Source organism: Nocardia sp. CA-135398 (assembly GCF_050955845.1).
Lineage (GTDB): Bacteria > Actinomycetota > Actinomycetes > Mycobacteriales > Mycobacteriaceae > Nocardia.
Genome location: NZ_CP192084.1, coordinates 2,010,419 through 2,125,761, shown reverse-complemented (window position 1 = coordinate 2,125,761; position 115,343 = coordinate 2,010,419). Strand labels below are relative to the sequence as shown.

Annotated in this window: 99 protein-coding genes and 1 tRNA gene (1 of these 100 cut by a window edge); 38 read left to right on the top strand and 62 right to left on the bottom strand. The window is 64.4% G+C overall.

What is annotated here, in order from left to right; translation table 11 throughout:
- The 8 genes from ACQP1T_RS09530 to ACQP1T_RS09495 form a co-directional block, all read right to left on the bottom strand.
- On the bottom strand, window positions 1-307 hold the 5' portion of the coding sequence (locus ACQP1T_RS09530) for a VWA domain-containing protein (protein ID WP_433759582.1). 1,394 nt of this gene lie to the left of the window's left edge; only the first 307 of its 1,701 coding nucleotides appear in the window; its start codon is at window positions 305-307; its stop codon lies beyond the left edge, outside the window.
- Window positions 308-351: 44 nt separating this feature from the next.
- Complete coding sequence (locus ACQP1T_RS09525; RefSeq protein ID WP_433759581.1) at window positions 352-1,497, bottom strand: AAA family ATPase; 1,146 nt, start codon at window positions 1,495-1,497, stop codon at window positions 352-354.
- 805 nt (window positions 1,498-2,302) lie between these two features.
- A complete protein-coding gene (locus ACQP1T_RS09520; RefSeq protein ID WP_433759580.1) occupies window positions 2,303-4,180 on the bottom strand; it encodes a BTAD domain-containing putative transcriptional regulator in 1,878 nt (625 codons plus the stop codon).
- Window positions 4,181-4,259: 79 nt separating this feature from the next.
- Window positions 4,260-5,033, bottom strand: coding sequence for a hypothetical protein (locus ACQP1T_RS09515; protein ID WP_433759579.1), 774 nt, complete (start codon window positions 5,031-5,033; stop codon window positions 4,260-4,262).
- A gap of 108 nt (window positions 5,034-5,141) precedes the next feature.
- Entirely contained in the window at window positions 5,142-6,266 is a 1,125-nt protein-coding gene (locus tag ACQP1T_RS09510) for a lipase family protein (RefSeq protein WP_433759578.1), read from the bottom strand.
- Window positions 6,263-7,519 carry a cutinase family protein gene (locus tag ACQP1T_RS09505; protein ID WP_433759577.1) on the bottom strand — a complete coding sequence of 419 codons (1,257 nt, stop codon included), beginning with the start codon at window positions 7,517-7,519 and terminating at the stop codon, window positions 6,263-6,265. The genes ACQP1T_RS09510 and ACQP1T_RS09505 overlap by 4 nt, the downstream gene beginning before the upstream one ends.
- Entirely contained in the window at window positions 7,516-8,277 is a 762-nt protein-coding gene (locus ACQP1T_RS09500; RefSeq protein WP_433759576.1) for a hypothetical protein, read from the bottom strand. The genes ACQP1T_RS09505 and ACQP1T_RS09500 overlap by 4 nt, the downstream gene beginning before the upstream one ends.
- A gap of 253 nt (window positions 8,278-8,530) precedes the next feature.
- On the bottom strand, window positions 8,531-8,761 hold the full coding sequence (locus tag ACQP1T_RS09495; RefSeq protein WP_433759575.1) for a hypothetical protein: 231 nt from the start codon (window positions 8,759-8,761) through the stop codon (window positions 8,531-8,533).
- Between the two features lie 859 nt (window positions 8,762-9,620).
- On the opposite strand from ACQP1T_RS09495, the gene ACQP1T_RS09490 reads away from it, so the two are divergent.
- Window positions 9,621-10,385 (top strand): hypothetical protein, encoded by a 765-nt coding sequence (locus tag ACQP1T_RS09490; RefSeq protein ID WP_433759574.1) that lies wholly within the window; start codon window positions 9,621-9,623, stop codon window positions 10,383-10,385.
- Between the two features lie 598 nt (window positions 10,386-10,983).
- Here ACQP1T_RS09490 and ACQP1T_RS09485 read toward each other — a convergent pair.
- The 7 genes from ACQP1T_RS09485 to ACQP1T_RS09455 form a co-directional block, all read right to left on the bottom strand.
- Entirely contained in the window at window positions 10,984-11,487 is a 504-nt protein-coding gene (locus ACQP1T_RS09485; RefSeq protein ID WP_433759573.1) for a hypothetical protein, read from the bottom strand.
- A 29-nt stretch (window positions 11,488-11,516) separates the two neighbouring features.
- On the bottom strand, window positions 11,517-11,996 hold the full coding sequence (locus ACQP1T_RS09480) for a hypothetical protein (RefSeq protein ID WP_433759572.1): 480 nt from the start codon (window positions 11,994-11,996) through the stop codon (window positions 11,517-11,519).
- On the bottom strand, window positions 11,993-12,490 hold the full coding sequence (locus ACQP1T_RS09475) for a hypothetical protein (RefSeq protein WP_433759571.1): 498 nt from the start codon (window positions 12,488-12,490) through the stop codon (window positions 11,993-11,995). Before ACQP1T_RS09475 ends, ACQP1T_RS09480 begins: the two co-directional genes overlap by 4 nt.
- A 110-nt stretch (window positions 12,491-12,600) precedes the next feature.
- On the bottom strand, window positions 12,601-12,798 hold the full coding sequence (locus ACQP1T_RS09470) for a hypothetical protein (protein ID WP_433759570.1): 198 nt from the start codon (window positions 12,796-12,798) through the stop codon (window positions 12,601-12,603).
- A 29-nt stretch (window positions 12,799-12,827) separates the two neighbouring features.
- Window positions 12,828-13,805, bottom strand: coding sequence for a hypothetical protein (locus ACQP1T_RS09465; RefSeq protein WP_433759569.1), 978 nt, complete (start codon window positions 13,803-13,805; stop codon window positions 12,828-12,830).
- Window positions 13,802-14,143, bottom strand: coding sequence for a hypothetical protein (locus ACQP1T_RS09460; RefSeq protein ID WP_433759568.1), 342 nt, complete (start codon window positions 14,141-14,143; stop codon window positions 13,802-13,804). The genes ACQP1T_RS09465 and ACQP1T_RS09460 overlap by 4 nt, the downstream gene beginning before the upstream one ends.
- A gap of 233 nt (window positions 14,144-14,376) precedes the next feature.
- Complete coding sequence (locus tag ACQP1T_RS09455) at window positions 14,377-14,823, bottom strand: hypothetical protein (protein ID WP_433759567.1); 447 nt, start codon at window positions 14,821-14,823, stop codon at window positions 14,377-14,379.
- Between the two features lie 285 nt (window positions 14,824-15,108).
- Between ACQP1T_RS09455 and ACQP1T_RS09450 the strand changes: the two genes are divergently transcribed.
- A complete protein-coding gene (locus ACQP1T_RS09450) occupies window positions 15,109-15,972 on the top strand; it encodes a helix-turn-helix domain-containing protein (protein WP_433759566.1) in 864 nt (287 codons plus the stop codon).
- 5 nt (window positions 15,973-15,977) lie between these two features.
- The gene (locus ACQP1T_RS09445; protein ID WP_433759565.1) at window positions 15,978-16,358 is read left to right on the top strand and encodes a DUF397 domain-containing protein; all 381 of its coding nucleotides are present in this window, start codon (window positions 15,978-15,980) and stop codon (window positions 16,356-16,358) included.
- A gap of 541 nt (window positions 16,359-16,899) precedes the next feature.
- Here the strand turns inward: ACQP1T_RS09445 and ACQP1T_RS09440 are convergent.
- Together ACQP1T_RS09440 and ACQP1T_RS09435 are read right to left on the bottom strand one after the other, a co-directional pair.
- Window positions 16,900-17,730, bottom strand: coding sequence for a class I SAM-dependent methyltransferase (locus tag ACQP1T_RS09440; protein WP_433759564.1), 831 nt, complete (start codon window positions 17,728-17,730; stop codon window positions 16,900-16,902).
- A gap of 3 nt (window positions 17,731-17,733) precedes the next feature.
- A complete protein-coding gene (locus ACQP1T_RS09435) occupies window positions 17,734-19,050 on the bottom strand; it encodes a cytochrome P450 (RefSeq protein WP_433759563.1) in 1,317 nt (438 codons plus the stop codon).
- Window positions 19,051-19,575: 525 nt separating this feature from the next.
- Here ACQP1T_RS09435 and ACQP1T_RS09430 point away from each other — a divergent pair.
- From ACQP1T_RS09430 to ACQP1T_RS09410, 5 genes are all read left to right on the top strand, one after another.
- Window positions 19,576-22,098, top strand: a complete 2,523-nt coding sequence (locus tag ACQP1T_RS09430; RefSeq protein ID WP_433759562.1) for an NB-ARC domain-containing protein — start codon at window positions 19,576-19,578, stop codon at window positions 22,096-22,098.
- A 759-nt stretch (window positions 22,099-22,857) separates the two neighbouring features.
- Window positions 22,858-24,447, top strand: a complete 1,590-nt coding sequence (locus ACQP1T_RS09425) for an FAD-dependent monooxygenase (RefSeq protein WP_433759561.1) — start codon at window positions 22,858-22,860, stop codon at window positions 24,445-24,447.
- A 240-nt stretch (window positions 24,448-24,687) separates the two neighbouring features.
- Entirely contained in the window at window positions 24,688-24,876 is a 189-nt protein-coding gene (locus ACQP1T_RS09420) for a hypothetical protein (protein ID WP_433759560.1), read from the top strand.
- A 426-nt stretch (window positions 24,877-25,302) separates the two neighbouring features.
- Window positions 25,303-25,590: a hypothetical protein gene (locus ACQP1T_RS09415; RefSeq protein ID WP_433759559.1), complete on the top strand. Its 288-nt coding sequence runs from the start codon at window positions 25,303-25,305 to the stop codon at window positions 25,588-25,590.
- 372 nt (window positions 25,591-25,962) lie between these two features.
- Window positions 25,963-26,739 carry a hypothetical protein gene (locus ACQP1T_RS09410; RefSeq protein ID WP_433759558.1) on the top strand — a complete coding sequence of 259 codons (777 nt, stop codon included), beginning with the start codon at window positions 25,963-25,965 and terminating at the stop codon, window positions 26,737-26,739.
- A gap of 302 nt (window positions 26,740-27,041) precedes the next feature.
- Here ACQP1T_RS09410 and ACQP1T_RS09405 read toward each other — a convergent pair whose 3' ends face one another.
- The 12 genes from ACQP1T_RS09405 to ACQP1T_RS09350 all read right to left on the bottom strand — a co-directional run bounded on the left by ACQP1T_RS09405 (window position 27,042) and on the right by ACQP1T_RS09350 (window position 37,325).
- The gene (locus ACQP1T_RS09405; RefSeq protein WP_433759557.1) at window positions 27,042-27,359 is read right to left on the bottom strand and encodes a hypothetical protein; all 318 of its coding nucleotides are present in this window, start codon (window positions 27,357-27,359) and stop codon (window positions 27,042-27,044) included.
- A gap of 16 nt (window positions 27,360-27,375) precedes the next feature.
- On the bottom strand, window positions 27,376-27,801 hold the full coding sequence (locus ACQP1T_RS09400; RefSeq protein WP_433759556.1) for a hypothetical protein: 426 nt from the start codon (window positions 27,799-27,801) through the stop codon (window positions 27,376-27,378).
- 734 nt (window positions 27,802-28,535) lie between these two features.
- The gene (locus ACQP1T_RS09395) at window positions 28,536-29,177 is read right to left on the bottom strand and encodes an NUDIX hydrolase N-terminal domain-containing protein (RefSeq protein WP_433759555.1); all 642 of its coding nucleotides are present in this window, start codon (window positions 29,175-29,177) and stop codon (window positions 28,536-28,538) included.
- A 102-nt stretch (window positions 29,178-29,279) separates the two neighbouring features.
- Window positions 29,280-29,735, bottom strand: coding sequence for a GNAT family N-acetyltransferase (locus tag ACQP1T_RS09390; protein ID WP_433759554.1), 456 nt, complete (start codon window positions 29,733-29,735; stop codon window positions 29,280-29,282).
- A gap of 273 nt (window positions 29,736-30,008) precedes the next feature.
- Window positions 30,009-30,692 carry a ribulose-phosphate 3-epimerase gene (locus tag ACQP1T_RS09385; RefSeq protein WP_433759553.1) on the bottom strand — a complete coding sequence of 228 codons (684 nt, stop codon included), beginning with the start codon at window positions 30,690-30,692 and terminating at the stop codon, window positions 30,009-30,011.
- Window positions 30,689-31,804: a DegT/DnrJ/EryC1/StrS family aminotransferase gene (locus ACQP1T_RS09380; RefSeq protein ID WP_433759552.1), complete on the bottom strand. Its 1,116-nt coding sequence runs from the start codon at window positions 31,802-31,804 to the stop codon at window positions 30,689-30,691. Before ACQP1T_RS09380 ends, ACQP1T_RS09385 begins: the two co-directional genes overlap by 4 nt.
- Window positions 31,801-32,883: a hypothetical protein gene (locus ACQP1T_RS09375; protein WP_433759551.1), complete on the bottom strand. Its 1,083-nt coding sequence runs from the start codon at window positions 32,881-32,883 to the stop codon at window positions 31,801-31,803. Before ACQP1T_RS09375 ends, ACQP1T_RS09380 begins: the two co-directional genes overlap by 4 nt.
- Window positions 32,880-33,992 (bottom strand): hypothetical protein, encoded by a 1,113-nt coding sequence (locus tag ACQP1T_RS09370; RefSeq protein WP_433759550.1) that lies wholly within the window; start codon window positions 33,990-33,992, stop codon window positions 32,880-32,882. Before ACQP1T_RS09370 ends, ACQP1T_RS09375 begins: the two co-directional genes overlap by 4 nt.
- Window positions 33,989-35,125, bottom strand: a complete 1,137-nt coding sequence (locus tag ACQP1T_RS09365) for a sedoheptulose 7-phosphate cyclase (RefSeq protein WP_433759549.1) — start codon at window positions 35,123-35,125, stop codon at window positions 33,989-33,991. Before ACQP1T_RS09365 ends, ACQP1T_RS09370 begins: the two co-directional genes overlap by 4 nt.
- A gap of 1 nt (window position 35,126) precedes the next feature.
- Window positions 35,127-36,239 (bottom strand): ROK family protein, encoded by a 1,113-nt coding sequence (locus tag ACQP1T_RS09360; protein ID WP_433759548.1) that lies wholly within the window; start codon window positions 36,237-36,239, stop codon window positions 35,127-35,129.
- Complete coding sequence (locus ACQP1T_RS09355) at window positions 36,199-36,891, bottom strand: 6-phosphogluconolactonase (protein WP_433759547.1); 693 nt, start codon at window positions 36,889-36,891, stop codon at window positions 36,199-36,201. The genes ACQP1T_RS09360 and ACQP1T_RS09355 overlap by 41 nt, the downstream gene beginning before the upstream one ends.
- A gap of 131 nt (window positions 36,892-37,022) precedes the next feature.
- Window positions 37,023-37,325 (bottom strand): hypothetical protein, encoded by a 303-nt coding sequence (locus ACQP1T_RS09350; protein WP_433759546.1) that lies wholly within the window; start codon window positions 37,323-37,325, stop codon window positions 37,023-37,025.
- Between the two features lie 231 nt (window positions 37,326-37,556).
- Here ACQP1T_RS09350 and ACQP1T_RS09345 point away from each other — a divergent pair, with 231 nt between their 5' ends.
- Window positions 37,557-38,753, top strand: coding sequence for a helix-turn-helix domain-containing protein (locus ACQP1T_RS09345; protein ID WP_433759545.1), 1,197 nt, complete (start codon window positions 37,557-37,559; stop codon window positions 38,751-38,753).
- An 82-nt stretch (window positions 38,754-38,835) separates the two neighbouring features.
- Window positions 38,836-39,708 (top strand): inositol monophosphatase family protein, encoded by an 873-nt coding sequence (locus ACQP1T_RS09340; RefSeq protein ID WP_433759544.1) that lies wholly within the window; start codon window positions 38,836-38,838, stop codon window positions 39,706-39,708.
- A gap of 678 nt (window positions 39,709-40,386) precedes the next feature.
- Here the strand turns inward: ACQP1T_RS09340 and ACQP1T_RS09335 are convergent.
- Complete coding sequence (locus ACQP1T_RS09335; RefSeq protein WP_433759543.1) at window positions 40,387-41,187, bottom strand: alpha/beta fold hydrolase; 801 nt, start codon at window positions 41,185-41,187, stop codon at window positions 40,387-40,389.
- 212 nt (window positions 41,188-41,399) lie between these two features.
- Between ACQP1T_RS09335 and ACQP1T_RS09330 the strand changes: the two genes are divergently transcribed.
- Window positions 41,400-41,570, top strand: coding sequence for a hypothetical protein (locus ACQP1T_RS09330; RefSeq protein ID WP_433759542.1), 171 nt, complete (start codon window positions 41,400-41,402; stop codon window positions 41,568-41,570).
- Between the two features lie 21 nt (window positions 41,571-41,591).
- Window positions 41,592-41,759, top strand: coding sequence for a hypothetical protein (locus ACQP1T_RS09325; protein WP_433759541.1), 168 nt, complete (start codon window positions 41,592-41,594; stop codon window positions 41,757-41,759).
- Window positions 41,760-42,186: 427 nt separating this feature from the next.
- Here ACQP1T_RS09325 and ACQP1T_RS09320 read toward each other — a convergent pair whose 3' ends face one another.
- The 3 genes from ACQP1T_RS09320 to ACQP1T_RS09310 all read right to left on the bottom strand — a co-directional run bounded on the left by ACQP1T_RS09320 (window position 42,187) and on the right by ACQP1T_RS09310 (window position 46,249).
- The gene (locus ACQP1T_RS09320; protein WP_433759540.1) at window positions 42,187-42,366 is read right to left on the bottom strand and encodes a hypothetical protein; all 180 of its coding nucleotides are present in this window, start codon (window positions 42,364-42,366) and stop codon (window positions 42,187-42,189) included.
- Window positions 42,367-42,838: 472 nt separating this feature from the next.
- The gene (locus ACQP1T_RS09315) at window positions 42,839-43,831 is read right to left on the bottom strand and encodes an NADP-dependent oxidoreductase (RefSeq protein ID WP_433759539.1); all 993 of its coding nucleotides are present in this window, start codon (window positions 43,829-43,831) and stop codon (window positions 42,839-42,841) included.
- A 477-nt stretch (window positions 43,832-44,308) separates the two neighbouring features.
- On the bottom strand, window positions 44,309-46,249 hold the full coding sequence (locus ACQP1T_RS09310; RefSeq protein WP_433762111.1) for a potassium transporter Kup: 1,941 nt from the start codon (window positions 46,247-46,249) through the stop codon (window positions 44,309-44,311).
- Between the two features lie 313 nt (window positions 46,250-46,562).
- On the opposite strand from ACQP1T_RS09310, the gene ACQP1T_RS09305 reads away from it, so the two are divergent.
- Window positions 46,563-47,114 (top strand): hypothetical protein, encoded by a 552-nt coding sequence (locus ACQP1T_RS09305; protein ID WP_433759538.1) that lies wholly within the window; start codon window positions 46,563-46,565, stop codon window positions 47,112-47,114.
- On the opposite strand, the gene ACQP1T_RS09300 is transcribed toward ACQP1T_RS09305, so the two are convergent.
- The 3 genes from ACQP1T_RS09300 to ACQP1T_RS09290 form a co-directional block, all read right to left on the bottom strand.
- Window positions 47,104-47,769, bottom strand: coding sequence for a TetR/AcrR family transcriptional regulator (locus ACQP1T_RS09300; protein ID WP_433759537.1), 666 nt, complete (start codon window positions 47,767-47,769; stop codon window positions 47,104-47,106). The genes ACQP1T_RS09305 and ACQP1T_RS09300 overlap by 11 nt on opposite strands.
- Before the next feature lie 78 nt (window positions 47,770-47,847).
- Window positions 47,848-48,207, bottom strand: a complete 360-nt coding sequence (locus tag ACQP1T_RS09295; protein WP_433759536.1) for a hypothetical protein — start codon at window positions 48,205-48,207, stop codon at window positions 47,848-47,850.
- A gap of 82 nt (window positions 48,208-48,289) precedes the next feature.
- On the bottom strand, window positions 48,290-48,625 hold the full coding sequence (locus ACQP1T_RS09290; protein WP_433759535.1) for a winged helix-turn-helix transcriptional regulator: 336 nt from the start codon (window positions 48,623-48,625) through the stop codon (window positions 48,290-48,292).
- Between the two features lie 171 nt (window positions 48,626-48,796).
- Between ACQP1T_RS09290 and ACQP1T_RS09285 the strand changes: the two genes are divergently transcribed.
- On the top strand, window positions 48,797-50,794 hold the full coding sequence (locus tag ACQP1T_RS09285) for an APC family permease (RefSeq protein WP_433759534.1): 1,998 nt from the start codon (window positions 48,797-48,799) through the stop codon (window positions 50,792-50,794).
- Window positions 50,795-50,969: 175 nt separating this feature from the next.
- On the opposite strand, the gene ACQP1T_RS09280 is transcribed toward ACQP1T_RS09285, so the two are convergent.
- The 3 genes from ACQP1T_RS09280 to ACQP1T_RS09270 form a co-directional block, all read right to left on the bottom strand.
- Window positions 50,970-51,377, bottom strand: coding sequence for a hypothetical protein (locus tag ACQP1T_RS09280; protein WP_433759533.1), 408 nt, complete (start codon window positions 51,375-51,377; stop codon window positions 50,970-50,972).
- A 167-nt stretch (window positions 51,378-51,544) separates the two neighbouring features.
- Complete coding sequence (locus ACQP1T_RS09275; protein ID WP_433759532.1) at window positions 51,545-52,354, bottom strand: alpha/beta fold hydrolase; 810 nt, start codon at window positions 52,352-52,354, stop codon at window positions 51,545-51,547.
- 696 nt (window positions 52,355-53,050) lie between these two features.
- Window positions 53,051-53,791, bottom strand: coding sequence for a helix-turn-helix domain-containing protein (locus ACQP1T_RS09270; RefSeq protein WP_433759531.1), 741 nt, complete (start codon window positions 53,789-53,791; stop codon window positions 53,051-53,053).
- A gap of 302 nt (window positions 53,792-54,093) precedes the next feature.
- Here ACQP1T_RS09270 and ACQP1T_RS09265 point away from each other — a divergent pair, with 302 nt between their 5' ends.
- Both ACQP1T_RS09265 and ACQP1T_RS09260 read left to right on the top strand, forming a co-directional pair.
- On the top strand, window positions 54,094-54,867 hold the full coding sequence (locus tag ACQP1T_RS09265) for an alpha/beta fold hydrolase (protein WP_433759530.1): 774 nt from the start codon (window positions 54,094-54,096) through the stop codon (window positions 54,865-54,867).
- A gap of 199 nt (window positions 54,868-55,066) precedes the next feature.
- Window positions 55,067-55,195, top strand: coding sequence for a hypothetical protein (locus tag ACQP1T_RS09260; protein ID WP_433759529.1), 129 nt, complete (start codon window positions 55,067-55,069; stop codon window positions 55,193-55,195).
- Between the two features lie 65 nt (window positions 55,196-55,260).
- Here the strand turns inward: ACQP1T_RS09260 and ACQP1T_RS09255 are convergent, their stop codons facing one another.
- On the bottom strand, window positions 55,261-56,133 hold the full coding sequence (locus tag ACQP1T_RS09255; RefSeq protein ID WP_433759528.1) for an alpha/beta fold hydrolase: 873 nt from the start codon (window positions 56,131-56,133) through the stop codon (window positions 55,261-55,263).
- Window positions 56,134-56,411: 278 nt separating this feature from the next.
- On the opposite strand from ACQP1T_RS09255, the gene istA (ACQP1T_RS09250) reads away from it, so the two are divergent.
- The 3 genes from istA (ACQP1T_RS09250) (at window position 56,412) to ACQP1T_RS09240 (ending at window position 60,226) form a co-directional block, all read left to right on the top strand.
- The gene (istA, locus tag ACQP1T_RS09250; protein WP_433759527.1) at window positions 56,412-57,653 is read left to right on the top strand and encodes an IS21 family transposase; all 1,242 of its coding nucleotides are present in this window, start codon (window positions 56,412-56,414) and stop codon (window positions 57,651-57,653) included.
- Window positions 57,653-58,465: an IS21-like element helper ATPase IstB gene (gene istB, locus ACQP1T_RS09245; protein ID WP_433759526.1), complete on the top strand. Its 813-nt coding sequence runs from the start codon at window positions 57,653-57,655 to the stop codon at window positions 58,463-58,465. The genes istA (ACQP1T_RS09250) and istB (ACQP1T_RS09245) overlap by 1 nt, the downstream gene beginning before the upstream one ends.
- Window positions 58,466-58,876: 411 nt before the next feature.
- Window positions 58,877-60,226 carry an amino acid permease gene (locus ACQP1T_RS09240; protein WP_433759525.1) on the top strand — a complete coding sequence of 450 codons (1,350 nt, stop codon included), beginning with the start codon at window positions 58,877-58,879 and terminating at the stop codon, window positions 60,224-60,226.
- Between the two features lie 1,479 nt (window positions 60,227-61,705).
- Here the strand turns inward: ACQP1T_RS09240 and ACQP1T_RS09235 are convergent.
- Both ACQP1T_RS09235 and ACQP1T_RS09230 read right to left on the bottom strand, forming a co-directional pair.
- On the bottom strand, window positions 61,706-62,017 hold the full coding sequence (locus ACQP1T_RS09235; RefSeq protein ID WP_433759524.1) for a hypothetical protein: 312 nt from the start codon (window positions 62,015-62,017) through the stop codon (window positions 61,706-61,708).
- Window positions 62,018-62,447: 430 nt separating this feature from the next.
- On the bottom strand, window positions 62,448-63,182 hold the full coding sequence (locus ACQP1T_RS09230; protein ID WP_433759523.1) for a lytic transglycosylase domain-containing protein: 735 nt from the start codon (window positions 63,180-63,182) through the stop codon (window positions 62,448-62,450).
- A 153-nt stretch (window positions 63,183-63,335) separates the two neighbouring features.
- On the opposite strand from ACQP1T_RS09230, the gene ACQP1T_RS09225 reads away from it, so the two are divergent.
- Window positions 63,336-63,908: a hypothetical protein gene (locus ACQP1T_RS09225; protein WP_433759522.1), complete on the top strand. Its 573-nt coding sequence runs from the start codon at window positions 63,336-63,338 to the stop codon at window positions 63,906-63,908.
- A gap of 1,161 nt (window positions 63,909-65,069) precedes the next feature.
- Here ACQP1T_RS09225 and ACQP1T_RS09220 read toward each other — a convergent pair.
- Both ACQP1T_RS09220 and ACQP1T_RS09215 read right to left on the bottom strand, forming a co-directional pair.
- The gene (locus tag ACQP1T_RS09220; RefSeq protein WP_433759521.1) at window positions 65,070-65,321 is read right to left on the bottom strand and encodes a hypothetical protein; all 252 of its coding nucleotides are present in this window, start codon (window positions 65,319-65,321) and stop codon (window positions 65,070-65,072) included.
- A 4-nt stretch (window positions 65,322-65,325) separates the two neighbouring features.
- Window positions 65,326-71,817, bottom strand: coding sequence for a PA14 domain-containing protein (locus tag ACQP1T_RS09215; RefSeq protein WP_433759520.1), 6,492 nt, complete (start codon window positions 71,815-71,817; stop codon window positions 65,326-65,328).
- A gap of 1,574 nt (window positions 71,818-73,391) precedes the next feature.
- On the opposite strand from ACQP1T_RS09215, the gene ACQP1T_RS09210 reads away from it, so the two are divergent.
- Window positions 73,392-73,682, top strand: coding sequence for a hypothetical protein (locus ACQP1T_RS09210; protein WP_433759519.1), 291 nt, complete (start codon window positions 73,392-73,394; stop codon window positions 73,680-73,682).
- Between the two features lie 38 nt (window positions 73,683-73,720).
- Here the strand turns inward: ACQP1T_RS09210 and ACQP1T_RS09205 are convergent, their stop codons facing one another.
- From ACQP1T_RS09205 to ACQP1T_RS09175, 7 genes are all read right to left on the bottom strand, one after another.
- Window positions 73,721-74,590, bottom strand: a complete 870-nt coding sequence (locus tag ACQP1T_RS09205; RefSeq protein WP_433759518.1) for a hypothetical protein — start codon at window positions 74,588-74,590, stop codon at window positions 73,721-73,723.
- Between the two features lie 309 nt (window positions 74,591-74,899).
- Window positions 74,900-75,316, bottom strand: coding sequence for a hypothetical protein (locus ACQP1T_RS09200; RefSeq protein WP_433759517.1), 417 nt, complete (start codon window positions 75,314-75,316; stop codon window positions 74,900-74,902).
- Between the two features lie 841 nt (window positions 75,317-76,157).
- Window positions 76,158-76,454 carry a hypothetical protein gene (locus ACQP1T_RS09195; RefSeq protein ID WP_433759516.1) on the bottom strand — a complete coding sequence of 99 codons (297 nt, stop codon included), beginning with the start codon at window positions 76,452-76,454 and terminating at the stop codon, window positions 76,158-76,160.
- A gap of 87 nt (window positions 76,455-76,541) precedes the next feature.
- On the bottom strand, window positions 76,542-77,252 hold the full coding sequence (locus tag ACQP1T_RS09190; protein ID WP_433759515.1) for a hypothetical protein: 711 nt from the start codon (window positions 77,250-77,252) through the stop codon (window positions 76,542-76,544).
- A gap of 975 nt (window positions 77,253-78,227) precedes the next feature.
- Entirely contained in the window at window positions 78,228-78,977 is a 750-nt protein-coding gene (istB, locus tag ACQP1T_RS09185; RefSeq protein ID WP_433762109.1) for an IS21-like element helper ATPase IstB, read from the bottom strand.
- A gap of 46 nt (window positions 78,978-79,023) precedes the next feature.
- Window positions 79,024-80,265: an IS21 family transposase gene (istA, locus tag ACQP1T_RS09180; protein WP_433759514.1), complete on the bottom strand. Its 1,242-nt coding sequence runs from the start codon at window positions 80,263-80,265 to the stop codon at window positions 79,024-79,026.
- A 949-nt stretch (window positions 80,266-81,214) separates the two neighbouring features.
- The gene (locus tag ACQP1T_RS09175) at window positions 81,215-81,718 is read right to left on the bottom strand and encodes a nucleotidyltransferase domain-containing protein (RefSeq protein WP_433759513.1); all 504 of its coding nucleotides are present in this window, start codon (window positions 81,716-81,718) and stop codon (window positions 81,215-81,217) included.
- Window positions 81,719-81,904: 186 nt separating this feature from the next.
- On the opposite strand from ACQP1T_RS09175, the gene ACQP1T_RS09170 reads away from it, so the two are divergent.
- Window positions 81,905-82,144, top strand: a complete 240-nt coding sequence (locus tag ACQP1T_RS09170) for a transposase (protein ID WP_433759512.1) — start codon at window positions 81,905-81,907, stop codon at window positions 82,142-82,144.
- On the top strand, window positions 82,135-82,776 hold the full coding sequence (locus tag ACQP1T_RS09165; RefSeq protein WP_433759511.1) for an IS5 family transposase: 642 nt from the start codon (window positions 82,135-82,137) through the stop codon (window positions 82,774-82,776). Before ACQP1T_RS09170 ends, ACQP1T_RS09165 begins: the two co-directional genes overlap by 10 nt.
- Window positions 82,777-82,986: 210 nt before the next feature.
- Here the strand turns inward: ACQP1T_RS09165 and ACQP1T_RS09160 are convergent, their stop codons facing one another.
- From ACQP1T_RS09160 to ACQP1T_RS09150, 3 genes are all read right to left on the bottom strand, one after another.
- Entirely contained in the window at window positions 82,987-83,151 is a 165-nt protein-coding gene (locus tag ACQP1T_RS09160; protein ID WP_433759510.1) for a hypothetical protein, read from the bottom strand.
- Window positions 83,152-83,249: 98 nt separating this feature from the next.
- Window positions 83,250-84,938, bottom strand: a complete 1,689-nt coding sequence (locus ACQP1T_RS09155; RefSeq protein ID WP_433759509.1) for a tetratricopeptide repeat protein — start codon at window positions 84,936-84,938, stop codon at window positions 83,250-83,252.
- A gap of 137 nt (window positions 84,939-85,075) precedes the next feature.
- Entirely contained in the window at window positions 85,076-85,306 is a 231-nt protein-coding gene (locus tag ACQP1T_RS09150) for a hypothetical protein (RefSeq protein WP_433759508.1), read from the bottom strand.
- A 197-nt stretch (window positions 85,307-85,503) separates the two neighbouring features.
- Here ACQP1T_RS09150 and ACQP1T_RS09145 point away from each other — a divergent pair, with 197 nt between their 5' ends.
- Window positions 85,504-85,776, top strand: a complete 273-nt coding sequence (locus ACQP1T_RS09145) for a hypothetical protein (protein WP_433759507.1) — start codon at window positions 85,504-85,506, stop codon at window positions 85,774-85,776.
- A gap of 501 nt (window positions 85,777-86,277) precedes the next feature.
- Window positions 86,278-86,529 carry a hypothetical protein gene (locus ACQP1T_RS09140; protein ID WP_433759506.1) on the top strand — a complete coding sequence of 84 codons (252 nt, stop codon included), beginning with the start codon at window positions 86,278-86,280 and terminating at the stop codon, window positions 86,527-86,529.
- A 154-nt stretch (window positions 86,530-86,683) separates the two neighbouring features.
- On the opposite strand, the gene ACQP1T_RS09135 is transcribed toward ACQP1T_RS09140, so the two are convergent.
- From ACQP1T_RS09135 to ACQP1T_RS09125, 3 genes are all read right to left on the bottom strand, one after another.
- Window positions 86,684-88,315 (bottom strand): class I adenylate-forming enzyme family protein, encoded by a 1,632-nt coding sequence (locus ACQP1T_RS09135; RefSeq protein WP_433759505.1) that lies wholly within the window; start codon window positions 88,313-88,315, stop codon window positions 86,684-86,686.
- 70 nt (window positions 88,316-88,385) lie between these two features.
- Window positions 88,386-89,990: an MFS transporter gene (locus ACQP1T_RS09130; RefSeq protein ID WP_433759504.1), complete on the bottom strand. Its 1,605-nt coding sequence runs from the start codon at window positions 89,988-89,990 to the stop codon at window positions 88,386-88,388.
- A gap of 255 nt (window positions 89,991-90,245) precedes the next feature.
- Complete coding sequence (locus ACQP1T_RS09125; RefSeq protein ID WP_433759503.1) at window positions 90,246-91,067, bottom strand: SDR family NAD(P)-dependent oxidoreductase; 822 nt, start codon at window positions 91,065-91,067, stop codon at window positions 90,246-90,248.
- Window positions 91,068-91,295: 228 nt separating this feature from the next.
- On the opposite strand from ACQP1T_RS09125, the gene ACQP1T_RS09120 reads away from it, so the two are divergent.
- On the top strand, window positions 91,296-91,907 hold the full coding sequence (locus ACQP1T_RS09120; protein ID WP_433759502.1) for a TetR family transcriptional regulator: 612 nt from the start codon (window positions 91,296-91,298) through the stop codon (window positions 91,905-91,907).
- Window positions 91,908-92,465: 558 nt separating this feature from the next.
- Here ACQP1T_RS09120 and ACQP1T_RS09115 read toward each other — a convergent pair.
- The gene (locus ACQP1T_RS09115) at window positions 92,466-93,479 is read right to left on the bottom strand and encodes an Lrp/AsnC family transcriptional regulator (protein WP_433759501.1); all 1,014 of its coding nucleotides are present in this window, start codon (window positions 93,477-93,479) and stop codon (window positions 92,466-92,468) included.
- 123 nt (window positions 93,480-93,602) lie between these two features.
- Here ACQP1T_RS09115 and ACQP1T_RS09110 point away from each other — a divergent pair, with 123 nt between their 5' ends.
- From ACQP1T_RS09110 to ACQP1T_RS09100, 3 genes are read left to right on the top strand one after another with little or no spacing between them, the layout of a single operon-like run.
- Window positions 93,603-94,979: an MFS transporter gene (locus ACQP1T_RS09110; RefSeq protein WP_433759500.1), complete on the top strand. Its 1,377-nt coding sequence runs from the start codon at window positions 93,603-93,605 to the stop codon at window positions 94,977-94,979.
- Window positions 94,979-96,502, top strand: a complete 1,524-nt coding sequence (locus ACQP1T_RS09105) for an N-acyl-D-amino-acid deacylase family protein (RefSeq protein ID WP_433759499.1) — start codon at window positions 94,979-94,981, stop codon at window positions 96,500-96,502. Before ACQP1T_RS09110 ends, ACQP1T_RS09105 begins: the two co-directional genes overlap by 1 nt.
- Window positions 96,499-97,875 carry an FAD-binding oxidoreductase gene (locus ACQP1T_RS09100; protein WP_433759498.1) on the top strand — a complete coding sequence of 459 codons (1,377 nt, stop codon included), beginning with the start codon at window positions 96,499-96,501 and terminating at the stop codon, window positions 97,873-97,875. Before ACQP1T_RS09105 ends, ACQP1T_RS09100 begins: the two co-directional genes overlap by 4 nt.
- A 1,048-nt stretch (window positions 97,876-98,923) precedes the next feature.
- Here the strand turns inward: ACQP1T_RS09100 and ACQP1T_RS09095 are convergent.
- The gene (locus ACQP1T_RS09095) at window positions 98,924-99,988 is read right to left on the bottom strand and encodes an Lrp/AsnC family transcriptional regulator (RefSeq protein ID WP_433759497.1); all 1,065 of its coding nucleotides are present in this window, start codon (window positions 99,986-99,988) and stop codon (window positions 98,924-98,926) included.
- An 80-nt stretch (window positions 99,989-100,068) separates the two neighbouring features.
- Between ACQP1T_RS09095 and ACQP1T_RS09090 the strand changes: the two genes are divergently transcribed.
- A complete protein-coding gene (locus ACQP1T_RS09090) occupies window positions 100,069-101,331 on the top strand; it encodes an amidohydrolase (protein ID WP_433759496.1) in 1,263 nt (420 codons plus the stop codon).
- 65 nt (window positions 101,332-101,396) lie between these two features.
- On the opposite strand, the gene ACQP1T_RS09085 is transcribed toward ACQP1T_RS09090, so the two are convergent.
- Window positions 101,397-102,092: a hypothetical protein gene (locus ACQP1T_RS09085; protein WP_433759495.1), complete on the bottom strand. Its 696-nt coding sequence runs from the start codon at window positions 102,090-102,092 to the stop codon at window positions 101,397-101,399.
- A 104-nt stretch (window positions 102,093-102,196) separates the two neighbouring features.
- Here ACQP1T_RS09085 and ACQP1T_RS09080 point away from each other — a divergent pair, with 104 nt between their 5' ends.
- The 6 genes from ACQP1T_RS09080 (at window position 102,197) to ACQP1T_RS09055 (ending at window position 109,244) form a co-directional block, all read left to right on the top strand.
- Entirely contained in the window at window positions 102,197-103,384 is a 1,188-nt protein-coding gene (locus ACQP1T_RS09080; RefSeq protein WP_433759494.1) for an Lrp/AsnC family transcriptional regulator, read from the top strand.
- Window positions 103,385-103,437: 53 nt separating this feature from the next.
- A complete protein-coding gene (locus ACQP1T_RS09075) occupies window positions 103,438-104,973 on the top strand; it encodes an ABC transporter substrate-binding protein (RefSeq protein ID WP_433759493.1) in 1,536 nt (511 codons plus the stop codon).
- Window positions 104,970-105,962 (top strand): ABC transporter permease, encoded by a 993-nt coding sequence (locus tag ACQP1T_RS09070; protein WP_433759492.1) that lies wholly within the window; start codon window positions 104,970-104,972, stop codon window positions 105,960-105,962. The genes ACQP1T_RS09075 and ACQP1T_RS09070 overlap by 4 nt, the downstream gene beginning before the upstream one ends.
- Window positions 105,963-105,982: 20 nt before the next feature.
- Window positions 105,983-107,824, top strand: coding sequence for a dipeptide/oligopeptide/nickel ABC transporter permease/ATP-binding protein (locus ACQP1T_RS09065; protein WP_433759491.1), 1,842 nt, complete (start codon window positions 105,983-105,985; stop codon window positions 107,822-107,824).
- A 35-nt stretch (window positions 107,825-107,859) separates the two neighbouring features.
- Window positions 107,860-108,651 carry an ATP-binding cassette domain-containing protein gene (locus ACQP1T_RS09060; protein ID WP_433759490.1) on the top strand — a complete coding sequence of 264 codons (792 nt, stop codon included), beginning with the start codon at window positions 107,860-107,862 and terminating at the stop codon, window positions 108,649-108,651.
- 134 nt (window positions 108,652-108,785) lie between these two features.
- Window positions 108,786-109,244, top strand: a complete 459-nt coding sequence (locus tag ACQP1T_RS09055) for a hypothetical protein (protein ID WP_433759489.1) — start codon at window positions 108,786-108,788, stop codon at window positions 109,242-109,244.
- Between the two features lie 476 nt (window positions 109,245-109,720).
- On the opposite strand, the gene ACQP1T_RS09050 is transcribed toward ACQP1T_RS09055, so the two are convergent.
- The gene (locus ACQP1T_RS09050; protein ID WP_433759488.1) at window positions 109,721-110,269 is read right to left on the bottom strand and encodes a tetratricopeptide repeat protein; all 549 of its coding nucleotides are present in this window, start codon (window positions 110,267-110,269) and stop codon (window positions 109,721-109,723) included.
- Window positions 110,270-111,804: 1,535 nt separating this feature from the next.
- Window positions 111,805-111,877: transfer RNA gene (locus tag ACQP1T_RS09045), tRNA-Ala, on the bottom strand.
- A 122-nt stretch (window positions 111,878-111,999) separates the two neighbouring features.
- Here ACQP1T_RS09045 and ACQP1T_RS09040 point away from each other — a divergent pair.
- Both ACQP1T_RS09040 and ACQP1T_RS09035 read left to right on the top strand, forming a co-directional pair.
- Window positions 112,000-113,493: a DUF222 domain-containing protein gene (locus ACQP1T_RS09040; RefSeq protein WP_433759487.1), complete on the top strand. Its 1,494-nt coding sequence runs from the start codon at window positions 112,000-112,002 to the stop codon at window positions 113,491-113,493.
- A 1,308-nt stretch (window positions 113,494-114,801) separates the two neighbouring features.
- Entirely contained in the window at window positions 114,802-115,134 is a 333-nt protein-coding gene (locus ACQP1T_RS09035) for a transglycosylase family protein (RefSeq protein ID WP_433759486.1), read from the top strand.
- The last annotated feature ends 209 nt before the right edge of the window (window positions 115,135-115,343 follow it).

Sequence of the window (115,343 nt, the reverse complement as noted above, 5' to 3'; positions counted from 1 at the left end):
ATTCGTGGGTGAGCGCGCCCCAGGTGGGGGCGTAGCGGTTGCGGTCGGCGGGCCGCCACGGGCGGGCGGTGGCAGGGTCGATGCCCAGGTTCGCGCCCTCGATCGCGATGGCGGCACGGTCGGGCACGAACATCGCGAGGTTCCCGTCGGCCGCGCCGGGGGCGATAACCACGGTGAGGTCGTCGCGGTCGGCGATTGCGGGGGTTTCGGCGGTCATGGCATCGGACAGGGTTTCCCATCCGGTGCGGGCGGGTGGCGCGGCGGTCGGGGTGGTGGGAGCGGTGATCACGTGTGGGGCGGTGGTCATGGCAGGGGTGTCCTATCTCCGATAGTGGTGCGGGGGTGTGGGTTTCACAGGCGGGTGCCCAGGGACAAGGGCTCGAGGGTGGCACCGAACACGGTTTTGACGACCTCGGCGACGATGGCGCGGTCTTCCTCGGGCGCGGTGCCGATGAGGTTGGCGGCGGCGGTCAGTGCGGTGGTGGCGGTGGCGATCTTCTGGAAGGCCAACAGTTCCCGCAGTTGCGGTGCCCACCCGATCTCGCCTTTGGTTTGGCGGGTGGACAGATTCCGGGCCACCTGAACCGCTTTCGGATTCACCCCGAGGCTGGTGGCGAGGTCGTAATCGCTGGACACCTGCACCTGGAACGCGAACCGGCTGGCGAGGGCATCGGAGAGGATCGCACCGTGCACGCCGGGGTTGTGGCCCGCGCAGATGTAGAACCCGGGCTCGGCTGTGATGACCTCGCCACCGTTGGCTTTGATCACGATCTCGCGGCGGCCGTCCATCGCCGGGTACACACACGAGAGCACCGTTGGCGGGATCAGGGTGGCATCGTCGACGAACAGCACCCTGCCCTCACGCATCGCCCTCACCAGGGGGCCGTGCACAAACACGAAGGTGCCGTCCGGGGCCTGGGTGTATTCGCCCACGAAATCGGCCACGGTGGTGTCGCCATCGCCCTGCACGGTCAGCAGGTCGCCGAACGCAGCCTCGATCAGCGACGTCTTCCCGGTTCCGGGTGGCCCGTACAGCAGGACCGGAACCTCGGCCTCGCGCATCGTTTGCAGCACATTCACATCAGCGCTACCGGCGAGTTTGCGCGGGTGATACATCTGCCCGTTCGGACGCTTCACCGGCCCGCTCGTCGGTTTGGCAGTCCGGGGCCGCCTACGTGGGGCGGTCGCGGCAGGGGCGGCCGGGGCCGGGGTAGCGGGAGCAGTGGGCGTGGCGGGGGCGGTAGCGGTTCCGGCGGTGTGGGAGTTGGCGCGGTAGCGGCGTGGCGAGGTGGCGGTGCGGTCGGCGTGACCGGCGGCGGTCAGTGCCTCGAGCGCGTTACCGACAGCACCGGAGGAACGCGACAGGGTTTTCGCGATCTCGCGGGGGGAATGCTCGCGCCCCGGATTGTCTGCCAGGACACCGGCGACCATGCGCCGCAATTCACCATTACCCAAACGGGCACCGGAAGCGGGTACCGGCGCAGCGGGTGATGTCATTTCATCTCCTGAAAGTCGAACCCAATTCACGCACACATCACGCGGATCGTGGCATACGTGTGGCGAGGCCACCAATGGGATTTCGTGAATTCCCCGGCGAATTCCGGGGCATGTCACGACGCTAGCTCGGCCCACAGCGAGTCCACAACCTGAAAACGCGGCAATTTCCGGAATTTTCTTCCGCGAGCCCCCCCATATTCGACAACGCAAGACAGGAATGAAATGCGCACAGCCACACCCGACCGAGACGACGACACCGCTGACAAACAAAAAAAGATAAAGAAAAGAATGACAGATAAGAACGAGATAAAGCAGGACCTGGAGATACCCGCAAGGGAAGGAACAAATGCAGCACGGATGCCAGGAGATCACGACGAGAGCCGGTGAAGCATGTCTATATAGCTTTGTATATAGACAATCCTGGATGACACCCAGCCGGGGATATGCAGTCTGAGCAGGGATTTTGCCGCGTCCGGGTGGGGCGTTTTGACCGCCCCACGGAATGCCCCACGGAAGACCCCACGGAATGCCCCACCAATTGACCACGCCACGATCGCGAAGCGGTGTCCCATTCCAAGAATTGATCCACGGCGTTGCTCGAATAAGTCTGAATATCGAGAATCGAATGCATACCCGCCCCGGTTCGGACGATTAACCGAGGATGGAACTGCGCCCCGGTCATTATATAAACAATTCCGTCCGGCACCGATGATATACGACGAGAAACTTACGGTTCCCGGTATTTCGGGATGGACTGTCGCGGTTTCTCTCATCTCCGGCCGCGGGTGGTCGGTGTTGACGGATTCTATTTTGTGGTGCGGCGGAGGTGTTCGAGGAGTTGGTGTGTTTCGTGGCTCGGGGATTCGCCGATCTCGGCGAGTTTATGGGTGAGCAGTGAGTAGGTGCGGGTGAGGGCGTCGTGTTCGCCGAGGCGGGCGTGCAGGCGCAGGATGTCGTGCCAGAGGATTTCGTTGTAGGGGTCTTTCTCGATGGCTGTCTCGAGCAGGCCCAGGGTGGCGCGAGGGTCGAGGTCGGTGTTGCGGGCCAGCCAGCTCAGCGCGTTGAGTCCGTCGCGGCGCGCGGCTTCGCGGAGCGGTTCCACCCAGGCGTCGGTGAGGTCGGTGGCCAGGACGGTGGTCGCCAGAGCAGCGATCCGGCGGCACGCGGCGGCCTGGTCGGCATCACCGCTGGCGCGGCGGCGCGCGGCCACGGCCGCGGTGAATTCCCAATAGTCGACGGTGATCCCGACCTCGGATAGGCGGTAGTGCAGCCGGTCGTCGGTGAGCAGTGCGGTGACCTGGCCGTTGGTGGCGGTGGCGATGGCGGTGCGCAGACGGCTCAAGGTGTTGGTGAGCGCGCCGCCGGGCCGGTCGGGGGGATGCTCACCCCAGAGCACATAGGTCAGCTTGGACCGGCTCAGTCCCTCTGGATGCAGGGCGAGCACGGTGAGGACTTCCCGGCTGCGTGGCTGCAACCGGGCGGTGATCTCCACGTCCTCACCGCCCCCGGACCCCTGCCACAGGATCCGGGTCGGCCCGAAGACCTTGATCGCCAGCACATGCTCGCTCCTGCGCTGCGGTGAGCTGGGGCTCGCCGATGGTGTGCTCGAAGGCTCGTGGTGGCCTTGCGGGGCAAAGGAATCGGCGGGCCGGTCGTTGTCGTGCGGGTTGGTCTGCTCCTGGGTGGCGCTGGGTGCGATGGGGCCGGGTGTGGTGTGGTGAGGTGCGGCGTGGTGGGGTGCCGGTACGCGCGCGGGAGCGGGCTCCGGCTGGGTGTGGGCCGCAGCCGTCTCCGGGGCCGGTCGCGGGCGTACAGGTGTGGATGTGGTGGCGGGGTCGAGCCGGTACACCGTCGGCGGCGCAGCCGGGGGGCGGCGGGCCGCCGCGGCGGCCTGGCGGATCGGCGGGCGAGTCCGCCGACCCGCGGCGCTGGGGGCCGGTCGCGGCGGGCGCAGCTGCTCGCGCACGGCCGCCGCGATAGTGCGTGCCGCGGGCAGCAGGCGCCGACCGTGGCGTGGGGGCCGGGTCCCATACAGCAGCGCCTGGGCAGAGGCTCGCGCGGTGGGCAGGGCTCCCAGTATCGGCAGCGCGAGGGCCGAGGCGAAGTCACCGCTTGGGCTATCACCGATGAGCAGCACTCCACGGCGACGGCACCTCTCGGTGAGCGCCAGGATGCGGCGGCCGGCGCGTTCGGGGTCGATGTGATCGGCGCGTACGACGACCAGGCAGGCATCAGCAGCGGCCAAGGCCGGGGACAGGACCGAATCCGGCTCGCCGACACCGCAATCGGCGAACACCGTAGCCTTCAGCGATCGCCAGCCCGCACCAGCTAGCAGCGAGTCGGTCAGCCCCGCGCGAGCCGCATCACGCCCGGGTGGCGCGGCCAGCAACGCCACACCACCGGGCAGGAATTGCACGTGCTCGACCACCCGCGCCGCCTCGATCGGTGAGTCCGGGTCCGTGACGCGTGCCAGGCTCGCCAGCCCCAAATATGGGTCACCGCCGACCAATTCGGCCAGTTGCCCGCCTGCGGGGTCGGCCTCCACCACCAGCGAGGGCTCGGGGCCTGGCCAGGCTTGGGCCAGAGCCACGGTCGTGGTGGTGGTCCCGGCGCGCGGGCCCAGGCCCGTGACCGTGATCAACAGCGGTGCCTGCGAGCCCGCTGGTGTGGCGCTCGCAGCCATCACGACTCCACGCCGGTGCCCGCCGCGACGGAACCGGGCAGGCGGGTTCGATTGATGGGGGTCTTTGCGCCGGTTGTGGTCATCCTTGCCCCTGGACGTTGCTGATCAGCAGGCCACCACCCTCACCGGGGCGGGTGTTGATCACCTGGAGATAGTCGACCCGTTGCCGGTCCGGATGCAGTTCGACCACATGCACGTTCGCGGTCGTCTCCGAGATCGGAGTCACCGCAACACAATGGGTGCTGCCCGCCGGAATCGAGTCGATCCCGGCGGCGAGGCCGTCGTGGGTGATCCCGGACTCCGGTGCCAGCAGCCGCATCGCCGCCTCAGCGCTGCGCTGGGCGTAGTACGCGGCCTCGAAGGAGGCGATCACTCCCGCGACGGTGGCGGTGGTGTCTGCGGGGCGGTCGGTGACCACGGTGCCCGACAACCCGGTACACGCCCCCTCCGCCGCCGACGTGGCGCTCGCCGATACCGTCGTGGCGCGCACCGGATCAGTAGGGTTACGAGAGTCGTTGCCCCACATGGCCACCACACCGATCACGACGGCCACTGTGGCCGCCAGCGTGGCCCACACACGGCCCGGCACCCGATACCCGCCAGTGTTCCACAGTGGCCGTGCTACCGCTGTGTCTGCCGTGTCCCGAGTCTGCGGCAACGCCACCAGCCAGCGGCCCTGCTGCGGGGATGGTTGCGGACTCGCCTCGACCCCGGTCTCGGAATCGAGATCGGGGTCGAGGTCGGGGTCGGGGTCGGGGTCGGACACTAGGTGTAGAGCCGGTCCCATTCGCGGCTGTTTGAGCCAGGCCCACGGGTCGGCCTCACTGGGCTTGGGCTTCTTGCGGGAATTCATTCACCTCGCCTCATCGGGAGTTGTTCTCGGATTGGGTAACTCGGTGGCCTGCCCGCACCCTGTGGAGGGGGAGTCGTTCGGGGTGCGGGCAGGGTTCCCCGGAGGGGTCTAGGAGTGGGCCGCGTGCTCGGAGTCCGGCGGCACGCGCCCGGTATTCGGCGGCCGGCGAGTGATGTCCTCGCCCAGCCTGGCGAGGACATCGCCGGTCGCCGCACTCGCGGTGTCGCGGTGGCTGGCATCGTATTCGCGCCAGCTGACCTCAGTTCCGCGTTGCCGGTAGGCGATGAGTGCGCGACGTCCGGCCTGCACCGGAACGATCGCGTCGGCACTGCCGTGATACAGGTGCAGCGGCATTACCGGCTTGGTGTGGGCAAGGGTTTCCAACGCCAGTACACGCCGCCACCACGGGTCATTCCAGGGGTCGGGGCGTCGGCACCAGTGCGCCAAGGGTTGCGGGAACCGTTGCAGCAGTTCGGTGCCGGTGAGGTGTTGCGCCTCGGCGACGGCCTGTTCTCCGTCCTCGTTCAGGATGTGGCGCAGCGGGATGTGCTCGTAGGCTCGCGAGAGTCCGATCAACGCGGCCAGCCCCACTGCCGCGCCCGCACCCTGGCTGAACGCGGGTGCCAGCGCCGCGAGGTCGGAAGCCACGGCTCCGGCGCAGATGCCGCGTAGATCCAGCTCGGGTGCGTACCAGGGGTGCAGTTCACCGGCGGCGGCGACCACTCGCCCGCCGTCGGTATGTCCCCACGCCAGAACCGGCGCGACCGGGACATCCAGATTCGCGCCTCGATAGACCGCACGCGCGAGATCAAGCACGACCCGGCCCCCGGCACGAGCAGCGAGAAAGGTATACGGCCCGGCACCAGTGAGGCCGAGACCCTCGCCGTCGGGTATCGCTACCACCCACCCCCGCCGCAAGGCTGCCTCGATCCCCGTGGTGTCGGGTTCGGCGCCGATCGCAAGCAGCTTCGAGGGCGCGCACACCCCGCCGAGTCCGCGAAACTCCGGGCAGTACAACAAGATCGCGGTGGCACCGGGGGCGGCGACCGACTCAGGAATCAGCACGATCCCCGAAGCGGGGATGAGTTCGGAGCGAGCATTGGTGGAGACGTAGATGATCTGCCACGCTCCCGCCGCCCAGGTCAGTTGCGGCACGAACACCGGCCGCGTCCGCACCAGGTCCCCGGCACGGTGGCCGTCGAGGGTCGGGATGTCGTAGAAATCAGCGGTCATGGCTGCCTCCCGGCGAGGTCGCGGGCCAGTGCGGTCATCCACGCGATCCCGCTGGCGAGTTGTCCGGTGGCGGCGTAACCGGTGTGGCGGCCGACCAGATCGGAGTATCGAAGCCACACAGTCGGATTCATCAGATCGGCGTTGTCGGCGACCAACTGCCCCCACGCACCAGAGAGCTGGGCGGCCAGTTTCGGCAACTGCCCGACCGGATCCGAGGCCACAACCCCGACGATCTGCGCCCACCGGGCCGTCGCCGCGGCCGTCTCCTCCGGGGACGAAGGTGAAGTGCGGGGATCGGCAGCGGCCGTGAGCCGCTGCGCGAGACTCGCCGCGGGCACATAGTCGACTACGCCGGGACCGAGGCGGAAGTCGCGGTTCACCACCGTGATCCAGGCATCACCGAGCACATCCGAGAGCAGGGCCTGGATTGAGCCGAGCGCTGCTAGGGGATCACGCAGGTCGGCCTGGGCGGCGATCTCGGCGGCCATCCGCAACAGGGCGGCGTGATCGGGTGCCGCGCAACTCAAGTCGCCCTCGACACAGATCGAGGCGACCCGACCGGTCAACGCGCCGTAATCGACGCCGTCGCCAGCAGCGATCCCGCTGCCGGACGCGGGCGCGGTGGTGATCGCCACCGTCGACACCGCCGCCCCCGCTGTGCCAGGGGCCGGGTCGGGGGTGAGTTGTCCAGGGCGGCCCGGGATCACAGGTGATCCGGGGGCGCGATCAGGATCGGAATAGAGCGCGATACCCGCGACCCGCTCGGGTCTCACCGGCCCCTCGCCCGCACCGACAGCTCGCGCGAACTCCGACACCACCTGCGCGCCTTGGGAATACCCGACCACAGCCAAAGCGGTGTCCGGGCAATCGGCGGCGATCCGCTGCGCGGTAGCCTCGAGTGCGGCCACGCCGTCGCGGACAGAGTCCGCGTAGGCGTCGGGGCCGCCGCCGGTGCCCACCGCTCCTCCGAACCCGGCGGGATAGGCAATGTAGCTGCGCTGCACCAGATCCGGGACAGCCGCCACCACCGGGCCGAGCAGGGCACCGAGCATGCCGGTATCGACCAGCGGGTCCGCCACAGGTGAGGACTGCCCGGTGCCCTGCACTCCCAGCACATACAGTGCCGGGCACCCATTGACAGGCACCGCTACCGCGCTCGGAGTCGTCGCGCTCATCGCCCCAGCTGCGCCGAGTGCGGTCGCCATCGCGATCCCCGCGACGATGCGCGCATGGCTCTTCGTCGTGGGGATCATGGCTGCCCCACCCCCACACCGGCACCGAACCCCGCACCCACCGTGCCACCGGCGACCGCACCGACAACAGCGGCGGGAACCCCGGCCACGACCGCACCCACGACCGCGCCTACCGCCGCCCCTAACGCGGTTCCGGCCACACCGGAGGTGATCGTTCCGAGGACCGGGACCGGTATGACTGTGCCGACCAGTGCACCGGCGATTCCGCCGACCGTGCCGCCAACGAGACCGCCGACAACAGCGCCGAGAGCCGCGACCGGTGCTCCGGCAACAACCGCGCCTCCGATACCACCGGCCGCGGCCCCACCCAAGGTGGCCCCGGTGACACGATCGGAGCGTCCGGCGGGGATACCGACCGAATCCAGCGCGGTCGCGACCTGCGCCTCAGCACCTGCCGCAGCGTCGTTAATGGCGTCCGCGCACTCCGGGGGAAGCCAGTCCGGGCGGGGTGCTTCCCACTGCCCGACGCGAATCGTGTTCTCCGGCGGCTCGATCGGCGCTACCGGTTCCACCGGTTCGGGCAAATGCAGATCCGCGATCGCGATCGGCTCCACAGGTAGGTCCACCGACGGTGCCGGGCGGGTCCCGGACCCGTTGCGGATCTCGGGGGGCTGCGCGTAGTACACCGGGGGCGGTACGGGTTCCGGCGCAGGTGGGGTGGAAGTGCCAGGCTGGGCGGGGCTGGTGACACCGGGCTGATCGGTGATCGCCGCAGGCGCACCGGTTGCGCTCGAGGTCGCCGCCGACAGCAACATCACGATAGGCACCGCGCCAGCGACAACCGACCTACCGCCGCGAGACAAACTGGTGTGCACACGGTTTCGGCGCGCATCGCCGATTACACAGTTCTGGACCAGAAGTGAACGGGGGGATTTCCGTGTTTTGGACATGCCGAATAGACCCTTCATCGGTCGGGGCGATAAATGAGAAAGAGTGGTGAAATGCGCGGGGGGCGGGCGCGTGTTATCGCGGCCCTCGCAGAGGCGAAAGCGCTTCTGCGAGGGTCGCTCCTCAGGTGTTCACATCACAGGCAGGAGCGGGTGAGGGTTGCGAGCGCCGCGCCGTGATGTTGCGGACTTCAGGAGGCTGTTGCGGATACACCGCGCGAGGCTCGGGCGGCGGGCACAGCCGGTGGTGGCGGTGCAGGTGCGGCGTTCCGGGCTGGACCGGGGTGATGCCCCCGCCTTCGTCGACGACAAGGCTGACCGTCACAGCGGTGGCCTCCAACTCGGTCAGCATCATCACCGCACCGCACCAACAGCCAACATGCGGCCACCCCACAGCAGTCGCCCCCGCCCGCGATGTGGGGGAAGGTGGTCTCTGGGCCGCAACCGTGTTCCGGGAGCGCGACGGCGGTGAGGGATGTGTTCCCGTTTTCGTACATGACGAAATAACCCTTTACACGAAAGAGGAAGAAAACAACACGATCCGGAAATGCGCGCGAAAACGTGTGAGAAAGGCTGGCGTCTCCCGACTGCTCGACCACAGCCGGGAGACTCGTCACCGTATTCCCTATATCAGAGGCAACGGCACGGCCGATCAGACGAACACAAGGACCATGCTCAATGCCTGCGAGGCAACCGCCAGCACATTCGAGACCAGCGATGCGCCCGCGTTGAGCAGCGACAGAATATTGTATATGTCCACGATTTTCCTTTACCGGAGGAGGTGTAGTTGCCTCACCATCACACCTCCGAAAATCGCTGCCGCGCTACCCTTTCGAGAGGGAAGAATTGTGCTACCACAACCATTACCTCCTCGGCTCGACATGGTGGCCAGCGCCGATGCGCGAAAAGGGTAACGGTTTTGTCAGTAGAAAACTTTCCGAACGCTTGACCTTGATGCACGGGTACAGCAAATACGCCACGTATGCCACACCGAAACCTGTGGCTATTTATCGGCCAGCTCGCAGAAATAATATTTGTCGGGACGATCTCCGTCTGGTAAGAACGAATCAACTCGGGGAGTTAACCCTTCAACGTACCCCACGTGGAAGGAAGTACGGAAGACCGTAGCAGGAGGGGCAGAAATGACACCGACGACGGACCCAGCACACCACCCACGACGCCGACGCAACCGCTCCAGTGCGCACTGTTCGGGAATGCCCGACCTCGGCTGCTGGGCACGCCAGATTCGCGACCGACACAAGCTCGCCCGCCCGCGCGCCGCCGCCAACCTCCACATCGGCGCGGACATGCTCAAAAAGATCGAACACAACCAGGCCGCGCCCTCACCAGCGGTACTGGACAGGATCGTCACCGCCTACGACCTCGATCGCGCTCAGGAACGCTACACCCGCGACCTGGCCCGCCCCCCGGTCCCTCTGCCTTCGATCGAGGAATTACGCACCCGCACCGCCACCCCCGAGCGCCGGGTAAAACTGGCCCGCCTCGGCGACCGGGGAATCGCATGCGCCTACATCGATCCGCTGTGGAACCTGGTCCTGGCCAACGATCGGTTGACTGCGGGCCTGCCCAGCATCGAACAATTCAGCGACAACATCGCATTGTGGTTCTTCCACCCCGGCACCACCACGCCCGCCTCCGAACACATCGTCGTGGACCGCGATGGCGTTGCCGCCTACCTGGTCGCGACACTGCGCGGTGCGCTCGGACGCCACCGCGACACCCCGCACGCCCTTGCCCTCTTCCAGAACCTGTGCGGCTCGGCCACGTTCAGCTCGCTCTGGAACAGCAGCATCGCGGTCGCCTACGGCCGCCACCCCGACGACCTCGTCCACCTCCGCGACCCCACCACCGGCAAGCCGTACTCCGAAAGCGTCCAACTCGGCTACGTCCCAGGCTCCCCCGACGTCCGATTCTGCATGAGCTACCGACAGCCCTACAGCGGACCGATGCCGTCCTGACCGGCCGCGGTCGACCCTCGCGTCCACCGAGTACCAGGCACGCGCGGGGCATCGTTGCAGACGGTCAAATCTGCCAGCAGCACAACCGAAGCCGGACAGACCAGGGTCATCGACGGTGTAGATAATAAGTTCTCGGCCACTGAGACTGCCGCCGAACATGCTCGTGCACCTGGGAATCGACTCGGTCGCGTCGCTCTGCACGGCCACGTGGATCCAAAGCCGCGGCAGCGATACCAAGCAACACCAGCACGACGATGACGCCCATGACTGATCCGCCGATCAACAACAACCGTTTCCTATTCCCTCGACAGGTGCGCGGCGCGGACACCGCCACCGATGATCTGATAACCCTTGCGGAACAAATACTTTCATGCACTTCTCCGCAAACCAACCGCGTAGGCGCGCGCCTATGCTGTGAGGCCGAGCCCAGCGGTCGACCATGAATCGGCCAGCCCCAGAGCTGGCATGTCCTCGGCAAAGAATCGGGCCAGGCGTTGGCGTCGCTGATCCAGGCGTCGAGCACGCTGACCGTGCCAGGGACGACCCCGCCATCCTGCTCGGTGGCGGTAACCACCACGCCGTCGCCGCGCAGGTGGCGTTATTGCGCGCCATCGAGATGCCGCCTTTGGCTCAGGCCAATCGTTGCTTGTGCAGTGCGGTGCAGTCGGGTGTAGTGCGCACGGGCTTGGGTGAGCGCGGTGGTCGCCTTCTGGTGCAGGAGGATGTCCAGGGAGGATTCGCGGTAGCCGGTGGTGCGGCGGTACTCCCACCAGGCGCGAGCGAGTTTGTCGATGGCCGGGCCGATATCACCCCGGGCGGCGGCGCGGTTGATGCGGTCGATCAGATGCGCGCGCACCAGATCGCATATGTCGAAAACACCGACATGCCACAGCACTTGCGATCCGAGATCGCCCTGATCGGTGACGACGCGATCCGGTAGTACCCAGTCGTCGATGGTGGCCAGCAGAAACCCGGCCCGCAGAATCTGCACGGCGGGGTGATCGTCCGGCACGTCGCCGCTCATCGCTGCGACCAGCTCACCCAGTGTCGGTAGCGGCGCAGCGCAGACCAAGGCAATACGGTCATCGTCGAGGGTCGTCAATCGAGGCTCTCCAAAGTGGTCGGTGTTCATCAGCGGGTGCTGCGCCCGGATTTCCGCCATGCCGCGCACTGGGCCGACTGCGCCGCATGTATGTGCTGCCAGTGGGTGCCGCTGCGGTGGTGCAGGGCCAGCACCACGGGTTCGTGAACGCAGAGCCGGACGTCGGCGTACTCGAAACGCACCGTCGCCCTGGGTAGGGCGGGATTCGGGAACGGTTCGTTGATCCAGTACCCGTCGAGGCTTTCCACGAAGACCTCACCGAGGTAGCAGCCGAAACCCATCAGAGTGTCATCGTCAGGGGCCTCCTCAGCTAAGGAGGGGAAGCGCGTCAGTAGCGCGTGCTCGGCGGTACGCAGTCCCGCCGCGGAGTGGCGGTCGGTTGGCATAGCGGGCACGTCGTGGGAGAAGAACGTCTTCAATCGCGCGTGCTTGTCGCTCATCCAGTCCAGCCACGCGGTGTCGAGCTGGTTGTCCAGTAACCGGCGCGGCGGTGTCGGAGCGGTCGTCATCGCGAACCCGCTTGCACTGCTGGCATTTCCGCGACAACAGCGGCGGCGGCTGCGGTCGCTGCGGTTTCCACAACACCGACCACGGCGGCGAAACAGGGCCGGTGCTCACCTGCGGGCGGATACAGCCAGCACCGCTTGTCGCTGCCGGGTGTCGGGAGCGCGACGACCGCGCCGGGATACAGCGGGCTGGCACCGTAGCGGAACAGATCGTTCGATAACTGGGTGGTGTTGTCGGTAGGTGTCGGGCCATCGGTCAGAAACACCCACAGGCGGGTACCGACGGAGAACACCGGGGTGGGCTGCGAGGCGAGTAACGCGGTGATCTGCTGGCCGAGGCGTTTGGTTGTCACGATCGCCGAGATCCGGCTCGCGATCATGCAGATAGTTCCATGGTCATCGCGGAATGTATTGAACCCGAACTCTGTTCGATACACGGCTCGGCGTTGTTCGATCGCGGTGTCGGTGTCGTCGATCCCGGCAGTGATTGCGGTCATCGTTTTCTTGCCTCCATTGATTGCTTTCTCAGTCGGGCCGCGTGTACGGCGTGACTTGGTGGTTGTGGTGGCGACGGTGGGCGGCTCGGCGAGGCCGACCGGTGGATTGCTTATGCCCACAGCGCGGCGCACGGCAGGGCGGGAAGATCGGGGCCGACGTTGTCATCGACGGTGACGATGAGATCGTCGATGGTGGTGGCGGCGAGTTCGACCGCGACGCAACCGATGTGCTCGGCGCTGCCCTGGAAATCCAGGGTGAGCGCACCGGATTCGATACGGATGTGGCGGACACACCGGGGAGGTTTCATTGATCTGACCTCACCCCGCGCTCGCCCGGTCATGCCCAGTCCCCATCGCCGCGATCGGAGAAGGCCGCGCGTGCGCCGAGAGCTGGGGTCGGGCTTCCATGCGGGGGTGATTCGGCTCGACGGAACTCATCGAGCTGGTCGTGGAGCCGCAGTGGTAGCTCGCAGCAGGTCAGGGTGCCCCCGGTCGCTGATCGTGTTCGAGTGACGCGGCCCCCAGGCGGCAGATCACACAGCCGGGCAACGGTGGCGCTGACCGGTTCGTCCGCATGGTCGCGGGTCTCATGGGCCAGCACCCTGAGCGTCTCGGGATCACGCATCACCTCGACCGTCAGCTGGTTGGCCACCTCCGGTGCCGTCTCGGAATCGAATGCGACTGCGCTGCCGATGATTTCGCGCAGCAACGCGTCGACTTGATCGACCATGTCGCCCAGCCCGGCCCTCGTCAGACCGATATGGGCGTTCAGAGCGGCGACTTCTACCGCACACCCCAGCGCAGCCACACGGAACTGGCACACCACACCCGACCGCGCCTCGTCCAGATGCTCGGAGGGTCGCTCGTCGGGTTGGTCGGGCGCGGGGTCGGTATAGACAACGGTGATCGCGGGATGCGTCTGCGAGATTCGGTGCAGAAGAGCTGATCTCGATGAACCGAGGCCATCGAGGTGCCTCGGCGACGGCGTGAGGATATAGCCGCCGCCCACGCGATCCAACTCCGCCACCAGCGACCAGAACACCGCCGTGGCTGGCCTACTGTTGAGAAGCCGGTCCAACTCGATACCCTGCCTGCGGGCCAGTTCGGCCAGGGTCGGCAGTGTCCGCCCGCCGGATTGGCGATTCAGCACCTCGAGCAGTGACCGCAGCAGAGCAATCGGTGGCGTTGGTTCGTACGCGATCTTGTCTACCGCCCGCCCATGCCGGGCGGCGAACGCTTCGATGTGCTGCTCGACCTCGGCCCGGCGTGCGCCAACCAACGACAGCTGCAGGTAACCGAACGTGAGTGTCGTCATCGCTCACTCACCGCCACCACCGCGTCCAGCACGACCCGCATCGCCGGTCGAAATCCATTGCACGGCAGGAAAAGCCAACGCCAGTCGCCGGAAAGTCGGTCGCCCGGTGATGGCAGCACGATATAGGAGCCACCGAGACTGGCGTTCAGGCGTATAAGAGTGGCGAAGATCGTGTGCTCGTATCCATCCGGCGGACCGGTCACAAACGTCGTCCGCGCCGTCTGCTGGTGTTCGATTACCGGACCGAGCTGCCCGTCGGTTGCCAGCCGCGACGCGACGTTCGTGCCCAGTTGCGACGGCATGACCACCGCATCCACCAGACCATCGAGTCTGCGCAACACGATTCGCCTCGACCCAGGCACGACAACCACCGGAAGTCCCAGAAGCCGCTGATATGCGCCGCACTGATCTGCCGTTTCAGTGTCCGTGGACGGCGTTGCGGTCTCCACCATGCGGGGCGCGCGATTCGCCCGGACCGACGTACCTGATGCGCGGGGTCGCCCTGGCCCCGGCGGCGCGGTTGCCTCCCCTGTCTGCGATGGCCGCAATCCAACGGGGCCGGTATCGGGGCTCATCGTTCGCCCCTGCACGTCCGGACCGCGTCTATCACGTGATCCGGCGGTGGCCGATAGGAATCCTTGGGCGTCACCAGCCACCGGAACTTGCCGTCGCGTGGTGTCGGCAACCGGATCTCATGCCCGTAGGGCACGAGCTGCGCTTCAACGGCCGACAGCATCCCGAAGCTAGCCACATCCGACAGGTGATGCCCGACAGCACCAGTGAGCATCGTCCACCAAGCTCGCGACGCGTCATCGATCTCGATCACGATCGGGCCCGGCACAACCAGCCGGTCACGGACCCGCCGCCCCAACGGCGCGGGCATCCTCACGGCACCGGCCCCACCGACCCGTATGAAAATCGGGCCGACGCCATCACGCACGAACGCATCCAGCCCACATACGTGCCGGTAGTAGCCACACATCTCGATCGCTTTGTCCGCAGATCCCAGTGCGCTCATCCGATATCTCCCAGTCCGGCGGGTATTCGGGTCCGAACGCAGCCGCGAAACGAGCTGCATATTCATCACCCCTGCTGTCCCCCGGATTGCCGGGGATCGGTGTCTGGTGGAGCGTCGACCGCCCGCTCACGCGAAGTACCTCACAACAGTGAGGACCAACACACATACCGTAGGTTGGTCAACATGACCAACGCAAGGGATAGCCTGGAGAAATATCCTGCGGACAGTAAAGGATCTACGTGTAGTCTCTGGTCCGCAGTCGCCCTAGCTGGAGAGGAGCCGGACGTGGCACCGCTTTCGCCCACCGTTGCGCGCTGGGAACTGACGTCGCGAATTCGTACGCACATCGCCGAACGAGACTTGACAGCGGCCGAGGTCGCGCACCACCTCAGCTTCACACCTGGCTACTGGAGCAAGGTCGACAAAGATCGCAAAGTGCTGGCCGAGGACAAGCTTCGGTTGCTGATCAAGTTGTTCGGCCTGAGCGACGAAGAACGCGACGACCTGCTGGCGTTGCGTGCTGCAACTACCCGACCTGGCTGGTGGGCCAAATTCCCAAACCTATTCAGCGTCGAGCACCAGCGCCTCTGGGGCTTGGAGTACGGCGCATCCGAACTCAGTTGCTACGAAAGCCTGCTGATTCCAGGTCTACTGCAAACCTCGAACTACGCCCGAGCGCTGATCGACGGCGACGAGGTCTTCATCCCGAAAAAGGAAGTCCCGAAGCGCGTCGAGGCCCGCATGATCCGACAAGAGCGCCTGTCCGGCGATGACCCACTGAGGTTGAACGCGGTCATCAGCGAAGCAGCGCTACACCAGGAGATCGGTGGAGAAGAAGTCCTGGGAGAGCAACTCCGGCATCTTTCCACCCTCATCCGTACCCATCCCGAAACGCTCGACATTCGGGTGATGCCGTTCAAATCGCCCAAGGGCTACCTCATCGGTGGAGCCGCTTTCTACGTGATCGAATTCGATCGCCCGATGCTGCCAACCCTTGGCTGGCACGAGTCGGCCGCAGTCTCCGGAGTAATCGAGGATCCGGATCTCGTACGTGACCTTTCTGTCACGTTCGAGCAAGCCCAGCGCAACTCACTGGACCCTGACGAGACGCTGGCTCTAATCGAAGAAACCGCAGCTAGAGTAGGATAAACGCCATGATTAACGCCGGTACGGCAGCTCGCAGTGGATGGTTCAAGTCCTCGTTCAGCAAGGATGCGAACAGCTGTGTCGAGGTGCTGTTCGCGCCGGACGGAATGGTCCATCTGCGTGACAGCAAGTACGACGGCATCCGTGCCCAGCAGCCGGTGATCAAAATCCCCCGTCACAGCTGGTCGACGTTCCAGGCCGTGGCCGCAGGCCGCATCGAGGCTGGTGGTGAGTACGACATTCCCGAAGTCGTGTACGACCCCGATAGCGGGAACACCACTCTTCGCGACATCCGCGCCGTCGACATCGTCATCGAGTTGGTCTTCACAAAACGCGAATGGGAAGCGTTCACTGCCGGCATCCGCGCCGCCGAGTTCGCTGCTGTCTAGCTCAAGCAAGACATATCGTCGGGTGGCCGGGTCGAATAGCCGGGGGCGTTTCAGCCCCCGGCCACCACGAAAGCGTGCGTAACCTCTCGTTACACGGCTCTTGCTGCTCTGGCCACCAGATAGCGGGGGCCTATTTGCCGCCAAGGCTGGTCTTCGCCCGATCAGTCGTCGTCACCTCCGGCTGCGGCCGGGGCATCCGGCCGGATCTGCAGGTCACCGCACGCCCGATTGGATACCGCGCAGTCTCGACACGGGGCGCGGGCTGCTGTGCGGGATCCACCTCGAGGTGCGAGTGTCCGAGCGGCCGGGTCCGTCGCGCACGGCGCGCGCCTCATCGTGCGCTGTGACGGCACTGGCGTGCACTGGACCGACGTCGACCCAGCACACACCCGCCGCCCGTCCGCGCCTGCATCGGACCGGCTGACGGGCGGCGCTGTCTACAGCGACGACCGAAAATCGGCACATGACAGCCACTGTTGCGATCACCCAATCGGAAAGTACCTCGTACGTAAACAGATTCGTTTACCTGCGATGCGCGACGTCACACCGTGCAGGTGTGAATCAGGTGCGGTCCTGAGTCGGTTGAGCGAGAAATCCGAACACCATAGGTAGCCAACAGCTCTGACGCGGAACTGTCTTCGATCTCCTGGAAGCCGAGTTTGGTCAGGATCGTGGCGATCTCCGCCGCGGTGAAAAAGCTGCGCCACGGTTCACCGGCGCGTTCTACAAGTTTCGCTCGGTTCCGTAGTTGTGTGCCTGTGAGATCGCCCGCCGAGTCGAGTGGGTAAAAGTAGTCGAACACCAATTGCGAAGGGCCGGTTGCGATGTAGTGGAGGGTCTCGAAGACCGATGCCTCGGTCAGGTACATGGTGACACCGAGCCAAATGAACAGGGTTCTCCGGGTGCGGTCGAGACCCGACTCCTCCAGCGCGGCCTCCAGCGAGGACTGTTCGAAATCGACGGGGGTGAAGGTCAGCGACGCCGGTATCGCGATCTCGGCCTTGGCCAGTCGGTGCCGCTTCCACTCCTGGGTGTCAGGGTGGTCGACCTCGAAGAATCGCGCGTGGATGGTGTGGCGATAGGCGGTGGTATCCAGTCCGGCCCCGAGGATCACCACCTGATCGGTGCCTGCCGCGACAGCGGCGGTCACGGTGTCGTCGGCGAATCGAGAGCGCGCATTCATGAAAAGCTCTCTCGCACGCACGAGCTCGCCACTTTGGCCCTGGTCGAATTCAGCAGATGACGCAAGATATTCATCGCCCAGGATCCGCACAGCCAGTGGATCGGTGAAGATCCGATTCTCGTCGGCCTGGTGGCGGGCCCGTGCGTTCGCAACGAACAGCGCGGTTCTACTCGGTTGCCCGGTATGCATACGTCACCCTCTTGTCGGTTGAATTCGCGGCGCAGTCCGCGGCGGCACTCTGATCGGCTTGGTTTTGGGGAACACGACCGGCAGCGCCTCGAGCGCCCGCTGAAATGGGCCTGGACGGGGCACCAACTCCTCGGCGGGGTCCAGCTTGATCTCGGGGACCAGGTCGAGCAGGTAGACGAGTGCGTCTACCGCGAGCTGGTACGCCACATCTCGGGCAGGGCAAGCGTGACCGCCGGTGCCGAACGCGAGATGGGACCGGTTGCCGGTGCGGTCAACAACGGCGTCTGGCTCGTTGTGAAGACCGGGGATGGTGAGCTGGCCACAGGCGTGCGGGTCGAGATTGCAGGCGGTAATGCTGATGACGACCGGCTGATGCGCGGGCAGCCAAGTGTGGTCGATCAGGACCGGCTGCCTCGGGTAGGTGATGCAGAAGTTGGCCATCGGCGGGTTGTTGAACAGCACCCAGTCGACGGCGTCGCGGGGGGACAGGTTGCCGCCGAGCACGCTGCCACCGAATGCGTCGTCGGTGAGCATCAAGTGCAGAGCGTTCACGATCAGGTTGCGCGTCGCCTCGATGCCAGCGCCGTAGAAGCTCGCCAGCTGAGCGACGATTTCGTCGTCGCGGAGCTTGGTGATTTCGTCGCGGAGTTTGATCGGATGGTTGATCAGCCGCGTGGTCATGTCGTCACCGGGCTGGTCACGTTTGAGCTGCACCAATTCGCTCAGTGCATCGGTCAACTCGTTCATGCCCTGCTCCGATGAAGCGGTGGCGTTGAAGCGGGCGGCCATGCCAGCGGTGACCCGTTTCCCGATATCCGCAGGGCAACCGATGAGATTGTTGAGTACGGCGAAGGTAAGCGGGAGCGCATAATGGCTCGCGAGGTCGGCTCTACCTGTCTCGATCCAGGTGTTGACCAGTGCGGTGGCGAGATCTTCGACGGTGGCATGCATCGCGTACAGGTCGACGGGGTCGATGGCGGCGCGGGATACGTTCCGGTACTCGGCGTGCTCGGGCCCGTCGGTGAACCGCGCAGCGGGCCGCCACGCCAGCATCGGCCGCAGGGGACAGTCAGCGGCGACAGTCGCCTCCCACAGGCGTGGATCGGCCGGAAAATGGTCGGGGTCGAAGAGGATCTGCACCGCAGTCCTGTAGCCGAGCACAAGAGTGGCCGGTATGCCCGGCGCCAAGTAGATCGGTGCCAGCGTCCCGTACTCGCCCCGCAACTGCTCCAGTGCTGCATGCGGATCGCGGATGAACTTCTCATCGTCGAGCGAAACGCGGTCGTCGTCCGTGCCACCGCCAGGAGCCCCATGGGCCACAGGACAACTCAACATAACTCCCCTTTTTGTGACGGCGCCCCAAGCGCGCATAGATCTGGTGTTGGTCCGGTCGCCTACGCGAAATGAAATGCAATTTGTTTCGGCAGCCGAACAGCCGTATACAGCGGATATCGGTCGTCGGCACCTTCGGTGGGCGATCCATAAAGAACTGGGCAAGTTCCTGTAGCAGGCTGCGGCGTGGTCAATGACGTTAACTCCAGTCGATGGAACAGAATTCGCTGACGTCAAGCAAAACGATCGGCACGTGGCGCTCTCCAGGAAATCAATACCAACTCTCCACGACATCGACGACGAGCGGAATAGGGACTCCCTACGGCGTGCCTATGGCGAGAACGGACGGAAATAGGGAACCCCTACGTCGGGAGAGTGGAAATTGGAAACTCCCTACGAGGTCCCTACGGGTGAGGCTGATGAGTTTGAGGCGATGCCGATTGGATCAGTGTGCGGCACAAAGAATGTGTCGCATTCTGGAGGAGCGCCCGCGAGCGCTATATAGTCCCTTGTGTGTACGAGGACGGGGCGGGGACGATGGGCGTGGTACCGGCGCCCACCCACAGGTTGGTCGGTCGTGACCGCGAGCTAGACGACATTGTGCGGCTGCTTTTGAGCAGATCGTTCCGCCTGATCACCCTCGTCGGTCGGGGCGGGATCGGGAAAACGGCTTTGCTCACTGCGGCTATCAGCCGATTCCGCATGGTGGACAAGAGCACGCGGCTGTTCTGGGCTGGGCTGGCAGAGCTGGCGCCGGGCTCGGATGTTGGTGAGGTGGTGGAGGAAACGGCCCGGCAGGTGGTCAAGGCTGACCACTCGGTGCGACCCGATTGGGCTGCATTGGTCGACACTCTGTCTCAGCCCGGGACTTCGCCCCAGCACACCGTGCTTGTTCTCGATAATTGTGAGCCCGTTCTCGAAGGAGGAGTCCGGCCTTTCATCAACGACCTGCTCGACGCGGTGCCGGGGTTGACCATCGTGGCCACCAGCCGCGAACCGGTCGGCTGGATCGACGAACAGCTCATCGGCGTGCGCCAGCTGGCGAGCGACGACGCCGTGGCTTTGTTCAAACAGCGTGCCGCCGCTACCGGTCATCCGATCAGCTCGCAGGACGAACCCGTCGTCGCCGAGATCTGCCGCCACATCGAAAACCTTCCCCTCAATATCGAATTGATGGCTGGGCGATTGCGGCAACAGGTACCGCGCATGATCCTGGACGGACTCACCGGCGACGATGACGATGCTCGACTGGACTGGCGATACGGGCCTCGCGTGGGCGCCGCTCCCAGACATCGAGCAGTCAAGGACGCCATCGACTCGTCCTACGACTTGTGCAGCGACCCCGAAAAGCTGCTCTTCGAGCGGATGGCCGTGTTCGCCTCGGCCTTCGACATGAATCCCTACGACAACACCAACGCCATGGTGGGTGGAGCCGAGTTCGACGCGATCAAAGCCATTTGCGGCGACGACCCTATCGGCGACGCGGGTGCCGCCCTGGCCCGCCACGACGTCGAAGCCCTGCTCGAACGCTTGGTCGATCGATCGATGGTCACAGTGCACCGCACCGCGACGACGGTGCGGTACTCCCTGCCGGAGAGCTTGCGGGTGTTCGCGCGACGGCGACTTGCCGAAAGCGGCGACGGCGAGCGGACCCGCCTTGACGTACGGCACCTGCACTACTACCAAAACAAGGTCGTCTACGCAGGTAACCACTGGTTCAGCGACCAAGAGCAGGAGTTGCTCGACTGGGCTCGCGCAGCGTGGGACAACATCATCGCCGCCCTCAAGACGAGCATCAAGGTGCCGGGACAGGCTGGTGCCGGGCTACAGATCATTATCGGACTGATCAAGCTGCGAGCGCCCTTCATGTTGGGATCAATTCGCGATGCACGGCGCTGGATCGAGCGCTGCCTGGACAAATCAAAGACCATGACGCCAGAACCCACCGAACTGCAGGTCGAGGCCTTGGCATACAGCGCATGGCTAGCCCTGCGTCAGGGCGAGGCAGCAGACGCCAGACAGTTACTCGACGAGTCCGTCGAGCTCCGAATCCCGGACTCGGAAACCAGAGCCGACTGGCGTGAGCACCCCGAAAAAGACTTCGACCTGTCCGCCGCCGCCGAGATGGCATCGGGCACAGCGGAGTTCATGGCGAACAACAACCCCAGAGCAATCGAAATCCTGGAGCGGGCCCGAGACAAGTTCCTTGCGCTCGGCGACCACGGCTCAGCCATGATGGCCGCCATGTTCGCTGGTCTGGCGGCCGGTCTGATCGGAACCCCAAAGCAGGCTGACACGATCGCACGCCTCTGCTACGAAAGCGCCACCGCCGCTGGAGCGCGGTCGGCGATATCGTGGGCGGAGTTCAGTTGGGCTCTCGCCCTGAACAAGAACGACAAGCCTGAAGAAGCATTGACCGTCCTGCGGCGGTCACTGACATACCAGATGTCCATCGGCGACCTATGGGGCGCGATGTGGTCGGTCGAGCTAATAGCCTGGACGCTGGCGAAACTCATCACCAAAGCGCACAGCACGGATTCACGCAACCACGACGGCAAGAGGCTCACCACGGCAAGAGCCAGCGAAATCGCTATCCTCGCCGGTGGACTCGAAACACTACGATCAGGGCCTGGGGTCGGCACTCAAATCGGCGAGATGGGCGCATTCGCCACGCAGTCCCGTAAAGCCACCGACGTCGCTCGCCGGGTGCTCGGGCCAGCCGTCTTCGACGCAGCAAAGAAGCGAGGCACCCGCCTGCGTCCAGAACACAACGAGGTGCAGCGGTATGCCTTGGGAACACTGCGCCTATCGGATGCGAGCTGGGACAGCTTGTCCGAGGCTGAACGAGACGTCGCAATCAGGATCGCAAAGGGGCAGACGAGGGGCGAAATCGCTTCCGCCCGAGGAGTCTCCCCCAAAACCTACGACACCCAAGTCGCGGACATACGCACGAAACTAGGCATCGAGAAAGGGGCGGATATCGCAAAGCATGTCCCAGCGGACGTCCTTCACCAGGATCTTGCCGACAACTCCTGACAACTGGGGCCAAGCGGCAAGCCGCGGTGTCACATCAACCGTAGCCATCCGGTTCAAATCGTATACAGCCTGCCCAGCGACGAGCCGCTGCGCCAAGATGGATGAACGACGCGAGCGGATCCGGGTATCCGGATCATCGAAGTCATACATAGGGCCGAAATGCGGGAGAGTGGTGCCGGGCTCCCCGTGTGCGCTCCGTACTGGCCCGATTTCAATTGGCGTGCCCGGCCGCCCTTTTTCACTTTTCACCCCTTAGTCGCAGTCGAGGGAAATCCTCTGACCCGTCTGCTGGATTGACCAGTCATGGCCGCACAACGGCTCATAGGGATTCGTCTATAGGGACCCTATAAGCACTCCCTATTCCGCACATGAGTAGAACGTGGAAGCATCTCGGTTGTCGACACAAACCTATCCACACAACGACAACCGAGGCTACATGCAGAAGGTCTTTACCTAGCCACCCGTCCGTTGATTCAGTGCGAAGCCGCCTGCCATCTGCTGAACGGACCTGAATAACAGCGCTTGCAGCGGTGGGAATTCTCGCATTGATCGCTGCTGCGGCGGAGCGATTTTCCTCGACGGCATCCAGTCTATATTCCGCACCGTTGCCGCCGGGCGATGTTCCGACGTTCGAGTTAGGCATTCACTGTTTGACGCATAACTCGACGCATTATCGGTTTGTGTATCACTCGTCGGCCATCCGACACGGCATGAAGGATTTCCATGTCTCATAATTCCGTTGCACGCAATCGGATCGCTGTGGTCGGCGCTGGCCCGGTCGGATTGTTTCATGCGATCGTGCTGTGGTCGTACGGGGTGCCGTGTCGAGTTTTCGAGCAGGCGAGCGGGCCGGTGAACACGTCGCGTGCCTGCGTGATGCATGCTCGGTCACTGGAACTGCTCTATCTGCTCAAGATCGCCGATCGCTTTGTTCGTCAGGGACGTCGTGCGCTCCGGTTCAACTATCACTTCTTGGGGACGGGTGAGGTCGCACAGTTGGACTTCACTCAGCTAGACGGCATGTTTCGCTACATGCTCAATATCAGCCAGGGCACCATCGAACAGATTTTGCGGGAGTATCTCGCCGAACTCGGGGGCGTCGTCGAGTGGAACACCGAACTGCAATCTGTCGTGACCGATGGTGCCGGTCGCATCACCGCCCGGGTGGTCAACAAAATCAACGGTCGCGAGGAGACACTGCATCCTGAGTGGCTGATCGGCTGCGATGGACTACACAGCCGCGTCCGCGATCAGATGGGCATTGCCTTCGACGGCGGCGAGTACCACGCCGATCAGATGAGAATGACAGACGTATGGTTGCGCGGCCTGGACTGGGCCCAGCGGCAAGGCACGGCCAAGCTCCCGTTATCCGACGACGACACCCACTACCTGGTCGACGACGACCGAATGACCCTACTCATCAACCTCCCTGGCCCCCCGCATCGGCTTCTGGTCAGCGACATGAGCGAAGTTCCCCAGGACGAAATCACCCCTGAGGCATTCCAATCGGTGCTCGACAAGCACTTCCGCGGCACGGTGACTCTCGGCCACCAGGAGTGGGCGTCGAACTTCACCATCCGCAGCCGCATCGCCGAGAAATATCGGCGCGGCGGCGTCTTCCTGGTAGGCGATGCCGGCCACATCCACTCACCCGCTGGCGCACAAGGAATGAATCTTGGGCTCGCCGATGCGTTCAACCTGGGCTGGAAGCTCGCCCGGGTCGCCCGAGGAGAAGCCCCGGCGACGCTGCTCGACACCTACGAGCCGGAGCGGCGGCCGGTGGCGGAACAGGTCATCGCACGGACGAAGCGGCTTCATGACCTGCTCATGAATCACGGAACTCCGGTTCCCGAACGTCTCGAGATCATCCGGGAACCGGAGTTCATTCAGCAGGCGGTGAACGGAATCTCAGGGATCGGCGCCACCTATAGGCAGACAGCCCCGACAGCGCCTGGAGCCACGACGCTTGAGGGCATAGCCGCTGGGGACCGCGCCCCGCAGGCGTACCTGACCTCGGACGAGCATGTGCATAAGCTGTTGCGGCATACCGGAGATACTTTGCTGGTCTTTCAGCGCGAGGCACGGTCCGCGACGGGATTGAAGGCATTGGAAAGCCGGATCGCGCGGCGTTTCGGTGAGCGAGTGCACTACCAGGTGATCACTCCGCCCGATCTGAGCGCCGCCGCACCATCGGGTGCAATCGTCGCCGATAGCTATGCCGCCCACAAACTGTATGGCGCCGACAAATACGACACCGCGGTTCGTGTGCGTCCGGATGGCCACATCAGCTGGCGGTGCGAAATGTCTTCGCCAGAGGTGATTCTCCCGCTACTCGAGAGGCAGTGCTGACGTGACCTCACAGCACAGGCGAGATCACGATCTCGCCGGATTCTCGGTGACGCGCTCGGATGCCGACTTCACGTCACCGGCAATGCAGGGGCAACGCGCATCCCGTTCCGGGCTGGGTGTAAGGGGTGCTGGCATGCCCAAATGTGGACGTTGGCAACGCCGTATAGCTGGCCACGACTTCCAGCGCAAACACACTGAGGCCCAGCTCGAACCTGACGAGATTCGTTGGTGGTGATGGGGATGGAGCGCCACATCGCAGTCGAGTTCGGGCACGGCCTGCCGATTCAGCACTACCGCGCCGACGAGTTGGCGGCCAAGACGTTCGCCGATGCCGTGCAACGTCAAGGACTAGCGAAGTGGATCACGATCGACGATCTCGTGACGGACGCGCTGAAAGAGCTTCCCTACCAAAGACTCTTCCAGCAATAAGCAGATGACAGAGACGAGGTCGATAGCCGATGGCAGCGATGCGCCCAATGGCTGGGGCAGATTCCCCACCGGTCACTGGTGTGACGTTGATCAACGCAACGGCCGACCAGGATTCACCAGTCACGAGGCTGAAGGGGCAGCGTTGTTGACGTGATCGCACAAACCCGTCATGGCCCCCTTTCTACCGAAGCGCTGCTGATCGCCGACGGCGTCGGCGGACCTTGTGTGCCGATCGACTGCGGTCCTCTTGAGGCCAAGGCGCCCAATCCGATCCGGACCGTCAGCACAGTGCCGGAACCGTGGCCGTTGAGTGCGCTGGCGATACAGTGTCCGCGCCCCGTCGTCGTTGGGCTCCGACGCACGGACCTGCGCGTTCCCCGAAATAGGGAGTTGGCGCGCGCAGTCGCCGAGGCGGAGGAGACGGCAATGAGGGAGTTGGCCGACCGGCATCAGTGGCGGATGGTCACACTGCTGCGCCTAGAGCGGGGAACCGACGAGAGCACTGATCCGATCAAGCATCTGCTCGAACACGTGCGCATCCTGGGCGCCGACGCGGTGGTGGTGCCCGAGCGACGGCACCTGTCCGACATGGCCGGACATGACTGTCTGGAGGGGGTATGCCGGGTGTGTTTCGTCGCGACAATGTCACCAGAGCAGCAGCTGTGGCCCTGGACCATCGGTGGCGCAGCGCTCCCGACTTGGCCGATGTCATGAGGACCATATGCGGCCCCTTTTGGCACCGCGGCGCCGACCCGACGACCGGCGTCCGGAACGGCGGTGATCCGAAGTGGGGCTGGGAGGGGTTGTGATAGCTCGACACACGAATCGCACGAGATGGCCGGGACCTGCGGGCCGTGCAGCTCGATTCCCGACGGCCGGTAGGCAGAAGGCCAGCGACTCACCGTGCCAGACACCAGACACCTTGCGGTGTGCCAAGTCCTCGAATCACCGCACTACCGAAAGGGAGTCCCGACGATGACAGGCAATTCCCCCGCGCACGCCCGTCACCGCGACGGCAATCCAGCACGTCGTCTTTCGCACACCGAAGCCGCGCACGCGCGACCTCGAAGAGACGGGAAAGGTGAGATGGGACAGGCCCCAATACCGGCCGGATTACCCGATTTCCACGACTCACTGGAATTCCTGCGCCGCCACCATCACCTGTCCCGCGAGTCCGCCGCCCAGAACGCCGGGATCAGCACCTCCTACCTCAACAAGCTCGCACAGAACCGCAAACTCCTCCCCCGCCGCAACATCGTCACCAAACTGGCACGCTCCTACGGACTCGACTCCTGGCAGCAACGCCACCTCCACGAACTTTGGGAACCCTCCGCCCACCTCACACCCGCCGGCGAGCTACTGCACCGCATCACCGGCCTCGGCGTCCGAGCCCACCTCGACCATCTCGATACCCGCGAGGTCCTCGCCGTGTACATCGATCCCCTCGCGACCGTGCTGGCCGGTAACTGGACATTCCATCGCACGGTGCCCGGCTTGGCCGACGCAGGCAACAACCTCGCCTTGTGGATGTTCACCCCCACCGCTCGCCGCACTATCGACAACTGGGACGACGAAGCCCGCCTCACTGTCACCATCCTGCGCGGAGCACTCGGACGCTACCGCGACGTCCCCCGGGCACGACAACTGTTCCAGACACTGCGGGCCAACACCGAATTCGCCCACATCTGGGACTCCACCGTCCTGCAGGTCGCCTACGGCCGCCGCTACCCGGCCCCGATCCGCCTGCACACACCCGACGCCACTGAACCCCTCCCACTCAGTCTCGAGATCAGCGAATTCACCGACTGCGCCGACGTCCTCGTCGCCTACGGCATCTTCGACGCACCGACCAGCACCCACTAACTGCACCACCCTGGAAGGACTCCTCCGTGGTTTACACGCGCCAGATGGCGGCCAGTGTCTCGAGTCGTATCGGACGCAGGTCCTGCCGAGCCAGGCATGAACGGGTGGGGAGACCGGACCGGAGGACAGTCCCGCCGACCCACCCGCAGCTCATTTTGGGTCACCGGTCTCGTCAGCGATCACCCGAGGGTGTCGGCGAGCAGTCCGGTCCGCGGTGCGGGGTGAGCGCGGTTATAGCGGTGTAGGCGTCGACATGCACGATGTCGACGGTGGCGATCCGGGCCATGTCGCCCCGTCCGGTTTCAGACGTGCTCGCAGCGGGCCGCCAGGGGCATACGGTTGCCTCTCGCGCCATCCGGCGGTTGCGGGGACAGCGTTGTGAGATTCGTTCGCCCGCGGGTATTGAGCATGTACAGCCGATCCCGTCGCGGGACGCCGTCGATATCCTCGGCCACGTCCTCGAGCCACTCCCACGACGCCATCCTGTGAAGCAGGGCCGTGATGCGGATCCTGCCCAATCCGGATTCGCGCCGGATATCCCAGCGCGACAACGGCTTTCCGGGATGCTCCAGGAGTACCGCACCGATCTTGGTGATGTCGCGCTCTTCGCGGCGGAACATCCACAACCACCATCGATCACACAGGCCGGTCATTTCCTGCCCCATTTTCGACCGAATTCTTTTCGTAGTCACTTTCTTTGTAGACGGGAGCGAGGATCGTCGTGTTCGTAATTTTTCCGACGCGGAAACTGCCGTTGGATTGACCGCATTCGGCGCATAGATAATAGAGCAGCGTCGAATCCTCATCCCACGCCACCGTTGCGGATACGACGCCAGGCGAAATCTCCCTGGTATTGCCTATTGCGTTACCGACCGCCGATACCGCCGTTTCATATGACCAGCCCAGCCGCATCAGCACAGTCACGATCCATTTGCCGGTCCCCAGCACCGCGATTCCGGTATCGGAAGGCCGTACGCACACCACGCACTTGCTGTCACCGACTGCTGGAGGTCGGTTCCGGGGAGTATGGATGCCTATTTCGGCTTCCTTGTTCGAGGTCACGCGCGTCTTACCTTTCTAGGGTTGACTTTTCCATAGCGAATTGGGATCAGGGTTTGCGTCCGACGTCGCCCAAAATCACCAAACTTGGTGCGGGGGGTTGTCGTCGAGCCAGCAGCCACAGCAACGCCTGCTTCGAGGTCTTGGAGGACATCAACTCGGTGTCGATCCGGGACAGCAAATATCCGCGCGACATGCTCAATTACCCCGCCGCAGAGCCACGCATCACGCTCACCAAGGCCGAGTGCTCCGCCTTTATCGATCAGATCGCTGGACTTCCGTCGGCACTCAATTCACCTGCGAGCCGCAGCCGTTGGCGACGACAGAATGCAATTGGCGCACTCGGCGTGATCCTGACGGACACACCTCCGAATGGAAGGCCGTCATCGACCGCGTGTGCTGCAGCGAGTTCGACTTCCTCCCTGTGCATAACATAGGTACCCAGAAGTTGTGGCCATCGCCTCAAGTCGGTGGTCACACGGTGGTCAGTTGGCCATCATTCCGAGATTCCGCAGATCAGCAGAGCACAAGATGGACCTTGGTCGGCCCGACACCCTTGCGCGGCACGAAGATTGGCCAGCGAACTGAGATCTGGCCTGTGGCGAAGCCGCGAGATTATTGGAAACGTGCCGATCAGCGGTTCGGCGCGGACAAGTATTTTTGCCCTACATATGATCAAAACCTCCCTGCGCTTGTCATCTGCATGTCGCTACCGGGCGCGCACCGATGGTTCGCGCCTAGTCGAACACAGTCGGCAGTTCCGGCTTAGCCCAGTGCTCGTGGAGCAGTCGAATCTGGCCTTCGAGGACCCGTGATTTGGAGAGCTCGGGGAGCTTCTCGACCGGGAACCAGTCGACCTCCATTGTTTCGATCGGGCTTGGCACTCCGTGTGATTCGATGTCGCAGAGGAAGAACATCTTGTACACGTGATACGGGAACACGGGCTCGTGTTTCTGTACGTCGCGGTCGAGGACGGCGACAAGTTTGGAGGCGCGGACCGTGAGCCCGGATTCCTCTTGTACCTCTCGTTCGATCGCTTCGGAGGGTGGTTCGAGGATGTCGCACCAGCCGCCAGGCAGTGTCCATTGCTCGTCGCTGCGGTCGCGGATCAACAGGACTCGTCCGGTGTCGTCGAAGACACCGCCTCGGACGTCAATTTTGGGGGTCATGTATCCCTCTTCGAGCGATACGATCTTGTCCAACTCGGCCGGTGTACCGTTGCTGACCAGCGCGAGTAGTTCGGTCGCTATCGACTGGGTTTGCTCGTAGCGTTGCCGATCGAACACGTCAGCGGTGAACACCAGTCCGTTATTGGCAATAGATGCCAGGGTCAGCGCGTGGTGGCGGATTTGTTCTTCGAGGGATGGCGAATCATCCATTCAGGTTCCTAGTCGAGTGGGTTACTCATGCGAACGTGGGTCAGGGCTGGGTTGTTCGGCGCCGCAAGTGAGTCGTTGTCGGCGATGTGTCTCTTGTTGCTTCTACGGTGATTCATTCTGCTGGGCGAGCCTGGTGTTGGGACTGTCAGCTGGGCGGGTAGGGGTGATTCGGTAGGTCGTTGTTTCGCGTGGTGTGAAACCGAGGTTTTGGTACAGCTGGTTTGCGGCGGTCTTCGTTGGCGCGGACGTGAGGTCGACTGTTCGTGCTCTGCGTTGTTCGGCGATGTCGATCGCGGTAGCGATCAAGGCTTTTCCGATACCGCGTCCGCGTGCCGAGTGATCGACGACCACGTCCTCGATGCGGGCTCGCAGGCCGGTGGGGATGGTGTATGTGACGAGGGTCAACATGCCGACGATGGCATCTGCGGTCCGGGCGATCAGAAGCTCTGTGCCGGGGGCGGCCAAAACTGTCTTGAGCCGTTCGCGGGTCAACGACGACGCGGAGGCCGATAGTTGGGGTAGCAGGACGGTGAGAGCTGCCAGCGTCTCGTCACTCACCCGTCTCACGATCTCGACCGAAACGGATCCGGATTCCTCGGGCAAGAGGCGAAATTCCTTCCTGTGCAGGGACTCAGGCGTGCTTCTGAATGGTTGAAAGCGTTTGACACACAACGACATTTGCTGCTTGGCATAGGCGCGGAGCTGTGGTGAGCGCGCTGAGATTCTGCTCAGCTGTCCAGCGTAGCCGGACAGCGCACCGGCCCCGATTGGGTCACCGATGCACAGCCAAGTCGCAGGTCTTCGACGTGCGTTAGGGTGTTCACGCTCGGGCTATGACCCCGCGTCGGGCGGTGCCGGATTGCCGGAGTGTGCAAGTTCGCTGATTGCGCCCTTGATGGTGTTATTGGCGGATTGGAAGATTGCGCTGGCGGCGACGAGCGTGTCGATTCCGGCGTCGATCACCTGTGGGGCGGTGTGGGGGGTAATTCCGCCGTCGGCGATGAGTTCCACCGTGTCGAGGGAGTTTTCGGTGAGCCGGGCGCGGAGGTGGCGCACCTTGTTCGGGACGGTGGGATCGAAGGTGCTGGTGCCGGGTTTGCTGGTCATGAGGATGATGAAGTCGAGGCGGCCGAGGTAGGGGGCGAGGCGCTCGATGCCGTGTTCGGGGTTGAGTACGAGTCCTTTGCGAAGTCCTGCGCTTTGCAGCACATCGAGCGCAGCGGTGATATTGGTTGCTGCATCGACATGCATGGAGACGCGGTCGACTCCGATCCGAACGAGGTCGTCGATATAGCGTTCGGGCTGCAGGGTTTGCAGGTGCACATCGAGTTGCATTGGGGTGTGGGCGCGGATGGCGGCGAGGGTGCGGAGCCCGAAGTTGATGTCGCTGGTGTAGTGCCCGTCCATGATGTCCAGGTGCAGGTAAGGTGCGTCGCTGTGCTCGATGTGGTCGATCGCGCTGCGCAGGTCCAGCGGATCGGCTCCCAAGAGTGCTGGGGCTACGAAAATGGTCATGCGGGGATCTCCTGGTCGGTGATGGCGTTGTGCAGGCTGCGGCAGATGTAGTCGATGTCTTTCTCGGGCAGGTCCGGGCGGATCGGCAGACACAGCGTGTGGGCGGCCTGATGGTCAGCATGGGGGAACGCCGACTCGAAACCGTTCCGCGCGAAGGCGGGTTGGCGGTGGATAGGTGTCGGGTAGCGGACGACCGCGTCGATTCCATCGGCCCACAGCTGTTGCAGGACTGCATCTCGGTGCGGAAGTGCGATCTGCATAAGGTGGTACACGTGATCGCCCGGCGGCGGAGGCGGTGCGGGGACGGGGATTCCGATGCGGGGCAACGCTTCTGCGTAGAGGGTGGCGATATGTTTGCGCTGGATGTTCCAGCCGTCCAGGTGGTCGAGTTTGGCGTCGAGCACGATGGCTTGGAGGGTGTCGAGTTTGGAGTTGACACCGAGTGAGACGTGGTTGTTCTGTCCGTCTTGGCCGAGACCGCGCAGGATCCTCACGGTGTGCGCAATCTCTGGGTCGCTGGTGACTACGGCACCGGCGTCTCCCGCGGCGCCGAGGTTCTTGCTGGGGTGGAAGCTGAAGGCGGCCACAACACCGAAGGCCCCGACTCGGCGTCCCGCCCAGGTGGCTCCCACAGCTTGCGCGCAATCCTCCACTACGGCGACCTGGTGCCGGTGCGCGATCGCAGTGAGCCGGTCCATGTCGAGGGTGCGGCCGAACAGGTGCACTGCGAGGATCGCCTGTGTTCTGGGTCCGCACGCGGCCTCGGCGGCGGTCAGGTCCATGAGGTAGGTGTCGGGTTCGCAATCGACGAGCACAGGGGTGGCCCCGACCGTGGTAATGGCAAGGACGGTGGCGTGGAACGTGTTTGCCACGGTGATGACCTCGTCGCCGGGACCGACACCGAGGGCGATAAGTGCCAGGATGAGCGCGTCGGTGCCCGAGTTGACCCCGATCGCGTATCGGGTGCCGAGATAGGTCGCGAAGCGGTGTTCGAATTGTGCCACTGTGTCGTCCAGGATGTAGGTCCCTGTGACCAAGGCCCGGCCGATGCGCTCGGTGACGCCGGGCAGATCGTCGAATTGGCTGCGGTAGTTGTATCGGGGCACCTTCATCTCGACTCCAGCGGGATCGGTGGGCGGATATACACGAGGGTCTTGCCCAGGACACCGCGGTCGGCGTTGACGGTGAGGTAGTCCGCGGCGGCCTGCAGGGGCAGGACGCGGGTGGTGAGGCGTTGTACGCAGACTGCGAGCGACCACTGCGTGGGGCCGGGCTGTTCGGTCAGCAGCGACAGAGCGTCGAGGAAGTCGCAGCGAAGCGCACCGTACGTACCGGCCACCGTCACACGCTTGTTTCCGCTGGTTACTGGGTGAGCGAGTTGCTCGCGGCGCACCCGATCGATGTCGACCTCGCCCAGGCTGGTGGCGGGCTGGGTTCCTGCGAACAGCATCAGCAAACCTCCCGGTTGGAGGAGGCCGATGCCGGTTGCCACGTGCTCCGGACTCGCGACGGCGGTCGCCAGGATGACCCGCTGGAATCTCGCGCCGCTCGGGCCGGTGTGCGGGATCTCGCTGGGAAGGACGTTGCGGGCGTTCAGGAACTCGATCCGCTCGGGGTGAGGGTTGATCAGCACACAGCGGTGGCCTTGGGCGGTGAGTACAGCGCAGATCAATGTGCCAGCCATGCCTGCGCCGACTACCGCGACCGGGCTGTGTGGGCCGACGCCGACCTCGGCGGTGACCTGGTGCAGGCGGGATACGCAATGCACCGCGCAGGCGAGAGGTTCGGTGAACACCGCGATCGGATCGTCCAGGCCCGCCGGGACGGGGACGAATGCTGCGGCCAGTTGGCCGGGATCGCCGGTGAGTTCGACCTGTTCGGCGAACCCGGAGGTGCGTCGTGTCAGCTCCGGATGCGGATCGAACACGACGGTGCGGCCTTCGAGGGCCTTCAATGGCGCTGGCGCGGTGAGGATGGTGCCGACCAGCTCGTGGCCGAAGTCCCGGCGACCGAACCGGGTGCCGATGACCTCCCGGAGATCGGACCGGCATATCCCGGCCACATGTGGAGCGAAAAGAACTGTGTTGCTCTGGTTTTCGTTGGATGTCAGTTGGGTCTCGACCGTGGTGAGGAATGCGGTTCGATTGCGGTGCTCTATGCGCAGGTAGCTGGTCCCGGCCGTAGTGGTCATCGCTGATCCTGGAGCTGATCGGCGACGGTGGTTGCGAGATCGACGGGGCGAGATCGCTGGTGCATGACCAGATCGACGACGATCTTGACGTTCTCGCCTCGACCTCTGTCGCGCCGGGCCATCGCAGGAATGACGCTCGCCGCCTCCGGGAGGGAAATCACCTGCGTCACAACCTTTCCGAATCGAGCAGGTGCCGCGATCAGGCGCTGCTGTGCCGCGTGCAGCTGCGCCGGGGACGTCCCGCGATGACCGGTGATCCGAAGCTGCTTGCCGGTGCTGGCGATTGCGTCGATGTGCCGGGGACCCTGAGCTTTCCCGCACACGTTCATGCGACGTACGGCGGCCAGAGGGATGTGCGGAACCGCGGGATGGCATAGGCGGGTCGGTACTCCGCCGAACAGGTCCAGGACGCCGCCGACCGTGAGGGTCCAGGTGGCCTGCTCGATCGCCTGCCACGCTGCTTCGCGAGGCAGGCAGATGACCGCCCCATCGGCGCTGTCGGGCCGCGGGAAGTCGGCGAGCTCGGCTGATTCGAGAACACCGAGGTCGGCAATGAAGTCGAGCCTCTCTCCGCGTGGATGGATCAGGCGAATCCGGTATCCGAGATCTTCGCCCAGGATCGCCATCAGCAGCGCAGCGCAACCGCCCCCGAAGATCGCCACCGACGCCTTCGGAGGCAGGTGGGGACGCATCAACTCCCAGGCGTAAAGGGCTGTCGCTGCGGGTTCGACCAGTGCGCCGAAATCGACCGGCAAGTTACCCCATGCGGGCACTACGCACCGAGAAGGCACCGTATCGGCAATGAAGTCCTGGAGGATCCCGTCGTAGCTGTGCCCCAGGATGACGTCCTGGTTATGGGGGTCGACGGGATTGAAGATCTCGCAACACCGCGCGGTACCATCGTCGTCGAACCGCAGGGCGATTCCTTCGTGGCCCAGGATCGCGGCCTGGTCCGGACGAACCCGCCGCTGAATTTGCAGGTCCGTGCCGCACACACCCACACGCAGGATGCGCCGCAACGGCCCGGCGCCAAGAGTGTGGGTCGTGTTCCGTCGTAGGTGAAGCCCGCTGCCGGTGCGGAGGAGTGCGCGGTTTTCGATAGTGGTCACGCGCATCGCAATTCGCACAGTTCGGTGTGGAGGGGGCGGAGCGTGTCGGCGGCGGCGAGGAGCTCTTTGAGGGAGATGTCCTGGGCGAAGATTGCGGTGCCGATCGTGGTGATCAGGGGAATGTTCTGGTTGCCGTCGCGGTGGCGGATCGAGTCGGCCAGCCCAGCCGCCAGGATGTCCTCGGTGATACAGCCGTGGCTCAACGGCAGGCCGATCCGGGACATGAGCGTGACGATCCTGGTGAAGCAATCCTGCTCGACCAGGGCCCGATGCAGCGACACCAGGCACGACAGGGCAATGTCGATCGCGACGGCTTCACCGTGATACAGCTTGGGTTTGGCCGCAAGCTCGAACGCCGGGCTGAAGGTGTGCCCGAAATCGGGCAGCCGCGCGAGGTTGTCCTCCCATAGATTCGGTTCGAGTTCCTCGAGCATGGCGGTGATCGCGGTGTCGATGATCGGCCCGCTGACAGTGATGTCTGTTCCGAAGCCTCGCGGTGTGGTCCACCGGTGCTCTATGCGGTCGAACAGGCCGCTGTCCTTGACCAGGGCGATCTTCAGGATTTCGGCCATCCCGTTGGATATCTGGCGGTCGGGAAGGGTGCGAAGGAACCCGGGGTCGACGATCGTGTCGGTGGCCGCGAAGTAGGTGCCGAGCCGGTTCTTGCGACCGTTGAAGTTGATGCCTGTTTTGACTCCGACGGCCGCGTCGACCATCCCCAGCAGTGTGGTCGGTACCCGGATGTACGGCACGCCGCGCCGGTAGATGCTCGCAGCGAATCCGACCACGTCGGTCAGTACGCCACCGCCGATCGCGACCACGGCGTCGCGGCGACGGCTAAGCCCGAACTTGTCGTATTCGCGGATGATCCGGCCGACGGTGTCGGAGTTCTTGGTCCGTTCGGTCGTCTCGATCGGAACCACCGTGCAGGCTGTGGTGTAGTTGTCGAAGTAGCCGGTGATCGGGTCACCGAACAGGCTCATGACGGTCGAATCGACGAAGACCAGTGTTCGCCGAGTGCCGATGCCGACCGCGTCGGCCATGTCGCTGTTATCGGGATCCAGGCAGTGGCGAGTGCGTCGGATCCGGTACGAAACCGGTTGTGTCGCACCGATAGCCCATACACGGTCCATGTCATCGACTCCTATCCCCAGCCTGGAGTGACTGTTTGCGAGCGAACAACCCGGCACCGCGCAACGGTTCGAAACCGTCGGACTCCCACCGACAGATCCGATCCCGAAAGATGCTGGGCTGATACAGAGAAACCAGATACAGACCGTCGGACTCCAGCCTCCGGTACAAGCTGTTCATGTAGTGATCGCCGAGCGTGTCGACCACACCGCCGGACAGGAACACTTGCTCCACCCGGGGATCGATAGCAAGCAGATACAGCAGTGCCCTGGCCAGCGGCGCGGTCACCGCATCCAGGAAAGACACCGCCGCCGGATTGTCCGCCGCCACCGCATCACGCAGCATCGGCAGGCGAGAGCAGCCCCCGTCCCCGGTGGCATCACCCAGATCGAGGATGCCCGCGAACTGAGACAACATCGCTTCGATCGAGCGGCCCGCCGCGATCGCCGACACATGCCCGGTCGCCCCGCAGTCACACAGCGGCGGCTCCACGCCCAGTGCTGCGGGTGTGAGCGCAGGCAGATGCCCGATCTCGCCTTGCATCCCGTGCCGCCGATCCAGCAGAACCTCGCCGGTGCGTACATCGATAGTGCGAGAACCGATTCCGCTGCTCACGGTGACCGCGGTGATCGCTTGGAGATCACGGCTGGCGATCTGCTCGTTCGCGCAGATCGCCAGCGCCAGGCAGGTCACGTCGTTGGCAATCCACCACTGCAAGCTCGGCTCCGCCGACGCCAGCACCGCACGCAGGTCGTATGGGTCGGTGCAGTCGCCCCACATCGGAGCACTCGCCAGGACCTGACCGGAATGACCGTTGATCGCCGCACCCAGGGAGATCCCGACATCTCGTACTGCGGGCCGCTGGGCCGCGAACTGGCGCGCACTGTCGAGCAGGAACTGCACCATGAGTTCGCGAAGGGTAGCCGCGTTGCTGCCCGTGCGCGTCTTCGTCACCGCAGCCTGCCGCTGCCGCTCGGCCAAAGTGCCGTCCGGCTCCAGAATCGCCGAGCGCCACCAGGTTCCGCCGAGATCGAACACGATGACCGGCCCGCTGCTGCGGTACACCGCCAGCACGTCAGCCCCGCTCCGGCCGGGCAGCGGCATCGGCGAAAACATGTCCGTCCTGACCGAGGACAATAGCGGCTGGCACCCGCGGTGCGCTGGTAACAGGGCTCAGAACAGCTGTCAGCGCCGCCTGCTTGCCGGTGCCGGTCGCCAGCAGAACGCGAGTCGGGATCGCTCTGAGGTAGTCGAGCCCCAAGCTGACCCTCTGCTCACCGTGATAGCTCGTCGAAACGACCGTCGCACCGGGGTCGGAATGCAGGTTCTGGCTGAATATCGATGCCGTGTGCCCATCGGTACCAAGGCCCAGGATCGCAATATCGGGTACTCCGCCGGGACGAACATCAGCAAGACGCCCGGCATACGCCACAGCCGCACGAGCCCCATCACCACACACCGGCACCGGATGCCATCGGGTCCGCAACTCCTGACGGTCGAGCCCGAGCGCCGCCTCGATCAGCGCCGCCGACCGCTCCCCAGCCTCGGGAATCACCCTCTCGTCGGTCTGCACGAAATGCACTCTCGACCAGTCGATATCGAGCGACCTCAGTGCACGGTAGGTCGCGGTCGGCGTTGAACCGCCGGCGAGCGCAACAACGCACTCACCGGATAGACCGACAGCCGAATTGATTTGCGCTGCAATTAGTGTCGCGGCGGCAACGGCGACACCGTCAGGGGTGTCGCAGAACGTGCATGTGACTGGCACTAGTCCTCCCGATCAAGAAATCAGATATCAACTGCGCGAAAGCCGCCGAGGCGGGAGGAACAACAAAGCGCGAGGCAACTTCCCGTGCGACGTTGGTACATCGCCTGACAGCCTCCACGGGTCGTTGCCGTTCAGGGCTGCTCATCGGGCGCATCCACAGGCGCGGCGGCGCACACATAGGTCTGCTGGGTGCGTGCAGTGACCACGTCGCACACCCCACAAATCTCACCCGGATCCCCGCCCACGTGGTCGAGGCTCGGGATAATCACCGCGGCGACGTTGTAACCGCGTGCGGTGTTGATCAGCCGCGCCACCGGGTCGTCCACTTTCGATGGATCTCGAACCACCATCCGCACCAACTGATAGCCAAGAGCGGCAGCACATTCCGACACGCACACCTCGTTCATCACCCGCTCACCCAGTGCGCTGTTCACGTACCCGATCGCACGTGGTGGCCCCATGGGAGCAGCGGCGATTGCCGAATACGGTTTCGTCATCGCTGCCCTTTCTCAATACCTCGCAGCCTTCGAAAAATACGGTCGCATGCGAGTCGGCCTGTGACACCTGCGTGACGGTCCGACAACCGCCCGGTTGATGGGTGGCGCTGAACTGGCGTTTTCCGGCAAACACCGAACTTGCCCATCGTGATGGGTAATCTGAGGGCCGTGACGGTTCCGGGTGTGGAGGACTGGGGGCGGGTGGGAGTTCCGTCGAGGCAACGCAATTCGACCTCGCCGATGAATCAGCCCACGACCCCCCAGGCGCGTGGCCGGGAGATGGCTGCTGTCGGCAAAAAGCTATGGACCACATTGGGTTCGGTGACGCGGGCAGCGACCGAGCTGATGGCGCGATATCCCGATATACCCAGTCTTCAGGCGTATCGATACGCGGCCGGGCTGTCCCAGGACCAGGCCGCCGAGCGCTACAACAAGGTCACCGGCAACCAGACAACCCTCGGCGGTACCTCGATCAACGCCTGGGAATCTTGGGCTCGCGGACGCGGACGCGGCTCGCCCCCCTCGCTGTCGAGCGTGCTAATCCTGTGCACCGCCTACGGTCGCGGCCCGTTGGGCATAGCCGAGGAGACCATATCGCCGACCGCCTTGATCGCCGAAGCCTATGAACGCCTCCCAATCGAAGACCAGCTGTCACTCAGACAGATGACCGCAGATGCCCAGCCGGACGTTCGGCCTGGGCCGTCTCCAATCGCAACCCCGGCGGCCGGGCTGCACGCTGCAGCCGTGAACGGGTGGGCGAGGCAACCCGGCGATGAGTTCATCCTGTCGGTTCCGACCATCGAGAATGGCAACCCCGACATCAGCGTATTCACCTTGCCCAATCCGAATCCGGGCCAGCTACTCGACCTGACGTGGGAGACGTTCGGGTACGGCGTGGAACAACTCTCCATGCAGATCAAGAACGTTGGACGCCGCCTGGACGTGGACGTGTGCTTCGGCGTGAACGAAGCCGGTCTGGTGATGGCGACCTTCCTTGCCTCATCACGATTTTCCCGCTGCAACATCGGCTACCTGCGCTGCAACAAGATCCGCGACGGCATCGGCCTGGACGACGCCTCATTCTTCCCGCCAGCCCGAGACACACCGACCATCGTCGTCTGCGACTTTGAAGTCAAGCACGCCGACGTCATCGGATACCTCACTCATCAACTCCGGTCGCGATACCCGAAGGCAGAACTGTACTTCGCCGTCTTCGGAGCGATGACCAAAAGCCGTGACCTGAAAGTAGAAAGCTTCGACGACCTGACCGGCGCGAAAATCATGCGTGACGCTGGCCTGGAGGCCATCTTCATCGCAGCCACCATGAGCCCGCCCGGCATCGAACCACCACTGGAACTGCGATGACCCCACCGAAAGGCGGCTTCTGGTGACCAATCCGGCCACGAATACCGACCTCGCACACCGCGTCGCCGATCTCGTACGCGACATGATCACCGATATCCGCCCCCGACTCATCGAGGCTGCACTCACCGGCCACCACGCCGAGAACGAAAATCTACGGCACCAGGACAACTTCCTGTCCGACTACGACCTGTGGATGCATCGGCGCTACAAAGAGCTGCTGGTCGAGGTCATTCCATCGTTCATCTACGCCTCCGAGGAGGCGGATCCCGAGATCATCGGACCACAGGCCGATCCGGACCTGTGTGTGCTGGTCGATCCGCTGGATACCAGCGAACTCGCCGTCCGTAGCCTGTACGGCTACACCCATATCCTGGTCTACTCGCGCTCCCTGGCACGGCCGATCGCAGCGGTGGTCGGCGACATCTTCCACCACGTCCAGATCTACCTCGCAGCGATGGACGAAGCCGGAAACGATCGGGCGCTGATGATCACAGCAGATGGTACCCAGCACCCCCTCGAACACACATCACACGCTTCACTGCCCGAGGCGCTGATCACCAACTACCTCATGCGACCGGCCCAACGATTCGCGCCCTTGGCCCAGCAGCACGAGCTCCTGAAAGCGCTGGGTGCGCCCACGGAGAGCGGAAAACCGAAAGGGCGCATAGGGGTTGACTTCGGCTCGATCGGCCTGTGCCACGTCGCGGCCGGTTTCACCGACGCCATGATCGAATTCGCCAAAGGCTTCGCCATCTGGGATCTCTCCCCCGGGCACTACATCCTCCACGCCGCAGGCGGATCAGTCACCGACCTCCACGGTAAACCGATCCCACTGGACTACAGCCTGAACTCGCTGAGTGAGATAAACGCGGCCATGAACGTCCGAAAGAAGTTCATCGCGGCTGGCAATAGCAACCTCTCAAGGGAAATCCAAGAGGTCCTAAGTCAAGAATGAACAGGCTCCAGAGGGACCGCAGGTATTCGATCAGGCGGGCGGATACTCGGTGGCGCGGATTCTGCGCGGCACATAGGGGGTGAAGCGGTGGCTCGTATCGGGGTAAGTGACTCGGCTCAGTAGTCATATTGAGTTGGACGGCCCAGCTTATGGTGCCGTTCCGCCTGTTTCAGGCCTGTGGATAAGCCGCTCATCGAAGGCGTGGTGTCGGCAGTCGGGCCGAATGGGTGGCGTATAGATCGTGTAGTCGCACTCGACTGGCCACCCGCCGCCAAACAGGGCACCGAACCCACAGTCGCCCGGCGCGGCCCGAATCGGTGGCCGCGCGGGCAGGCGACCGGGCGGCTTCGACCCACCCCTTGCAGGTCCGATACAGAGGCTCCGGTTCAGTGACGATCCGGCCCTCGACCTCGTACACTGGCCGCCAATCATCGAACACACTTTCGATGATTACACAAAACCGATCGGTCGTAATAGATAAGATGCGGTCATGTGACGACAGGTTCTAGTTGTCACTTGCAGGTTGTATCTGTCACCGGATGCGTGGTCGGCGTCCTAGTGGCGGGTTGGGGTGGGCTTGTGCGGAGGCGGTGATGGTGGTGAGTAGCCCTGGTGATGATCAGCGTGGCTCCCGCACAAGCGGCTGCTGCGTTCGCATGCCAGCAGGCAAGCCTCAAGTCATTCGTTGAAGAAGCGTTCGAGGACCGGGACCACCGCGTGCGGATCGGCTACGTGCCCTTGGCCTTTCAAGGTTTGGCGGTGGGCGTGCGGAAGGCCCGCGGCGACTGCGTCGGCTGCTGCGTCCAGGGCCGCGATCCATTTCGCGGCCCCGGCGGGACGGTCGTCCCCAGTGAGTACCAGGGTGGGTTGCCTGACGTGGCCTAAACGGGCCACTGGTGGCCGGCCGTCTCCCAGGGCGGCCGCATCGTGGGCGAGTGTGTGTGCCATGGCCTCGAGTGCGGGCCAGAACGGCGCGGCCCGCAGACCCGCGAGATCCGCATCCGAGGCACCGGTTACCCGCATGAACAGCTCGACGGCGTCTCCGCGGCGACCAGCGGCGAGCGCTGCCCGGAGTCCGTCGACGTAATTTCGCCACTGCCGCGGCCAGTCGCTGTCGGTGATGTTGTAGGGCACCTCGTACACCCCGAGCCTGGCGACGGAGCATCCCGCCGCTGCGGCTTCCAACGCGAGAGCGCCACCGGAGGAGACACCGTAGACGTGTGCGCTCCCACCCGCCTCGGCGATAAGCGCCGCCAGGTCCTCGATCTCACGAGCCAGGTCCACGGTCGAGGCGTCGCCGCTGTCGCCGCGTCCCCGGCGGGCATAGTTGTAGACGGTGAAGTGCTCGGCCAACGCCGCTGCCAGCGGCGCATTCTCCGTACCGTCGTCGATGCCGCCACCGACCAGGACGACCGCTGGCCCATTGCCGCCGCGCTCGTAGGCGATCACGGTGCCATCGGCGGATGTTACGTAACCCATCGTTTCTCCTCAACATGTCACACCTGCTACGCCTTCGGACCGGGCGGAGCGCCGAAATTCATCGCTCGCCCCCTGCACATGCCCGGCTGCAGCCAGCCCGACACGGTGACAACCACAACCTGCAAACGGTGACAACTACGACTTGCAGCCCCTCCTGAACCGAAAGGCCAGCTCGACTCGCCAGTGACAACTACAACCTGTCGTCACAGGTCATGGTGAATGTCGGCGATCGGGTCCTGCTCGCGGCAGGCGGAGTGTCGAAGTTTGAGGTTCTCGAACTGGACGGTGACCGCGCGATCGTGGAGTCCGTCGAGAAGGCCGCGCCTGGCACCTACCCGTTCAGCACTGAGGCCGCTCTGCTCGTTCCCGCCGACCCGGACTGATCCCGAGGAAGGATGCTGCCGATGAGCACGTCCCGGTTCCGCATGGAGCGCCACATCGTCGTGGCCGGTGTCGGCGTCTTCTCGACCTTCCTCGGATCCGATGACCTCGAGGACCTCATCGAAATCGCACGCCTATCGGTGCTGCGCCTACTGGGACGCGCAACTGCAGCTGTTCGACCGCTCGGTTGAACTGTTTCACGCTGAGGGCAACTGCCGCACGCTGCTCGACGAGCTCGATCTCTGGGCTGCTGAGCTACCACCGTTGTGCCCGACCTGCGGGGAGATGCTGCACGCGGCGAAGCTCGCTGGTGAAGCCGGATGGTATTGCCACAGTTGTGATTACCGCGCTCTGGCGGCGTAGCACCCTGGTGGCGGCGCCCTGACCGCTGATAAGGCCCGCCGATGGCGGGACGGGACATCGCAGTAAGAAGAAGTTCTTCCATACGTAATTCACCCGTTTGGGGTGCTTCCTGGATCCCGTTGGCGGGTCGCGATTTTGAACTCTTTTGAACGTTCGCCGCCGCGAGATGCGGTTGACTTGTCCTTCGGTGAGTCGCAGGCGGCGAGGCGCTCGTGGCGTCCGGGGCCGGACCTACAGTTCGACGTGTCGGCTGATCTATCGCAGGAATCCGTAAGCGGCGAAGGCCACGATGAGTCCGGTGGTGAGTGCGAGTCCGACCGCGGGGAATAACCGGATCCGACTGGCACGGCGGCTGACCGCGGCGCGAGAGTCCTTGTTCACCAGCGCTCGCAGCGTGGTCGTCTTCGTATGCGCCTGGGCGCCAACGGCGCTCACCCCACCGAGCATCGTTCGATTCTGATCGAAGCCACCCCGACTCCGCGGCTGTATCGCGGAATCTCACTCTGTTGAAAACGCGCGTTACCGGCCGATCGGGACTCGCTGGAGGACTACATCCGTGGCTATCTGTCTACCGAACACCGAGACGACCACACGGGCGGCTGCCCGACCGCGGCGCTGCTGAGTGAAATCGGTCGGTGCGACGCCACAGTCAGGGACGCCTATTCCGAGGGCGCACAGTCGATCGTCCAGGAGATAGCCGCGCACCTACCCCCCGGGCGATCGGACACGAACCGACTCCAGACGGCGTTGGGCCTGTTCAGCATCCTGGTCACGTCCCTGCAACTCGCCCGAGCCATCAGCGATCCCGCACTGTCCGACCAGGTACTCGACACCGGAATTCACAATGCCCTTCGCATCCTCGACGACCCCGCCGCAAAGCTCAGCCAGTGCCCGGGACCATCAACACTCAATGCTTGACGACGATCTTCCCTTTGGCGTGCCCCTGCTCAACGTAGGCCATGGCCTCGAGAGTCTGATCGAACGGGAATGTGCGGTCCAGAACCGGTCGCAAGGTTCCATCGTCATAGAGTGCGGCCAATTCCGCGAGGCGTGCGCCATCGGCCTTCATAAAGAAGAAGGAGTATCGCACTTTCAGCTTCTTCGCCTTCCAGCGAATCTTGAGGCTCAACAGCGCCATAACAGGGGCCAGGATGGGTCGGCCGAGTTGTCTTGCGAAGGAAGAGTCGGGCGGGCCGACCACGCTGATTGCGAGCCCGCCACTCCTGAGCACTGTTAAGGACTTCTCCAGGTTGGCACCCCCGAGAGAGTCGAGGACGACGTCATATCCCGCCAGGATCTCAGCGAAATCCTGTTTGGTGTAATCGATCACCTCATCCGCGCCCAAGAGGCGCGCCTTCTCGACATCGCCGGTGCTCACAGTAGTGGCCACATACGCGCCCAGATACTTGGCGACCTGGATAACGGTCGAGCCGAGGCCGCCCGCCCCGGCATGGACGAGGACTTTTTGACCTGGCTCGACGTGTGCGAGATCGACTAGCAGCTGCCAGGAGGCCAGAGCAACCAGCGGGACCGCAGCGGCCTCTTCGAACGAAAGCGATCGCGGTTTGAGCGCTACCTCGTCTTCGTCGATCGCGATAAATTCGGCGAAGGTGCCGATCCTGAGATCCCTCGGCCGAGAATAGACTTCATCGCCCACCTGAAATCCACGAACGTCCGCGCCGACTTCCGTCACAACACCGGAGACATCATGCCCCAGAATTAACGGAAGCCTGTACTTCAGCAGCTGCTTGAACTCGCCGTTACGAACCATCTTGTCCAGCGGGTTGATACTGGCGCCGCGAACCTGGACCAGAACATCACGCGGACCTACCGTTGGCTCAGGAACGTCTGCCGCCCGTAGTCCACCCTCACCATAGGACTCGACAAGGAACGCCTTCATGTCAGACTGCCCTCTCTCGAACAATGCGAGTGTGCTGGCCGAGGAACAGCTTTGCCACTGTTGATGACGCCACGCTGAGGTGCCGCCCGAAGGTTCGATGAACCATGGCCAAGAAATCAACCGGTAGCTCTTCGACCCGGACGCGACAACGCTTCAGCCTAACCTCTTCCATCTGACCCGACGGGGCTGATCGCCAAGCCGCGCGTGCCGGTGGGCGTCCCGTGCCGCCCGTCGGCAACCGACGCGCAGCACCGGCTGATCAGTCCTACCGAAGTACCCACAATGACCAGGCGTTTTTTCAGTTGCCCATGTTTTGCGTGTCCTGCCGAGTAACTGGTACCTGCGATTTTCGCTGAAACCGGTACCGCCACAAACGAATTCACCGACAGGACCATTAGGCCTGCGCACCTCCTCGGCCTCCTGGCCACTGCCGCCAGGACGGATAGGTTGCGTAAATGAGCTCAACGCTCTGCTGTGCTACACCTCGATGTGGGAGCCCATGATGACGGTGCGGTCGCGGGGCAGGCCGAAGTATTCGGCGGCGTCGGCGGTGATGTAGGAGGTGGCGATGAACAATCGTTTCCGCCACGTCGCCATGGTGGGCGCGGTGCCGCGTCGCAGTTCGATCTTCGACAGGAAGTACGACGCTTGGACCAGGTCCAACCGTCCCTCGGTCTCGGCGGGGTCGATTCCAGCCAGTGCTCGTGGCACGTCGGGTGTCTGCATGTACCCGAATCGGGCGGTGACGTGGATGATGCCGTCGTCGGCGTAGCCGAGGTGATCAACGCTGACGCATTCCGCGACCGGCACCCGGGGTACCGGTTCGGTCTGGATCGCCACGATCACCACATGTTCGTGCCGGACGTGGTTGTGCTCGACATTGGCGCGCATGGCCAGCGGTGTGGTCTGCTTGCCGCGGTTGAGGAAGATCCCAGTGCCGGGCACTGTCAGCAATCCTGGTTTCCCGCTTTGGAGTTCGTCGATGAACTCGCGTAGTGATCCTTCCCGGCGTTCCCGTTCGGTGGTGACGATCTTGCGGCCGCGCTGCCAGGTGGTCATGACGGTGTAGGCGGTGACACCGATCAGCAGCGGCAGCCACGCCCCGTGCACGAACTTGGTCATATTGGCCGCGAGGAACAGCAGATCCACCAGCAACAGCGGGGCCGCGCCGAGACCGATCAGCCACCACGGGGTGCCCCATTTCAAGTGGGCGACGTAGAAGAACAGCAGGGTGGTGATGGTGATCGTTCCGGTGACGGCCATTCCGAAGGCGAAGGCCAGGGCGGTCGAGCTGCGGAAGGCGAAGACCAGGGTGAGCACCGAGACCATCAGCAGCCAGTTGATCCACGGCACATAGATCTGCCCGATGGTGGATTCGGAGGTGTGCGCGACGCGCAGCCGCGGCAGGTAGCCGAGCTGGGCGGCCTGGGAGGCGACCGAGTAGGCGCCGGTGATCACCGCTTGCGAGGCGATCACCGTCGCGGCGGTCGCCAAGATGACCAACGGTAGTCGTCCCCAGCCGGGCGCGAGCAGGAAGAACGGGCTGCTGATATTGCCGGGGTCGCCCAGGATCGATGCGCCTTGTCCGAGGTAGCTGAGGATGCAGGCGGGGAACACCAGGATCAGCCAGGCCCGGGTGATCGACCGGCGGCCGAAATGTCCCATGTCGGCATAGAGCGCTTCGGCGCCGGTGACGGCGAGCACGACCCCGGCGAGGGCGAAGAACGCGGTACCGAAGTGACCGAATAGGAAACCGAGCGCATACGTCGGTGACAGCGCTTTCAGGATCTCCGGGTGATCGACGATTCCGGTTATCCCGCACGCGCCGATGGTGACGAACCAGACGATCATCACCGGGCCGAACAGTCGGCCCACGGCAGCGGTGCCGTGACGCTGCACCATGAACAGCGCCACGATGATCACGGCCGTGATCGGCACGATGAATTCCCCGAGCGAGGGGCGCACCACCTCGAGGCCCTCGACCGCGGACAGCACCGAGATCGCGGGGGTGATCATGCTGTCGCCGAAGAACAGGGAGGCACCGAAGATGCCGAGTGCCGACAGCACAAGTGCCACCCGGCGACCCTGCGGGGCACTCCACCGGCGCAGCAGCGTGATCAGCGCCATGATGCCGCCCTCGCCCTCGTTGTCGGCACGCATGGCGAGCAGGACGTAGGTGACGGTGACGATGATCATCACCGACCAGAAGATCAGTGACACCACCCCATACACGTTGTCCCGGCTGACCGGCACCGGATGCGGATCTTCCGGGTTGAACACTGTTTGCAGCGTGTAGATCGGGCTGGTCCCGATATCGCCGAACACCACGCCGAGTGCCCCGACCACTAACGCCAGCGGCGCCGAATCATGGACGCCCGCACCATGATCCGGCGCGGGCCCAGCACTCGGTGCGGGCATGGGTGAGGTGTCGGCCACGGTAATCCTCCTCGGCGCGGGCTGCTGATCGGATGCTCGCGCATCGTGGCGGACACTACCGGCCGACCATCGCTTCGCAAGCCGTCCGTTCGAGCCCGCACCCCGTGTCGGGACACAGAGCGGGCTGACCTCGCCACCGTGGCGGGAGCAGACCACCGCGTCCGCACTCGTGCGATCACGATCGGTGGATACCGCGATATTGCTCGCTGATCGTGCCACACATATCGAGTTGAACTTGTTCAAATCCGACCTACTGTGATTTCTGCACTTAGTTCAAATGCTCTGGGAGGCAGTCGTGCCCTATACGGTCGTCCTCGCCGCCGGTCTGCAGCTGCTGTTGGCAGCTGTGTTCGTCGTGATGCTGCTCGCCTACCGGAGGGCCGGGCCGAAGGCGCAGCGCGCCGCCGATGCGCAGGCACGCCAACAGGGTGTCGATCCCGAAGTGCTTGCCGAGCACGGCATCAGATTCGAAGAGGGCGCGTGGGCGCTATGGCTGAGCTTTGGGATCGCGGCGGTGCTGGCGGTGTTGGGCGGACTCAATTCGGCGGGGTTGGGGATCGGTCGGCTGCTGTCGTGGATACTCGAACCTGTCGTGCTGATCGGTGTCGGGTACGTCACGACCGTTCAGGTGTTCGCGGTGCCGTTCACGGTGGCCGCGCTGGCGAAATCCGCTGATCCTCGCGTACGGGATTTCGATGTGCGGGCCGTGCTGTACGCCGGTGTCGAGGCATTGCCACGCTGGTATCGCCCGGTGACCGTATTCCGTTGGGTGCTGGCCACTGTGGGATCGATCGTGGTCATCGTCGCGTTGGCGACGCCGAGCGCGGGGGCCTATTTCAGTTGGTGAGGCGGGCCTGTAGGCCGTCGAGGACGGTGTGCAGGCCGAACTCGAAACTGTTCTCCTCCGGGATCGTCTGCAGGGTGGGTTCGGTGCGGGCGCGTAGGCGCGGAAATTGGTGTGCCACTGCGGTTATCTGCTCGAGGGTGGTCCGTAGTTGCTCGTCCGCGTCGGCTCCTGCGCGGCGTGTCCTTGCCCGCCAAGCGGATTCGGCCGCCTCACCCTGGGCTGCGCCGATGACGAACATCAGCGTCGTGGCTGCGGCATGGTCGGCCTCGGCGCCGCGGAAACCGGCGGCCTCGTATACGGCAAGGCTGCAGTCGTCGTGGCGGGCCTTCCCCGGTCCGTAGAGAAGATGGGTACTCATGGCAGGCAGCAGCCAGAAATGCCGCCCGATCATCGCGTGCACGCCGTGCGCCAACTGCGCCGCCGCCTGCCGCCAGCCCACCTGGTCGACATCGGGCAGCTCGATCTCGCTCCAAACCTGATCGGCGGCCAGCACTACCAGTTCGTCCTTGTTCTGCACGTGGTAGTACACCGCGGTCGGTGCGGCACCGAGCTGGGTGCCGAGGCGCCGCATGTTCAAACCACTCACCCCCTCAGCGTCGAGGACCTCGACCGCGGCGCGCACGATCTGATCCCTGCTCAACGTCTCGCGTGCCATGGGGTCACGGTACTGAACCCGTCTGTGGTCCAGGGGTGCCGTCGGTGCCCGAGCAGCGTGGCGGTAGTACGGTGTGCGCTAGCCGGTTCCGTCGGGGTCTTGGTCGAGATCGGCGAGTGTGTCGGCGGCGTCGGTGTTGCCGTCGGCGGCGAGGCGTCGCAGTTCGGCGATGTCGCCGCGCTCGGTCGCGGCTTCGACGAGTAGGTCGGTGGCATCGCGGCTGCCGTTGCCGGCCAGGCGTCGCAGCTCATCGAGATCACCGCGTTCGCCGGCAAGTTCGACGAGCTGGTCGAGGGCATCGCTGCTGCCGCTGTCGGCGAGTCTGCGTAGTTCGTCGAGATCGCCGCGTTCGGTGGCGTTTTCGATCAGCTCGTCGATGGCGTCCTGATCACCGCCTGCGGCGCGACTCCGCAGATCCAACAGCTCGGCTTCGGTCATGACGTGGGCAGCCCTTTCGATAGTTCAGATCCGACTAGCTCCATGTTCCTACGTCGATATCGCTCGAATCGGGCGAGCGTGTTCACCGGTGTCGTACCGGGCCGGATTTTTCGTAGAGCGCCGTCCATACCGCCAGGCTCGACAATGCCGCGACCACCGCTTGGCCACGGCCGGTGAGCCGTATGACGGCGGTGTCTGCCGGTGGCCGGTCCCAGCTGCCTTTCGGATCGGCCACGATCAACCCGTCCGAGGCGATCACGCGCAGCGCCGACTCCAGTGCACGACGTGCGCCCGCGACGGCTGTGGTCAGCTCGCTCACCGCCCGCGCGCGGGCCGCGACGGCATCGAGGACCTCCACCACTAGGCGGTGGCTGACCAGCACACGCAGGCTGTCGAGATCGTCGGTTCGGTCAGGCATTGGCGTGGTTGTCCCTTCCTCGGCGCAGAGGGCAGCAAACAACGCTAATTGATATAAATAAGCAGGTAAGACCGGCTTTATGCGCTCTTTCCGACGTCATGGCAAATTTTTACGATATCTCTACGGTCTGTCCGGACTCGGCGTGTCGCTCGGGACCTACGCTGATTCATCGTGGTTTCACCGATCGACATCGCTAAGCGAGTTGTGCTGGGACGCCCGTTTCGCAGCGATCGGCTCGGTGAGACGTTGCTTCCGAAGCGACTGGCGCTACCCATCTTCGCCAGCGACCCGCTGTCATCAGTCGCGTATGCGACGCAGGAGATCCTGCTCATCCTCACCCTCGGTGGTCTCAGCTACCTGTATTTGACGCCGTGGGTGGCCGGTGGCGTCGTGGTGCTATTGGCGGTGGTCGCGCTGTCGTATCGCCAAGTGGTGCAGGCCTATCCCTCCGGTGGCGGCTCCTATGAGGTGGTCGCCGCGAACCTCGGTCCCATCCCTGGTCTGGTGGTCGCGGCGGCGCTGTTGGTGGATTACGTGATGACCGTGGCGGTGTCGGTCGCGGCGGGCGTGGACAACATCATCTCCGCGGTCCCCGACCTGAACCCGCACCGGGTGCTGATCGATATCGGATTCATCGTGGCCCTGACCGCGATGAATCTGCGCGGGGTCCGCGAATCCGGCCGGGCGTTCGCGGTGCCGACCTACGGATTCGTGGTCGGGGTGATGGCGATGGTCGCCATCGGGCTCGGCCAAGCGCTGTTCGGGCACGCCCCGGTCGCCGAAAGCGCACATTACGAGATCCGTGCCGAGCATGTCGGTTTGAGTGCGGCGGCGGTGGCTTTCCTCGCATTACGGGCATTCTCGTCCGGCTGTACCGCGCTGACGGGTGCGGAGGCGATCTCCAACGGCGTGCCCGCATTCCGGAAACCCAAGGCCCTCAACGCGGCCCGCACCATGACCGCGATGGGTGTCCTGGCCATCACCATGTTCTCCGGGGTGACCGCGCTGGCGATGATTTCCCACACCAGGGTCACCGAGAACACCTGCGACCTCATCGGATTCCCGGGCGACTGCCACAACGACGCCCAGAAGACGGTCATCGCGCAGATCGCGGCAGCCGTGTTCGGTAACAGCAGTATCGCCTTCTACTACCTGATGGTGACCACGGCGCTGATCCTGATCCTGGCGGCGAACACCGCCTACAACGGGTTCCCGCTGCTGAATTCGATTCTGGCCCAGCACCGGTACATGCCCCGCCAACTCCACACCCGCGGTGACCGCCTGGCCTACTCCAACGGCATCATCCTGCTCGCGGTGGTCGCGGCCGGACTCATCTACGCTTTCGACGGGCAGACCACCCGCCTCATCCAGCTCTACATCGTGGGTGTCTTCACCTCGTTCACGCTGTGCCAGACCGGGATGGTCCGGCACTGGAACCGCGAACTACGCAGCGCCACAACCGCCGCGGAGCGACTACGCATCCACCGCGGCAGGCTGATCAACGCATTCGGGGCCTGCTTCACCGGTGTCGTCCTTGTCGTCGTCATGATCACCAAGTTCAGCCACGGCGCCTACCTCGTCGTGATCGCCATGCCACTACTGGTGCTGGGGATGTACCTCATCCACCGCCACTACACGAACGTGCGCGACGAACTCGACATCGACCCCGACGACACCCCCACTCTGCCGGCCCGAGTGCACGCCATCGTGCTGGTCTCCGGCTGGCACAAGGCAACCCAGCGCGCCGTACTGTTCGCCCGCGCCACCCGCCCCGACACGATCACCGCCATCACCGTCAACGTCGACGACACCGAAACCCGCGCCCTGGCCCAGGAATGGGAACGCCAGGACATCACCATCGCGCTCAAAGTGATCGAATCGCCCTACCGCGAGATCACCCGACCCGTCATCGACTACATCAAACGGATACGCCAATCCCGCCCCCACGACGTCGTCAGCGTCTACATCCCCGAATACGTCGTCGGACACTGGTGGGAAAACCTGCTCCACAACCAGAGCTCACTGCGACTCAAAGCACGGCTGCTCTTCGAACCTGGCGTCATGGTCACCAGCGTGCCCTACCAACTCCGATCGTCCCGAACCCGCGACCCATCCAAGATCGCACACAGCCCCGGCGAAATCCGACGCGGAATCACCCACCCGCACTGACAAACGCGCCCGCACACCATGCGCAGCGGTGAAACCGGGCTCTACCGGAACAGGTTCCGACGCAGCGCGAAACCCCGCGCTTGCCACGGCACGGGGTTCGGGTCATGTTTCTTCCAGCTTGTTCACCGGACGCGAGACTGCGGTATCGGCGTGTTGACGGCGGCGAAGCAACCCCTCACGCGGCGTCGAGGGCTGCGGTGATCTTGCGGACCATCTCGACCAGGGTGGGACCGGGCTTGCCTTGGTAGACCTGCTGGGCGGCTTCGATGGCGACCAGGACGGTGCTACGGAAGTTGTCGGCCTCTGCTGGAGCCTGCTCGGCGAGCAGGCTCATCGTTGCAGTCAGGGCGGGCAGGACGTGGTCGGCAAGTTCGGCTACCGACTTACCGTCCAGCTTCACAGGCTTCGACTTCTCGGCAAGCACGTGCCCGACCAGGCCGGTCGCAGAGCCCAGAGCGAGGGAGCCGTCGGTGGCGATCTTGTGGGGCTTGCCAGTGGCATCGGCGGCGACCAGCAACGATACGGCGCCGTAGGCAGCGGTACGCAGGGTCAGCTTGTCCTGATCGGTGAGAGTGACGGACATGGTTGTGTACTCCTTCAAATGTGTTGTGGTGGAACTCGATTGAACGGACCGAGGGTGGAACGCCCGGGTGGGGTGCCCGAATACCGGGATCTGCGGAAGGTGAAGTAGGTCGTGGGCGCCGGGCGAAGGCCGCAGCCCGACTGATCGTGAACCCGCTGGTCGTGTCCTCAGCGATCCGCGCGGTCGAGGTCGGCGACTTCACGCACAGCGTCAGCAACGGCGCGGAAGTCCTTGCGCAGGATGTGGTCGTGGTTGCTGGCGACCTTGGCGCTCACCTCGAGGTGGGGGTTGCGGGCGCATACCGCAACCAGGCTGGCGCGGATCTTTTCTTGCTCGTCGCCGTGGCTGCCGAACGACGCCCCGGACGCGAGCACGTATCGCGTCGGGACGGTGATGTTGTCCAGGACGGGGGCCAGGTTGGCCTCGCGGGAGATCTTGCCGAGTTCGATGTTGCACTCGGCCTGCTGTGCGGCGCTCAGCCGCGGTGTCAGGCCGGTCGGGCGCAGCAGCGGCGTGATCCAGCTCAGCCGCTTGAACAGCTTGCGGATCCGCGCCTCCATGGCCTCGTCGAGCCAGTCATAGGGTTGCGCGCCATCGACCAGGACCGCACCCACGGCACGCTCGGGATTGCGGCTGGCCCAGTGCGCCCCGACGAACGCCCCATATGACCAGCCCACCACCAGCGCGCGGTCCACACCCCTGGCCGCGAGCACAGCATCGACATCCCGCACACACGCCTCGAAGGAATAGTCCGCCGAACGCTTCGACTTCTTGCCGCGTGCCCGCTCGTCGTAGGTGATGTGCCGGAACCCCGGCCCGAGGTCGGCCAGGACCCGCCGCCAGTACCCCTGCGTGGCGAACTGGCCATTGCAGTAGATCACCGGGACACCGGGACCACCGGTGTCGGTCACGGCCAAGGCCGTATCGTCGACCGGCACCATGCCGGTCCAGGTCGAGTTGTTCGCTGTGCTGCTCATGTGAACAACTCTGGCCAGCCCTGCTGACACCGACCTGACACCAACCTGACACCCCCACTGACACAGCGTTCGACCTCTCCACAGCAGCACCTCGCTCCAGACCTGCATCGAAGCACCCGAAGACGGCGACGTAGCAGTCGAGCAGCACACGCGCCCGCTCGTCCGTCGGTTCGAGTACTTCCTCGGGTTCCGACTCCAGTTCGTCCAACCGGACCTGGGCACGGCGCAATCCGCCCCGATCGCCGCCAGTCGCGCCGAAGATCTCCGCGGTTCAGATGAAGCAGAAGACGGCCCGTGTTCGTCCTCGAGCTCCGGGGAGGCAGTGCTTACCAACCCCCTTCACCCTCAGGACGATCCGCTAAACCTCGGTATCGCCAAACCATCTGCGCCGAGCACCAAAGCAATTGGGACCAGGTATTTTCACAGCGCGCGACCCGAAAGGTGGGTGTCAGCGGCCAGTTGGAATCTTCGGTGGCCGCTGACACAGGCCCGATATGCGGACGATCATTACTACGGCGGCCGAACGCCCGGAAAATGCCGAACATCGGATGCGGCCAGGACATTGGGACCCGCTCGGCAAAGCGCACTTGTGCGTCACATATGGCGGTGACGCTCTCGTCTGGCAAAGGGCAACCTTCCGCACATGAACCAGACCGCCGGGCCAGCGCCGCCGGGTCCGGCCCAGGTTGACAAGGGCTACCGCGTCCCCGTGTCCTTCGAGCTCATTTCGGGTTGTGGGTAGAGGACCTCGCGGCCTTTCGCCGCGGCCTCGAGGATGCTCTCGCTGATGAAGTCGGTGAAGCGGGCCATGTTCTCCAGGCGGGTGGCGGTCGAGGTGCCGTGGCCGAAGACGTCGACGCCCTGCCGGGTGATCTCGGCGACCTTGGCCATGCCGCGGGCGCTGTCGATCGTCGACTGGTACCAGACGTTGTCGTCGACGATGTAGCGCACGCGTCGGCGTTCGTCGGATTCCCGGCGGACCAGGCCCTGGATCTCGAGGAACTTGATCGCCTTGGAGACCGACGGCGGGCTGATCTGGAGGCGCTGGACAAGTTCGGCTGCGGTGAGACTGCCCGCGTCTGCGGTGAAAAGGCAGGTCAGCACCCGAGCCGTCGTTTTGGGCATGCCCTGTTGCATGAGCAGGGTGGTGAAGGTCTCCTCGTAGTGGCGAACGGCCTCGCCGTCGCGCTCACGACCTGTTACAGGTGCTTCCCGTCCTCGGGCCGTGGGCTGCGCGCGCCGGTGGGCGCGGCTTTCGGTGGCACGCTGGGCCAGGTCGGCGCGGTAGGCCGTGGGTCCGCCGTTGCGCATCACTTCCCGCGTGATCGTCGAGGTCGGACGGTCGAGACGTCGAGCGATCGCCGCGTAGGGGAGATCGTCGGCCAGTCCCAGCGCGATCTGCTTGCGTTCGGCCTGGGTGAGCCTGCCTCCCGACATAGCGATCTCCTCGGTGGTCCTTCGTGGTGGTCCCCGCCCCGACCGTAGCGCCCATTTCTCTCTCATCGCAACGAGCCCTAGAGGTCTCGTTGCGTTATCCCTAAGATCATCGCAACAATAAATAGGCTTCTAGCTGCTGCGATATGAATACGTAGCAACTCGATTGATTGTCAGAAATTGGAAAGCTACGTAGCTTTTCCGTTGTCAGGAAAGTCGAGCCACAGCGCGAGACACCCCACACGACCAGGAGAAGACAGATGAGGAACAACAGCGTTTCCCCGACCGATGCGACTTGGACCGGCATGGTGCCGGTCGGTGACACGGCCCTCGCCGTCACCGACACCGGCGGCCCCGGCATCCCCGTGCTCTATGTCAACGGCCACGTCGCCACGCAGCGGAATTGGCGGCGCGTGATCGCCGAGCTCGGGCCGGGGTGGCGCCACATCACCTACGACATGCGGGCCCGCGGCAAGTCGCAGACTTCGGCGGACTACTCGTTCGAGACCAACGTCGCCGATGTCGACGCCGTGCTCGCGGCCAGGGGAGTGAAACGGGCCCTGGTAATAGGTTGGTCATACGGGGCCTTCGTCGCGGCGCACTGGGCCAGCCGCAACCCGGAGCGAACCGTGGGCGCGGTCCTGCTCGAGGGCGCGCAACCGCACGACTGGATCGACGAGGTCGATATCGAGGCGATGCGCAAGCTGTGGCGGCGGTTGGGCTGGACGATGCCGTTGCTGCGCCCGCTCGGCATGGCCCCGCGCATGACCGCTGAACAGATGGCCGACAGCAACATCGAGGCCGGCGAGGTCGCCCGCGAGCGTGTGCTGGGTCCGGTGATGGACAACATCACTGTCCCGACCCGGTACGTGAACGCCTCGGGGTCATCGTTGGGCAGCAGGGGCAATGATTCGCAAGAACGCATCCGCGCGAGCTTGCACAAGGTGGTCGAACGCAACCCGAACATCGAAATCCATGCCAAGGTCCCCAGCAACCACGGCAATATCCTGCGCAAGGACTTCCGCACCGTTGCCGAGGCCGTGCGCGTGGTCGCCGGGTCCGACCGCGAGCTGTCCTGAAGGCATGGCCAACCCGCAGCACGGCCAGCCGAGTAGGCGCGTGCCGGGGCACGGTGAGGATCGTGACCCCGGCTCGCCCTGGTCGGCCTGTTCAGGACAAACGACGATAACGCCACATATCGGCCGTTCGGGAACATGACATCCGCCGATCAGTCAGTGCGATAACCCGTTCCACTTCTGCGTTGCTGTCGGTGGTCTGATGACTGGCACGTGGTGGTCCCTCAACACGGCGGCAAACGACAATGAGATGCAGGACTTCTACGGCTCCATGCAGGCCGAACTACTGCTGCCGATCACGTGCTGGCGCAACCCATATCAGCGGCGATAGCCAATGTTCGGGGATAGGCGGTGAAAGTCCGGGATACAGGCCGAGATGCGATGGAAGCGTGCTGGTCAGTTGACGTCGTCTTGGAGGAATTCGGTGATGGCGGTGGCGATGGCGGGGTAGTCGGGTCCGAGCCAGATGAAGTGGCTGGGGGCTCGGCTGGTGACCAGGCGGGCTGTAGGGATGGCCTCGGTGAGGGATCGGGCGTGGGCGAACGGGACAGCGCCGTCCTCAGGGGAGGCGATGACCAGCGTCGGTTGCGTGATCGTGGGCCTTCGGCGATCGGGATGAGCCATCGCACGGAGGTCGGCCGCGAACCCGGCACCGGAGTCCATGTGCGAGAACAAGGCGAGTAGCAGCGCGCGATGTTCGGGAGTGAGGGCATTGACAATCTGGTCGACGGGCAGAGTGGTCAGGTCGCGCAGTAGCAGTCGCAGGGCCATCTGCGGTCTCCGCCGCAGCAGTGCGCGCATGAGAGTCCATGTCCGCTGCTGGGTGCGGGCGCCGAATACCAGATGGCCACCCAGGCGGGTGCGGCGATCGGGCCAGGCCAAGAAGCCGACCGCGCTTTCCAGGATCAGTCGCTCCACCAGGGATGCATGCGTGCTGGCCAGCACCAGCGCGGTGGGGCCACCCGCTGATTGTCCTACCACCGCTGCTAACCGTTCGATTCCGAGGTGGTGACACAGCTCGGCGATCACACCAGCGAATTTCTCCGGAAATGTACCGGTCGACAGCGGGGTGCGGCCGTATCCCGGCCGTGACGGCGCAAGGACTGTGTAGCCCGCCTCGACGAAAACCTCTTCCCCCAGTGGTACAGACGCACGCATATGTCCCCCGTGCAGTACCAGGACGGTCTGTGCACCCCGTTGGTCGAGCCGATATTCCACCGGTCCAGTCGATAGCTCGACGATCTGCGTCGGGCGCTCTACCTCGGGCATAGAACTCTCCGTACCTATTCGGGGTTCTCCCGATGAAATACTGTGACACGGCTGTGCCGCGTAAGTGTGGAATACGCGGTTGCTCGTCGTGGCGCCAGAGCCCTGTTGACGAGTGCAAAGTTCGTCGGCCGCCGATTCCGTAGCAGGCCAATCCTCATCTGGGACGGATTCACCAATCACTTGTCGGCAGCACGTGAAAACTGATCACTGCGTGGCATCCGAATTTTGACCCCCTGTCCGATTGATCCTGGTTCGAACCGAGCCAGGAGGACGAAGGGATGCTTGCCGTGGAAGATTGGGCTGAGATTCGTCGTTTGCACCGGTCTGAGGGGTTGCCGATCAAGGCGATCGCTCGGGTCATGGGCGTCTCCAGAAACACCGTGCGGGCGGCGTTGGCCTCGGAGAGGCCGCCGAAATATGAACGGGCGCCGAAGGGTTCGATTGTTGATGCGGTCGAGCCGCAGATCCGGGAATTGCTTCGGTTGTATCCGACGATGCCGGCGACGGTGATCGCTGAACGGATCGGCTGGACGCGCTCGGTTCGGACGCTGTCCGGTCGGGTGGCCGAGTTGCGGCCGGTGTATTTGCCGCCAGATCCGGCGGGCAGGACGGCCTATGTGGCCGGGGAGATCGCTCAGTGCGATCTGTGGTTCCCGCCGATCACGCTGCCGGTCGGGTTCGGTCAAGCCCGCAAGCCGACGCGGTTGCCGGTGTTGACCATGGTGACGGGATATTCGCGGTGGCTCTCGGCGGTGCTGATTCCCAGCAAGCATGCGCAGGATCTGTTCGCTGGATGGTGGACGTTGATCGACCGGTTGGGTGCGGTGCCGCGGGTGCTGGTCTGGGACGGTGAGTCCGCGATCGGTCGTTGGCGAGGTGGCCGCAGCGAGCTCACCGCCGAATGTCAGGCGTTTCGAGGCACTTTGGGTGCGAAGGTCCTCATCTGCAGGCCCGCGGACCCGGAAGCCAAGGGCATCATCGAGCGAGCTCATGACTACCTCGAACGGTCGTTCCTGCCGGGTCGATCCTTTTGTGGCCCAGCCGATTTCAACGCTCAGATCAGTCAGTGGCTGGCATTGGTGAACACCCGGCCGCGCCGCGCGCTGGGTTGCGCGCCCTGTGATCGGATCGTCGCCGACAAGCAGGCGATGCTCGGGTTGCCGCCGGTCGCGCCGGAGACCGGCTGGCGGTCATCGACCCGACTGCCCCGTGATCACTACATTCGCTTGGACTCCAACGACTATTCGGTGCATCCGAGCGTGATCGGCCGCCAGATCGAGGTCATCGCCGACCTGGCCCGCGTTCGGGTCCTATCCGGTGGGCGGCTCGTCGCCGACCACGAACGGATATGGGCGTGGCATCAGACAATCTCCGATCCCGAGCATGTCACGGCAGCGAAAGCGTTGCGGCGCAGCAGGATCACCGTGTTGCGACCAGCGCCAGAACCCGAAGTCGAGCAGCGGCATCTGACCGACTACGACACCGCCCTCGGCGTCGATATCGAAGGCGGGGTGGCCTGATGACCACCACCAAGACGCCCGCGAAAACATCGACTGCGGCACGGGATCTGACCGCCGAGATCTCGTTCCTGACAAGAGCCTTGAAGGCACCGACACTGCGGAACTCAGTGGCGAGACTGGCTGAGCGCGCCCGAGCCGAGAACTGGACCCATGAGGAGTTCCTCGTCGCCTGCCTGCAACGCGAGGTCTCCGCCCGCGAAAGCCACGGCGGTGAGGGCCGGATCCGCGCAGCACGGTTCCCGGCGCGAAAGTCCCTGGAAGAGTTCGACTTCGGTCATGCTCGCGGTCTCAAACGCGACGTGATCGCGCATCTGGGCACTCTTGATTTCGTCACCGCCCGAGACAACATCGTGTTCCTGGGCCCACCTGGAACGGGCAAAACGCATTTGGCGATCGGGCTGGCGATGCGGGCGTGTCAGGCCGGTCACCGGGTCGCGTTCGCCACCGCCGCCGAATGGGTCGCTCGTCTGGCCGAAGCCCACCACGCCGGTCGGTTACAAACCGAGCTGACCAAACTCGGGCGTTACCCGCTGCTCGTGGTCGACGAGGTCGGCTACATCCCCTTCGAGAACGAGGCAGCCAACCTGTTCTTCCAACTCGTCTCTTCCCGCTATGAACGAGCATCACTGATCGTGACCAGCAACAAGGTCTTCGGCCGCTGGGGCGAGGTCTTCGGCGACGACGTCGTAGCAGCCGCCATGATCGACCGCCTCGTCCACCACGCCGAGGTCATAGCCCTCAAGGGCGACAGCTACCGGCTCAAAGACCGCGACCTCGGGCGTGTTCCAACAGCCGGAACAACTGAAGAATGAACCATCAACCCACCCAGCAGGGGGTCAAAATTCGTTTGCTGAAAAGTGTCCAGAATTCGCGTGCCGTTGACATCACTGGGTTCCGGTCGTCTGCGACCGCACTCGACTGGCTCGGCGCGATCGGCATCATGGTCCGGCCGCGCCCGCTGTCGTCCGGGACAGCACTCGCCGGGCAGCACACTCGCGCTCCGAATCAGCGGCGTCGACCCGTCCCGAGCAGGAGTTTTGCGGATACTGTGACAGCTGGGTTGGTGGGCTGGCCGCGATTCTGGTGGTGTGCTTCGCATTGGCTGACGTCGCTGTTCCCATCCCTGCAGCCCGTGGATATGCTCCCGCATTGCGATAGGAATAACAGACCTCTTGTCCGCCATCGAAGATCCTCTCGCCCGAACCCCTCGCAGGCTCGGCGTTATGCACACCCGGCCGATCCTGTTGCTCGCGTTCGCCTTCGCGGTGATGGCCGATCCGGTGTCCTCGGTTGCCTACGCGATCGAGGCAGCGCTGCGCGCCTTGGACGGAGATCTCGCGTTGTTGATCCCGACGATGAGTGTGGTCGTGCTCATCATCGCGTTGGTCATCGTCAACTATCAACAGTTGATCACCCGCTATCCCCAGGGCGAAGGCGCGGCCGCGGCCACCGGTGAGGCATTCGGTGAGGGTTGGGCCTTCGTCCCGATCGCCGCGTTGATCGTCGACTTCGTCCTGACCATCGCGATCAGCGTCTCCGCTGGAGCCTCGGCGGTGATCGCCTACTTCCCGGCGTTGGCACCCGACCGTATGCTTCTTGCTCTTGCGCTCGTCGTTGTCGTCGGTGGGGCGACGTGGTTCGGCCACCTCGGGCGCCTGGTGTTCGCACTGATGACCATCGCCTTCATCGGCGTGACCGCCGCAGTCCTGGCTTACGGGTTCGGGGCGACACCTCATCCGATCGGCACCATCACCGATACCCCCGGACATCAATCACTGCTTGCGGTGGCGTTGGCCTTTCCCGTCGCGATGGCACTGGCGACCGGCGTCGAGGCCCCTTCCTCGGCGATCGCCCAACTCGGCCAACTCGATCACGCCGGTCGACGCCTGTTCGGCAAGGTCACGTTGTGGATGACCCTCGGCATCGTCGGCACCATCACCATCGGCCTGACCCTGCAAGCCCACCATCTGCGAGTCGGAATTCCGCCCGAGGGCACCACCCAGATCGCCGAGCTGGCCCGAATCGCGGCCCCCGCACCGGTATTCGCCGCGTTCCAGCTGGTTACGGCACTGCTACTGCTCTCGGCAGCGAGTTCGTCTTTTCAAGCTGGTCCGGGACTGCTCAAGGCCCTGTCCCGGCACACCGACCGCGACGGACACAGCACCGGCATCCTGCCCGCGACGCTCGGGCACACCAATACCCACCACACCCCCTATTGGGGCGTGCTGGTGTTCACCCTGAGCGCCGCCGCCGTCACCGGCGCTGCCGGTGGTCAAGACCAACGCCTGGTCCTGTTCTACGCGGTGTCGGTGTTCCTGAGCTTCCTCGCCGGACTGATTGCGATGGTGGTCTTCTCACGCCGCGAACACAAACCGGGGCAACTTGTCCTCAACGTCGTCGGCGCCACCGTCGTCGGATTCACCCTGTTGGTCAACCTCGCCCGTGGCGAACCAGCGCTCAGTCTCCTCGCGGCATTACTCATCGCCACCGGGCTACACCGGATCTGGGTCAAAGCCGGACGGCCACGCGGCGTCCGCGATGCCGCAGCACTCGCCGAGAGCGACACCGGATAACCAGTTTGCGTATAACGCTTGTGCGGCAGGCATTTTCAACGCCGATAACCGGCTTCGATCACCAACCACCCCCGAAAACCGCAGGTCGCTCCCGTTCCCATCTTCGACACGCCCCGCCCAGGACACCATCAAGTTGGGCCGATTGCCCTACCGCCGTAGGGCATCGCGACCCCTCAGACGCGATACGTACCCACGATGACCAGGCGTTTTTCAGTTGCCCATGTTTTGTGTGCCCTGCCCAGGGCACGAACCTACGACAGGGCCAACTGCAGGGGATCGACGCCCATGCGATGGCAAAACTGCACTCTCGTCCGGTCGCTCATGTCCGGCATGGTTGCTGGCAAGCCGTCGTGGCTTGTCATCAAACCCGCCATTTAATGGCTGACGTCAACCAACGAAACCCACGCGCGCCAACGCCAGCAAGCGATATCACAGCCAGAACTGGGCAGAATTTCAATGTATCCGCAGTTCAGAGGCTCTCTGAACCAATAACACACAACGCTGCCAACTCTTGACAACGACACCCATCGCACCCTAGTTCGATGTGAGTACATGGAGTTACCCATGTACATGGGTAAGCGACCGAGCAACGGCAGGCCCAGGTCCCCACCAGAGGCAAGGGAGGCCGTGAGTGCTTACGAACCCTTCTCCTACACCCCGCCTCCCGTCGGCCCTCGATCGGGACACACTGGTAGCGCTCACCAACACCACTGCCAGACAAGGGAAACCACACGCACGCCAGCCGAAAGGCAACTGGCCCGCGGTTCCTGGTGGTGTGACCGCGACCTGCGAGTCGGAGATGCCGGGGAACACTGCCGATGCACAACCGAATGTGACCTAGTCGATGACAGTTCAGCACGACCGAACAACCACATTCTAAAAATCATTCGATGGCGACACGATCACGATCGTTCCAAACACCGCCACCACCTGAATTTGATGTTCGGCCTCCGTCGAGCCTGGATCCTAAAGCTGCGCAAGGACCGAAACACTGCGCCCGCGAACTACCGGGCGTTTCAAGTCGGCATCTTCTCTGCCGGACAACATATCAACTTGCTCGGCCATACCCCGCAGCAGAGCCCTGCCTCACCCAAATCGACCGAGCCGGGTCAATCACGCGCAGTCTCACCCTGCCTGGCCCCAAGAACGCATCTCACCTACACCAACAATCCCACATACGAATAGACCCCACACAGCACACAAAACCCGACCGTCGCGCTAACGACCACCAATCCATACATCGTGCACCCAAACACCAGATCAGCTACACACTCGCCCTATCCGGCTGGCCGGAACAAACCCAGCCACACAACTCCGCCCCGCCCCACCTCATCCACCGGTCGGCCGTTCGTTACACACTGTTCTGCCAACCCCGACAAGTTGGCAGCCAATCACCTGGGCCATCGACGCCAGGCCCCCACCGGCCACCCTGACCTGAGGCGTACGGAGGCACTGGCCTGGCTCTGACCGAGCAGCTACTTACTTCGGGCAGCCAGCGGTGGTCGGGTTGGTGAGACACAAGGCCGAGCTACCGGTGCCGGCGCTGCCGGTCGACAGCGGAACACCTGCAACGTTGCCGGCGCCCAGGGTGATCCCACCGCTGGCCGACGAGCCGGAGTCACTGCTACCGGTAGCCAACAAGTCGAGCAGACCGACCCGATTGCTCGACGAGCCGGAACCGACGGCGGTGGCGGCCGGCGCCGACTCGGCAGCCGAGGCCGTACCCGCCACCCCTAGCATCAGACCTGATGCCGCGACAACGGCAGCACCGATCCAACGAACCTTGTGCATAAAATTTCTCCTCATCAGAAAATTGCATCGCAACCCATATGGTCCCCACCGAGGGTTGCGGCCGAGTGAATAAACTCTGCGGCAACTAATTTCTAACACGCTTCCACTGGCATGACAACCCGAAAAGGGATACTCATCAAAAATTATCTATTCCTCAGGGAATGTAGCCAGCGATATCATCTACCCTATTACGAGCATGCCGGATCACCTTCTCGCCCCATTGCCGGGGAGAAGGTTGTTTAAGCCTCGCGACACCGAATCACCACGTTGACCGCAACTGCAGTGTCAGCAGAAGCCGTGTATCCGACGTGAGGTAATGTACGGGTGAATCGCAATACAGCGCGACGGTACAAAGAATGCGCATTCCCCAGTTCAGCCGCAGGCGCCCGTGCCACGCTCGATTACAGGCATCACCGACCTTTTAGTCGGATTAGTGGTTATTTGCATAGGCTGTCGCTGTGGCTCGTATTTGCTGCACGTAGGAGTCGGAGTGGTTGTAGGCGAATATGGCCTTCCTCCATCCGCGGGCGGTGGCCAAGTCGCCACCGGATGCGCATAGGTAGCGTCCCGCGGCTAGTGCTGCGTCATCGATGTTGTCCGGGCTGCCGGTCAGTTCGTTGGAGACGTTGGGTGTGGCTTTCTCGAGAATGCCCGCCAGTGTTGTGTAGTCGATGTCACCACGCAGACCCCAGCGTTTCCAGGTATCGGGGATGAACTGGAACGGCCCCGCAGCCTTCGCGTATACGGTGCGCCCGGCACGGACGGTGGCGTCGGGATCGATGATGCGGGCGTTGCCGTTGATGCCATCGAGTGCGACGCCGCGGATCGGTGGTTTCACTTGGCCGTCGACCGCTATCTGCGCACCCCGATAGCGGCCGTGGTCGCTTTCCACACGGGCGATACCAGCCAGGGTCGTCCACCCCAGATGGCAGGCGGGTTGCGTTTTCGCCAAGACCACCGTGGCGAAACCGTAGGCCTGCAGTGCTCGCGCCGGAATCCCGGACTTGTCGGCGCGTCGCTGCGCCCAATCCTTCAGCGGCTCGGTATGGCGACTGCCCGCGACGAGCTGGATCGCCGGAACTGGGTCACCGGCGCCCGGTACCGCAACGCTGGTTTCACGTTCTGTCCCGGTGCCGCATCCCGCTATGGCCACAGCCGTGATCACCGATACCAGCAGCCTGTACTGACCTCCCCGGACGCGTCGTTGACCCGAATTCAGCGTGAGTCTGCCGTGTGTCAGTGCCTGATTCCCACCGTCACGCCCGCGGTATGCGCGCGACCGGGACCGGTCTTCTACCCGCACGGACGTGGTGAGGTGGTGGTGTTGGCAGGTTTCTTCGACGTCGTCGTCGATGACCGAGGACGCTGTGTCTGTGTCACCGACGGCCGGGAGGTCGTTGCTGTCGTTTTCGGCTTCGTGGTGGTTGTGGCCGGTGGGCGGCAGGTGGTCGGTTTCGGCGTGGTTGTTCTTGGCGGAGGCTGCGTCGAGGATCGGGACGTGCTCTGCGCCGGGACGGTGACGGTGACGGTGACCGTGGAGGGTTCGACGACCACGGTTTGCGGGGGATCTGTCCTCTGCGTCGGGGACGGGGCCTGCACCGACACGCTGCCATTGAGCGAGACGTTGGGCCACTGCGATGCCGCCGAGGTCTCGGTGATCGTCGACGGTGCAGGCGTCTCAGTTTGCGTTTCGGTGGCGGTCTCGGTCACGACCGGATCCCCACTGACTCCCGCGACCGGGGCAGCCTCGGTAATCGTGACAGCCTCGGAGGCGATCGGCTCTTCGCTGCCACCGACCGCACCACTCAACTCCTCGTCGGGCGGCGGCACATCACTTGGGGTCTCGGACACCGAAACCGACGCGGTCGGTGTGACCTCGGTGGTGCTGTAGCCGCCGGGCAGCAAGGCGGTGATGTCATCGAAGCTTTGCGTCCCCGACAACTCCGACGCATCAGCGGCATCACTCACCGCACCGGAGTCCCCGGCGCGACCCCCTGTCGCTACCCAAATCCCGATCCCAACAGTGATCACAGCACCCACCGCTGCCGCGTAGGGCAGATGCCGACGAGCATCGTCGGACTTGACGTACCCGACGAACCGCCGCCAACGCCGCACAAAACGCGGCGCCGAATCGTCAGGCGAATCTGCCTCTGCATCATCGGAAGTCGTGCCGTCCACACCCGTTCCAGCCTCCGATACACCCTCCCCATCGAAGGCATTCGATGGGATCTCGATGACCTCAGTCGCCTCAGGATCAGGGCTTCCGAGCTCGTCATTCTCGAACACCCGCTCGTCATCGAAAGCGTTCTCCGGTACTCCGACGACCTCGGTTGCCTCCGGATCCCCACGTCCGGCCTCATTGTTATTGGCTACTCGCACCACACACTGCTTTCTTTCTCTATACGCACCATTCGCGCAGTGACCACCCGCCGAAGAACCAGCACGTCACGTCCCCAACATCCACCCGATCTGACGGCCCACTCGACGCACCCTTGCCGGTCGCCCCACTCCTCCTGGCACTTCTACCTCGGGTTTCAGGAACCGGTCACCACGCCACGGATGATCCGGCCGAGGAAACCCGCCACAGCACCCTCCGCAGATCCGCTGCCATCCCCGCTATCCTGCGACCCGGTGTTGAACGAGCCCGACGACCCACTCGTCGACGACCCCGAAAACCCCGGCCCCGAGAACGACGAACCACTGCTCGCCGGACCGGACTTGCCGGACTCTGCGAAGTCCTGATGCACCGCCTCATCGACGGCGGTGTACGGAGTCAGCGGAATCGGCTCTGCGGTCGCAACCGCCGTCGGCAATGCAAGTACACCAGCCACAGTTCCAGCAGCAATCCCCACACGGAATACATTCGATGCATTCATAACAATGACACCTTTCAGACTGACCCACACGTCGCAATTCGGGACGACAAATACGACGGACAATGGGCGACTAATTTCGCAGTGGCAGTTCGCCGACGGAATATTCACCGCCGACGAACTGACCGAACTACGATTTGTTGCGTTCTACGCGACAGGATTCCTCGATAGGATCCTGTTCACAGCCGATCCAGCTCGGCACCGTTTCGATCCAAGATTATGTACTCCTCGCCGTGCAGTACCCAGACACTGATGCCCGACGGAAAGCCCAGGACTTCGATTGATCCGACCGCATGTAGCGGTGCACGCAGAACGACGTAGTCACCGTCAGAAACTTCGAACAGAGTCCCGAGGGGCTCGAATTGAACCACGATGGTTGCCCCTGGAACCGACCCGAACTTGAGGTCGACTGTTTCTGGTGTTGAGCTCATCTCATCACCTCTCATTTTTGTATGCTTCAAGTATTTTATCCAGCATTTTTACCCGCTCACCAGCCGTTTCCGCTCCGTAGCCGCTTTCAGCACTTTGGTTATAGAAGTCCCGTAGCGCTTGCGCGTCTGCTTTGCTGGCAAGGCCCCGCAGCTCTGCGTCAGATTTTCCGGCAAGACTTTCAACCGAGGGCTTCCCATTCCCCCAGATCGGGCGGCCGACGTCAGCCATGCTTTTGCCCCCTTCCATTTTGGGAACCTCAGCTCGCGGGCCTCTCTCCTGAGGAGGTTTCGGCACCTGGCCTGGTGCGGCAGCTTGGGTAGGCGTTGACGATTTCGCGTCTGCCGGGACTGCCTTGCTCTTGTTGTTGTCGTCGTCTTTGGTGGCCTCGTTGACGATGATCGCCGCCGCTCCTGCACCAAGCGCGAGGGCAGCGACTGCGGGGGCGCCGACGACGGCTCCCACCCCGATCGCGGCGCCGACGCCGAGCCCGACTGCCAGCTCTCCGGGAGAGATGGAAATCGTCCCGGTGAGATCCAAGGAGTTGATTGGGTCGCCGTTGACGTAGTCGTAGCTGTTTGCCGATCCGCCGGGGACCGGGTCGACCTGCAGGAACCTGCCCAGGATCGGCAGGTAGGTCCGAGCTCCCATTTCGAGGGCTTGCTGGCTGGCGACGTGTTCGATCGGGACCGTGTGCTGGCCGAGGTATCCGAAGTCCATGCCGCCCTCGGCCGTGGCCGGGATGGGGATGTCACCGATGGCGCCGGTCACAGGGTTGATGTTCTGACCAAATGGGTCGTATAGGTGGAGAGCACCGGTCCGGGCGCCGGCGCCATCGGCGGTGAACAAGATGTCGCCATGGATGTTGGCGTAGGACCAGTTGGTGGTGTTGGTCTGGGTGTAATTCTTGGTGAGTAGGGCTCCGCCGGGCAGTTTCAGCGTTCGCTGACGTAGGTTTCCGGATCCGTCGAGAACGAAGTCGGGGCCGCCGGAGTCGCCGGTGAAGCCGTAGCGAGTCACCTGCACGGGGTTTGTGGTGTCCTGCACCGAGCGGCCCGAAATGCGGTCGGTGACGTCGCGGGTGTAGGTCACCGAGTGGCCGGACGCGGTCGTGGTGGACACGTGCCGGTTGGTGGAGTCGTAGCCGAGGGTGTCTGTTCCGACCGTGATTGCGTTGCCGTAGTTGTCGTAGGTGAACGACAGGTTTGTCGCTCCGTTGGTAGACAACAACCGGTCAGCGTCGTCATAGCAGTAGTTGGTGATCGCGGAAGCTGCACCGTTGAAGCTGTCAGCGAAGGCCACACGGTTCGTGTTCAACCCCGCCTTCTGGTTCGGACCGCACCCGTTGTCACCGGCAAACGCGTAGGTCAGCTGGTGGAATGGCACCGTGGCCGCGACCAGTCGACCGACACCGTCATAGCTGTAGCTGTTGGTGTAGCTGCTTCCACCATTGGCAGAGTCGGTAATGGTTTCGTCGGTGATGCGCAGATCCCGGGAGCGGGTGACCGCGTCGATGAGCGTGGACCCGGGTACCGTCCACGACAAGGTTGCTGGCGCGCCAGCATCGTTGTGGCCGATCGCGAGGTTCGAGCCGTTCCCGTACGCCACTGCCACCAGGATCCCCGCGTTGTAGCCGGGGGTGGCGACCGTAACTCCATCCAGGTCCAACCGGGTCAGGCGAAACGCGTCGTTCCACTGGTAGTTCAGGCTGGAGCTGACCCCCTTGGCGGTGGAGGTCTCGCTGGTCTTTCGCCCGGCGGCGTCGTAACCGGTCGTGGTGATCACCCCGTTGGCGTCCGTATAGGACGTAACTCGGCCGAGCAGGTCGATCACGGTGGTGGTCGATCCGCTGTCGTCGCTGACCTTCTTCTTCAGCGGGTCACCACCGACGGCGTAGTCGTAGTTGACGGTGCGCGCCGGTTGGTTGCCCATCGCGGGGAACGACTTCTTGAGGGTTCGGCCTCGGGCGTCGTAGGTAAGACATGACCACGGCTCATTGTTGGTTCGGGTGGCGACGATACGGCCCGTTGCGTCGTACACCGTCTCGAGCGCGTTTGCCGAGCCGTTCGAATTTTTGGACGTGCGAACGGTTTTGACCCGCCCCCCTTGGTCGACGGCTGCGGAGTTCGAATCACACGGGTTCGCCCGAGTTTCGTTGTCGCCGTAGTAGGAGGAGGTGGCGCGCTTGTCGGCATTGGCGACGTCGCCCGCAGGTAGTGCCGCGGCCAGTCTGCGCAGAAAACCCTGGCCGGGCTGCTCGAACAACGAACGGCTGGTCAGGTTGATCCCGCCGGGGTCGCCGGTTTTGGACACTGCCAACCCGTACACCGGGTCGATGCCGTTGGCCGGGTCCGAATAGCCGGTAGCAATCATGGTCGACGGTGCACGTTCGATGCTGCCACCGGAGCTGCTGTCAGCGGCCCGGCTCGTCTCGAGCCCGTAGCGGGGCGCGAGGTTCTGCCCCGGTACGGTCACCGCGCCGCCGCCACCTGGAGGTGTCCAGGTGAAGTCGAGCGCGCCCGAGGTGCCGCTACGGTTGTAGTAGTCGACCCGGATGCGATGCCAACTACCAGCTACGGTATTGGTGTAGGTGCCGCTCACGGCTGTGGCGGTCTTGTCGGTCCAGCTGTCGACGGTGAGTACGTCATCGATCCACAACCGGACGCCGTCGACAACAGTGAACCCGAGCTTGTACTCACCGGTTGTGGGGAACTTGATGTCGCCCATGAACCGACCGGACCAACCCGCGCTGTTCGCCACCGGTGGCGTCGAGCCCCAATTGCGACTCAGTCCGCCGTCAGTGGAGCCGACACCTGTCGTCCACTCCTTCGGGACACCTGCCAGGAATGGGTTGTCGTAGAGAGCAGCCTCCAAGCCGACCAGATTTTCGTCGTATGCCTTGTGAGTGTGGGGTGTAGTCGCCGCGCACTCCGGCTTCGGCAGCTGTCCGTTGAAGCATGCCGCTGGAGCCGGCCCGTAGCCGTCTGTAGGCCGATTCGCGTGGTCGTAGAGGACTGTCGACCGCCGACCGGTTGTGTCGACCGCGCCCGTCATTTTGTCTTTCGGGTTCCATTCAGCGCGGACCGTGTCGCCGTTCGTGTCGGTCGATGCCAGCCAGCGGCCGGCGTCGTCCCAGCTCACGGTGCGCACACCCGTCTGCTGGATCCCGGCTACGTCGACGTATGCCTTCTTGCCTGGAATGTCGTAGCGATACGTGCGCGCCACCCGAGGTGCGAGGGTGCGGCCATCGGCAGACGGTGCGGTGACCCGGATCGCTCGCGAGTGTGGAGGCTGCTGCGGGTTATCGAGGAACGCGTCGTACTCGATCAGCGTGCGTTCGGTGTTACCCGAGAACGACGCCTGCGTTGCACGCCAATCGACCGCTACGCTGTCCCGGATCTCGTTCAGCGCACCAACACTGTCGATCGCCTTGAGTTTCTTCTCGGTATCGCTGCCGGCCTGGTCGTAATCGAGCTTCGCGGCCTCCAGATTGAAGTAGCTGTAGTCGCGTATCTCGGAGCCGGGGTTCTCGATTCGAGCGAGGGCGCCCACCATGTACCAGAGGCGTGTTTCTGTGCCGTCCCAGTACTTGATGCGGCACAGCTTCTGCGTCGGCGCTGGGTATGCGCCCGTGGGAAACGAGGCTCCGCCGTAGCAACTGTTGCTGTTGTCGGTGTTGTAGTACAGCGTGTGCGACCGACCCGATACCGGATCTTTGATTTGGGTCAGCCGGGCTGGGGTGCCGCTGTAGAGGTACTGCAGTGACGCTGGTTTCTTGCTGTCTTCCACCTTCGACACAGCAGCCAGCGTGCCGTCGATGTTGAACACCGACACCACGCCGTCCTTGGTGACTGAGATTCGGCCACCGGCATCGACAGCGAGGACACCGTCCTCGTCCTTGGGCGGGGTGTAACCATCGGCCGATGTCTTGACCCAGGAGTGTTTGCCGCCTGCGATATCGGTAAGCACGACCGACCCGTCGAGCATCTCAGCGTAGCTGTAGTCGCTGCTCATCAGGCCGAGGTTCCATCCGCCAGGAAGCGGGGCTGGCTCTTGGGAGTACAGCCAGTCCGTCGTCGCGATCCGAGGGTTCAGGTTGTGGGTGCGTTGAGTGGTGCCGGTGGTGCTCTTGGCCCACAACACCATCCGCGGCTTGTCAGTCGAGCGGTGATACAGCTCGATCTTGATCGGCACGCGCTGGCCGGCGGTCAACGACACATCAGTGGCCTTCTTCGCAGTCGCTGTCGAAAAATCCGTGCCGACAGTCGCAGCGTTCGGGTTGTCGTAGACGACCTTGTTGTCGACCCAAATCTTCGCCCCGTCAACGTGCGAGCCAGCGAAGCTGAAGTCGCCGGTTACCGGAGCTTGGAAATAGCCCTCCCAGCGCACAACGAACCATTGCTTGTCCAGCGCAGCGGGCATCGGATCTTCCTTCCATGGAAGGTTTTCCGATACGTTGCTCCAGATGTTTCCCCAGTCGAGGTTCACTTGTGCTTCGCTGCGGACCATCACCGGGCTCGGGTCCGCGGTGCCATTGTGGTCGGCGTCGTTGAAATACGATGCCCGCACACCGTGGGAGTCGCCGGTTTGCCGCGAATTGTACGTGAAGGTGACACCTGCCGAGCCACCAAGCGCCTCGAAAACGGGTCCTGCCGCCTCGGTATACAGATTGCCGTTGAACATGTTGACTGTGACCGGCCCGATTTTGTCGCTCGGTGCCGGGCCTGGTCGACCCATGCGCTTATCGACGGTGAAGTGTCCGACCCAGTTCGACGGTGTCGGTGTCGCCCCGCCGGATGGCACGGTCGCCACGGTCCATGAGTAGCGGCCGCCGTCGCGCAGAACGTATTGGGGAACGGTCCATTTCGGGGTGTTGAGGCAGCCGGAGTCGACCACGCTGCCGGAGCGGCCGTCGAATCCGGTGGAGATCTTGAAACAGTACATGGTGCCGGTCGCGGCTGCGCTGACCTCCAGTGTCGGAGTGTCGGTCGCGACGATCGCATCGTCCATGGGGCCAACGAGATTCACCTGCGGGCCCGCAGGCGGAGTGCCACCGTCGCTGTAGTCGATGATCAGCGAAGCCAGTAGCTGCTTGTAGGAGTAGGTGTCGGTTTCGGCGCCACCCAACATGAACCACAGGTTCTTGTCTGTGGCTTTGGCGCGGTCACCGATCAGATTCGTCATCGCAGAGGTGCTCAGCGAACCGTTTTCACCGATGCTGGCCGAGGCCAACTCTTGACCGAGGGCGCCGTAGCTCAATGGTGAGGTTGCTTGATACAGGGTCAGTTTCGAGGCGGGTTTCATCTCCGCCAGTGATGCGAGCAGCTTCAGGTCCATGCGCGCGCCGGTGATGGTCTTGCCCGCGAGTGGTGTCAGGTTGTAGCGGATCGCGGTACGCCAGAAGGCGTTCTGGCCTTGGGCTGTTCGCGCGTTGCCGGTGCGGATACCGCAGTCGTCTTCAGCGGTGCATGGCGCAGCGCCTTGCCGATAGGCGATCGCTTCGGACTGCAGGCCGAAACCGAATGTGTAGGTTGGGTCCACCACGATCGGGAACTTCCGGGCGGAATCCTTCAACCATTTCTTGTCCACCGTGACCGTGAGCTGCCATGCATCGCCATCACGGGTCAGGGTGTATGTGCCACCGGTGCGAGCCGGTCCCTTCTTGTCCTTCGCGTTTCCTGAGGCGTCCCACACTTCGATCGGCGGCAGCGCCGCAACAACTTTGCCCGACTTGTCGGAGATCTTGACCGTGCGACCGTCGACCTTCGGGGTGAGATCGCCGGTATCGAGTTTGAAAACCCAACGGCCCTCACCCACGGCGGACGACTTCTTCAGAACGATCGATTCCTTGATCGCATCCGCCGAGACTTCGTATGTCACATCGGTATTCGGCAGCGCGTTCGCATACGTCGCGGTCGATCCAGTGACCTTGCGCCCAGCTTTGTCCGCGCCCTTCAGCTCGAGTGTGACCGGGGTGCCGTTCTGGTTCACCCGGAATAACGCGGGGTCGTTGGCGAACTCCGCGAGTTCGATCCCGACCTCGGTACGCGCCGCGGCTACCCGCTTGGAATCCTTCTTCTCCACCAAACGGGTATCAACCGGGTCCCAGCCACCCTTGCCATTGGCAACACCGAGCGGAACCTGTGACAACACCAGGGTCTTGGTGCCATTGACGTTGGTGAATTCGATCGAATCCGCAGTCCGGCCAGTTTCTTTCGACGTCTTCGGATCGAAACTGCTCTTGCCGCCGGAACCTCCACGCGCGAGCAACGGCGTGAAGTCCGCTTCCGGGGCCGGGGCAGGCTTGCTGTTCGCGTCAGCCTTCGTCTTGGCGGCGGAAAGCATCAGCGGCATAGTCCGCGGATCCTTTCCTTTTGGCGCCGCGAACGCAGACGGTGACACAACAACCTGCGTCACCGACGCGACCAACAACATCACCAAAACAACCGACCACGCCACCGCACTGCGGAAGAACCAAAAGACCGACAACCAGCGCACCAAAGCGCCGCCCCGACGGGGAACCCTCATCACCACTCCACACCAAACACCGAGCCCACACACAGGTTTCATACAGGCATCACAAAACAGGCGAAGCGTAACAACGGGACAAATGCCCGTCGACGGAAGAAGCCGTGCCCTAAACACGAGCCGATGTTAACTACGTCACAGTCTGACCCGTCGGCAAGTCACTTCTTCCTTCTACCGACCCCGATCATTCAATTCCGTTACGTGGCAGCACATTTCAGATTACGTGATCCAGGGGATCCTGCTGGATGGGAATATTGACCTGTCAACCAAGCAGATTCGACAATTCAGGTATTTTCTCCCGGATCATCGATTGATAGTCCCCGACCGCGAAACAACGCTGCTGTCACACTATTTGGTGCGCGATGCCAACGTCGCCTGATCGCTTTGTCGATAGCTATAGCAAGTTAAATCATTGCAGCCATAGGGTTTTCGGCGACCATCGCAATCTCGGCCACTCGATGTCACCGGACGAGCTATCGGGCGCGGTACGTTGCTAACCAACAATATTCGAGTATTCGTTCGAGCCGACCAGCTCGGGAGGTTACATAGAGTGTGGGCCGTCGCAGCCTGCACGGAGCGTGCACATCAACCTACTGCGATCCAGGAGTCACTCTCGGAGTCTTTTTTTTGCAAGCGGCGACGAAACTGCCTACCCAATAATGAATCTGGGCGCCACAGACCCTGCGGCTCTCTATCGGCACCCAACTCGCACCGGCGCTCTAGCATCGACCTCTGCCGAGCCAGTGGCCCAACCCACTCGAAGGCAGCCACGACACTGCCTCCAAACGTGGACCATCGAGCGGACTCCCCAAGGCTAAAAATTGTTGTACCACAACAATGCTCAGAGGACTCCGAACTCGAACTGGGCGACGTCACCCCGCCGCACAGACGCAGCGCCCACAGTTCCAGCAGTGCAGATTTCGCATGCTAACTACAGAAATCAGACCTCCAAACTGTGATATATGTCACTCTTACGTGGGATTGAACGAACACACCCGCGCCACCACGGCCACGCATTGGACGCTGCGGCCAAGCGGCAGTTGCCCACTCGTTCGTACTCGATACGCAGCCGCTGGGTGTGTGTAGACGGCCCAAGCCGACTGTCAACGGACATTGGGACTTCCGACCTGTGCGATCCGTGCGGCAACGAGCTGCGGGCGGCAAACCGAATTTCTTGAACTGCTAGCCAACGCCCTGTGATTAGCTCTCCCATCGCCTCCAGTCAGCGAGGTATGCGGCGAGAGTGCGTTCCGTTCGCTCATCGGCTCAGTTCAGCCCTTAGCGCTTCCGGCGAAGGTCGCCCATACGCAGCCTCCTCCGGTCAGGCCGTATCTCGGAGTTGCGGCAACCGATCACCGATGAGCTGATGGTCCGGCGCGAATGGCATGCAGCGGCGGCTATTCCGTCACTGTGACAGGCGACGCCGATGCTGGCCCTGGCCGACTACACCGAATGCAGCTATGTCGGAACGCCCAGCATCGCAACAACTTGGCCCCTGGCCCGGCGGCCGGGCTGGTTACCTCGGGCGTGCCATGCTTGGGACGATGAGCGAATATTTCTGGCCCGAAGATCAGGAACTGGGGGAACGGACCCGCCATGCATGGGCGGCAACTGTTGAGACCTTGCCAGTCAGCACCCGCGTGACAGGCACGGTCATCGGTCGGCAGCCTTTCGGGGTCTTCATCCATATCGACCAGGTGCCCGATGCAGTCGGCCTCGTCAGGATCACAGCCATGCCGCCAGACGCACCCCTTCCTTTTTGGGGCGAGACGGTAGTGGGCGAGGTGGTTTGGCACGTCGATGACAACTATCAGGTGATCGTGCAGCCCCTTTGAACGAACTGCGGTGTGACGGTGATGGATACGCCATACCCCTAGCTCACACCGTCGCCTCTGGCACGGCCAGAGTACGTCCGCCGGAGGTCGTCCATCAAGGCGTCGGCCTCCGAGGTTGCTGCCACGGCCTCGTGCGGTCGGCCCGCTGCCGTTGACCGGTCCGCGAGAATCCACAGGCTATCGGCGAGAATTCGGGCCATGGAATCACCGAGGTGTTCAAATCGCTGGCGATAAATGAGCACGCACTGCTCCGCAGTGACGTGCGCTTGCGCGGTTCTGCCCAGCACGGCGTACCGGGCTGAAACCTTGCTCAGGCTGTCTGCGAGCCCCATCAGGTGCTTGTGCTGGCAGTCGATGGCGAGGTGCCGTGACACAACGACGCTCTCTTCGGCAGTGTCCAGTGCTTCATCGTGCTGCCCGGTCCAGGCCAGTTGGTCAGCGAGAAGGTCGAGATACCAGACCAAATAATGCCCGCGCTCGGGTTGCATCGCGGTGAATTGGCGGGCGAGATCGACCGCGTCGTGGGCGGCGGCGAGCGCCCTGGCGTGCTGCCCGGCCGAATGGCGACGCTCGACCAGCACACGCAGTGCCTCCGCGAGGATGAACAGCCGGTTCGGATCCTGGACGGAGAGCCGAGCGGCGACTGCGTGCGATTCCTCTTGGGCATCAAGGGCTTCGGCATGACGCCCGAGTTGGGCGAGATTCTCGCCCAGCCGACTGAGCCGAAAGCTCCAATCACGGGTGTACGCGTGCGGATCCTGTTCGGCCAGAGTGCGATACAGCGCGACGGCTTCTTCGTCAGCGACCAGAGCATCCTTGTACTGCTTACACTCGCGGAAGGTTCCGGCGACGGCACCTAGGCCGACCGCCAAGACGGGCAGGTAAGTCTGTGGATCGCTTTCTGCCAAGCTGCGATACAGCGCAACGCTTTCTACGGCCGGACCCGACTCTCGCTGGTGCTGCCCCTGGTTACACAGTGCGCGAGCGTGGACACGCAGGCCCGCGGCAAGTTCGGGTCGATAGGTGTCGGGGTCGCGCTCGGCGAGGCACCGCAAGTGGTCGATGGATTGTTCTAGGTCCGTGAGCGATTCTTCGATAGCTGCAATGTTAGTGCCTGTAACTACGGCGTATCGTCCGCCACGTCACTTCACCGATCCTCGCTGTACCCGATCTCAGCAACCGACGCCAATATTCCGGCGCAGCCTGACGTGGATGTTCTAGATGACACTTTCCCGTTGTGCCAGGAACTTGTCGAGCAGATCGAACAGAACATCGAGGACGCGCAATTCTTCCTCCGGCGTGAACGGGCCCACGGCGTCCCGATCGGGCAACGCGATCCACTGGATCAGCCCCCACCAGGACACGCAGCTTTCTTCCCCGACGTGGTTGGCAATCAGCCACTCCCGGAAACCATCCAGGCCCGACCCGCCGTGGCGACGGGCCGCCTGGTCGTAGCCGTTGAGATAACTCGTCACCCCATGTAGGGTGGTGTAGCCAATGTACATGCCGGGACGGGCGGCGAACAGCCGCAAGTATTCGCGTTCAGTGAGATCGTCCGGGTCCGCCACTTCGGGGGCATTCGCCCACGCCCGGTCGGCGAAGTGCTTGTCGAGGCCAGCTCCGAGTCCCGTCATACGCCTACTTCATCACGGCCACACCGTCGCCGCCAGTCTGACAGTGCGAGGTAGAAAATCGTTCGCGCTAGGACGTACGCGAAGGTCGAGGCGGTCCGGTGGACCGATGACCATTTCCCGGGGTCTGTTGAGATCAATCTCCGGCAGGCAGGCGGCGGCATCGTCAGCCTGATCGAGAAGCCCCGGTAGTCGACAGCGAGAACCGATTGGCCACCGACACCGCCTACCCGGTCTCGAGTTGGCATGCGACATTTCAAAACATCGATCACAGCCGACAGGTGCCGCCGCCGAGGCGTCTCGTGGAAGAAAGAGCACACGAATCTTGTTGGACATCCTCACTTTTCGACACCTTTGATCGATAATGTTCAGCCAGCACATTCGGCACGCAATGTTTCGCGATTGGCTGCGCAGCCACCCGACGACCGGGATCCGTACGAAGCCGTCAAACGCGACTTGGCCACGTAGACAGCCAACACGCCTGCCGACTATCGCCTGGTCAAGAACCCGATCATCGACGAGATCTACGGTCCAGCCTTCGACCACGCCACTCACAGCTGAGATCTAACGGCTGTCGATGTTCGAAGTCGTGTGCACCCGCTTCGTGACGAGACACGGCTACCAGCTGAGCCAGCTCGTCGAGATCTAATGCGGCGGCTACGGATTCGGCGACCGTCACTACCGAGCAGCCGGACCCCGACAATGGCCGCACCCGGGCCTAGCTGCTGACAAGACCACCGACGACGAAGATCTGAAACCTGCGACGCCACTGCGACACCGGCCGCCGACGAGCTCGAACGGTCGCCAAGAGGCCGGCTTGATTTGTGACTCAGCGCGAGCCGGGTTACAGCAGTTCGGCGTACATGCCGCCGTTGAGGATGCCGAATTCGATCTGGCCGGGGAACAGCGACTGATGGCCAGCGGCACGGTGTACGTGGTTCACAGCGATCATCGAGGTCGCCCACTCCTGCAACGGCGCGGGTAGCCGGTAGGTGGTGTCGTCAGTGCAGCGAACGTAGGCGTACGTCGGCTCACCGGCCAGCCCCAGGGGGTTGTGCAGACCGACAGCGGCGATGTCCAGGACGAGCCCGGTGTCTTTCTCGGACACGACGCTCGGCGGTTGCAGTTCGATGTCGTCCATACCCACCAACCGTAGTACCGCAACTATCCAGACACACCCCAATTCACGTGTTTGTGGAGAAAAATCGAACACTGTTGTGTCACACCGCTAATCATCGGCACAACCCAAGGCGCTACCTTCGATCGGCGCCTCCGTCGAACAGCCAGCGTTCGATGACATCCAGGCGCGGCGAATCGACGGCTTCCTCCAGCGGTGCAGCAGGTCGTTGTAGCGCTGGTATGCCGAGGCCAACCATGGACCGCGGGTGGGCAGTGAGGTCCATCCCGCACGATGCAGGACGGTAGCCACCCTCTGGTCGAGGATGCAACACGGGTGATCAGGGTTGCCGCCGCCTGCGAAGTAGAGGAACTTGGTGAAGAACGACGGCCCCAGCGACCCAATCGCATTGCGCCGGTCGCCGGGCCGCAGCAGCGCGTACGCCTCGCCCGGTCGCGCGCCGCTCAGACGCGCTGCGCTGCACAACAACTCACCGACACCGCCGCGCTCACCCGCCACGGCGGTGATGCCACGCGCGTGCCTGAGATTGGTTCCACTACCCCACACCACAGCGTTCCACAGCAACCGCAGCGCTCCCTCAGAATCAGCGGCGGCGTCCTGGGCGAGCCCGAAAAGGTCACCCCGGGCGATCGGCGAGGCCAGCAACACGTCGGGGAGCCCCTGCGCGGCGAATTCTCTTGCCCACCATCGGTGATCGACACCAACTCTGTGCGCATGGATGTAGGCGGGCACATCGATCCCAGCAATGAACTCGCGCAGCTCGACCGGAACCCCCAGCGTGGACAGGTCAGTCGCGCTCATCCTTGCTGCCATCGCAGTCGCCCGTCACTGGCTACGTCGCACACCATGGGTTTGCTGGTCTTGCTGGTGCCGGTCGTTCCCGCCGGGCTACAGAACGCCCCAGGAGTCACCGACTTGGCAGGAGCTGCCGCCGAAGGCACGGCAGGAGCGGGCGCCACCGACGGTATCGGCATCGCTGGAGGCGCGGGGACAACGGTCAGTGCATCAACCGAGTGGGTTGGCGGCGGTACTGGCACCACGGTGGTCGAGGTCGGCGCAGCGGTCGTCGTCGTGGCGGAGGCCACCCTGGTCGTGGTCGGCGTCGAAACCAGCGCCGACGTCGTGGTTGTCGGCGCGCTGGTGACTGTTGATGAGGAAGGAGCAGGTTGTGCCGAATCCTGTTTCGGCGCAACCAATCCCGTCACCACGAAAACCGGAAGCGAGGCGGCCAACAGCCATCCCGCCGCTTTGCGACTGCCGATGCGCGCCCAGCGCAGGCGCCCGCGAATGAGGCCGATGACGGCGAGGACGACCATGCCCATCCAGACCAGGGCGAGGATGGAGGCCACTGCTTGCATAATGCCGATCCCCTGCTTTGACGCGGCAGCGAAACCCGCTGCCCAGCGACGCCGCCCGCACATCTGGACGACTCAGCTCACCTATAGGACACGCGACCGCAGGTGTTACCGCCGTTGTCTCGCCCGGATCGGGTTTGGAGCCGATCGCGTGGCATCCACACGTCGAACCCAGTGGCTCCCTGGCGATCCGACTCGCCCGCGTCAAGCGCCAACAGACGCAGACGGGGATGGGATCAGCAAAAGGAGCAGCCCTGAATATTGCCTTCTCTTACCCTGCAGTGATGGCATACCTGCTGACTTGGAACGGCGACGCCACAACGTTCGATCCAAATGTCCACCGCGATTTCATCGCTCGTGTCAACGTCGGTCGAATCTTGACCCGGCCTGTCCGGTCGAAGGCTGACCCACCCTGGGTTGATTAGTCGTTGGTCTTGGCCGCGGGGACGCGGCCGAGGTCTCGGTCCTTGAGTCGGTAGCTGTCTCCCTTCATCGAGATGACTTCGGCATGGTGGACGAGGCGGTCGATCATCGCGGCGGCGACAACGTCGTCGCCGAACACTTCTCCCCATCGGCCGAAGGGTTTGTTGCTGGTGACGATCAGACTGGCCCGCTCGTAGCGGGAGGAGACGAGCTGGAAGAACAGGTTGGCGGCCTCGGATTCGAAAGGGATGTAGCCGACCTCGTCGACGATGATCAGTGGAATCCGGCCGAGCTTTATCAGCTCTGCCTGCAGTTTTCCGGCGTGATGAGACTCAGCCAGCCGCGATACCCATTCCGCGGCGGTGGCGAACGCGACGCGGTGCCCGGCCTGGCAGGCGCGGATCCCGAGCCCGATCGACAGGTGGGTTTTGCCGGTTCCCGGCGGGCCCAGGAACACGACGTTCTCCTTGGCGGTGATGAAGTCCAAGGTTCCCAGGTGGGTGATGGTGTCGCGTTTGAGGGAACGTTGGTGGTCGAAGTCGAACTCCTCCAACGACTTTCGTGATGGAAACCGCGCGGAACGGATGCGTCCTTCACCGCCGTGGGATTCACGGGCGGAGACCTCGCGTTGCAGGCAGGCGGCCAGGAACTCTTCGTGGCTCCAGTTCTCCGCGCGGGCGCGCTCGGCCAGACGCTCGACGGCATTGCCGAGCGTCGGGGCTTTGAGAGCTCTTGCGAGATAGGCGATTTCGGAAGCGACGTTGCGTGAACCGTTCGTCGCGGTTTGGTGGCCATCAGGCGATTTCCTCGCTGCTGTTCGCCTCGTCGAGGTCGAACATGCGGTCGTAGTCGGAGAGGTTTCGGTGCTCGACGTCGGTGTCGATCGCGGGGACCGCGACCAGGCGCCGAGCGTTGCGCAGGTCCGCGGCCGCGGCCGCGTGGTCGGGATCGGTGAGGGTTTGGTGATCGGCCCAACAGCGTTGATGGCGAGCCAGTTCCGCGCCGGCCAACGTGATCACCACTTCGTCGAGATCGGCGCGGACCTCGACGCGGCGGCCGATCGCGGCCGGATGCACCGAGTAGTCGTTGGAGTCCAAACGGACGTAATGATCACGCGGGAGTCGGGTCGTGAACCGCCAGCCGACCACCGGATCCACCGGCGGCAGCTCGAGCATCGATCGCCGGTCGGCCTCCCAACGATCGACTGGACGACACTCCAATCGGCGATGATGTCGCTGGTTGGCCTTGATCAGCCAGTCGGCGAGCTGAACGTTGAAATCGCCTGGGCCGGTGAATATTCGGCCGGGCAGAAACGAGGTCTCCAAGTAACCGTTCGCCCGCTCCACGAGCCCTTTGGCTTCCGGGTCACGGGGACGGCACTGGACCACCTTGATGCCCAGCGATCCGCGAAAGGCGTTCATTGTCTCGGTCAGCTGCGGTTTGCCCCCGCGCCACTGGCCGACTGCGGATTCGTTGTCCCACACCAGCGTTCGTGGAACACGCCCCCAGTCAGAGATCAACGCCCAATGCCCGGCCAGCAGATCCGGGCTCTGACGCGTCGGGATCATCGTCGCTGCGATGATCCGCGAATAGCCCGACACCATCACCAGAACCGGTGGCCGACCGATATGACCGAACCCCAACGGAACGTCCACCGGCGGAAACCACAAGTCGCACTGCGCGAGCTCCCCGGGCTGATATTCAGTGCGTGACGCCGGATCCACCGGCTGGAACAACGGCCGCAACTGCTGCACCCGCTCGAAGAACACCGTCCTGCCGCGTTGCCAGCCAACACGTTCCATGATCACCGTCGTCGGCATGGCCGGGAACTCGCTCAGCAATGCACGGATCTGCGGCTCGAACTCATCCACTGCGGACCCGCCCGGTTTGCGCTGATACTGCGGCGGCGCATGCGAAGCCAGCGCCTTCTTGACCGTGTTCTTCGAGACCTTCATCTGCCGAGCGATGGCCCGGATCGCCATCCCCTCGGCACGATGCAACCGGCGAATCTCCGCCCAGTCCTCCACGTTCAGCACCTCATGATCGTTCACAGGTGGGTCAGAATTCACCCGGAATCAGAGGGTCAGTATTCAGCCGGACGCGACAGCTCGGACCCAAAGGTACGAATCGGTGCACGATTGGTGGAGCGGCCGGAACCGGTCAGCTCTGGATCCTGGAGCGAGAGTGTTTCTCCTGCAGCAAAATACGTACAAGGGTGTGGTCGCACATGGGCGCCTCACCGACGGTCGACCCAAACCTCGAGACGGCTGGCTCGCTGTCGATCTGTGGTGGGATGCCGTGGTCAGCACACCTGACCGGTTACCGCGTCAATCATTGATGAACACTGATCTGAACGGGCCATGGAAACAGGCGCGGTTCTCCGGAGCCCGGCTATCCCTGGACCAGACACATCTCCTCGAACGGCTATGGCAGCAGCACCTGCGCACACTAGGCCGGTGACAATCCACCGTTCGGCACGTCGACGACGCGCCCGAAGATGGCCACCGCCCAGACGATTCCGCCCTTTTGCATCGATCGGCGCACCGAACCGCTGCCTACTCAGTGCGTTCGGGTTCAGTAACTGTTCCCCAGCGGCGGTATCCGCCATGGACTCCTCAATGGCGGTAGCACCGCGGCGCATGCGGGTGCATCCGGCGGCCGGCATGAAAGACGCTCAGCCGCAGCCGATTACGGCAGAAACACGCCACCGCCAATATTGAAACCACCACAGCAATTACCTATATTAGATGTCATCGAACACATGGTTCAGGCAAATCTGCCGCACTGAGGGGTACGAGTCCCACCCTGCACTCGAAAACCTGACAGAACCGCCAACTTCCGCACTTCAAGGCTTGTAGCGAATTGCACTCGCCACCGACCCGCGACTCTGCAGACGCGTGAATGATCACGAGCAGCCGCTGGTGTCGGAGCCCTTCTCTCAGAGCGCGTTTGTGAGCGGGCTGGTATGGGTCTGGTTGCGAGTGTTCAGAGGTCGAAGGTGTTTCGGATGGCCTGGATGTCGGCGATCTGGTGTGTCGGCAGTTGGTAGCTCGAGTGCGCCGTTAGCTGCATGTGCGGTGAATAACATTGGACGTCGAGGCCGTCGATCGTTCCTGACCCCGACAGCGCTTCCGGGGTCAACTGTTGGTCCCCGTCCCAGAGTGGGGTCCCCGAGCCGTCGTCGTTGATGCGGGCGACATGGATATCGATCTCGCGACCGTCGTCGTCACGCAGGACGAACGCAGTGGGGCGGCCATCGTCCAGGGTGAGGTTCTCCTGCCATTCGTAAGCGAGGAGAAAGCCGCGTTCGCCGAGCACATCGAGGGCGATGTCCAACTCGGTGTCCATGAGCAGGAGGTCGAGATCCTTGTGCGTTCGAGTCTGCTGTCCGAGAAGGGCATCGATCCCCCAACCGCCTTGTACCCAGGCCCTGACCGAGTGCGCGCGCAGCAGTTCGAGTATCCCGCGGGAGTCGGGTGCGTTCATCATCCGATCATTTCACCGGGCAACGGCGGCGCTGTCACATCATTTGCCCTGGAACACTGCGCGAGACGACATCACGTTGTCGACGTATCGTGCGGCAATCCGCCGCGTCCAGCGTGTGACCGCCGGGAGATAGGTGAACTCCTGGTAGAGCAGTGATTGCTGAGATCGATTGCTGCACCAGGAGTTCGCTTGTCATCGTCGCCTATCGCCGTGTGCCCGTCGTGCCCGACCCACGGTGACGGCCCGGCCCATCGGTGCGGGGTGTACCCGTCCTCGTCGTTGACCGCCGCCGAGTGGGTGATCGTGGAGGGCCTGTTGCCGCTGCCCGGCAACCGGGCAGGCAAGGGTGGCAGGCACGAAAAGTATTGCCGCCGTGTGATTGTCGATGCGATCTTCTATGTGGTCCGAGGTGGTATCGCGTGGCGGTAGCTGCCCCGGGACTCCCGCCCGCGATGACTGTGTACACCATCTTCCGGCGCTGGTCGGCGGCCGGAGCGTGGCACCGCGCGCACGATGCCCTACGCGACCGGGTCCGAGTCCGCGCCGGACGCGCACCGCAGCCGACCGCGGCGATCATCGACTCCCAGTCGATCCAGGGCAGCGACACCGTGCCCGCGGCCAGCCGAGGCTACGACGCCAGGAAGAAGACCAACGGGCGCAAACGTCACATCGCCGTCGACAGCCTCGGGCTGCTGCTGGCCGTCGTGGTCACCGTCGCCTCCATCCAGGACCGCGACGGCGCAGCGCGTCTGCTGGCCGCGATGCCGGCGAAGTTCTCCACCGTCACCCTGATCTGGGCGGACGGCGGCTACACCGGACGTCTGGTCGTGTGGGCGAAACATGTTCTGGCACTGACTGTTCAGATCGTGAAGCGGTGCGACGATGCCAGCGGGTTCACCGTCCTGCCGCGTCGCTGGGTCGTCGAACGCAGCTACGCCTGGATCACCAAACACCGCCGCTGCGTCCGCGACTACGAGACCAGACCCGACCACCACGAAGCCATGGTCCTGCTCGCGATGATCTTCACCATGACCCTCCGTCTCGCCAGAGACGGCGAGTAACCCCACCGCTCACAAACACGCTCTCAGTGGCCGTTAGCCAACTGCTCATTTTCGGTGCATGTCCAGGCGGCGGGACATGAGCATGACCATGGAGATATGGCTTCGTGGTGTTCGGGTAGCCGTTCGTAGTCGCGGACACAGCGGCGTGGAATCACCTCTGGCGGGGGTCGCGACGGTGGTGACCGTCGGGTACTCGACCGTCACGCTCACCTACTGCGCGACTACCCCGGCACCATCGGCATCAAGACCGGATCCACCGACGCCGCCGGAGCCTGCTTGCTCTTCGAGACCGTCCGCGCGGGCATCCCGCTGATCGGCGTGGTCCGCACAGCTCACCGGCAGCGGCCTGGCCGCGACGGAGGACGCCGAACGCATGCCGCACTGGGCCTACGATCCGATTATGGCGGTGCTGCCGATCGGCCTAGCGCCCTTGGGGTTTTGACTCGACGGCACCGGTGTGGCGACCCTTTCTACTACTGTTTCGTAGGGCGTGCTTCGGCTCGCTGCGCGAGCGCCAACATTTCTCGCGTGACGGCGGTGTACCGGTGGTCTGCACCGAAGACGCGGACACGGTCCGCCAGGGCGCGGGTGAGGGTGGTGATCGCGGCGTCGTGGTGACCGGCCGAGTGGTAGGCGCTGCCGAGCAGGTGTCTGGTCGACAGCGCGCCCGGGTGGTCCGGGCCGAGTACCCGTTCTCGCTCGTCCACTGTGCGTGCGGCCAGGGCGATCGCCTCGTCGTGGTGGCCGGCGGCGTCGAGGGCGGACGCCAGGTTGTGGGAGGAGGCGAGGGTGTCGGGGTGTTCTGGACCCAGGATGTGGCCGCGTCCGGCAAGTGCAAGTTTGTGTTGTTCGATCGAGTCGGTGTAGCGGCCCAGTGCGTTGTAGGCGGCGCCCAGGTTGTCGTGGGTGAGCAGTGTCATCGGATCGTGCGGGCCGACAACGCGCTTGCGCACAGCGAGGATTCGTTCGCAGGCGTCGGCGCAGCGGTCGTGTTGTTTGAGCTTTCCGTAGATCGCGGCCAGATTGTGCAGGGTCAGCAAGGTATCGGGGTGGTCCGATCCCAGGGTGTCCATGCGTATGGTGAGGACGCGTTCGTGCAGGTCGATCGCTTCCGGAATGCGATCGGTCTTCTGGTAGGCGTGGGCGAGGTTGTTGCAGACGACGAGGGTGTCGTTGTGGCGTGGGCCGTATTTCCGCTCGTGGTGTGCGAGTAGGTGTTCGCACTGGTCGGCGGCCTTGTCGAACTGCTCGAATTTGGCGGAGTAGAGGTGGGACAGGATACGGCGTACCGGAATGGTGTCGTCATGACCGGGGCCGCGTAGCCGCTCGTGAGCGGCCAGGACCTGTTCGAACAGCGGCAACGCGTGCTCCGGATTACCGGAATGCCATGAACTCCAGGCGAGTTGGAACCTCGCTTCGATAGTGTCGTCGTGGTCGAGGCCCAATTCTCGCTCGCAGACGACCAGATCGTAGGCGAGCAGAGGAATCTCCGAGGCGTAACGATTGGTGCCACGATACAGGGCGGCCAATCCCTTTCTGGCATGGACTGTCTCGGGGTGATCCTTACCGTGGACGCGCTCGGCGGAGTCGAGAATGCGCTCCAGCAGCGGGATCGCCAGTTCGTCACGGCTGTTTTCCACGTAGTACGACATCAACCGGTAGCGAAGGTCGACGGCGACCGCATCGTCGAGGTCGATGATGCGCTCCCGATCCCGAAGTACCTGTCCCAAAACGACAATCGCCTCCAACACCCGGTCGGGAAGGCTGAGCAGCGCCAATGCCAGATGCTCACGTGCTTCCAGGGTCAGGCGACTGTCGATGCCTCGAACCCGCTCGTTGTCGGCCAGGCTGCGTTCGAGCAGCCCGACCGCATCATCGTGTCGGCCGCGCCGATGCATATCGACCGCGACAGCGGTGCACACATCGATCGTCTTCTCATCGTCAGCGGCATAGAGCGTTACGCAGTCGGCGATCAACCCCTCGAAGTCCGGCGCATCGACGTACTCCGCCGAGTCCAGCAAGACCGCCATGGCCCGAGGGTGCCGTGAACCGAGCTCTTGCTCGACGGTGTGCAACGAATACTCGTGGAGCCGAATCGAATCGTCGTGCCAACCCGCGAGTTGATATAGGAGATGATCGTGTTCGCCGGTGGAGATCGACATCTCGAAACTGTATCCGTCGCTGCGGAAGTCGTATTCCCACCAGAAGTTACCGCGCCGGGCGGCAGCGCGGGGCGCGAACGCCGACGAGGATCACTCCGAGCGGGTACAGATCCGCCTCGCCCAGGCCGCCACCCTCGCTACTCGCGATCGCCATCCTCGCCCAACATCAGCACGCCCTCGCCGAAGCGCTGCGCACCGACCCGACACCGTTGCCGCCCACCCATCCCGGTATCGACCACGACCTCGCCACGCACGCCACCCAACTGCGCGAGCAACTGCATGCCCTCGAGGACCTCGAACTCACCACCGAACTGGCGGCCGACCCGCTGCGCGCCCTCGACGACCGCCCCTCTCAGGGTTACCGACACCGCCTGCGCCGCGGTCGATCCCGGACAACCGGTGGGCCGACTACAACACCATCACCAGCATCGCCCGCGCCCTCGCCGGAAACTTCTGGGCCACCATCGAATCCATCAACCCCAACCCAAGGACGCTCCAGATCGACCAAGCCACCTCCCGGAACACCGACCGAGCAATCGCTGAAAATACGGCTCAGACTACGCCGGTGACACCGAACGCGACCCGCAGCGTGCACACGCCGTCGCACACTGCAGTCGATGCCCGCCAGGACTTTTCCGATCTGGCGGAGCGCTTGTGCGCACGCGATCCCGCACGACGCCGCGATCCCGAACTGGTCACCCAAGCCCTGGTACACCATCACCTCGATGGCTGGAACCCGACCCGTATCGCCAACGAACTGAACAAAAGCCGGTCCACCATCAGCCGAATACTCAGCGACGCAGCGACCTTCAGCACCCCCCAAAAAAACAATCGATGAACCACCGTCACGAGCGACCATCGGACGAAAGTTCCCACCCCTCATGCCTGCAAATGAATTCCTAGCTGAGAAACCCATGGAGTTGGGACGACCTCGCACCTCTACGGCTGGCACCCCCGGGCGCATTGCGGCAAGCCCAGTTACGGATTCTGGCTCTGGTACCCGCATCCAACGAATCGGTGCTCACACGAGACAACTGGTTGGTCACTGGATGAGCGCCGGAGGAGCAGCAGCTCGTTTATCAGGAGACAGTGATCATCATCGCGGGTGCACGTTTCGGTCTCGGCGGCACCGGATCAATGGCGGCGACCACACCGCGGACTCTCGCTTCTGCTGTTCCATGCAACGCCGACCAGCGCTTGGTCTGCGGCCTCCGTGGCATGCCGGACATTTCTGCCCAACCAGCTGACATTCCTCCACTCGCGCAACCGGATTCGACGCGAACTATCACACCGACCGAACCGGTTTTGGTTGCACATACCCGTTAGGAGATGAAATCCGATGTCGGACAATGTTGAATACAACGCCGCACTCGATCCCGTCGACACGGATCGACGAGCTGAGCAGGTGGCAGACAACCAGGCGCTCGGCGCACAAGGGGAAGAACTGGCGGCCCGATTCCTGCAGGTCAGCTCTAGCGGCGTCAACGACAAACTCGCCCAGATCGACGCCACGCTCCAGCGAACCACGGCAGCGACCGAACTCGGCATCCCCGGATTCGGTGCCATCTCGGGAAGGGCTTGTGCCCCATGAGAATTAAGTTCATAGAAGCCTGTCCGATCTGCTCTCGTGAGATGAGCAATGGGGCTGTGTTGGATGCGAGGCAGCTACTCAGAAGCTCGTGGCTGCGGCTGGGCGGTGCGGAGTCTCTGGCGTTGCTGTGCGCCGGTCGGGACAATGGCGGTAGCTACACGGCCACATCGCGGCGGAGAACCTTGCCGGTAGCGTTGCGCGGCAACGGCGTCTGAGTGAACCGCCATACTGCCGGGACTTTGAAGTAGGCCAGCCGCTGGGCCAGAAAGGCGCGCAGCTCGTCCTGGGTGACCGCGTTCGGTTCGGTGACGACCACTGCGCCGACGGCCTGGCCCAGATCCGGGTCGGCAACCCCGATCACGCTGCATTCCCGGACCGCCGGATGCTCTTCGAGCACCAATTCGATCTCGCTGGGGTAAATGTTCTCGCCGCCGCGCAGTATTAGATCGCTGCGCCGCCCAGTCAGCCGCAACCTGCCGTTGGTCCTGGTGCCGATATCGCCGGTGCGCAACCAGCGGCCCTGGTCGAGCGTAGCTGCGGTTGCCGCCTCGTCGCGCCAGTATCCGAGCATGACATAGGGGCTGCGGACGCAGATTTCACCTTCGGTGCCATCCGGTACCGGCTGCCCGGCCTCGTCTCTGATCTCGACGTCCACTCCGATAATGGGCATGCCGAGGGTGCCGGGGAACTCGATCAGCTCCGGCGTGGTGGCCACTGCCACTGCGGTGCTGCACTCGGTCAGTCCGTAACTGTCCGCAAGCGCGCGGGCTGCGGCCGGAATGTGGCGGCGCAGTTCCTCTTGCAGCGCAGCCGATGACGGCGCGGACGCGAGGGCGAATCCGGTCAGCGAGGACAGATCGTAGTCGGACAGGTCCTCGGCCAGCAGCCGCTGGGCCATGGTGGGCACGGCGCCCCAGTGCGTGACCCGTTCGCGTTCAATCAACCGCAGCACTCGGTCGGCCCGGAAGGACCCGTCATAGAGCACCACCGCGCTACCGGTGGCCAGTCGGGGCACCACGAGGTTGTGCAGACTGGCGATGTGGAATAGCGGCGATGTGAGCAGGTAGCGGCGCGAGCTGGGTCCGACGCCCGCCTGCGCCGGGTCGACCCCGGTGAACAGGTCGGAGAGGGTGTCACCGAACCGGTGATAGTCGATGACCGCCAGCAGGTTCCGGTGCGAGTGCACGACGCCCTTGGGTAGCCCGCTGGTGCCGCTGGTGTAAAGCACCACCGCGGGGTCGTCCTCGGCCACCTCGGCGGGTCTCGCGGTGCGACCAGCATACTCGGCCAGCAGTGCGGGCACGTCGTGCTCCATGGTAAGTACCGGCAGGCTCAGGCCGAGTTCGGCCACGCGGGCCGCGCGGCGCTCGTCCGAGATGAGCACTGCGGGCTCGGTGTGCCCGATGCCATAGTTGATCTCGGTGGGCATCCACCAGGCGTTGTAGCCCACCGCTATCGCGCCGAGGCTCTGCGCGGCCCAGAAGACGATCACCCACTCGGGAGTGTTGGCGGCAAGGATTCCAATCCGGTCGCCCGCTGTGATGCCATACCTTTCCTGCAGTGCCGCGGCCAGTGCCTGCGCGGCGGCGGCATGCTCGGCGAAGGTGATCCGGCGCTCGGTCGTGATCAGATAGTCGCGTTCGCCGAATTCGGCGGATGCAGTGAGGGTGTCGCCCAGGCTGCGACCACGATGCCGCATCACCGGAATGGGCACGCCGAGCACTGGTTCCACGGTCATCTCGAATCGGCCGCCGGGGCCGGTCAAATGGGTGATCGGTGAGCTCATTCGTTTCTCCAAACGGCAATCAGGGCAACAGCACTGGGCGGCGGCTGTACGGGGCGCGGGCCCTGTGGGTTCAGTGGGCGGTTCCGCCGGTAGCCGGGGTGCGGCCATGGCGCATCACCAAGGTCAGCACCAGGGCGACCGCCGCCCCGGCGGCGGCGAACCAGAAGCCGAGGGTGTAGCCGTGGTCGGCGAAGACCGACGGGACCGGGACGGTTTGTTTGGTGCCCATGACCTCGACGGTGGCGTTGATCGGGTTGGCGTTGAGGAACGCTGTGGCGATGGCGAGGCCGATGGCGGTGCCCATGCTGCCGACGACGCCGAGCATGCCGACGCTGATGCCTTGCTGTTCTTGGGGGACGGCTTCGACGATGAGGATGGGGGTGGTGGCGAAGTACATGCCGATTCCCGCGCCGAAGATGATTCCGACGACCAGGTAGGTGGGCACGCTGTAGGGGGCGAGGGCGTAGGTGATGCCGCTTGCGACGAAGATGATCAGGGCGGCGACGAGTGGGAGTCGGGCGCCGATTTTACGGGTGAACGCGCCTGCGAGTGCGCCGAAGATCATGGCGGCCAGTGAGCTGGCCACGGCGATGTGCCAGGCGTATTGGAGCAGAGTGAATCCGCTGCCGTAGTGGAATTCGGGGTCGAGCGTGACGTGGATGATCGACTCGGGCAGGGGGTGTCCGGTCATTTTGATGATTTCGGCTTGGGTATGTTCGACGATGGTCGCCTTGATGCCTGCGGCGCTGGGTGTCTGGGTCATGTAGCCCATGGCGTAGGGCTGGATGCCGATGATGAACGCGCCGAACAGCCCCAGGATCAGCACCAATCCGACGCGGGGTTGGAACAGAAGCTTCATATCCATGATCGGTGTGGGGACGAGATTCTCGACCACCACGAAGGCGACCAGGAGGGCGAGCCCGCCGATGAGCCAAGCGAGTGTGGTGATCCGGCCCCAGCCCCAGTCTTGGCCTTTGTCGAGGTAGATCAGGGTGAGCGTCACCCCGGCCGCCAGCAGCGCGGCGCCGATGAAGTCGATCGACTGGTTTACCCGCAGGGGGGACTCCGGAACAACGAACAGCACGAACGGGGTCATCAGCAGCATGAAGCCGCCGAGGAACCAGAAAATCGCGTGGTAGCTGTAGTTTTCCAGCAACCAGCCGCCGACGAGGGGTGCGAGCAGTGAGGAGAAGCCGAGGCCGGTCGCCGTGACGCCGAGGCCCAGCGGTACGTACTTGCGCGGCATCAGGTCTCTGATCAGGCCGTACGCGACGACCTGGGTGGCGATCGCGATGGCTTGCAGCGCGCGGCCGAACAGGAACAGCGCCCAGTTGTCGGTCACCGCGTCGATGATGCAGCCGACGAGGAAGAACAGGCCGCAGAGCAGGAACATCCGTTTTTTGCCCCAGATGTCGCTGATCTTGCCGATCAGCGGCGACGCGGCCGCACCGACGAGGCCGAACACGATCATGGCCCAGGTGATGTTGGCGCCTTCTCGGGGAAACGACGGAGCGATTTTCTGTAATGCCGCGGCAACCATCGTGTACTGCAACGGCGCGACCTCGGTGAACAGGACGATGACCGCCAGCACCGTGAAGATTCGCAGGCGCGACGCGCCGTCGAGCCTGCCGGTGTCGACCTCGTCGACCGACGCTGGGGTGAATGTTGTGGACATGTGACGCAACCTTCTGAGATAAGTAGAACTTGTTATAGATATTCGGAGATGGCGGGGCGGCAGGAAATCCGGCGTGATCGAACGTCGCTACGTCCCCAGGTGAATCGAAATGGCGCGTTGGGTGGTGTTTCGCGGTGAGCGGTCCGAATGGCCCGTGCGCCGTGATGTCCCGCGCGTGACCGGGGTTTCGGTGTTGGCGATGCGGTCGCCGTCCGGTCTCGAATTGCGCAGCGCAGGTGCGGTTTCAGGTTGTGTTCACGTCGTGCTGTGGTCGCGGCGGATACCATTGGGGGCGAGGGCTTTTCGCAGCAGGGGATCGAGCAGACTGTCAGGCAGTCGGTGCATCAGCGCCCGGCGCGGGTCTGGGCGTACGGAGTAGCGTCGCCGCGGCTTCGCCGCGGTGGCGGCTTCCCATACGGCTTCTGCGAGGATCTGCGGGTTGTGCGCTCGGCTTTGCTCCTTGACCGCCATGTCACCTACTTTTCCGATCAACGCCGCGAAACAGGCGGAGTTGGCGCGCGCCTTGTCGAAGGCGGAGCGGATGCCGTCGACCATGTTGGTGGCGAAGGGGCCTGGCTGGATGGTGCTGACCGGAATATCGAGGAACATCAGCTCGCGCCGCAGCGCATCGGTGTAGGCCTCGATGGCGTGTTTGGTCATGGCGTAGGGCCCGTTGAGCATGAGAGCTTTCTGCCACCCGGTTTCGGAGCTGATGGTGATCACGCGCCCGCCACCTCGTTGGATCAGCGGGAACGCGCCTTTCACGGTGCGGTAGGTGCCGAGCACGTTGACCTCGAACAGTCGTCGCATGTCGGACTCCTCGACTTCCACGAGCGGGCCGACCAGCATGATCCCGGCGAAGGTCACCACCGCCTGCAGGCCGTCGGGCGCGTGCTCTCGGGCCTGCTCCAGCGCGGCCGTCACCGAGTCGACGTCGGTGACGTCGAGTTCCAGCGCGATCGTGTCGCCGGTGACGGATCGGGGCGGCTGGAGATCGGCGGCGAGCACACGCCATCCTCGGCGCGCGAACAGCTCAGCCGTCGCCGCGCCGAGGCCGCCTGCCGCGCCGGTGATCAAGACTGTCTTCGTGGTCATGGACAGGTACCTGTTCCTGTCGGGGAGATGGTGACCGGGGCAATGTCGCCTGCGCAGACGCACCTTCGGGTCGAGTCCGCCCTCGACGTCTCCGGAGCGCCCATCCAGCTAGTGTGCCGGTTTGCGTCACCGATGCCAGTTTGTGCCATGGGCGCCAGTTTGTGCCAAAGTGCTAATGTGTGTCAAGACACATTTTGGGGAGGTTCTTTGATGGGACTCGCGAGTCGCGACTGGGCGGAACGGCGGCGCGACGAAACGCGGATGAGTATCGCCGCCAGCGCGGGGCGATTGTTTGTTGAACGTGGGTTCGACGGAACGACGGTCGAGGACATCGCCCGGGATGCCGGAATCTCGGTCCGAACCTTCTATCGGCACTGCGACACCAAGGAGGACGCGCTGACGCCCATACTCACATCCGGTGTCCGCAACTTCGTCTCCGACATACGGGATCGACCCGAGGAAGAGCCGGTCGAGACGTCGGTTCACGCAGCTTTCGTCGCAGGCTTCCGGCGCAACAGCCTCGCAGACATAGTCCCAGGCAGAGACCTCTTCGTTATCCTCTCGTCGGTGCCAGGGATGCGCAACAGATGGATGGCCGCGGCTCTAGCCGTGACGGACGAACTGCGCCCGGTAATTGCCGGGCGGACAGGGCTCGACCCGAATGGGTTGGAGGCACGGCTGCTGTCGCACACGTTGATCGGAGCCCTGACGGTGACGCTCGAGTATTGGGCGAGCCGCAGTGCCGAAGAGTCGTCAGATCGCGTTGACCTCGTGAAGCTGGCTGCATCGGCGCTCTCGATCATTCGCTTCGATCGTGGGTAACACCGGTTGCGGGGTCGCCTTTCCCAGCGGCGAACTCCATTCGCCGCTGGGGTCGTCAGGTTGTGCGGGCACGGCCCGCCGCTCACGAACGTGCTGCGACCCAGCCGACCGACCACGTCGCTGATGCTTTCACGATTTGGGCATGGAGGTGGGCGTTCGTCACCCGGGTGAGCCCGATAGAGTCCACTCTCGACGAGGCGGATGCCGCGGTTCGTCAGTAGTGCCGATGACCTCCGAGCACAAGGCCGAGTTCAGTCGGCAACTAGTCACCACGAACGCGACCACCGACCCGTGCCTGGTCGGCTGGGTGGTCAAACGGAACAGCCGCCGGAGAATCCGAGGAGACCGATTGTGATCGACATCGAGAAATACGGTCGGGACTGCTGCCCGGCATTGCAGCTAGTCCAGAGCTAATCCTCGTCGACGGCGACCAACTGGCCGACATCGACCTCATCGCCGAATCGGTGAAGAGCTTTCCACGTCGTCATGATCGAAGGCCTGATCCAAAAGAACGCCTTGCGTCCGTCGAGGGGCGCTCGGTGACGTGGAGCCATGCGATCAGTCGACGCCGAGCGGCACCGCGCCCACGGCGCACCCTCGCGAATCGAGCAGGCGGCCCATTCGTTTGACATGGCGCAGGGCCAGGGTGACGTCGAGAAGCTCCAAGCCGGGGACCTTGTCGGTCAGTGACGCCTCCAAACGGTGAATGTCCGCGGCGGAGCGCAGCCACACCGCGAGCTGCAGGTTGGCTCGCCCTCCGGTGACCGTGGAGCAGAGTCGGGTTTCGGGCAGTTGAGCGAGGTGTTTGGCCACTCGCTCGAGGTCGGCTGGCGGGACCCTGCACCACAGCGTGGCGCTGACCGGCCATCCGGATGCCTGCTGGGCGATTTCGCAGCGCATGACGAAGCGGCCGGTGCCGAGCAGGGTGCTCAGTCTGCGGCGAGCGGTCGAGGTACTGATGCCGACCTGCGCGCCGAGTTCGGCGTACCCGGCGCGGGCATCGAACTCCAGTGCGGCGAACAGGGCTTGATCGACGGCGCTGAGCGGACCGCTCGGTCGTGGTTCCGCCGTCGGCAACGTCGACGAGAGCCGTTGCAGCTGATCGGTGTTCAGCGTCCGCAACCGCCACCGGCTGCCCTCGGTGTGGAAGGCGGTCACTACGGTGGTACGGCAATCCCGCACGCCGGGGATGGCGCCCAGTGTTCCGAGCACATAGGACGAGAGCGCCGCCAGATCGCGGACGAAGACGGTGAGCAGCAGATCGCCACCGCCCGTAACGTGCTCGATGGTCGCGACCCTGCGGTCCGCGCACAGTACCTCGGCCACCGCGCCGGCGTGACCGCCGCAGCGCACGCCGACACTCGCGCAGACGGCGTCCCAAAGCCATGGGGCACCGGGATACACCGAGATCCACGCCAATCCCTCGGCGGAGAGCCGTTCCCAGCGTCGGGCCGCCGTGGCCGGGTCGATTCCGATCACATTGCCGATCAGCGTCCACGGCGCACGGGCGTTGAGTTGGAGCGAATTGATCAATTGCAGCTCAATCTCATCCAGAATGACCGAATCCAGCACTGGAGCTCCTTGTTATGAACAATCAGGCCATCCATGAAGCCTTGTTCGGATTCAAGGATAGCGTTCCCGAAAATTTCCGACCGACACGCCACGGCAACTGCCGAGACCTCTAGGAGCGGACTCATGCTGGACACTCGCAGCAGCGATGCGCCGCCGATCCCCGGATCTTCCGGCGGGCTGCGGCGACGCGAACTCTGCGCGGCCTCTATCGGGGCCGTCGTCGAATCTTTCGACTGGAGTCTGTACGCGGTGTTCACGGTGTTCTTCACCGCCGACCTCTTCGGCTCCGATTCGCCTGGGGCGACCGTTGTCGCGTACGGCGGTTTCGCCGTCGGGTTCCTCGCACGGCCGTTGGGCAGCATGGTGTTCGGGCGGATCAGCGATCGGCGCGGGCGGCGCTTCAACCTGATGCTGTGCATGTCGATCATCTCCGCGGCCAGTCTTGCCATCGCGGCATTGCCGACGGCCGCGACTATCGGGATCTGGTCCGCGGTGGCGATGGTGGCCCTGCGGATCGTGCAGGGGCTCGCCTATGGCGGGGAAGGGCCGACTGTCGCCGCCTATGTCGCCGAAACCGCTCCGCGCTGGCATAGGTTCCTCTTCAGCGCCATCTCCTATGGTGGCATCATGGTCGGCTCGCTGCTGGTCTTCGCCTCCGCCGCGGTACTGAAGGCCACCATCGGCGCTGACGCGCTGCGGGCGGGCGGCTGGCGATGGGGTTTCGTCGCCGGCGGGCTGCTGGGGCTGCTCGCCTTGTGGATCAGGGCCTTCGCCCCCGAGAGTGAGGAGTTCGAGCGGGCGCACTCAGCTGAGGCGCCGCGGGACAAGGTATCGCTCCGGTCCCTGGGTGGCCATTCGATCGCGCTGATGTCGATCTTCCTCATCAGTCTCGGCGGCACCATCACGTACTACTTCTCCCTGGTCTACCTGCCGAAGCTCGCAGGGGGAGCGAGTGCTTCGCAGGCCGCGGACGCGACGTCGTTCATGGCCGTGGTGGTTGCCGTGGTGCTCGTGGCGATGCTCGTGGTGGGAGCGCTCGCCGACCGGATCGGTCTCGTCCCGATCATGCGAATCACCTTCGGGTACAACGCGATCGTCGTGTTGCCGGTGAGCTTTGGCCTGCTGCACGGGCGTATTCCCTTCGAAATCGCCTCGGTGGTCCTGGGATTGGGCAGCGCCGGCTTCGCGGCACTGGGCAGCGTGCTGTTCGCGCTGCTGCTACCCGTCCGGATGCGTGCGCTGGCGGCCGGTGTGGTCACGATGGCCACCACTGCCGCGTTCGGCGGCACTTTCCCCATGATCGCCGAACTCCTGCGAGGGGCGGGCCTGCGCGACGCCATCCCGGTCTACGTCTTCGTCGCGGCGCTAGCGCCGCTGGTCGGCAGTTTCACCGTCACCAAAGTTCCGCTGTTCGCAAAGACTTTCAGCAAGCAGTCCGCCCATGTGGAACAAGGCGCAGGACGACCCCTCCAATCGCCCTCCGCACAAAGGACAGTGTGATGCCCCAGTACGACCTCGTGATCACGGGCGGTGAAGTGGTCGACGGCCGCGGAACGCCGCGCCGACATGCTGATATCGCGATCAGCGGCGACCGGATCGTCGAAGTGGGCCCGGGCCCCTATGCCGCGACTCGGATGGTCGACGCGACCGGTTCGATCGTCGCGCCGGGTTTCATCGACTTGCACTCCCACGCCGACTTCTCCGTGCTCGGTCACCCTGCGGCCGAGACTCAGCTCGCGCAAGGGGTGACCACCCTGCTGACCGGAAACTGCGGTCAGTCGCCGTTCCCGGCCGCCTACACCCCGGAAGGTTTCGGCCAGGCCGTGCTCGACGTGGCTCCCGCCGTGAACCTCGGACTCCAACTCGGGCACAACGGATTACGAACCGCCGTGATCGGCGACGACGATCGCCGCCCCACTGCCGATGAACTCGACACCATGTGCGCGATGATCAAGACGGCGGCCGACCGGCCCGGCGTCGTCGGCTTCTCGACCGGGCTGATCTACATGCCGGGGCTGTTCGCCGACGAACACGAGCTCACCACATTGGCGGCCGCAGCCGCACAGGCCGGACTGCTGTACTCCTCGCACATTCGCAACGAATCCGATCATTTGGAGGCGGCGGTGCGCGAGGCGATCGACACCGCCGAGCACGCCGGTGCCCGATTGGAAATCTCCCACCTCAAGGCCATGGGGCCCGAGAACTGGGGTGCCACCGAACGAGCGTTGGAGTTGATCGACGCCGCGCGCGCACGCGGTGTCGATGTGGCCGCCGATGTCTACCCGTACACGGCGTCCAGCACCGATCTCTCGTCCCGGCTACCCGGGTGGGCCGTCGACGGCGGCAGGGACGCCCTGGTCGCCCGATTGCGAGACCCGAACCAGCGGGACCGCATCGCCACCGAACTGCGCGGGCGATTCGGGCACGATATCGACCCCGACGGGGTCGTTATAGTCGATCTCTGCGGACAGTTCGAACGGTACATCGGCTGCTCGCTCACCGAGATCGGGAGAGATCGTGGCACCGATGCAGCCGAGGCGGCGCTGGCGGTGCTGGAGGCCAACGGCGGGGGTGCGGCGATCGTGAACCACGCGATGAGCGAAGACGACGTGCGGGCGGTGCTGGCGCATCCGGTGGTGTCGGTCGCCAGCGACGGATGGACGCTGACACCGCACGGCTCCGGGTTGCCCCACCCCCGTAGCTTCGGCACCTTCGCCCGGGTACTGGGCCGCTACGTGCGCGAGGAGGCGGTACTGACGCTGGAGGAGGCGATCCGGAAAATGACCTCGTTGCCAGCTTCGCGGCTGGGGGTAATCGAGCGTGGCAGTCTCACACCGGGCAAGCTGGCCGATGTGGTGGTGTTCGACCCCGGCGCCATCGAGGACGCCTCGACGTATCTCGAGCCGTGGCAGTTGGCTCGCGGAATGCGCACTGTGCTGGTCAACGGCCGGGCCGCAGTGCTCGACGGCCGATTCACCGGCGAGCGCGCGGGCCGACTGCTCTCGAAGGAAGCCTCACGATGACCACGAGCGTGCACACGCGACTACTCGACGAGCTGTCCGAGATCGTCGGGCCCCCAAACGTATTGACCGATCCGGAGCTGATCGCCGGTCACGTCACCGACTGGACCGGCCGCTGGAGTGGGCATACGAGCGCGGTAGTGCGCCCCGCCTCCACTGCCGAAGTCGCGGGGGTACTCACCGCGTGCGCCCGGTGGGGGGTCGCGGTGGTTCCCCAGGGCGGCAACACCGGTCTGGTCGGCGGTTCGATTCCGATGGACGGCGAGATCGTATTGAGCTTGCGCCGGCTTTCCACGATCGAGGAGGTGGATCCGGTCGCCCGAACGCTCGCGGCGGGGGCCGGGGTGACGGTCGCGCAGGCGCAGCGCGCCGCCCGCGAGGTCGGCCTGGATTTCGGGATCGATCTGGCCTCGCGTGACACCGCGACCCTCGGCGGGATCCTCGCGACCAACGCCGGGGGAATTCGGATGATCAAATACGGCAACACTCGCCGACAACTACTCGGCGTCGAAGCGGTGCTGTCCGACGGCCAGGTCCTGACCCGCTGGAAGAAGCTGGTCAAAGACAATGTCGGCTACGACATTCCGGGCCTGCTGGCCGGATCGGAGGGGACTCTGGCCGTCGTGACCCGTGTGATGATGAAACTGATCGTTCCCGCTCCGATCCGCCACGTCGCGCTCGTCGGAGTGGCGAGCGTGGACCATGCCCTGTCGGTGGTGGCGGCGTTCGAGCGCGCCGGGCTGACGATCGAGGCCGCGGAGTTCATGACCGACGCCGGGGTGGATCTGATCGTCGGCGCCGACGCGCTGCGCGCACCGCTCTCGGTCCCGGCCCCCTTCTTTCTGCTCGCCGAGGTGTCCGGCGTCGGCGACGCCGAGGCGACGCTGCTGGACACGCTAGCCGAAATGTCTCCGGCGGTTCTCGATGCGATCGTGGAACCCGCACCCGCCCAGAAGCTTTGGCGATATCGGGAGGCGCACACCGAAGTCGCGGCGAAGGTGTCGACGACACCGCCGATCAAGCTCGACCTGGCCGCCCCGCTGCCCGCGGTGGGCCTGTTCCTCGACGAGCTCGGCACGACGCTCGCGCAACGCTATCCGGCGGTGCGCGCTGTCTGCTTCGGTCATATCGGTGACGGCAATGTGCACGTCAATCTCATCGACGTGCCGTACGAGCTGGAACGCGCCATCACCGAGACCGTGCTGCGGCTGGTCACGGGCTACGGCGGAAGCATCAGCGCAGAACACGGAATAGGCAGACTCAAGGTCGAATGGATCGACCTGTCGCGCACATCGCACGACATAGAGCTGATGCGCGCAATCCGCCGCACCCTCGACCCCGATATCCGGCTCAACCCCGCCATCCTGCCGAAGTAAACCGCGCTGCAGATCGCAGTGCGTCTGGTTCTGGCGGCGTGCTCGATTAACGGCGCCAACAGTCCTCGAGCACTGAGATCCCGCTCATCTCTGGGTCAGCACATGCTACGACCACGAGGTCATCATCGGCACCAAGCTCCAACGCATCAGTAATCAGCTAGCAGTGCCCTGCACCTCCTGAATTCACGGCTCACGGGCTGATCCGCACACCACTGATCACGACGAGTGCGGGTGGGGGCTCCGGAGACGCTCGAGAGCAGGCGTCTCTCTATCGAGATCACCCACGCGGGGGGCCGGTTCCGGCCGGTCAGCGGATAGTTGCCGGAGCCGGGGTTCATAGGTTGGTTTCCAGACCTTCCCACGGATTGGAGACCGCATGGACAACGCCGAACAGCAACTCATCGGCAATTTGTCCGAGCGCATTCGCACCGCACACCGGTGACGAAGGACCCCAGGCCGCGGAGGTCGTGCAGCGGCTCATCGGCTCCCAGCCCGACGCCCTGTACGTGCTGACGCAGGCCGTGCTCCTGCAGTTCGCCCGGTCACCAGCTGTCGCTGTCGAATCCGCTGAACCCGCTCGGCTCGTGCGTGCCGCCCGCTCCTTGCGAGTCCGAGGAGGCTGCGGGGGGAGTTGTGTCCGCCGGGCCCGGCTCGGAAGCTCAATGAGGAATGATGATGATGACCAAGAAGATTCTGCTGCTCGCCACCGGATTGGCCACGGCCACAACCGCGCGGTTGACCGCACGAAACTATTCACTTCTACCCTCATTGAATACCCATGCAGCGCAATGGACTTCGCACCGCAGGTACAAATCGCGCCCTCGAGCAGTGACATCGGGCCTCGATTCGCAGCGAGCATAGGTCTGCTCCCGAAGGGAGCAACATCCATCGACCTGCCGGAACTATCGGCCGATCGGGGGTCGCCGACCGGCGAAGCCACGCCAGCCGTGCGCAGCTTCTGCCAGTCGACCGGCCCACATCCGTTCGGCGCCACCGGTGTCTTCACTCGGCGAAGTCACTCATGCCTACGGCCGAGCTGGCCGCCCGGTCAGATGTAGATGTCGAGGGGTACGTGGCCGATCGCGACGCCGGTACGAGGATCCAGAAGTCGGCCGACGCGCTTGAGGCTGGCCAGTTCGAAAACGCGGTCGATGATGGTGATATCCGAGAAGCGTTGGAGGAGGCGGTATTCCAGCGCAACGATATCGCGCGGCGCACGCAGCCAAGCGATGATCATGGCGTTCGCCTCGTCGTCGACGGTCACCGTGCACAGGCGGACCTCCGGCCAATCGGCCAATGCCGTGCCGAGATCGTCGAGGCGGGTCGCCGGCACTCGTACTCGCAGGTTGACGGCAAACGGCCAGCCTGCCACCGACCTCGCGAAATCACAGCGGAACAGAAGCCACCCGGATCTGGTCATCTCTGCGATGCGGCGGCGCACGGTCGCATCGCTGACGCCGACGATCTCGGCGAGCTCGACCGCGCTGCGGCGTGCGTCCGCGCCCAGCGCGCGCACCAGCTCCACATCGCCACTGCGCCGCCGGGCCGAGGTAGGCGCGTGATCGTCGCTGTCGCGAAGTACGGCCAGCTGCTGGGGATCCAGCGACATCGGACGCCAGTGACTGCCGTCGAAGTACGAGTACACGACGACGGTACTGCGCACCTCTTCGACGCCCGGCAGCCCGGGCAGCCACCGCGTCGCGAAATCATGTAACGCATCTGTCGACGCGGCGGCCACCGTGAGAAGGAAATCGAAACGGCCGCTGAGGCATTCGACCGAGAGCACGCACGGCGACGCGCAGAACCGTTCACCCAGTGCGGTGCCAGTATCGGGCCGACAGCGCACGCGCAGGTAACCGATGGTTGCAAGATCTGGGGCGTAGGCAGTCATCCAGGCGAGGCCGGATGCGGTGAGCTGCTGCCAGCGGCGCGCGACCGTGGTGGCGTCCTGTCCGAGGGACGCGCCGATCAAAGCCCACGAGGCGCGGGGATTGATCTGCAAGGCATTGATCAAATCGAGATCCCGTTCGCCGAACAGCGTCCTGCTGTCGAAATCGCGCATCCCACTGTTAATGCTGCCGATATCCGGCGATTCCGAGGTGCTGTCAGCCATAGGTTCCATTGTGTCAGCAATGTCCGGATTTCATCACCGGCGCCACTCCCCATCACTACCGAAATATGAAGGAACGCCCTATGACCGCATCCACCACTCCGCACGAACTACTGCACAACGAGTTCACCGCACCCGCGCCCGTCGATGAGCATTGGCAGCGGACGTACCGATATCTGCATGCGCACCCTGAACTCACGGGCGAGGAGTTCGAGACCGCGCGGCTGGTCGCGAGAGAACTGCGCGCAATGCACGGCTGGGAGGTCACCGAGGGTGTCGGCGGGACCGGAGTGGTCGGCGTGCTGCAGGGCGGGCCCGGGCCGGTGATCTGGCTGCGCGCCGACATGGACGCGCTCCCGGTGCAGGAGCAGACCGGTCTCGAATACGCCTCGCGCACCGCCGGGGTCATGCACGCCTGCGGGCACGATATGCATGTCACGGCGCTGCTGGCCGCGTGCGCACAGCTGGCCGCCGAGACCGTGGCGGGCACTGTGGTGGCGATCTTCCAGCCCGCCGAGGAGGGCGGCGACGGTGCGCGCCACATGCTCGACGACGGTCTGCTGGAACGGTTCCCGCGCCCGCGCATCGTGCTCGGCCAGCACGTGAATCCGCTGCCCGCAGGCCTGATCGTGAGCAAGGGCGGACCGGTCATGGCGGCCTCCGACACGATCCGCGTGACGATGAAGGGCGTAGGCGGCCATGGCTCCAGCCCGCATCTGTCGGTGGACCCGCTGACCATGGCGGCATCGCTGCTGCTGCGGTTGCAGTCCCTGACCGCCCGGCAGGCGGCCCGGCCCGGATCGCCGGTGCTGAATGTCGGTGCGCTGCACGGCGGTACCCGCTCGAACGTCATTCCCGATGCCGCCGAGATGCTGATGACGCTGCGGACCTTCTCCGGCAGCTCGCGCGCACTCATGCTCGAGGGCATCGAGCGGCTCGCCGCGGCCGAGGCGGCCGCGGCCGGAGCGCCCGAGGCTCCACTGATCGAGGTCGCGCACGGGTACCCGGTGACGGTCAACACCCCTGCCGACACCGCCCGGGTGCTGGCCGGTTTCGCCGCGCACGGCATGCCCACGATCACGATGGGGCATCCACAAACGGGCAGTGAGGATTTCGGGAGGTTCGCCACGGCCGCGGGCTGTCCCTCGGTGTTCTGGTTCATCGGCGCGTACCCGCTCGACCGCTACACCGAGGAGGGCCTGGCGCTGATGACGAACGACCACCAGCTACCGCCCGGCCTGCCCGTCAATCATTCGCCGCTTTTTGCGCCGGATCCGGAACAGACCCTGCCTACCGCCGTCCAGGCGATGGTCATCGCGGCCCGGGCCGAGCTCGCGGCTGAATGACCGAAATCCCTTGTGCACCCGGTTATCCGGGCGCACAAGGGATTCGGGTGTCACTCAATGGAATGTCACTTGGTTGCGGGCGGGGTGAAGGGCTGATTGATGGTGGTGAAGTACTGCGCCGCTGCCAGAATGACGGCGGGCGCGGTCACGAACAGCGCACCCGCGATGGTGCCGAGGAATCCAGCGACGGCCATGCCGGCGATGCAGCCGAGCACGGCGCCGGGCAACGCGCCGAACATGAGGCCCAGCGCGCCCCCGAGCGGGAGGCCGACGGCGCCGCCGAGCAGGCAGCCGAGGCCCGCGCCGGCGATGCCGCCGACCACGGTGCCCACCGTCGCGCCCATGGTGATGGTGCTGGCCATGCGGCTCCAAGCGGCCTGCTCACGGTCGTACTGGCTCCGCCACGGCGCCTGGTCCTCGTACGGCAGTGCGACCGGCTTGTACGTGGCGTGTTCGAGGTCCAGTTGCGGAGTCAGCGTGGCCGTGCGGTCGGTGATCTCGGCGGCGATCGGAAAAACGAAATCGTCTACCCGGAAGGACAATTCGGTTCCGCCGAGTGCGATGCCATTCGCTGCTTTGATCTTGAAAACTCCATCCTCGACCACCATCGAGCCGCCGTCCGTGCGAATGACGGTGCTCTTGTCGGTGACGGTGGAGGTGAAGTCGATCTTGTCGGCGGAGGTCGGCTCAGCGCTCGAGACCCCAGCCGACAGGCACAAAGCGGTCGCGACCAGGGCGGCGGTAGCGGTCGATTTCCTCATCTTCGATCTTCCTTGCTTTCGATGTGTCGAACGTCGCACCACAATGCCGAGCAAGTTCCCGGCGACCCGAAAAACACTGAAACTCGTCAAAGAATGGTCGTGCGTTGCAAGAATTCACCACCCTCGATGAAGTCGACTTCGAGATCGCGGTCGTCCTGCAGATCGCACCGCGGGCGCAGTGGCAGCAGATCGGACGGGTACTCGGCATCGACGGCTCCACCGCCGCCCGGCGCTGGACACGACTGACCGAGGAGGGCCTAGTCTGGCAGAGCTGCTACCCGCTCGCCGTCGACGGCATCGCCCCGCTGACCGCCATCATCGAAATCGATTGCGCTCCGGGACGAATGGACGAGGTGTCGGCAGAGCTCGCCATGGACGGCAATGTGATCGCTCTCGACCACACCACCGGCGCACGGGATCTGCTGATCCGGGCGGTGTTCACCGATCAGGAGTCGATGGCCCGCTACCTGACCTTCCGGCTCGGCACGCTGAGCGGCATCGCGGCGAGCCGGTCTCAGGTGACGACCGCCCGATTCAAAGACAGCAGCCGGTGGCGGCTGGATCGCGTGGGCAGCAAGTACGCCCACGCTCTGGGTCTGTCCACCCGCCGCGCACCGGGTCACGGCTCGATCCGCGCCGACGATATGCCGCTGGTCCTCGCTCTCGGCGACGCCCCCCGTCAATCGGTCACGGCGCTGGCCGAACACACCGGGATGAGCCCGACGACCGTCTCGCGCAGGCTGGCGCGCATGGATGCCAACAATGCCCTGGCATTCACCTGCGAGGTGGCCCGGTTCGCCTCGGGATGGCCGCTGAGCGTGACGTTCTGGGGTTCCGCGCCGCTGGCGCGCATCAACGACGTCGGTTGCCGAATCGCGGGCATGCGGGAAACCCGCTCCTGCGCCGCCGCCACGGGCACCCGCAATATCATCTTCACCGTGTGGCTGCGCTCGATGCCGGATCTGCAGGCGTTCGAGGACCGGCTGTCCTCGGAGGTGGGTGACCTGTCGGTCCACGATCGCGCGATCTCGCTGTGGCCGTTGAAGATCGACGGCCACCTGCTCGACCCGACGGGACGCCATATCCGCAATATCCCCATCGGCTGCTGGCAGGACCGATGGGCGACGCAGGCACAGCACGCCCTCGTCGAACGGCTGCGCACCGCGCAAGCCACCAAAATGGATTCGACGGCAACAATTGTCGAGGCGGTGGATATGAGCACGCGACGACGCGATTCGACAGGATATTCGCGTGTGATCAGCACGCGCGAGGGAATTTCTGCGATTTCGTAGCGGCGGAGACCGGTTCTGATTCCTTGTGTGGACCCCCGCTCCAGGAGATCAGTATGAAACGTTCCCTCCTCGCCGCATTCTCGACCGCGGCGATTCTCACTCTCACCGCGTGCACCACTTCACAAGGCTCCGGGTCCGGCACCGTGCCCCGCGGGGGCGATGTCCGACTCGCGCTGACCGCTGATGTCAGCACGTTCGATCCGGCGCGCAACTCGTCGGGCGGTGACTATGTGCTCAACCAGCTGATGTATTCCCCGCTGATCGGCCTGGACGAGGGCAATATCCCGGTGCCGCGTCTGGCCGCGAGGTGGGCGCTCTCGGCGACCGGTGTCACGCTGACCCTGCGCACGGGGCTGACCTGCTCCGACGGTAGCCCGCTCACGGCGAGCCAGGCGGCCGCCTCACTGAACTACTACCGCAAGAACGCCACTGCCGCCGCATATGCCTTCGGGCCCGCCAATGCCGCTGACAAGACCACCATCACCGGTGACGACGCGACCGGCACGGTGTCGATCCAGCTGACCACGCCCTGGACCGAACTGCTGCCGGCGCTGTCGCTGCCGGCCACCGGAATCGTCTGCAAGCCGGGGCTCGACAACCCGGACAAGCTCGCCGCGGGCGATGTGCCGGGGGCCGGGACCGGCCCCTATACCCTCACCGAGAACGATCGCGGATCGCGGTACACACTGTCGCTGCGCGAGGGATTCGACGCCTATCCGCTGTACAAGAACCTGACGAGAGGCACGCCGCCCAAGAAGTATCAGCTGACCGTCGTCAAGTCCGAGTCGACCATCGCCAACCAGATGCAGACTGGGCAAATCGATTTCGGTTCCTTCACCGGGCCCGACGCCGCCCGGCTGGACAAGGGCTTCAGCACGCTCTCGGTGCCCACCGTGCGGTTCTACCTTATGTTCAACGAGCGGCCTGGCCATCCCGGCGCCGATCCCGACTTCCGAAGGGCGGTGGCGCAGGCGGTTGACGCGCAGGCGTTCGGCAAGGTGCTCGGTGGGGGCACCCTGTTGAAGACCTATGTCGACCCGTCTGCTGCCTGCGCCTCCGACGACGCCGGTCTGCTGGTCCACATCGACTCGGCGGCAGCCGGAAAGGTCTTGGCGGGCAAGACGATCAACGTGGTCGGCACCCGAGCGGTGGCCGACGGCGCGGGCAATACCTACATCGCCGAGGCGCTGCGCACGGCCGGAGCGACCGTCACCCTGAACAGCGCGGAGCAGGCCACCCTGTCCAGTTCTGTTCTCCCGGGCGGGGATTGGGACATCAATGTCATGGCGTCGCTATCCACCCGGTTGGTACAGGGAGCGTCGCTGCTCACCGGAGCCGAGCCGCCCAAGGGCCGCAACTATGGCGCGGTGCACAACGGCGGCTTCGAGGCCGGACTGAACACCGCCGTCACGACCGTCGACGAGGGCGCCAAATGTGCCGCGTGGCAACAGGCCCAGGCTGCCTTGCTGACGGCCATCGACATCGTTCCGCTGTCGACGCTGAACCTCCGCTACGTCTACCGCGACGGGCTGACGCTGCTGGGGCCGCCCACCCAGCTCGATCTCACCTCCCTGCGGACGACGGCATGACCGAGGCACCGGTAACGGACGGCACGACATCGGCGCGCTGGTCCCCCGGCCCGTGGACCGGGTTCCTGCTTCGGCGGGCGGGCGGACTGGCCGCCGTCGCCGCGACCTTGGTCGTGGTCACCTTCGCCATGATCCAGCTGATTCCGGGCGATCCCGCCGAGGCGCTGGCGGGGCAGAACGCGACCCCGGCCGATATCGCTCGCATCCGGCACGAACTCGGCTTGGATCGTCCGCTGGCAGTGCAATTCACCGACTACCTTGCCGGGTTACCGCGCGGTGATCTGGGCCGCTCGTTCCAGACCCGCGAACCGGTGGCCGACATCATCGCCACCCGGCTGCCGTTCACGGCGGAACTCGCCGCCTCGGCGCTGCTGCTGGTGCTCGCGATCGCGCTGCCGCTGGGCATCGCGATCGCCGCCCGGCGCAGCCGCGGCGTCGACAACGCGTTCACCGTGGGCACCGGATTGCTAGGCGCGGTACCGGAATACGTCATCGGCACCATGCTGGTGATGATCTTCGCCATCACGCTGCGGATACTGCCCGCCGGTGGCGCGGCGACGCCGCAATCGCTGCTGCTGCCGGTGGTCGCCATCGCGCTGCCGAGCAGCTGTGTCATGGCGCGCCTGGTGCGACGCGAAGCCGGAACGGTGCTGGCGCAGGACTACATTCGCACCGCGCACGGACGGCGATTGCCCACCCCGCGCCTGTACCTGCGGCACGTGCTGCCCAACCTGCTGCCCGCCGTCATGACCCTGAGTGGACTGGTGCTGGCCTCGCTGCTGGGCGGCACCGTGGTGGTGGAGACCGTATTCGCCTGGCCGGGCATCGGGCAACGGGTGGTCGACGCGCTGCTGGTCCGCGACTATCCGACGATCCAGGGCTGCGTGCTCGTACTGGGGCTGCTGGCCGCGACCCTGCACCTGACGGTCGATGTCCTGATCTCGTTACTGGACCCCCGATCGGCCTTGATGGGAGCTGAGAATCGTTGAACGCCAATATTTTACGCCGTGTGCACCCCTCACTGTGGTTGGGTGCGATCGGGATGACCGTGATGGTGCTCCTAGCCTTCATCGCACCGCTGCTGCTGCAGCACTCCGCGACTGCGATGTCGGGATCGATGCGCGGGGGCATGAGCTCCGAACACTGGCTGGGCACTGACGCCCTCGGGCGTGATGTCTGGGCGCGCACCCTGGTCGCCACCCGGCTCACCCTGCTACTGACCACCATCGCGACCGTGTTGGCGGCGCTGCTGGGCATCACCCTCGGCACGGTGGTATGGGTGTCGGGGCCGCGGGTACGCGAATTCGGTTTGCGCTTCATCGATCTCATGGTCACCGCGCCCACCCTGATCCTGGGCCTGGTAGTGGCCACCATCCTGGGCGCCGGTACCACCGCCTCGGTCATCGCGATCGTGCTGGGCGGGGCCCCGGGCTTCGCGCGGCTCACCACCACCCTGGCCGGGGCGGTCGCCGGCCGCGACTTCGTCTCGGCCGCAAGACTTCTGGGCGTACCGCCGTTCCGAGTGATGACGCGCCACCTGCTGCCCGCCATCTCCGGGCCGCTGCTGGTGCTGTTGTCCTCCGCGTTCGCGAGCGTGCTGGTCGCACTGTCCGCGTTGTCGTTCCTCGGCCTGGGGGTTCACGATCCCCGATTCGACTGGGGCGCACTGCTCAACAGCGGCCTGCGCTCCCTCTACACCAATCCCGCAGAAGCCCTGGGACCGGCGGTGGCGATCACGGTGACCGGCATGTTCGCCTCCCTCATCGGCGATGGCCTGGCCGCCACCCTGGATCCCAGAGAGCGTCGCGGGTCGCGGTCGGAGGGGACACCGGCCGCGCCCGCGATGCGTCCCGAACCGCGCGCACCCGGCGCGCTGCTCAGCGTGACCGGACTGACTGTCGAGCTGTCCAACGGTGTGCGGCTGGTCGATTCCGTGTGCTTCCAGGTCCGGCTGGGCGAGATCGTGGGCCTGGTCGGCGAATCCGGCTCCGGCAAGTCACTGACCGCCATGGCGGTGACACGCCTGCTGCCAGACGAATTGCGCTCGGACGCGGGCTGTCTCGATCTCGACGGCCTGGACCTGCTCGGCCCGCAACCGGATCCGAAACGGCTGGCGACCGAGATCGGCATGGTCTACCAGGACCCTTCGGCCTCGTTCAATCCGGCGCTGCGCATCGGCGGCCAGCTCACCGAGGTCCCCCGAGTGCACCAGCGCCTGACCCGCGCCGCCGCCACCGCCAAGGCGATCGAGGCGCTGCGCCGGGTGCGCATCAGGGACCCGGAGCACGTGCTGCGGCAGTATCCGCACGAACTGTCCGGCGGTATGCGCCAGCGCGCCATGATCGCCGCGGCGGTGCTGCCGGAGCCGAAACTGATCATCGCCGACGAGGCCACCACAGCACTCGACGTGACCGTGCAGGCCGAGGTATTGGACCTGCTGCGCGACATCAATCGGCGCGGAACAGGAATGCTGTTCATCTCGCACGATATCGGCGTGATCGGCACCCTGTGCGACCGCGTGGTGGTCATGTACGCCGGACGCGTCGCCGAGACGCTGACGGCCGCCGATCTGCGCGCGGGCCGCGCCAAGCACCCCTACACCCGCGCTCTGCTGGCCGCGAGCCCCACCCTGAACGGCATGTGCGCGCAGGAGCGGCTCCCCACCATTCCCGGCCGCCCGCCCGCACCGGACGAGCGTGGAGCGGGCTGTGCCTTCGCGCCCCGCTGCCCGATCGCGGTGCCGCGCTGCGCGACCGAGGTCCCACCCGAGGTGAACGGCGTCGCATGCCACGTCGTCAACGTCGGTGGCGCGACCGAACGCCATGCAGCACAGGCGGTTTCGGCACCGTGACGAATGAGATAGCCATTGAGAAAGGTTCAGGCACCATGGCCGATGATGACACCACCCCGGGCGGCACCGCGACCGATGGGCTCACCGTCGAGGACCTGACACTGATCTACGGCTCGGGCCGACGTGCCCGCACCGTGGTCCGATCGGTGTCGCTGCGGGTTCCGCGCGGCCGAACCCTCGGCCTGGTAGGCGAATCCGGCTCGGGTAAATCCACTATCGGCAAGGCAGTGGTGGGCCTGCTGCGCCCCAGCGCCGGACGAATCCTGCTGGACGGCCAAGATCTCGCCGGCGCACGGCGCCGGGCAGCGGTGCGGCGAGTACAACTGGTATCCCAGGACCCCTACTCGTCGCTGAACCCACGACTGACCATAGGCCGGGCCATCGCCGAAGCCATCGATCCGGGCGGGGCCGACGCCGGACGCCACTTTGCCGCCATCGCGCGCTCGCTCGAGACGGTATCCCTGGATCCAGCCGCGGCCTGGCGCTATCCGCACGAATTCTCCGGCGGCCAGCGCCAGCGCATCGCCATCGCACGCGCGCTCGCGGTCGAACCGGAGGTGATCGTCGCCGACGAGATCACCTCCGCCCTCGACTGCTCGGTCCAGGCCGAGGTCCTCAACCTCCTTTTGGACTTGCGTCAACGCCTCGCGCTGACCATGGTGTTCATCTCCCACGACCTGGCGGTGGTCCGACATGTCAGCGACTCGGTAGCGGTGCTGCGCCACGGCGAACTCGTCGAATCAGGCCCGGCCGCAACCCTGTACAGCAATCCCACCCACCCCTACACCCGGCATCTGCTCGACAGCGTGCCCCGATTCGCGGAGTAGCAGGCGGAAAACTGAACCTGTTCGATGGCCTATATTCGGCTGCCCACGGTCACACACCCGGACGCCTACATCGCGGCGGCACTGCGTAACCAGGCCGACCGGATCCGGTTCGCGCGCACCGGTACACGCCAGCAGTGACCCGCCAAGACGCCCGCGTCCTACCGCGGGAACGCCGCGCGCAGACCGCGCGGATCCATGCCCGCATCCGCGAACTCGCGCCCCTATTGCCGACACTGGTGCGCAGCGTCCGCCAACATTACGACGCCGCAACAGAACTACTGCGCCTGGCCCGCGCCAGCGCACCCGGACAACAGTTCGAGGTCAACGGGCGCACCTACAGTCGGCCGAGGACCGGTTACGGCTCCAGCAGTCGCCCGCGGCTGCAGGGCGACGACGGCGCGATCATGCATCCGGAATCGGCTGAGCACGAAGCGTTCTGGTCCTGGGCGATGATCGAGGTGTTGCGCCACACCGGTATCCGCATCGAGGAGTTGCTCGAGCTGACCCACCACTCGATCCAGCCCTACCGCCAACCCAACGGCACCATCGTTCCTGCTGCAGGTTCGCCGACGAGCACCGACCACACTTGCTGAAATCGCATCCTCGATCGCGGCGTGGATTGGCGGTCAAACCCGAAAATCGCAGACCGGCTGCTGAACGCTCCAGTCCGAGCCCCGGATCCTGTTCGCAGACAACAGCTCTCGGTACTGCTCGCACGAGGTCCGGCAGGCTGGTCTCCCAATCGTCAAGGACGAAGGCACCCACGGAGATCCTCGGTTCGAGGCCTTCCCACAATAGCTCTGCCACTCTGCCCGCGTCGCTGAGGTCGACGTGGATGGCCGGGTCCCTGGCAAGCAGTATCCCGGACCTGATCGCCCGTTCGGAGTCCCTCCAGCAGCACAGCCACCGCGCCCGGGTTGTCGAGGAGGCATGGACGGCGGGGTCGCGCGCAGCCTGTATCCGGGCCTGATCGTCCGGTCCACGAATCGACCTGACCGGCACCAGTCGCGAACGTCGACGACAAGATCGGCCACCTCGAGTCGACCCGGCAGGCACCGGTTCCGGCGGGTCAGAAGATCCCGGCGATGTACGGCGCGCCGCTGCGTGTCCAGCCGGTCAGCAGCCCCTGCAGTTTTTCCTCGGCATACGGGTGGCCGGCCGCGGCGGCGGCGCGAAAGAACTCCGCCGCCTCGTCTCGGTCCCGTACCTCGAGGACCACCGCCAAGTTGTACATGGAGGTGACATCGCCCGCCGCGGCCCCACGACGCCACCACTTTTCGTACTCCGCGACCCGCTCGCGCCGGAAGTACAACGAGCCGAGGTTGGCCATCGCCGCACCGGAACCAGCGTCGACGCCCACCCGCAACCACCGCTCGGCCTCCTCATCCTGTCCCAGCTCCGACAGCAGGTTGCCGAGGTTGCTCATCGCCTTCGTATCCCCCGCCTCGGCGGCCTGCGCATAGAACTCGACTGCCTCCTCTCTATCCCCTCGCTCGACCAGCCGCAACGCCAGATTGAATGCCGCGTCAGCCTCCCCAGCCCCCGCCGCAGCCCGATACCAGCGTTCCGATTCAGCGAGCTGCCGCTGCTCGGATTTCAGAAACCCGAGGTTGTACATCGCTTTCGCATCCCCAGCCGCGGCCGCCTACACCCACCACGTCTCGGCGGTGGACTCATCGTCACGTTCGACAGCCCACAAGCCCAACGTCCGCATCGCACCGACATGCCCCGCCGACGCCGCCACCCTATATTCCGGCTCCGCCTCCGCCGCACGGTCCGCACGCGTCAACGCCTAAGCACGCTCGTACGCCGCCGCCCCACCATCACCATTCATACCGAACCTTCCCCTGCGCTCACCCCCCGACCGTATCGCGCAGTGCCAGTACGTATTCGCACCCCTGGCAAGCGCCGCCGCACGCGAATCGGGCGCCACCTGAGGTCCGGGCAGCACACCCACCGGTAGTCACCGAACGCAGGCACCGAGACCGCCGTCATGCTCGGCTGCTCGACGGGGCATGGCTCAGCTCCGGCCTCCTCGATCACGTTCGCGGCTGTCCAGCCGCCGTGCACCGCTGCCCGAGTGGACGATGGCGCGCCACCCGACCGATGTGCGATCGGCACCCTGGATTGCGGTTATCCGAGATGCAGGGCCACCTAGGCGCGACTCTCCCGCCCGTTGGCACACTGAGCCGTGAAACATACAAATAAAGGCCCTGACCTCCGTAAATGAGTGGAGCTATGGGGACTCGAACCCCTGACGCCACTCAGGAGTTCGTGATGTCTCGTGATTCCCGCTAGGTCCCACTCTTGGGCAGAACGATCCCTCATCCCAGGTGCGCGAAGTTTTCTTGAATTAACAGCGTGCCCCCAGGAAACCGCCGATCAGAACCGGCCCCATCCTTATAGGGCCCCGCCGGGGCACGAACGTGCGGCAACCGGACCAGAACCGTCACGCGCTATTTGCCGATGACCAGCAGTTTTCGGTGTTGCAGCAGGTTGGCGTACTGGTCGATACCCCCTACCGAGATGAACCCACGGCGCACCCGCCTCGGTGAGCGAGCAGCCGAGCGGACGTCCCAAGTGCAGGCGATCGCGTGGCAGACTGCTCAGATCAATAATTCGAGGCCGAAACAACCTGGGGCATCAAATGGATCCAGAAGGACCAGCAGTCATCCCAACCGAGTACGTCACTCGTCAGTCGACCCGAATCATCGCGAACGGGCACAGAGACTACAGAGCCGCCAGCATCGCGGAGCCCGACGACGCCTTCTCCTACCCATTTCCGGATCGGGGCAACCCGATGTTGGAATACCTGGTCCGCAAGGCGAAGGAACTGGAAGACGAGGAAGGTCAGCCACCGTACACATGGTTGGCAGTACACGCCTGGTACGAAGGAGCCCTCCAAATGCTGGCCTCTACACCTCCGACGCCGAATGCTTCCGCCGAATAGCATGAGAGGCTCCGCCGTAAGACATGAATCGGGCGACGCCCAGGGCTGCATCCACTCACCCCCTCGATCTGAACACCGACACCCGTGTCGGACGCCGCACCGCTTCAGCGAAAGGCGGGCCAAAACGTGGGGTAAACGTGGGGTTGGTTCAAATGAAACAGGTCAGGCCCGGTGCAATACCGGTCCTGACCTGCTATTTCAAGTGGAGCTAAGGGGACTCGAACCCCTGACCCCCACACTGCCAGTGTGGTGCGCTACCAGCTGCGCCATAGCCCCGAATGGGTTGCCGTCGGGTTTCCCTGACTGCCTGAACGAAGTTACACCACTGGCGTGTCGGCAACCAAATCGCCTTGATTCAGGGGTGGCGGAGGGGATCGTTCGACCGTAGACTCGAACACATGTTCGATAGCGATGAGCTCGCATCCTTGGACTTCGGGGCCATGACCGACGAGGGGTTGATCGAGGCCTTGCGGGCGGCGCACGGGCGGGCCGCGGCGGCGCAGGCGGCCGAGGTGTTCGCGGTGCGCGAGTTGTATCGACGACATCGCGCCGAGAGTGCGGAGCCGGGGCCGGGTGGGGTTCGGGCCGGGGAGTTCGCCGCCAGTGAGGCCGCGGTGGCACTGCAGGTCGATGAGGGGACGGCGGGGGCGTTGATCGATATCGGTCTGGCACTGGAGGATTCGTTGCCGCGAACGCGGGCGGCGTTCGCGGCGGGCCGGATCGACCTGGCCAAGGTGCGAGTGATCGTGGACAACACCCGGGCGGTGGCCAGGGAGGTGTTGGACGCGTTGGAACCGCGACTGCTCGATGCGGCGGCACGGAACAATCCGGTTCGGCTGCGGCAGGCGGCCCGGCGGTGGGCGGCGCGATTGGATCCCGGCGGCACACAGCGGCGGCGGGAGTTGCGGCAGGACGAGCGCGACGTTCGGCTGCGAGCCGTGCAGGACAGCATGGCCGTATTCGACGGGTTACTCCCCGCGCCGGGTGCGCAGACAGTGGCGATGCGGCTGCGCGAGATGAGTATGCAGGTGTGCGCATCGGATCCGCGGCCTATGCCGCAGCGGCGGGCGGACGCGCTGGTGGCGCTGGCGGATGGTTCCGGGCGGCTGAAATGCCAGTGCGGACGCGGTGAACGTTGTCCGAAGTTCGGTATGCCGACCGAACAACCGCGCAAGCCCTTGATCCAGATCGGAATTCCCGCGGACACGCTGCTCGGAATTCAGGAGGATCCAGCCTTTCTGGCCGGGTACGGGCCGATCGATGCGGCACTGGCCCGAATTCTGGCCGAACACGCACGCTTCCAGGTCATTCCGGAACGGGCGAACGCCGACGATGACGCAGCGGCGCTGCGGTGCCAGCCATCGCATCGCCTGGAGCGCGAGGTGCGCGCGGTCGACGGCATGTGCCGCTTTCCCGGATGCGTCATGCCCGCCGCCGAATCCGAGCTCGACCACAATCACCGCCTCGACCACCAGCATCCCGACCGCGGCGGACACACCATCCGCGCCGATCTGGCCACACTCTGCACCCGGCACCATCGTCTGAAAACGTTGGCGGACAACAAAAGACTGCCCTGGCGCATCTGGCGCGCCGATCCGGATCGTCTCCAATGGACCGCACCGACCGGCGATATCCACACCACGATCCGCGAGGGCGCGCGATACCTATTTCCGCGCACCGACACCGACGCCCCCGTCACCCCCTACACCGGCCATCCCCACTCCGAATCCCCTCCCGCAATCCCCATCCGCCCCACCGACCGACCACCCGCCGAAGACATCGCCTACCCCCTCGACGGTTACATAGTCATCCACGGCCAGCTACGGCGAATCCGCCCCGAAGACGAGATCCCCGACGACCATCCCCAGCCAGCCCAGTTCCGCGGCCACTGACCGGACCATTCCGCCCTGAGCGAGTCGCCGGGCTGCCCGAGAGTCCCCGCCATTCCGCTCCGGCGGCTGGCAGGGACGGGTACCGATCCGCACCAAGCGGCTACCAGGTACCGATCCGTCAAGCGGCTAGCAGGGACTGTCGGGCGCCGATCCGTTGCGAGCGGCTAGCAGGGACCGCCGGGTACCGATCCGTTGCGAGCGGCTAGCAGGGACCGCCGGGTACCGATCCGTTGCGAGCGGCAAGCAGGGACCGCCGGGTACCGATCCGTTGCGAGCGGCTAGCAGGGACCGCCGGGTACCGATCCGTTGCGAGCGGCAAGCAGGGACCGCCGGGTACCGATCCGTTGCGAGCGGCAAGCAAGACTGTCCGGTACCGATCCGTACCGAGCGGCTAGCAGGGTTGTCCGGATGCCGGATCCACTCGAAGCAGCTCGCACGGAGACTCCGATGCCGCGCCCACTCCGAGCCATCCATCAAGGCCGCTCCGACGCCCGCGCCATTTCGAGCGGCTTTCACGGCCGCCGGACGCAATCGAGCCATGCCGAGCCAGTCGAACCGCAGGCCCACGCCCCGGGGCTTCGTTGACGGTGCAAGCGACCGCGCACGGAAGTGTCTCCCAGTCACTGTTCGCAACCCATATCGCCGCTCGGCCCCTACATCGTCGCTCGCGATGCCACATCGCCATCCCACGAAGCAGCGTGTCCGATTGCACGTGGTCGGCAAGAGCTGTGCGCTGTCGGCGTCGCCGGGCATCAGAGTCCACCCAGCGACCTGCGTCCGCCACGCACGCACGTCGGCGAGGTAGCTCGCACCCCGGATCAAGCGTCACAAAACACCCATATGCCGCAAAACTCGATTTGTTGAACCTCGCACCGAGCCGAGCGCCATTCACAAATACCCCAGCAGGTGACAACTTCATCATCAGCATCGAGCCGGACAGGCCGCGAAATCGGACATACACCCCAGGATTCGGCGTTCAAACGCGATCCAGGTCACTATTTCGTAGTGATACCGAACACATAACGTAACTATCACGAACGGTCGTATATATACATTTTTACGCATTCGAACTGGGCGGATATCGCTATTCCGCAGTTGAGGTCGAGGCAATTCGGACGTTATCTCAACGTGATCTGTCGCGAATTCTTCGCTAGCGTCGTCAGCAGCCCGGATCAACGCGACGGGCTCGAACTCGAATCGCTGAACGCCGGTAACCCTGCCCCGCGGTTTCGAGGGTCCCCGATATCGCTGGGGGCAGGGACACGGCGGAAGTCCGCCGATGCCGAGCGGGCGCAGCCAGGAATCCATATGACTCAGAACCGCAAGTTCACCCGTGCCCTTGGAATCGCCGCCGTCGCCGGTGCCATCGCCGCCGTTCCGTTCGGCCTGTCCACCGCCACCGCATCGGCCTCCGGCCACAACTGGGACGCTGTCGCCCAGTGCGAGAGTGGTGGCAACTGGGGCATCAACACCGGTAACGGCTTCGCCGGCGGTCTGCAGTTCACGCAGAGCACCTGGGCGGCCAACGGCGGCTCGGGCAGCCCGAGCAACGCCAGCCGCGAGGAGCAGATCCGCGTCGCGGAGAACGTGCTCGCCACCCAGGGCCCGGGCGCTTGGCCCGTGTGCGGCTCTTACCTGTAAGCCCGGATAGACCTGACGGGGTCCGTGCCTGATGGCACGGACCCCGTTGTCGTCAGTGCGATCGACGCAATCGCCAGTGCTGCAATCATTTCCGGCAACCCGGTGAGCAACCGCCGCTGAATTCCGCCGAACACCTACCCCGCATCGAAATCGAAACCCCCTCCGCGGCGGCCGAATTCACAATTCCCATCCCACCTCGAGATGCTTGT

Coding starts and splice junctions, on each gene's coding strand:
- ACQP1T_RS09335 (WP_433759543.1), bottom strand. CDS start 41,187: ATGGGTTACGTAACATCCGCCGATGGCACCGTGATCGCCTACGAGCGC.
- ACQP1T_RS09035 (WP_433759486.1), top strand. CDS start 114,802: ATGACTCAGAACCGCAAGTTCACCCGTGCCCTTGGAATCGCCGCCGTC.
- ACQP1T_RS09135 (WP_433759505.1), bottom strand. CDS start 88,315: ATGAGCTCACCGATCACCCATTTGACCGGCCCCGGCGGCCGATTCGAG.
- ACQP1T_RS09325 (WP_433759541.1), top strand. CDS start 41,592: ATGAGCACGTCCCGGTTCCGCATGGAGCGCCACATCGTCGTGGCCGGT.
- ACQP1T_RS09290 (WP_433759535.1), bottom strand. CDS start 48,625: ATGCCTGACCGAACCGACGATCTCGACAGCCTGCGTGTGCTGGTCAGC.
- ACQP1T_RS09420 (WP_433759560.1), top strand. CDS start 24,688: ATGGAGCGCCACATCGCAGTCGAGTTCGGGCACGGCCTGCCGATTCAG.
- ACQP1T_RS09240 (WP_433759525.1), top strand. CDS start 58,877: ATGCACACCCGGCCGATCCTGTTGCTCGCGTTCGCCTTCGCGGTGATG.
- ACQP1T_RS09330 (WP_433759542.1), top strand. CDS start 41,400: ATGGTGAATGTCGGCGATCGGGTCCTGCTCGCGGCAGGCGGAGTGTCG.
- ACQP1T_RS09365 (WP_433759549.1), bottom strand. CDS start 35,125: ATGGACCGTGTATGGGCTATCGGTGCGACACAACCGGTTTCGTACCGG.
- ACQP1T_RS09130 (WP_433759504.1), bottom strand. CDS start 89,990: ATGTCCACAACATTCACCCCAGCGTCGGTCGACGAGGTCGACACCGGC.
- ACQP1T_RS09520 (WP_433759580.1), bottom strand. CDS start 4,180: ATGGCTGCGAGCGCCACACCAGCGGGCTCGCAGGCACCGCTGTTGATC.
- ACQP1T_RS09255 (WP_433759528.1), bottom strand. CDS start 56,133: ATGCCCGAGGTAGAGCGCCCGACGCAGATCGTCGAGCTATCGACTGGA.
- ACQP1T_RS09445 (WP_433759565.1), top strand. CDS start 15,978: ATGATTAACGCCGGTACGGCAGCTCGCAGTGGATGGTTCAAGTCCTCG.
- ACQP1T_RS09110 (WP_433759500.1), top strand. CDS start 93,603: ATGCTGGACACTCGCAGCAGCGATGCGCCGCCGATCCCCGGATCTTCC.
- ACQP1T_RS09175 (WP_433759513.1), bottom strand. CDS start 81,718: ATGATGAACGCACCCGACTCCCGCGGGATACTCGAACTGCTGCGCGCG.
- ACQP1T_RS09105 (WP_433759499.1), top strand. CDS start 94,979: ATGCCCCAGTACGACCTCGTGATCACGGGCGGTGAAGTGGTCGACGGC.
- ACQP1T_RS09385 (WP_433759553.1), bottom strand. CDS start 30,692: ATGACCATTTTCGTAGCCCCAGCACTCTTGGGAGCCGATCCGCTGGAC.
- ACQP1T_RS09465 (WP_433759569.1), bottom strand. CDS start 13,805: ATGACGACACTCACGTTCGGTTACCTGCAGCTGTCGTTGGTTGGCGCA.
- ACQP1T_RS09140 (WP_433759506.1), top strand. CDS start 86,278: ATGTCGGACAATGTTGAATACAACGCCGCACTCGATCCCGTCGACACG.
- ACQP1T_RS09480 (WP_433759572.1), bottom strand. CDS start 11,996: ATGACGACCGCTCCGACACCGCCGCGCCGGTTACTGGACAACCAGCTC.
- ACQP1T_RS09300 (WP_433759537.1), bottom strand. CDS start 47,769: ATGGCACGCGAGACGTTGAGCAGGGATCAGATCGTGCGCGCCGCGGTC.
- ACQP1T_RS09070 (WP_433759492.1), top strand. CDS start 104,970: ATGACCGAGGCACCGGTAACGGACGGCACGACATCGGCGCGCTGGTCC.
- ACQP1T_RS09040 (WP_433759487.1), top strand. CDS start 112,000: ATGTTCGATAGCGATGAGCTCGCATCCTTGGACTTCGGGGCCATGACC.
- ACQP1T_RS09280 (WP_433759533.1), bottom strand. CDS start 51,377: ATGTCCGTCACTCTCACCGATCAGGACAAGCTGACCCTGCGTACCGCT.
- ACQP1T_RS09050 (WP_433759488.1), bottom strand. CDS start 110,269: ATGTACAACCTCGGGTTTCTGAAATCCGAGCAGCGGCAGCTCGCTGAA.
- ACQP1T_RS09075 (WP_433759493.1), top strand. CDS start 103,438: ATGAAACGTTCCCTCCTCGCCGCATTCTCGACCGCGGCGATTCTCACT.
- ACQP1T_RS09315 (WP_433759539.1), bottom strand. CDS start 43,831: ATGAAGGCGTTCCTTGTCGAGTCCTATGGTGAGGGTGGACTACGGGCG.
- ACQP1T_RS09160 (WP_433759510.1), bottom strand. CDS start 83,151: ATGCGTTCGGCGTCCTCCGTCGCGGCCAGGCCGCTGCCGGTGAGCTGT.
- ACQP1T_RS09210 (WP_433759519.1), top strand. CDS start 73,392: ATGAGCGAATATTTCTGGCCCGAAGATCAGGAACTGGGGGAACGGACC.
- ACQP1T_RS09155 (WP_433759509.1), bottom strand. CDS start 84,938: ATGTCGATCTCCACCGGCGAACACGATCATCTCCTATATCAACTCGCG.
- ACQP1T_RS09060 (WP_433759490.1), top strand. CDS start 107,860: ATGGCCGATGATGACACCACCCCGGGCGGCACCGCGACCGATGGGCTC.
- ACQP1T_RS09440 (WP_433759564.1), bottom strand. CDS start 17,730: ATGCATACCGGGCAACCGAGTAGAACCGCGCTGTTCGTTGCGAACGCA.
- ACQP1T_RS09510 (WP_433759578.1), bottom strand. CDS start 6,266: ATGACCGCTGATTTCTACGACATCCCGACCCTCGACGGCCACCGTGCC.
- ACQP1T_RS09085 (WP_433759495.1), bottom strand. CDS start 102,092: ATGAGGAAATCGACCGCTACCGCCGCCCTGGTCGCGACCGCTTTGTGC.
- ACQP1T_RS09190 (WP_433759515.1), bottom strand. CDS start 77,252: ATGAGCGCGACTGACCTGTCCACGCTGGGGGTTCCGGTCGAGCTGCGC.
- ACQP1T_RS09270 (WP_433759531.1), bottom strand. CDS start 53,791: ATGTCGGGAGGCAGGCTCACCCAGGCCGAACGCAAGCAGATCGCGCTG.
- ACQP1T_RS09265 (WP_433759530.1), top strand. CDS start 54,094: ATGGTGCCGGTCGGTGACACGGCCCTCGCCGTCACCGACACCGGCGGC.
- ACQP1T_RS09495 (WP_433759575.1), bottom strand. CDS start 8,761: ATGATGCTGACCGAGTTGGAGGCCACCGCTGTGACGGTCAGCCTTGTC.
- istB (WP_433759526.1), top strand. CDS start 57,653: ATGACCACCACCAAGACGCCCGCGAAAACATCGACTGCGGCACGGGAT.
- ACQP1T_RS09380 (WP_433759552.1), bottom strand. CDS start 31,804: ATGAAGGTGCCCCGATACAACTACCGCAGCCAATTCGACGATCTGCCC.
- ACQP1T_RS09220 (WP_433759521.1), bottom strand. CDS start 65,321: ATGAGCTCAACACCAGAAACAGTCGACCTCAAGTTCGGGTCGGTTCCA.
- ACQP1T_RS09475 (WP_433759571.1), bottom strand. CDS start 12,490: ATGACCGCAATCACTGCCGGGATCGACGACACCGACACCGCGATCGAA.
- ACQP1T_RS09260 (WP_433759529.1), top strand. CDS start 55,067: ATGACTGGCACGTGGTGGTCCCTCAACACGGCGGCAAACGACAATGAG.
- ACQP1T_RS09090 (WP_433759496.1), top strand. CDS start 100,069: ATGACCGCATCCACCACTCCGCACGAACTACTGCACAACGAGTTCACC.
- ACQP1T_RS09360 (WP_433759548.1), bottom strand. CDS start 36,239: ATGTTTTCGCCGATGCCGCTGCCCGGCCGGAGCGGGGCTGACGTGCTG.
- ACQP1T_RS09275 (WP_433759532.1), bottom strand. CDS start 52,354: ATGAGCAGCACAGCGAACAACTCGACCTGGACCGGCATGGTGCCGGTC.
- ACQP1T_RS09395 (WP_433759555.1), bottom strand. CDS start 29,177: ATGGATGATTCGCCATCCCTCGAAGAACAAATCCGCCACCACGCGCTG.
- ACQP1T_RS09295 (WP_433759536.1), bottom strand. CDS start 48,207: ATGACCGAAGCCGAGCTGTTGGATCTGCGGAGTCGCGCCGCAGGCGGT.
- ACQP1T_RS09525 (WP_433759581.1), bottom strand. CDS start 1,497: ATGACATCACCCGCTGCGCCGGTACCCGCTTCCGGTGCCCGTTTGGGT.
- ACQP1T_RS09195 (WP_433759516.1), bottom strand. CDS start 76,454: ATGGACGACATCGAACTGCAACCGCCGAGCGTCGTGTCCGAGAAAGAC.
- ACQP1T_RS09415 (WP_433759559.1), top strand. CDS start 25,303: ATGAGGGAGTTGGCCGACCGGCATCAGTGGCGGATGGTCACACTGCTG.
- ACQP1T_RS09310 (WP_433762111.1), bottom strand. CDS start 46,249: ATGCCCGCACCGAGTGCTGGGCCCGCGCCGGATCATGGTGCGGGCGTC.
- ACQP1T_RS09100 (WP_433759498.1), top strand. CDS start 96,499: ATGACCACGAGCGTGCACACGCGACTACTCGACGAGCTGTCCGAGATC.
- ACQP1T_RS09490 (WP_433759574.1), top strand. CDS start 9,621: ATGCCCGACCTCGGCTGCTGGGCACGCCAGATTCGCGACCGACACAAG.
- ACQP1T_RS09470 (WP_433759570.1), bottom strand. CDS start 12,798: ATGAAACCTCCCCGGTGTGTCCGCCACATCCGTATCGAATCCGGTGCG.
- ACQP1T_RS09235 (WP_433759524.1), bottom strand. CDS start 62,017: ATGCACAAGGTTCGTTGGATCGGTGCTGCCGTTGTCGCGGCATCAGGT.
- ACQP1T_RS09405 (WP_433759557.1), bottom strand. CDS start 27,359: ATGTTCCGCCGCGAAGAGCGCGACATCACCAAGATCGGTGCGGTACTC.
- ACQP1T_RS09340 (WP_433759544.1), top strand. CDS start 38,836: ATGATCACCGATATCCGCCCCCGACTCATCGAGGCTGCACTCACCGGC.
- ACQP1T_RS09200 (WP_433759517.1), bottom strand. CDS start 75,316: ATGACGGGACTCGGAGCTGGCCTCGACAAGCACTTCGCCGACCGGGCG.
- ACQP1T_RS09410 (WP_433759558.1), top strand. CDS start 25,963: ATGGGACAGGCCCCAATACCGGCCGGATTACCCGATTTCCACGACTCA.
- ACQP1T_RS09515 (WP_433759579.1), bottom strand. CDS start 5,033: ATGAATTCCCGCAAGAAGCCCAAGCCCAGTGAGGCCGACCCGTGGGCC.
- ACQP1T_RS09095 (WP_433759497.1), bottom strand. CDS start 99,988: ATGGCTGACAGCACCTCGGAATCGCCGGATATCGGCAGCATTAACAGT.
- ACQP1T_RS09375 (WP_433759551.1), bottom strand. CDS start 32,883: ATGACCACTACGGCCGGGACCAGCTACCTGCGCATAGAGCACCGCAAT.
- ACQP1T_RS09505 (WP_433759577.1), bottom strand. CDS start 7,519: ATGATCCCCACGACGAAGAGCCATGCGCGCATCGTCGCGGGGATCGCG.
- ACQP1T_RS09455 (WP_433759567.1), bottom strand. CDS start 14,823: ATGAGCGCACTGGGATCTGCGGACAAAGCGATCGAGATGTGTGGCTAC.
- istA (WP_433759527.1), top strand. CDS start 56,412: ATGCTTGCCGTGGAAGATTGGGCTGAGATTCGTCGTTTGCACCGGTCT.
- ACQP1T_RS09120 (WP_433759502.1), top strand. CDS start 91,296: ATGGGACTCGCGAGTCGCGACTGGGCGGAACGGCGGCGCGACGAAACG.